The organism is Pseudomonas sp. RL_5y_Pfl2_69, assembly GCF_963970465.1.
GTDB lineage: Bacteria > Pseudomonadota > Gammaproteobacteria > Pseudomonadales > Pseudomonadaceae > Aquipseudomonas.
Map to the genome: position 1 here is coordinate 1 of NZ_CAXAOU010000006.1, position 115,343 is coordinate 115,343.

The window sequence follows — 115,343 nt, forward strand, 5'->3', positions numbered from 1 at the left end:
GCTCAGCAATCGTTGGTTACATCTTTGATTTCTCGCGGAGTAACTTGTGATGCTGATAATCTTGTTGACTATCAGTCTGACTCCACAAGCACCCACACGAATTGCTTGATTCAGTTGTTAAAGAGCGATTGGTTTAGCCTTCGCTGAACCGAGGTGCGCATTCTACAGCGTTACAAGCTGCTGTCAACACCTAATTTCCTGCTTCGATGACTTGAAGCTGACACTGCAAAACAATCCAACTCATTGATATTCAAGGAGTTTTCCGTTTCAACTGCGCCGGAAGTGGGACGAATTATAGGCCGCTAAAAATCCTAGTCAAGGGCTAATTGAGTAAAACTATCAATTAACTCCAAATACCCCTAATTACACCTATATAGAGGGGTGCTGACGCACCCCTCTATATAGCTACAGCACGCCAGACCGACGCAAACCCTCTACCACTCCCTCGTCCAACCCCAGCACTTGCTCCAGAACTTGCTGAGTATGCTCACCCAACAAAGGAGGCGCATTGCGATACTCGACTGGCGTTTCGGACAGCCGAATAGGGCTCGCTACCTGCGGCACAAGCCCCGCCAACGCATGCGGTAGCTGCATCGCCAATCCGCGGGCACGCACCTGAGGGTCAGCAAATACCTGAGCCAAGTCATTGATCGGCCCACAGGGAACACCAACCGCCTCCAACTGCGCCACCCACTCAGCCGTGGTCTTGAAAACAGTCAACTGCCTGATAAGCGGCACCAACTCCGCCCGATTAGCAACACGCAGCTTGTTGGTAGCAAAGCGCGGATCCCCACCCAGCTCGGGCCGACCAGCCACTTCAGTAAATTTAAGGAACTGACTGTCATTCCCTACCGTAAGAATGAAGTCGCCATCTGCCGTCGGAAAGTCCTGATAAGGCACGATATTCGGATGCGCATTGCCCAGGCGCTGCGGCGCTACGCCCGTAGTCAAATAGTTCATCGCCTGATTCGCCAGGCAAGCCACCTGCACATCCAGCAGCGCCATATCTATATGCTGCCCGCCACCATCATGCTGACGATGAGCAAGGGCGGCCAGAATCGCCACAGTCGAGTAAAGCCCGGTCAAGATATCTGTCAGCGCAACCCCAACCTTTACCGGCCCCGCCCCCTCATCACCTTCAGGCCGCCCCGTCAGACTCATCAGACCGCCAAGGCCCTGAACCATAAAGTCATAACCTGCCCGCTTGGCATAGGGACCGGTCTGACCGAATCCCGTAATCGAGCAATAGATCAAGTCAGGATTCAAAGCCTTTAGTGACGCATAGTCCAGACCATACGCCTCCAGCCCCCCAACCTTGAAATTCTCGATCAGAATGTCCGACTTGGCCGCCAGATCACGAACCAGCCGCTGCCCTTCAGGCTTGGTGAAATCAATAGTGACCGACTGCTTGTTGCGGTTTGCAGACAAGTAATAGGCAGCCTCCCCCGTACTTTCTCCATAAGCATCCTTGAGAAAGGGCGGCCCCCAGGCGCGAGTGTCGTCACCATTGCCCGGGCGCTCCACCTTGATAACTTCGGCCCCAAGGTCCGCCAGTATTTGCCCGGCCCACGGCCCCGCCAGCACCCGAGACAAATCCAACACCCGCAAATGCGATAAAGCACCCATGAGCCGAGCTCCTGTTAATAGAACGCCTGAAGGCCGGTCTGCGCACGCCCAAGAATCAAGGCATGCACGTCATGAGTGCCTTCATAGGTATTCACAACCTCCAGGTTGACCAGATGACGCGCAACCCCGAACTCATCCGAGATACCGTTACCACCCAGCATGTCGCGAGCCATACGCGCAATATCCAACGACTTGCCGCATGAGTTGCGCTTCATGATCGAAGTGATCTCAACGGCCGCAGTGCCTTCATCCTTCATCCGCCCCAGACGCAGGCAACCCTGCAGGGCCAGCGTAATCTCGGTCTGCATATCGGCCAGCTTTTTCTGGATCAACTGGGTCGCCGCCAAAGGCCGGCCAAATTGATGACGATCCAGCGTGTACTGACGCGCCGTATGCCAGCAGAACTCAGCAGCCCCCAGCGCCCCCCAGGAAATCCCGTAGCGAGCCGAATTCAGACAGGTAAAAGGACCTTTCAGGCCGCGCACATCCGGGAAGATGTTTTCTTGGGGGACAAACACGTTATCCATCACGATTTCGCCAGTAATGGACGCACGCAAGCCAACCTTGCCGTGAATCGCGGGCGTAGTCAGACCCTTCCAGCCTTTTTCCAGAACAAAGCCACGAATGTCGCCTTCATCATCTTTCGCCCACACCACAAACACATCGGCGATAGGACTGTTGGTGATCCACATCTTGCTGCCCGTCAGGCTATAGCCACCATCAACCGAGCGAGCACGGGTAATCATCGCGCCTGGGTCAGAGCCGTGGTTAGGCTCCGTCAGACCGAAGCAGCCAATCCATTCGCCAGATGCCAGCTTGGGCAGGTATTTTTGCTTCTGCGCCTCGGTACCGAACTCATTGATTGGCACCATCACCAAAGAAGACTGCACGCTCATCATCGAGCGGTAGCCCGAATCGACCCGCTCCACTTCGCGAGCTATCAGGCCGTAGCTGACGTAATTGAGACCGCTACCGCCGTACTGCTCAGGAATCATCGCACCCAGCAAACCGGTTTCGCCCATTTCACGGAAGATCGCAGGGTCAGTCTTCTCATTACGGAAAGCATCAAGAATACGTGGCGCCAACTTGTCCCGAGCAAACTGCTCAGCACTGTCGCGCACCATGCGCTCTTCTTCAGTGAGCTGCTGATCCAGCAACAGTGGATCAATCCAGTTGAAGCTTGCTTTACCCGCCATGAGAGAACCCTCGCGTAATAGATAAAATGTCGTGAGCCGATCCTAGGCTCCTTCTATATAGAAGGACAAACGAGGATTCAGCACCATCCTGTGATAATTTCTCACTCCGTAGCTCTATAAATAGCCTTTTCTGACTTCGTTTAGTGAGGAAGCCGTACATGCGCCGCAAGATCCCTAGCACAACAGCCCTGATCAGCTTCGAAGCGGCCGCACGCCATGAAAGCTTTACCAAGGCAGCACATGAGCTTTCCCTCACTCAAGGGGCTATTTGCCGACAGATTGCCAACCTGGAAGAGTTCCTGAGTGTAGAGCTCTTCCGACGCTCTAAACGTGGCGTAAAACTGACCGAAGCAGGCCTTTCTTACAGCAGACGCATAGCAACCCAGTTGGATGCCGTGGAACGGGACACGCTGTCCGTCATGGGCCAACAGGGTGCCAACGTCATCGAGCTGGCTGTGGTGCCCACTTTCGGGACGCAATGGCTACTCCCTCGGCTCAAGGACTTTCAGCACCAGCATCCGGACGTCACGGTAAACCTGACCAACCGCACTCGCCCCTTTCTGTTTGCCGATACCGACTTTGATGCTGCCATCTACTTCGGAGATGCCGACTGGTCCGGAACATCGTCCTACCGCCTGATGGGTGAAAACCCGGTCCCCGTGTGCAGCCCCACATTATTGGGTGAACAGCAAAGCCTCACCCCGCAAGCGCTCTGCGAACTCCCCCTGCTGCAACAAACCACACGCCCCTATGCCTGGCGCCAATGGTTCAACGCGCAGGACATGAACGTACCTCGCGACATGACCGGGCCACGCTATGAACTGTTCTCGATGCTGGCCCAAGCCGCCATGCATGAAATGGGCGTCGCCCTTATCCCCCCCTTTCTGATTCAGCGAGAACTGGCCGAAAAACGTCTGGTGATTGCCAACAAGAGCACCCTGCTCAGCACCAAGGCTTACTACCTGATGATCCCCGAACGCAAAATCGAATCAGCTTCATTGCAGGCCTTTCGAGACTGGCTAGTCAATCAGGCCGCCACTTACAGCCTGATTTGAAAAGCCGCATGGTCCAAACAAACTATGTAGCGATGCATAAAAACACACTACATATGTACGTAAATGTCGCGTTTAAACACTCTGTACTTTGGTCTAACTGGACAAACCTGCAAGCCAGTAACCACGCGGCCTGCAGGGTATTTCTCAAAGTTATGCAGCGATAACCAAAAGAAATGTGAAAAAAACTCAAAAAACACTCAAATCCTCTGAAATCCTCGTATTTAAAGGCATGCAGCCGATCATTGCGACATTCGGTCACTGCATGACTTGTAGTTAAAATCCCGTCGTCCTCCATAAGTCCTTGAAGGGTAAAAAAATTGCCAGCAGAATGCCCCGCCCCACCCATACTTTGGTGGGATCGTGCTGATCGGCCGCCCCAGTCGCACCATCCGTAGTGCGCTGGCTTTCTTATAAAAGATCACGCAGGAGATATGACGTGCACATTGGTGTTCCTCTCGAGACCCATACGGGTGAAACCCGGGTTGCTGCAACCCCGGAAACCATCAAGAAGCTGATCGGCCAAGGCCATAAAGTGACTGTTCAAAGCGGCGCAGGTATCAATGCCAGCGTTATCGACAGTGCTTATGAAGCCGCCGGCGCAACTATTGGCAACGCTACAGATGCTTTCGGCGCAGAGCTGATTCTCAAGGTTGTCGCCCCAAGTGACAGCGAACTGGCCCTGATCAAGACCGGCACCGTGCTCATTGGCATGCTCAACCCGTTCAGCAATGAAACCATTGCCAAACTGGCCGAGCGCGGGATCACTGCTTTCTCTCTCGAAGCCGCTCCCCGAACCTCTCGTGCGCAAAGTCTTGATGTGCTGTCATCTCAGGCCAACATCGCCGGCTATAAAGCCGTCTTGGTCGCCGCCCACCACTATCCGCGCTTTATGCCAATGCTCATGACCGCCGCCGGGACCGTTAAGGCCGCTCGCGTACTGATTCTGGGCGCAGGCGTGGCTGGCTTGCAGGCGATCGCCACGGCCAAACGCCTGGGCGCAGTGATCGAGGCATCCGATGTACGACCAGCCGTTAAAGAGCAGATCGAATCGCTGGGCGCCAAGTTCGTCGACGTGCCTTACGAAACCGACGAAGAGCGTGAGTGCGCCATTGGCGTAGGCGGCTATGCACGCCCAATGCCTGCCAGCTGGATGCAACGCCAGGCACAGGCTGTTCACGAACGCGCCAAGCAGGCTGACATCGTGATCACCACCGCCTTGATCCCGGGCCGTAAAGCTCCGGTACTGCTCAGCGCTGAAACCGTAGCCCAGATGAAACCCGGCTCGGTGGTCATCGATCTGGCTGCAGCCCAAGGGGGCAATTGCCCGCTGACCGTCGCCGACCAAGTAGTGGTTGAGCACGGTGTCACCATCGTCGGCCACACCAACCTTGCTGCAATGGTTGCTGCAGACGCCTCGGCGCTCTACGCCCGCAATCTGCTGGACTTCCTCAAGCTGGTCTTCACCCCCGAAGGACAGTTCCAGATCAACCTTGAAGACGACATCGTCGCCGCGTGCCTGATGTGCCGCGACGGTCAAGTCGTGCGCAAAAACGGCTGAGGATAAAAATAATGGAAGAGTTCATCTCCCCCGGTATCTACAACCTGATCATCTTCGTGCTGGCCATCTATGTGGGCTATCACGTGGTATGGAACGTGACACCTGCACTGCACACACCCTTGATGGCCGTCACCAATGCCATTTCAGCCATTGTGATTGTGGGCGCCATGCTCGCTGCCGCACTGACGGTTACCCCGCTGGGCAAAACCATGGGCACCCTGGCGGTCGCGCTGGCTGCCGTAAACGTATTCGGTGGATTTTTGGTCACCCGGCGCATGCTGGAAATGTTCAAGAAGAAAGCACCTAAAGCCAAAGAAGAGGTGCGCAAGCCATGAGCATGAACCTGGTCACTGTTCTGTATCTGGTTGCATCAATCTGCTTTATTCAAGCGCTCAAGGGCCTGTCGCACCCCACCACCTCACGTCGCGGCAACCTGTTCGGCATGCTCGGCATGGGTCTGGCGATCATTACCACGGTTGGCCTGATCTACAAGCTGGGCGCAGAGATCGCGACGGCTGGCATCGGCTACGTGATTGTCGGCCTGCTGGTCGGTGGTACTGCTGGCTCAATCATGGCTAAACGCGTCGAAATGACCAAAATGCCTGAGCTGGTCGCTTTCATGCACAGCATGATCGGCCTCGCGGCGGTATTCATTGCAATCGCAGCCGTGGTCGAACCGCAGTCCCTGGGTATCGTCAAACACCTGGGCGACGCTATTCCTGCAGGCAACCGTCTGGAACTGTTCCTGGGTGCGGCCATTGGTGCAATCACCTTCTCCGGTTCGGTGATCGCCTTCGGCAAACTCTCTGGCAAGTACAAGTTCCGCCTGTTTCAGGGCGCACCGGTACAGTTCAGCGGCCAACACAAGCTGAACCTGGTACTGGGCCTGGCCACGCTGGCACTGGGCATCACCTTTATGCTGACCGGCAACCTCAACGCTTTCGCGCTGATGCTGGCCCTGGCGTTTGTGCTGGGCGTGCTGATTATCATCCCGATTGGCGGCGCCGATATGCCTGTCGTGGTATCGATGCTTAATAGCTACTCAGGTTGGGCAGCAGCCGGTATCGGCTTCTCACTGAACAACTCGATGCTGATCATTGCCGGCTCGCTGGTAGGTTCTTCGGGTGCAATCCTGTCGTACATCATGTGCAAGGCGATGAACCGTTCGTTCTTCAACGTGATCCTCGGTGGTTTTGGTGGCGCAACAGACGCCGGCGGCCCAGCTGGCACGCAAGAGGCCCGTCCGGTCAAATCCGGCTCGGCTGACGATGCCACCTTCCTGCTGATGAACGCCGACACCGTGATCATCGTTCCAGGCTACGGCCTGGCTGTTGCCCGGGCACAGCACGCGCTCAAGGAACTGACCGAAAAACTGACCCATCGCGGCGTCACCGTAAAGTACGCCATTCACCCGGTTGCAGGCCGTATGCCAGGTCACATGAACGTATTGCTGGCCGAGGCCGAAGTGCCTTACGACCAGGTGTTCGAGATGGAAGACATCAACTCCGAGTTTGGCCAGGCTGACGTAGTGCTCGTCCTGGGCGCCAACGACGTGGTCAACCCGGCGGCCAAGAACGATCCAAAATCGCCGATCGCTGGCATGCCGATCCTCGAAGCCTATAAAGCCAAAACCGTCATCGTTAACAAACGCTCAATGGCCAGTGGCTATGCGGGCCTGGATAACGAACTGTTTTATCTGGATAAAACCATGATGGTCTTCGGCGACGCCAAGAAGGTTATTGAAGATATGGTTAAAGCTGTCGAGTAACATCTGGTATCAACGCAATATCGAAAACCCCGGCGCTGTCATGGCCGGGGTTTTTCTTTTTCCAAGGAACCCGACCAAAGGCTCTAAATCGGCCGCTGGCATTCGACCATGGTAGCGGGACGAAAGGCTCTGAAAATGAATAGACTGCGCCTCTTGCTTCCGTTGCCCGAGATAACAATCCATGTACCGTGAACGTATTCGCCTGAACTCCCTGCACGATAAGGTCATGAGCGCCGAAGAAGCCGCCGCCCTTATCCAAGACGGCATGACCGTCGGCATGAGCGGTTTTACCCGTGCCGGTGAAGCCAAAGCCGTCCCTCAGGCCCTGGCTGAGCGTGCCAAAAAGTCGCCGCTGAAAATCACCCTGATGACCGGCGCAAGCCTGGGCAACGACCTTGACAAGCAATTGACCGAAGCCGGTGTACTGGCACGTCGCATGCCATTCCAGGTGGACAGCACTTTGCGCAAGGCGATCAACGCCGGCGAAGTGATGTTTATCGATCAGCATTTGTCCGAGACCGTAGAGCAACTGCGCAACAATCAGCTCAAGCTGCCGGACATCGCAGTGATCGAAGCTGTAGCCATTACCGAGCAAGGCCATATCGTTCCAACGACTTCCGTGGGCAACTCCGCCAGCTTCGCGATTTTCGCCAAACAGGTGATCGTCGAGATCAACATGGCGCACAACCCGAACCTGGAAGGCCTGCACGACATCTATATCCCGACTTACCGCCCGACGCGCACGCCGATCCCGCTGGTGAAGGTCGACGATCGCATCGGCAGCACCGCGATCCCGATCCCGGCAGAAAAAATCGTCGCCATCGTGATCACCAACAAACCTGATTCGCCGTCCACCGTGTCCGAGCCTGACAGCGAAACCGACGGTATCGCCTTCCACCTGATCAACTTCCTCAAGCAGGAAGTCGAAGCTGGCCGGATGACCAACAAGCTCGGCCCACTGCAAGCAGGTATCGGCAACATCGCAAACGCGGTGATGTGCGGCTTGATCGACTCGCCGTTCGAAGACCTGACCATGTACTCCGAAGTCCTGCAGGATTCGACCTTCGACCTGATCGACGCCGGCAAGATGAGCTTCGCTTCGGGCAGCTCGATCACATTGTCGGAGCGTCGCAACTCGGACGTGTTCGGCAATCTGGAGCGCTACAAGGACAAACTGGTGTTGCGCCCGCAAGAGATCTCCAACCACCCTGAAGTGGTTCGTCGTCTGGGCATCATCGGCATCAACACCGCGCTGGAGTTCGACATCTACGGCAACGTGAACTCCACTCACGTCTGCGGCACGCGGATGATGAACGGTATCGGCGGCTCGGGCGACTTCGCCCGTAACGCACACCTGGCGATTTTCGTGACCAAGTCGATTGCCAAGGCAGGCGCGATTTCCAGCGTTGTGCCAATGGTCAGCCACGTCGACCACACCGAGCACGACGTCGATATCCTGGTGACCGAGCAGGGCCTGGCCGATCTGCGTGGCCTGGCGCCGCGTGAGCGCGCACGCGTCATCATCGACAACTGTGTTCACCCGGACTTCCGTGAAGCCCTGAATGACTACTTCACCAAGGCCTGCGCGATTGGCGGCCACACGCCGCACATCCTGCGTGAAGCCCTGAGCTGGCATATCAACCTGGAAGAAACCGGGAAAATGCTGCCGTAACCCGCGAGCTAGAGAGCCGCTGACGGAAACACGTTTTTGTCAGCGGCTTTTTTATACCCATAATTTCAAAAACTGTACTGCTGTACTGGTCATTTCCCGCCTTCAACACACTCTTTCACGGCCACTTTTGCCAATTTCGCACCACTTAGGTGCGGACAGGTACAGTTACGCGTATTTGTGCCCGTACAGCGTGCATAAACAGTTAACTGGCCCATTGCAATACAGGTGAACTGTATCTAGAGACACTGTACAAAGAGGAGGATCATTGGCATCAGTTAAACCACTAGCCAATGCCGCCATAAGCGGAAGGATGACACCATGGAACGTACACTCAGTTCCGAACTGTTCAGCGAAAGCAACTCTGTAAACACCCAGGCTTCCATGCCTCTGCGCGTTCTTGCCAACCTGATGTTGTGGCAGCGCCGCATCTCCAGCCGCCATCAATTGGCTCGACTGGACTCGCGTCTTCTGGCTGATGCCGGTATTAGCGAAGCACAGCGTTACGAAGAGCTGAGCAAGCCGTTCTGGCGCTAACTTGCGCTCGCTGGCCCTGACCACCGGTCCACCGCCAGCAACCTGAATTGAAAAAACAGAACCCGTCGCGGATTACCGCTGACGGGTTTTGTCGTTTATGGGCCACGCTTTTAAGCCTTGGCATAAAGACAGGTACAGTTTTAAATAATCAAAAAACAAACAGGTACAGTTATCAAAATGCCTGATCTAGAGCACTTCACCTACAGTACCCAGCAAAACGTCCTATGCCTGACGCAGGCCTGAGCCTACTATTCGGTCCATAAGCGTCTATTTTCATACGTTCATATTCAGGAGTCTCACCATGTCCACACTTCGCCTACTCAGCGCGGCGGCACTGCTGGCCGTTGCAGCCAGCGCCAACGCCACAAGCTTCATCGTCACGACCGATGGCATTGTGGGCACCCTCAAGGCAACGTCCGATCTGACATCGGATGCCACAGGCTCGTTTCGTGACAACAAAATCGTACGCGCAGCCCGTGATGATGCTGCCAGCTTCGTTGCCAGCGAAGGCACCATTCGCGGGGTAAAACTCGAAAGCGCGTTCGAAGCCATTCGCCAGCAAGCCCCGCAATTGCAGGCCACGGATGCACAGCTGGCCCAGGCCATTCTGACGATCTGAATGTAAGTGACGCCATAACGGGTCAGCTCTTTCGGGGGGCGGGCTTGCTCGCGATGCAGGCGGCGCGTTCATTCAGTTGAGCCGCGTCGACACCTTCGCGAGCAAGCCCGCTCCCACAAAGACACCCCCCCGCGCTGGCCCTGCCCAGACCATTACGCTAGCCTTGGCTCTCATTCAAACAGCCTCGAGACCCATGCGTTTTTCCTTATTAGCTCTTCTTGCACTCAGCTGGACTCAATCAGCCAACGCCTTCGACATGACCACCCAGAATGTGGTGCTCAGTGGTTACGTCACCAGTAAAGTGACGTCCGCGCCTTTTGATCACAAACTGATACGTGCCGCCCAGGATGATGCCGCCGTCTTTATTGCCAGTGATGGCCAGACAAGAGGAGCGCAGCTGGAGTCTGCCTTGCGCTATCTGCGCCAGAACACGCCAAAATTGAGTGCCAGCGACCTTGAACTGGCACAGACAATTCTCGTCCAATAAATACCCGCTTTTCCTGGAGATACTTCATGCGCAGCCCTTTAATTGTCGCCACCCTTGGCTTTTTGCTACTCGCCGATGTGGCGCAGGCACAAACCGTTGTGCAGACCAGCAACATCATCGTGCGCGCCTTTGGTCGCACCATCGATTTCACGTCCGACACCACGACCTCCATCCGCGACTCTAAAGTCGTGCGTGAAGCCCACGACGACGCGGCTACCTTTGTCGCCAGCCAGGGCGATATCCGCGGCGTGCAACTGGAAGCGGCCTTCAGCACCCTGCGTGACCGCGTGCCTGAAGCCCGCAACGCCAGTGACCAGGATCTCGCCGAAGCCATCCTCGCACTGTGAGGTCGCTAACGCGCTGGCTCGCAGCCTGTGGCCTGCTGCTGATCACCAGCAGCGCCCAGGCCGCGCTGCATCTGCAACTCAAGACCGAAGGCCTGAGCCCGGCCGAGCAACAGGCCAGCCAGGCCTTGCTGGATGAGGCCATGCAGAGCCTGCCACCGCGTTTTATCGAGCAATTGGATCGGCAGATTCTGGTGGGCTGGACGGATGACATGCCCAGCAACGCCTACGGCCAGGCATCGCTGACCTCCGAGCTGGACCTCAATCGCACGCTCCTGGCAGGGCTGACCGATGGTTCGGCTGCCACCCAGCAGACCAACCGCCCCCACGGCACCGTGCGCCGGGAAATGCTTGCCACCGTCTTGCATGAACTCACCCACCTCTACGATCGCGCCCGACTCTGGCCCGCAGCCGAGCGCACGCTGATCCGGCGCTGCACCCGACAAAACAGCAACGCGGGCCTGATTGGCCTGCCTGATCAATGTCGCGGGCAGACCGAGCGCCGTTTCACCCTCAGTGATGATCCGCGCCTGCTCGACCTGGCCGGCTGGCAGCAATACGTGGGCCGCCGTGGCGAGCGCGAACAAGAAAACCACCAGGTCGTGCGCAGCCCCGATCTCTACGAAATCAGCAGCCCCAAGGAGTTTGTCGCGGTCAACATGGAGTACTTCCTCCTCGACCCGGCCTATGCCTGTCGCCGACCGGCGCTGTATCGCTACTACAAAGAACATTTCGGCTGGGCACCCGCCGCCAGGGACGAGTGCCCCAAAGGCTTTGCCTTCCTCAATGCCGGCAACGATTTCGCCAAGACCCCGCTGGGTACCGTAGACCCTGAGCGGGTGTACGCGGTCGACTACCTGCTGGCCGAAGCCAATCAGGAATGGGCCAGCCGCTGGGGTCACAGCATGCTCCGTCTGGTGATCTGCGCCCCAGGTCGACCACGCGGCCCGGACTGCCGACTCGACTTGCAAGAACACCTGGTGTTGTCCTACCGGGCGTTCGTCAATGACGTACAGCTCTCAAGTTGGGACGGCCTGACCGGCGCCTACCCTTCGCGCCTGTTCGTATTACCGCTGGCTCAAGTGATCGACGAATACACCAAGACCGAACTGCGCAGCCTGGCTTCCGTACCGCTCAAACTGAGCCGTCCGGAAATCGAGGAAGTGGTTGAGCACGCGGCCGAGATGCACTGGAGCTATGACGGCGACTACTACTTCATCTCCAACAACTGCGCGGTCGAGACCCTGAAACTGCTGCGCAGCGGCAGCAACAATGCCCAGCTCAAGGGCCTGGACAGCATTGTGCCCAACGGTTTGCTTGAAGTACTCAAAGCCCGGGGGCTGGCGGATACCAGCGTGCTGGACGATCCCAAGGAAGCGCTGCGCCTGGGTTATCGCTTTGACTCCTACCGTGATCGCTACCAGGCGATGTTCGATGTACTCAAGACCCGCCTGCCGATCAAGCAAGCCACCGTTGAAGACTGGTTGGCCCTGAACGCGGACGAACGCCGCCCGTGGATCGCGCAAGCTGACTTGCGCGCCAGCGCAGCCTTGTTGCTACTGGAGCAAGCCGGCTTTCGCCGACAACTGCTGCTGGCTCAGGATGAGGTCAAACAAAAGTACCTGGGCGCACGCGGGCTCAAGGATGGCGGCATGGACAAGGCCAACAAGACCCTGCAGGAAATTCTCGCCAGCAGCGGCTTTCTCAGCCGCCCGGCCGAGTTGCTCGGCAGCAATGGCTACGGCCTGCCCCAAACCAGGGAGTGGGAAATGCTCGAGTCCGAAAGCAGTCAGCGCCAGCAGCAACTGCTGCGCCTGACCACTGACCTGGACAAGGAAGTGCGCAGCCTGCTGGAGCCTTCCCGCGCAGCTGAAATTGCAGCGACTGAAGCCAACGTCAAACAGATTGGCGAACACCTGCGGGCGATCCACAAGGCATCGGGCGGGTTGCAGCTGCCCTGATTCACCTATGACGTGTGGGAGCGGGCTTGCTCGCGATGGCATCGACGCGGCTCGACTGAAAAACCGCGGCGTCCACATCGCGAGCAAGCCCGCTCCCACAAGGGCACTTCACGCACCCGGCACAAAATGCTTCTGTGCCGTGCCGTGGGCAATCAGTCGCGACAGGTAGTTCATTTTGTCGGCATCCTGATCGACAAAGCGGAAGGTCAGTTGCAGCCAGGCACTGTCCGGTTTTGGCTCATACGCCACGATGGCATGCAGATAACCATTCAAGCGCGCCACCTCGGCGCTCTCGCCCTGCTCAAGGTCCAGTACGGCGCTGTCCAGAACCTGAGGCAGCACGTCGCCGCGACGCACCACCAGCAGCGCCTCCTTAAGGCTCAGGGCCTTGATCACACACGTCTGTATACCGCTGGGCAAACGCAGTTGTCCTTGGCCACGGCTTGTCAGTGTCGGCGCGGGCACTGGGACCGGTCGCGGTGCAGGGGCCGCCGGTGCAGGGGCTACGACCTGCGCCTTGCCGCCGGTCAACGCATTGAGCGAATCATTGCCAAACGCCGAGTTCATGCGTGCCGGTGCGCTGGACATCACCGAGTCGAGCAACCCGGCCTTGGTGAACGCTTTCTTCACTTTGGACAGCAACTGCTCGTTGGTAAAAGGCTTGCTGACGAAGTCCGAAACCCCTGCCTGAATGGCCTGGATCACGTTCTCTTTGTCACCTCGGCTCGTGACCATGATAAAGGGCAACGTTTTCAGCCGGTCCTGCTCGCGACACCAGCTCAACAGCTCAAGGCCGGACATCTCTGGCATTTCCCAGTCGCACAGCACCAGATCGAAGGCTTCGCGGGTCAGCAGGGTCTGGGCTTTGCGGCCGTTGACCGCGTCTTCGATCCTGATACCCGGAAAATAGTTACGCAGGCAATTTTTAATCAGGTCACGAATAAACGACGCGTCATCCACCACCAGCACACTCACCTTGCTCATCGACTGCTCCTTGGATATGAACGCCCAAAAACCAAAACGCCCGGCATTGAGCCGGGCGCTTTTTAGATCAGGCTGTCTTATTTATCGTCAGGCGGCGGCGCAACATTAGCGCTATCCGCGCCGGTGCCCTGAACTTCTTCGCGCATGCGCTTGAGGCCCATGTGCCGCACGTCAGTACCGCGCACCAGATAAATCACCAGTTCCGAGATATTGCGGGCGTGGTCGCCGATACGCTCCAGCGAACGCAGCACCCAGATGATGCTCAGCACGCGCGAGATCGAACGCGGGTCTTCCATCATGTAAGTGGCAAGTTCACGCAGCGCGGTCTTGTATTCGCGGTCGATGATTTTGTCGTACTGGGCCACCGACAGGGCGAGGTCGGCATCGAAACGGGCAAAGGCGTCCAGTGCATCGCGCACCATGTTGCGCACCTGATCACCGATGTGACGCACTTCAACATAACCCCGCGGCGCCTCACCCTCTTCGCATAACTGGATGGCCCGGCGCGCGATTTTGGTCGCTTCGTCACCGATGCGCTCAAGGTCGATCACCGACTTGGAGATGCTGATGATCAGACGCAAGTCAGAGGCCGCAGGCTGACGACGGGCCAGAATGCGCAGGCATTCCTCGTCGATGTTGCGCTCCATCTGGTTGATCTGTTCATCAATCTCGCGCACCTGTTGGGCCAGGCCCGAGTCGGCCTCGATCAACGCGGTCACCGCATCATTGACCTGCTTCTCGACCAGGCCGCCCATCGCCAGCAGGTGGCTGCGCACGTCTTCGAGTTCCGCGTTGAACTGCGCGGAAATGTGATGGGTGAGGCCATCCTTTGAAATCATGGTTCTGCTCCGCAAAAGCTGTGAGCTGCGCGCTGTAAGCGGCTAGCCAAATTGTCGATACGTCGAACGGTCACTGCCGCTCAAACTAGCCATAGCGCCCGGTGATGTAGTCTTCGGTCTGCTTCTTGGCCGGGTTGGTGAACAGCGTGTCGGTGTCGCCGTACTCAACCATTTTGCCCATGTACATGAACGCCGTGTAGTCCGAAACACGAGCCGCCTGTTGCATGTTGTGGGTCACGATCACGATGGTGAACTTGGACTTGAGCTCATAGATCAGCTCTTCGACCTTCAATGTCGAGATCGGATCGAGTGCCGAGCAAGGCTCATCGAGCAGCAACACTTCGGGTTCTACCGCGATGGTGCGGGCAATCACCAGACGCTGTTGCTGACCACCGGACAGGCCCAGTGCCGATTCGTGCAGGCGGTCCTTGACCTCATCCCACAACGCCGCGCCCTTGAGTGCCCATTCAACCGCTTCGTCCAGAACGCGCTTTTTGTTGATGCCCTGAATCCGCAGGCCGTAGACCACGTTCTCGTAGATGGTCTTGGGGAACGGGTTAGGCTTCTGGAACACCATACCGACGCGACGGCGCAGCTCAGCGACGTCCTCGCCCTTGCGGTAGATGTTGTTGCCGTACAGGTTGATCTCGCCTTCTACGCGGCAACCGTCTACCAGATCGTTCATGCGGTTGAAGGTACGCAGCAGCGTGGACTTGCCACAGCCCGATGGACCAATAAACGCCGTGACCCGTTGTTTCGGAATATTCAAGGACACGTCGTACAGCGCTTGTTTTTCGCCGTAGTAAAGATTCAGGCCCGGCACTTCAATGGCGACTTCTTCGTTGTCCAGGTTCAAGCTTTGTTTGGTGCGACCCAAGGCTGACATGTTGATGCCGTGGGCTGAGGATTCATGCTGCATGGGTTACTCCATACGCTAAAAATTCGTTCCGGTTTTCAGTCACCGGGTTTCTTCTGTGGGAACAGGCTTGCTCGCGATTCAGGCACCTCGGTTTCACGTTGAAACCTTACCGATACCATCGCGGGCAAGCCCGCTCCCACAGGTCATGTGTCTATCAGCTATCCAGCGCCTTGTACTTCTCGCGCAGGTGGTTACGAATCCATACCGCCGACAGGTTCAGGGTCGCGATGACCAGCACCAGCAGCAGCGCCGTGGCATAGACCAGCGGGCGTGCAGCTTCGACGTTCGGGCTCTGGAAGCCGACGTCATAAATATGGAAGCCCAAGTGCATGATCTTCTGGTCAAGGTGCAAGTACGGGTAGTTGCCGTCCAGCGGCAGCGACGGCGCCAGCTTGACCACGCCCACCAGCATCAGCGGTGCCACTTCACCGGCCGCACGGGCCACGGCGAGGATCATGCCGGTCATCATGGCCGGACTGGCCATCGGCAGCACGATCTTCCAGAGCGTTTCGGATTTGGTCGCACCCAGCGCCAGCGAGCCTTCGCGAACGGTACGCGGAATGCGCGCCAGCCCTTCCTCAGTGGCCACGATCACTACCGGCACCGCCAGCAGCGCCAGCGTCAGTGAAGCCCACATCAAGCCCGGCGTACCAAAGGTCGGCGCAGGCAATGCTTCAGCGAAGAACAAGCGGTCTACCGAACCACCCAGCACATACACAAAGAAGCCCAGACCAAACACGCCGTAAACAATGGCCGGTACACCCGCCAGGTTGTTCACTGCAATACGGATCACCCGGGTCAGGGTGTTTTGCTTGGCATATTCACGCAGGTAAACCGCTGCCAGCACACCAAACGGCGTCACGATCACAGCCATGATCAACGTCATCATCACCGTGCCGAAAATAGCCGGGAAGATCCCGCCCTCGGTGTTGGCTTCACGGGGATCCTGGCTCAGGAACTCCCAGATGTTGCTGAAATACATGGCCAGTTTCTGCCAGCTGTTCATGGCGTTCGGCTGGTAGGCCTTGACCACTTTGCCGATGCCGATTTCCAGCTCTTTGCCGTTGGCATCGCGAGCCGTGAGGCTGTCGCGGTTGAACTGTGCGTGCAACTCACCCAGGCGGTCTTCGATGGCCTTGTAACGCGCATTCAGCTCGGCGCGTTCGGCTTCCATGTCGGCTTGTGCCTGCGGGGTCAGCTTGCCTTCCAGTTCCAGCTTGCGACCATGCAGGCGGATACGCTCCAGCCCGTAGTTGATCGCGCCGATGTCTTTTTTCTCAAGCTGGCTGAGTTGCGATGCCAGGTCATTCACACGTTTGACCCGGGCTTGCAGCTCTGGCCAGGCGGCGGCACCTTCTGCCACCACCTTGCCGTTTTCTTTCACGTTAACCAGATAACCGTAAAAGTTGCCCCACTCGCGGCGCTCAATGGCCATCAGCTCTGGCGGTGTGCTCTGGTTGGTCAGCCACTCGCCGACCACCCAGGTAAAGTCGTTGCCGTTCAAGTCACGGTTGCCGACCTTGATCAGCTCGCGAGTCATGAACTCCGGGCCCTGCTCAGGGACTGGCAAGCCCGCGCTTTTCAGACGCTCGCGGGGTACTTCTTCCTTTTGCACCACTTCGCCGACCACCAGGTGATTGGCATCACCCGGCACGTTGTACTCGGCGTGGATCAGATCGGCAGGCCAGAAGTGACCCAGGCCACGCACGGCGATCACCGACAGCAAGCCGATGGTCATGATGACGGCGATGGACACCGCACCACCGCTGATCCAGACGCCAGGAGCGCCGCTCTTGAACCAGCCTTTGAGGGAGTTCTGTTTCACAGACTTCTACCTTCCTTAAAGCGACGAATATTTCTTGCGCAGACGCTGACGGATCAGCTCGGCAAGAGTGTTCATGACAAAGGTGAACAGCAGCAGCACCAGCGCCGAGAGGAACAGCACGCGGTAATGGCTACCGCCTACTTCCGACTCCGGCATTTCCACCGCCACGTTTGCCGCCAAGGTACGCAGGCCTTCGAACAGGTTCATTTCCATGACCGGGGTGTTACCGGTGGCCATCAACACAATCATCGTCTCGCCGACCGCACGGCCCATGCCGATCATCAGTGCCGAGAAGATCCCCGGGCTGGCCGTCAGGATCACCACGCGGGTCATGGTTTGCCACGGTGTGGCACCCAGCGCCAGCGAACCCAGGGTCAGGCCGCGAGGCACGCTGAACACGGCATCTTCAGCAATCGAGTAGATGTTGGGGATAACCGCAAAACCCATTGCCAGGCCCACTACCAGTGCGTTGCGCTGGTCGTAGGTAATGCCCAGGTCGTGGGAGATCCACATGCGCATGTCACCGCCAAAGAACCAGGCTTCCATATACGGGCTCATGTACAGCGACAGCCAGCCCACAAACAGCAGCACCGGAATCAGGATCATGCTTTCCCAACCATCCGGTACTCGCAGGCGGATCGACTCGGGCAGACGGCTCCAGGTGAAACCGGCAACCAAAATACCAATCGGCATCAACATCAACAGGCTGAAGATCCCCGGCAGATGCCCCTCGACATACGGTGCCAGGAACAGACCGGCAAAGAAGCCCAGAATCACCGTCGGCATTGCTTCCATCAGCTCGATCACCGGCTTGACCTTGCGGCGCAGGCTCGGCGCCATGAAGTAAGCGGTGTAAATCGCGGCAGCTACGGCCAGTGGCGCAGCCAGCAGCATGGCGTAGAACGCAGCCTTCAACGTACCGAAGGTCAATGGCGCAAGGCTCATCTTCGGTTCGAAGTCCGTGTTGGCGGCGGTCGACTGCCAGACGTATTTAGGCTCGTCGTAGTTCTCGTACCAGACCTTGCTCCACAGCGCGCTCCAGGACACTTCCGGGTGCGGGTTCTTCAAGGTCAGTGGCAGCAGCTTGCCGCCCTCTTCCACGATGATGCGGTTGGCACGCGGCGACAACGCCATGATGCCAGGGCCTTCGGCAACTTTTTCGACCAGCAGGGTGCGGTGCGCAGTGCTGTGGAACACACCGATCTCACCGGCCGCATCCAGGGCCAGGAAGCCCTTGCGACGCTGCTCGGCAGTGATTTCAACAATCGGCGAAGTGCCCATCTGGAAGCTGCGAATATGCTTGAAGCGTTGTTCGCCATCCGGGTCGCGGGCCATGAACCATTGGCTCAGACCGCCCTTCGAATCACCAAAGATCAGCGAGATGCCACCCACCAGCTGCGTACTGGCAGTGATCTCGGTCGTTGCGTCATCTGCCAGCGTGTAACGACCGTTGAGGCTCTTGTCGCGCAGGCTGAACACATCCACCAGGGCCCGATCGTTCACCACATACAACCACTGCTGACGCGGGTCGATGTAGAGCGCTTTAACCTGCTTGGTCATTTGCGGCAGATCGATGCGGGTCTCGGTGTTCGTGACCTCTTCGGTCATCATGTTTTCTTCGCGGGCCAACGACACCACATGCAACTGCGCGCCGGTTGAACCCGCCAGCACCAGCGTCGAATCGTTCACGCTGAGGTTAACGTGATCCAGTGCCCTGCCTTGCGGGTCCAGGACGACGGGCGTTTCACCGTAGGGGTACTCAACTGCAGGGGTGATGGTCTTTTTGTTGTCCGGATAGCTGACGCGATAGGTGTGACGGAACACCAGCGCCTGGCCGTTGGACAAGCCCAGTACAACCACCGGATTACCCGGCTGATCCTCGCCCAGCGAAGTCACTTGGGTGCCCGCTGGCAACGGCAAGTTGACCCGCGACAGCTCTTCGCCATTCTTCACATTGAAGAACAGCACCATGCCCTTGTCGGATACCCGCATGCCGACCTGATTCTGCTCCTCGACGGAGATCATCAAAGGCTTGCCGGCGTCCTGCATCCAGACCGGCGTAATCGCCTGCTTGGCATTCAGGTCGGCGCCCTGGAACAGTGGGTAAACCACATAGCCCAGGAAGAAGAAAATCAGGGTAATGGCGCCGAGCACGGCAAGACCGCCGATAAATACATACCAGCGGGTCAAGTGGTCTTTAAGCGCGCGGATACGGCGCTTGCGCTGCAGTTCAGGCGTATTGAAATCAATGCGCTTGGGAGCGGATGTCGTAGTCATTGGGGAATTGGCCAGATCATTCATGCGCACACCCTAGCGGTCCTGTATGACAGAAAGATGACAAAGCAGTGACGCAAAAAATCCGCCGCCCAACGGTGCCGGCAGCGGAGTGAAAAATGAGATGAAGCAGAAGTGAAATAACCCTGTGGTCGCTGCCGCAGGCTGCGAAGGGTTGCGCAGCAACCCGTTGAACTGAGGTCTGCGCGATCCTTTTCGCAGCCTTCGGCAGCAACTACACAGTCATTACTTCTTGGCGACGTCAGCGCCGCCTTCTTTCAGGCCCAGGTCAGCCAAGGCTTTGGCAGCGACTTTGGCTGGCAGAGGGATGTAGCCGTCTTTGACAACCACTTCCTGACCTTGCTTGGACAGAACCAGCTTGATGAACTCGGCTTCGAGCGGGTTCAGCGGCTTGTTCGGCGCCTTGTTCACATACACGTAGAGGAAACGCGACAGCGGGTATTTGCCGTTCAATGCGTTTTCTTCTGTGTCTTCGATGAACTCGGTGCTGCCTTTTTTAGCCAAAGGCACGGTCTTCACACTGGCGGTCTTGTAACCGATACCCGAGTAACCGATGCCGTTCAGCGAGCTGCTGATCGACTGAACCACCGAGGCAGAGCCCGGCTGTTCGTTCACGTTAGGCTTGAAGTCACCTTTACACAGGGCTTCTTCCTTGAAGTAACCGTAAGTGCCGGATACCGAGTTGCGACCAAACAGTTGTACCGGCTTGTTGGCCAGGTCGCCCGTCACACCCAGATCACCCCAGGTCTTGATGTCGGATTTGCCGCCACACAGACGCGTGGAGGAGAAGACAGCGTCTACTTGCTCCATAGTCATGTGCTTGATCGGGTTGTCTTTGTGCACGAACACGGCCAGGGCATCCACTGCCACCGGGATAGCGGTCGGCTTGTAGCCGTACTTCTGCTCGAAAGCAGCCAGTTCGTTGTCTTTCATCTTGCGGCTCATCGGGCCCAGGTTAGCGGTGCCTTCAGTAATCGCAGGCGGCGCGGTCGAAGAACCGGCAGCTTGAATCTGGATGTTCACGTTTGGATATTCTTTCTTGTAAGCCTCGGCCCACAAGGTCATCAAGTTCGCCAGGGTGTCAGAACCAACGCTGGACAGGTTGCCCGATACACCTGTTGTCTTCACATAGGGCTGAATAGCCGGGTCAACACCAGCGGCAACCGCATTGGCAGTTGCAACGCCTGCGGCAACAAAAGTCAGGGCCGCCATAACACGCTTCAGTTTCATGCCTTACTCCTAACAAACGGGGTTAGATGAATCGGGGGCCAGTATCTGCAGGCCATGTGACTACTCTATGAACCGATTGTGACAATTAGATGAAAGGCCATCATTCGTTACAAATGATGGCCTTCAGGGAGAGGCTAACGAGGTGTCGCGACAGACAAGCCGCCGATCAGCGCCCCTTCTTCCACAGGTAAGCACCTACCAGCAGGCCCATCGTGCAAATGATTGCCACGTAATACGCCGGGCCCATCGGGCTTTCCTTGAGCAACAAGGTCACGGCCATTGGGGTCAGGCCGCCAAAGATGGCGTAGGCCAGGTTGTAGGAAAACGACAGACCACTAAAGCGCACCACCGCCGGGAAAGCTTTGACCATCACGTAGGGCACGGCGCCGATGGTGCCTACAAACAGACCGCTCAGGGCATACAACGGGAACAGCCAGTCGGGGTGTTGCAGCAGGCTGTGATAGAAGGTCCACGAGCTGATCAGCAACCCGGCGCAACCCACCACAAACACTTTGCCCGCACCAAAGCGGTCAGCCAGGGCGCCCGAGGCAATGCAGCCCAAGCTCAAGAAAACGATCGCAAGGCTGTTGGCCTGCAACGAGGTCGTCGCAGAAAAACCGTAGATGGTTTGCAGAACCGTCGGCGTCATCAGGATGACCACAATGATCCCGGCAGACAGCAACCAGGTCAGCAGCATCGAGATCACAATCGCCCCGCGGTGATCACGCAACACGGTCTTGAGCGGGACTTCAGCGGCCAGCGCCTTGCGCAATTGCAACTCGGCGAACACCGGAGTCTCGTGCAACCAGCGACGCAGGTAGACCGAGAACAAACCGAATACACCGCCCATCAGGAATGGGATCCGCCACGCGAAATCAGAGACTTCAGCCGGTGTGTAGATCGTATTGATGGCCGTGGCCATCAGCGAGCCCAGCAGAATCCCTGCCGTCAGCCCGCAGGTCAGTGTGCCGCAGGCATAACCCACATGGCGTGGCGGTACGTGCTCGGCCACAAATACCCAGGCTCCCGGCACTTCACCACCAATGGCGGCGCCCTGAATCACACGCATCAGCAGCAACAGGATCGGCGCCCACATGCCGATCTGCGCATAGGTCGGCAGCAAGCCCATGATCAGGGTCGGTACGGCCATCATGAAGATGCTCAAGGTGAACATCTTTTTGCGCCCCAGCAGGTCACCAAAGTGCGCCATGACAATGCCGCCCAGCGGACGCGCCAGATAACCGGCAGCAAAAATGCCGAAGGTTTGCATCAGGCGTAGCCACTCGGGCATGTCCGCCGGGAAGAACAATTTGCCGACCACGGTGGCAAAAAACACAAAAATAATGAAATCGTAAAACTCCAGCGCACCACCCAGGGCAGACAGCGACAAGGTTTTGTAGTCATTACGGGTCAACGGCCGCGAAGGCGGTGCAGCACTGGAAGGCTCTGTGATCATGGGGTAATGCTTCTCTTATTAGGCTCGGCAAAAGCTGCAACTTCGCCGGCAGGGGCTGGGCAGGTTTTGAAAGATAACAAATTGTTTGCAAAAGCACAGAGCTAGACGTGCAGCGCACGCAAAAAGCAGTATCAGGAGGTCGTCGGCCAGGCTGTCGCCCGATATACTCCCGCTGTAAGAAACACTTGGTAACTTCTGAGGTTGCTGTGCGAAAACGCCCGCAGGATGACTTCAGCCGGTTTCGCAGAGTTTCCCCTTGGCGCGGCTTATGAAGAACGTGACGAACGTAGTATGTTCGGGCTGAATCGTTTTTCTAAAGACGCTTTTTCACCCGCAGTACTCATGAAGAATCACGGGTCAGAGGCCCTTCGGCATGCTAGAGCTCGAACAAGAAGATCCAATCCCGCAAGGCGACCTCGCCTTGCAAATCACCGCCCTGCCACGTGAAACCAATGGTTTCGGTGACATTTTCGGTGGCTGGCTGGTTTCACAAATGGACCTCGCCGGTACCGCTATGGCCAGTAAGGTTGCAGGTGGCCGTGTAGCCACTGTCGCTATTGATCGCATGGCGTTTCTGGTGCCTGTGGCCGTTGGCGCGCAATTGTCGTTCTACACCCAGGCACTGGAGATCGGCCGCAGCTCGATCCAGATGATGGTTGAAGTGTGGAGTGACGACCCGTTGTCCAGCGAGTGGCGCAAAGTGACCGAAGCCGTCTTTGTGTTTGTTGCCATTGATGGCAGCGGTCGTACCCGCTCCGTTCCACCGCGTCGCTGAATTTTTCGCGGTTTGCCTGCCCACTGCTGCCTTTGCCACTGAAATAGAGAGCCTGCCATGCACCACATTGAGTCAGTCACCCTGGACGAACTGGAGTGCTGGCACTTCCAGCATGGTCAGGCACAACTGTTGATCGCAAAACAGGGCGCACAGGTACTCAGCTATCAGATAGGCGATGAGCCTCCCATTATCTGGCTCAACGAAAAAGCGCAGTACAAACAGGGCAAAGGCATTCGCACTGGCGTGCCAGTGTGCTGGCCATGGTTTGGCAATCTGGCGCTGAACCCGCAAAGCGTACAGGCCATGCGCCACAGTGATGAGCCTGCCACCGCTCACGGCCTGGTACGTACCCGCGAGTGGGAAGTGCTGGAGATCGATGATGCGGGCGAAGCGCTGCATATTGAACTGGGCCTGCCCCACATCGAAGGCGGCCTGCCCGGCTGGCCCCACGATGTGGCGCTCACGCTGAGCATTCGCCTCGACACCCAGTTGCACATCAGCCTCACCAGCCATAATCGCAGCGACATCCCGGTCAGCATCAGCCAGGCGCTGCACAGTTACTTCGCGGTCAGTGACGTGCGCAAGGTTCAGGTTCAAGGGGTAGAAGGCCTGACCTACATCGATACGCTCAACGACTGGGAACACGTCAAACAGTCGGGCGACTTGACCTTCAGCGGCGAAACCGACCGCATCTATCTCGACACACCGCAGCAACTGAGCATCGTCGACCCCGACTGGTCGCGCACCCTTGAGCTGACCAGCCGTGGCTCACGCTCAGCGGTGATCTGGAACCCGTGGATCGACAAGACTGCCAGCTTCAGCGATATGGCAGCAGATGGCTGGCAACGCATGCTGTGCATCGAAACCGCCAATGTGATGGACGACGTAATCACCCTGGAGCCAGGCGCCAGTCATACGATTGGTGTGAGCATTGCGAGCAAGCGGCTGAAAGCCTGATACACACAAAACCTGAGGGAGCGGGCTTGCTCGCGATGGCGTCAACTCGACAGGCCTGTCGTACCGAATCGCTTGCATCGCGAGCAAGCCCGCTCCCACTAAGGTTTCAAGCCCTACAAATCTTCCTCGACCACCACCCGCACCTTGCTGGCATCCAGCGCATAGGCCGCATCGGCCAGGTCATTGCTGACCTTCTCGACCTTCAGCGTGCCCATGACCCAGAGCGGCGTGTAGATGTCATCCAGCTTCAGACCCTTGGGGTAGCGCACCAGCACCAACTGATTGGGCGGCGGAGGCGGCACATGAATGCAGGCGCCCGGGTACGGCACCAGGAAAAACAGCGTGCTGCGCCCCTTGGCATCGGTTTCCAGAGGCACGGGATAACCGCCCAGACGGATATTTTTACCGTTCATGCCCGCAACGGTTTTGCTGGAATACATCACGGCCGGCAAACCCTTGCTCTGCTTCAAACCACCCTTATCGGTAAACGTACCATTGGCCTCGGGCGAGTCATGGTCAATTTCGGGCATTTGTTCGAGGGCTTTTTGATCCGACATCGGCATCAATTCAAGCCAGTCGGTTTCGGGCAGTTCTGCCGCGTGTACCAGGCCTGAGCCCAGCAAAAGAAAAGTCAGTAGAAGACGGCGCATGCAAGGCTCGATAAAAGAAGGATTGAACGCGCGCAGTTTAGCCCTCTCTGCGGCTGGCGCAGAGAGAACCAAAGCGTTAAATCAGGACTTTTTCGACACCATGCCGTAGATGATCAGCAAGATCACAGCACCTACCACGGCACCGATAAAACCGGCACCCTCGCCCGCCTTGTAGATACCCAGCGCCTGGCCACCATAGGTAGCCGCCAGCGAACCGCCGATACCCAGCAGGATGGTCATGATCCAGCCCATGCTGTCGTCACCCGGTTTCAGGAAACGGGCCAGCAGGCCAACGATCAAGCCTATGAAAATGGTTCCGATGATGCCCATGGGCGCTTCCTCTTGATTAGATGGCGTTATACCAAAGCCTAGTCAGCACTTTGGCATCACGCCATCAGAGAGCAGCTACAACCCAATGGTTCCCGGCGAAAGCGATTTACGCTTCGTCGATCAGGGCTTCAACCTTGAGGATTTGCGCTTGCAGCGTGGCCATGTCTGCGCAGCGCAGGTTGGCGTGACCGACTTTACGGCCGACCTTGAACGCCTTGCCGTAGTGATGCAGATGGCAATCAGCAATCGCGATCACCTTTTCAACGGGTGGCACACTGCCGATGAAGTTGAGCATGGCGCTCTCACCGACCTTGGCCGTCGAACCCAGCGGCAAGCCAGCAATGGCCCGCAAGTGGTTTTCAAACTGGCTGCACTCGGCGCCTTCAGTGGTCCAGTGCCCGGAGTTGTGCACACGCGGGGCAATTTCGTTGGCCTTGAGGCCGCCGTCGACTTCGAAAAACTCGAATGCCATCACGCCGACGTAATCCAGCTGCTTGAGCACACGGCTGGAGTAGTCTTCAGCCAAAGCTTGCAGCGGGTGATCCGTGCTGGCGACCGACAGCTTGAGAATGCCGCTGTCGTGGGTGTTGTGGACCAACGGATAGAAGCGGGTCTCGCCATCACGACCGCGTACGGCGATCAGCGACACTTCACCGGTAAACGGTACAAAACCTTCCAGCAGGCACGACACGCTGCCCAGCTCGGCAAACGTGCCCACTACATCGGCCGGTGTGCGCAGCACTTTCTGGCCCTTGCCGTCATAACCCAGGGTGCGGGTCTTGAGCACGGCAGGCAGGCCGATAGTGGCGACTGCCGCATCCAGGTCCGCCTGGGACTGAATGTCGGCAAACGCCGGCGTCGGAATGCCCAGGTCCTTGAACATGCTCTTTTCGAACCAGCGGTCGCGAGCAATGCGCAACGCTTCGGCACTTGGATACACCGGGACGAATTGCGACAGGAAAGCCACGGTTTCAGCTGGAACGCTTTCGAACTCAAACGTCACCAGATCGACTTCATCGGCCAGTTGGCGCAAGTGATCCGGGTCGCTGTAATCCGCACGCAGATGTTCGCCCAGTGCGGCTGCGCAGGCATCGGGAGCCGGGTCAAGGAAAGCGAAGTTCATGCCCAGCGGAGTGCCCGCCAAGGCCAGCATACGGCCCAGTTGGCCGCCACCGATTACACCGATTTTCATCGTCAGAAACCTCAGGCTACGCGCGGGTCTGGATTGTCCAGCACGCTGTCTGTCTGTTCAGCACGGAATGCTTTCAATACGGTATGGAACTGCGGGTGTTTGGCACCCAGGATGCTCGCCGACAACAGGGCCGCGTTGATCGCGCCCGCTTTGCCGATGGCCAGGGTTGCAACCGGAATGCCCGCTGGCATTTGTACGATCGACAGCAGCGAGTCGACGCCCGACAGCATGGCCGACTGCACCGGAACACCCAGTACAGGCAAATGGGTTTTAGCCGCACACATGCCTGGCAGGTGGGCTGCGCCACCGGCACCAGCGATGATGACCTCGATCCCGCGGCCTTCGGCCTCTTCGGCATACTGGAACAGCAGATCCGGAGTGCGGTGGGCAGAGACCACTTTCACTTCGTAAGGAATGCCGAGTTTTTCCAGCATATCGGCGGTGTGGCTGAGGGTGGACCAATCGGACTTGGAGCCCATGATCACGCCTACCAGTGCACTCATCGTCGCGCCTCTTCTCTTGGGCGCCCGCAGGCGCGTCAAAAAACAACAAGCCACGTGGAGGATCCGACGTGGCTTGTTATAGGAATTAAGGCCGGTCAAGCCAGCCGAAGGCCGCGCAGTATACCGCAAAGAGGTGTTTTGACAGCACCTTTGGCGACCATCTGTCTTGCACGGTAAAAACGGCCCGGACGCCCGGTTTTATTGACTCTAAGGTCAAATGAAAAAATCACCTCAGGCCGGCGTTGGCGCCTGGCCGGTCGGGTTCTCCAACTTGCGCCACAACAACCGCACGTTGGCCTTGCGCACCAGGGCGCAGCGGTACAGGCGAATCTCCAGCGGCACATGCCATTGCGGGCCACCACACACCACCAGCTCACCTCGCGCCAGCTCGGCGCGCACGCTCAGGTGCGGCACCCAGGCAATGCCCAACCCTTCCAGGGCCATGCTCTTGAGGCTGTCGGCCATGGCCGTTTCATAAATAGTGGTGAAGCGCAGGCTGCGCTGGCGCAGCAGCAGATTCACCGAGCGGCCCAAGAACGCGCCAGCGCTATAGGCCAGCAACGGCACACTGCCTTCACCTTCAAGGTCAAACAACGGCTTGCCGTCTGCATCGGCCGCACACACCGGGAGCATTTCGGTGTTGCCCAGGTGCAATGACGGAAAAATCTCCGGATCCATCTGCAAGGCAGCGTCCGGATCGTAGAAAGCCAGCATTAAATCGCAGCCGCCTTCGCGTAAAGCATGCACCGCGTCTCCGACGTTAGTCGCAACCAGCCGGGTGGCGATATTCAGACCTTCATTGCGCAATTGGGCGATCCACCGCGGGAAAAACCCCAGCGCCAGGGAGTGTGCGGCAGCCACTTGCATGACCTCGCCCTGCCCGCCTTCGAGGTGATGAAGATGACGCAACACCTCACCCAACTGCTCGACCACCGTACGTGCCGTAACCAAAAACAGCTGACCGGCCGCAGTCAACTCCACCGGGGTGCGGGAACGATTCACCAAGGTCAGCCCAAGCGCCGCTTCAAGGCTTCGAATACGCCGACTGAAGGCCGGCTGAGTGACGAAACGACGCTCTGCCGCCTGGGAAAAACTGCGAGTAGCAGCCAGGGCACTGAAGTCCTCTAACCATTTACTTTCGAGATTCATCGAGTCCTCCCGGACGCGCACCAAAATGGGTCACACGCTCGACGCGCCTGCCGCGTCACGTCGCCATTATGCCGTTTATGCATAGGATAGTGTTTAAAGGCATTGGCCCAAAATAGACTGCAGGCCTAGGATTCGCAGCGTTCCGGCCCAGACCGGGTTCATATCGAGATGATTTCTATCATGTCCTCCGCTGCATCTTTCCGTACCGAAAAAGACCTGCTTGGCGTACTCGAAGTACCGGCTCAAGCGTATTACGGCATCCAGACCCTGCGAGCGGTGCATAACTTCCGCTTGTCCGGCGTCCCGATCTCGCACTACCCGAAGCTGGTTGTGGGCCTGGCCATGGTTAAACAAGCCGCCGCTGACGCCAACCGCGAGCTGGGTCATCTGAGCGACGCCAAGCACGCTGCCATCAGCGAAGCCTGTGCCCGCCTGATCCGCGGCGATTTCCACGAAGAGTTCGTGGTGGACATGATTCAAGGCGGCGCTGGCACTTCAACCAACATGAATGCCAACGAAGTCATCGCCAACATCGCGCTGGAGGCTATGGGCCACCAGAAGGGCGAGTACCAGTACCTGCACCCTAACAACGACGTCAACATGGCGCAGTCGACCAACGACGCCTACCCGACTGCGATCCGTCTGGGTCTGCTGCTGGGTCACGATGCCATGCTTGCCAGCCTCGACAGTCTGATCCAGGCGTTCGCCGCCAAAGGCGTTGAGTTCAGCCACGTGCTGAAAATGGGCCGCACCCAACTGCAAGACGCCGTGCCGATGACCCTGGGTCAAGAGTTCCGCGCGTTTGCCACCACTTTGGGTGAAGACCTTGCACGCCTGAAAACACTGGCACCAGAGCTGCTGACCGAAGTGAACCTGGGCGGTACTGCCATCGGTACCGGCATCAACGCCGACCCGCGCTACCAATTGCTGGCCGTCAACCGTCTGGCAACCATCAGCGGTCACCCGCTGGTACCGGCTGCCGACCTGATCGAAGCCACGTCCGACATGGGCGCCTTCGTACTGTTCTCCGGCATGCTCAAGCGTACCGCGGTCAAACTGTCGAAGATCTGCAACGACCTGCGCCTGCTCTCCAGCGGCCCGCGCACCGGCATCAACGAAATCAACCTGCCAGCGCGTCAGCCAGGCAGCTCGATCATGCCAGGCAAGGTCAACCCGGTTATTCCGGAAGCCGTTAACCAGGTTGCGTTCCAGATCATCGGTAACGACCTGGCACTGACCATCGCTGCCGAAGGCGGTCAACTGCAACTGAACGTGATGGAGCCGCTGATCGCCTTCAAGATCTTCGACTCGATCCGCCTGCTGCAACGCGCCATGGACATGCTGCGCGAGCACTGCATCGTCGGCATCACCGCCAACGAAGCACGCTGCCGCGAACTGGTCGAGCACTCGATCGGTCTGGTGACTGCACTGAACCCGTACATCGGCTATGAAAACGCCACCCGTATTGCCCGTATCGCCCTTGAAAGCGGCCGTGGCGTACTGGAACTGGTGCGCGAAGAAGGCTTGCTCGACGACGCCATGCTCGACGACATCCTGCGCCCGGAAAACATGATTGCTCCGCGTCTGGTGCCTCTCAAGGCCTGATGCTGTAACACGCTCACCAGGTCGAGGGACTAGACACCTCTCACCTTTTGAGGGCCTGCAGATACGTCTGCAGGTCCTTTTTTTTGCCTGAAAAAAGGGCAAATCGGACACAAAGTGATGCCTTTTAAGACGACTCGCACATGAAAAATCAATCACTTATGCAGACGCTTCCTGCGCTCCTAGGTATAGTGCCGCCCCTCTTCCTGTGCCCGGCCCCAGCACCAGCGGCCATCGCCAGCACGGAAACAGCATCGTAAACCAAGCAGCAACATGGCCAGGGTCTCATTGATCGCCTACGTTTATGCCTTGCTCAAGCAGGTGTAACGCGATATTTCGATCCGCCCGTGTTGCCATCAGATAAAAACAGCGAGGAATAATCCATGCTTGAAGTCATCAATGACTTCCTCTCAGGGAAAGTGCTAATCGTGCTTATGGTCGGGCTCGGTGGTTACTTCACGATCCGCTCGCGTTTCGTTCAGTTTCGTTACTTCCTGCACATGTTTTCGGTATTCAAAGACAGCCTGCGCAGCAGCGCCGGTGAACTGAGCTCGTTTCAGGCATTGATGCTGAGCCTGGCCGGCCGTGTAGGCGCGGGCAACATTGCCGGTGTCGGCATTGCCGTTACCCTGGGTGGACCGGGTGCCGTGTTCTGGATGTGGGTCACCGCACTGGTCGGCATGTCCAGCAGCCTGATCGAATGTTCCCTGGGCCAGCTGTACAAGCGTCGTGACGCTGAAGGCCAACTGCGTGGCGGTCCGTCCTTCTATATGAAGCATGGCCTGGGCAAATTGTGGATGGGCCAGTTGATGGCCGTGCTGCTGCTGATCACCTTCGGCTTCGCCTTCATGGGCCTGCAAGCCCACGCCGTAACCCACTCGCTGCAAGATGCCTTCGGTTTCGATGTCAGTTACTCAGGGCTGGCCATCGCCATTCTGCTGGGCCTGGTGTTTATCGGTGGTATCAAACGTATCGCTTCGGTGGCTGACCTGCTGGTACCGGTCAAGACCCTGGCCTACATCGCCGTGACCCTCTACGTAATCGTGCTGCAATTCGACCACGTGCCCGCCATGCTGGGCCATATCGTCAAGAGCGCCTTCGGCCTCGACCCGGTGTTTGGCGGCCTGATCGGCAGTGCGATCGTGATGGGCGTCAAACGTGGCGTATTCGCCAACGAAGCCGGTCTGGGCAGCGCCCCGAACGTGGCCGCCGTGGCCGATGTTGAACACCCGATCGCCCAAGGCGTGGTTCAGGCGTTCAGCGTATTCCTCGATACATTCGTGATCTGCACCTGCACCGCCTTGCTGATCCTGCTCTCGGGCTTCTACACCCCGGGGTTTGAAGGCGACGGCATTGCCCTGACCCAGAACTCCCTGGCGGCCGTAGTCGGCGAGTGGGGCCGTGTGTTCATCAGCGTGGCCCTGGCGTTGTTCGTGTTCACCTCGATGCTCTACAACTACTACCTGGGCGAGAACAACCTGCGCTTCCTGGTCGGCGAAAGCCGCAAGGCGCTGATTGGCTACCGAGCACTGGTGCTGGTTTTGATTTTCTGGGGCTCGATCGAAAACCTGCAGACCGTTTTCGCGTTCGCCGACATCGCCATGACCATGCTGGCCTTCGTTAACCTGATTGCCCTGGCGATGCTGTTCAAGATCTGCATGCGCGTGCTCAAGGACTACGATGACCAGCGCCGTGCGGGGATCAAGACACCGGTGTTCGATTCCAGTAAATTCCCGGATCTGGATCTGGACCTGAAGGCCTGGCCGCCAAAACCGGCCGACAAGGTCGAAGAAACAAAACGCTGATACTTGACGCGGCGGTTCTCCAGAACCGCCGCGTTTTTGCTTATGGGGACTCAACAATGACTGCAGCCACTCACCACCCTTCCCAACGCGTCATGGTGCTCTACACCGGGGGCACCATCGGCATGCAAGCCAGCGCCGGCGGCCTGGCGCCAGCGTCGGGTTTTGAAGCGCGCATGAGCGAGCACCTCGCCAGCCAACCGGCGCTGACAGTGCCGCAGTGGTCCTTTCGCGAGATGAGCCCGCTGATCGACAGCGCCAACATGACGCCTGCCTACTGGCTGCGCCTGCGTGGCGCGATCATCGAAGCCATCGAACAGGATGGCTGCGATAGCGTCCTGGTCCTGCACGGCACTGACACGTTGGCCTACAGTGCGGCGGCGATGTGCTTTCAACTGCTGGGGTTGCCAGCACCGGTTCTGTTCACGGGCTCCATGCTGCCAGCAGGTGTACCGGACAGCGATGCCTGGGAAAACGTCAGCGGTGCACTGCAGGCGCTGGGTCAAGGCCAGCCTCACGGGGTTCAGCTGTACTTCCACGGCAAATTGATGGCCCCGACACGTTGCGCAAAGGTCCGTAGCTTTGGGCGCAACCCGTTTGTGGCGTTGACGCGCAACGGCGGCGTGGCAAAAGCCACATCACTGCCGGACGAGCTGGCCTACAACCATCCAGGGCACGAAGCCAGTGTGGGTGTATTGCCACTGGTACCGGGAATTGGCGCAGCCCAGCTCGACGCACTGCTCAGCAGCGGGATCGAAGCGCTGGTGCTCGAATGCTTCGGCAGCGGCACTGGCCCCAGCGATAACCCGGATTTCCTCGCCAGCCTGCAACGGGCGCAGGAGAACGGCATTGTGGTGGTAGCCATTACTCAATGCCATGAAGGCGGTGTGGAACTGGACGTGTACGAAGCTGGCAGTCGTTTGCGTGGGGTTGGCGTGCTGTCGGGGGGTGGCATGACCCGTGAAGCCGTGTTCGGCAAACTGCATGCCCTGCTCGGTGCCGATCTGCCGCTGGCTGAAGTCCGGCGCCTGATCGAGCTGGACGTGTGCGGGGAACTGGCCTGATCGACGCGTAGCTGCGCCCGCCCCGGCACACAACTTGCTCGCTTCCTGCACCTCCATGCAGGAAACGAGCATGCTCCACTCTCATCTCACAACGCTCAACGCCGTTTCGCTGGTGCTCAGCACCTTCAATGCCGAAGGCTTGTCCAGCGAAGCACTGTTGGCGGGTAGCGGCATCCGGGCGGCGGACTTGAGCCGCGCAGACACACGCATCACGACCAATCAGGAGATGCGCGTGTGCGCCAACGCCGTGGCCTTGCGCCGCGAAATCGGCCTGGAGCTGGGCCGGCGAATGCATGTGTCGTCCTACGGAATGCTGGGTTACGCCCTACTCACCAGTGCCACCTTAGGTGACGCACTGCGTCTGGCTTTACGCTACCCGGCGCTGCTGGGAACACTTTTTGAACTCAGCCTTGAGGTCGAAGGAGATCAGGTGTGGTTCTGCGCCAGCGGGTATGGCGAAGGCCCACAGCTCGCGGTATTCAATACCGAGTTATGCCTGGTTTCGCTCAAGGTCATTTGCGAAGACCTGCTCGGCCAACCGTTGCCACTATTGGGTGCACGTTTTACCCACAGCGCGCCCGATTACCACGCCAGCTACGGGCAAAGCTTCGACTGCCCGCGCGTGTTCGAGGCCGACAGCAATGCGTTCGCTTTCGCCAAACGCTGGCTTGACCATCCCTTGCCGCTGGCCGATGCCGTTACCCATCAGGCGATGGCCGAGCGCTGCCGTAAACAGAACCTGGAATTCACCGGGCGGCAAACCTGGCTGGAACGTATCCGCCAACTCCTTGGCGCACAGATGCACGCCGCCCCGGGGCTTGAGGGGCTGGCCGAACAAATGAACTGCTCGCCGCGTACTCTGCGTCGCCATTTGCACGACGTGGGATGCAGCTATCAAACCCTGCTCGACGACTTGCGCTTCGAACGGGCCAAGCTGCTGCTAAACGACACCGATTGGCCCATCTACCGGATTGCCGAAACCCTGGGTTTCAGTGAGACCGCGAGCTTTCGCCACGCCTTTGTACGCTGGAGCGGGGTTGCGCCCAGCCAGTTCCGTGTTTGATTCAGGGGCGAATTTCGGTCAGTGATGTTGGCCACATCCATCCCCTTTTGGCCGCTCCTGCCGTTCTCTCAAACACCCCGGGCCGCAAAACTGTAGGCCACCGCCAAAGCCTTGGGAGAACAAGAACATGCTGACGATCTACTCGGACGATCATCACCTTCATCATGGCCGCTGTGAGTTGATGGACGGGCAATTGATGCCTTGCTTCGAAATGCCCTCTCGCGCCGACCATATTCTGCAGCGGGTACAAACCCGCGAACTGGGACCGGTGCGCGCGCCGCAAGACTTTGGTCGGGGCCCCATCGAACGTATCCACAGCGCCGCGTACCTGGATTTTTTCCAGGGCGCCTGGGATCGCTGGACAGAACACGGTCGTGACGGCGACTTGCTGCCATACACCTGGCCAGCCCGAACCTTGCGCGCAGTTTTGCCCACCAGCCTCCACGGCCAGCTCGGTTATTACAGTTTTGATGGCGGCGCCCCCATTACTGCGGGTACCTGGCAAGCGGCCTATAGCGCAGCGCAAGTCGCCCTGACCGCCCAGGCCGAGATTCAAAACGGCGCCCACAGCGCTTTCGCACTTTGCCGCCCACCCGGGCATCACGCTGCCAGCGACTTGATGGGTGGTTATTGCTACCTGAACAACGCAGCAATCGCAGCCCAGGCGTTCCTCGACCAGGGCCGTCGCAAAGTGGCGATCCTCGACGTGGACTATCACCACGGCAATGGCACGCAGTCGATTTTTTATGAGCGCAGCGACGTGCTGTTTACCTCTATCCACGGCCATCCTGAAGCCGAGTTTCCGTTCTTCCTGGGCTACGAAGATGAACTGGGCGAAGGACCGGGCGAAGGTTTCAACTTCAACTATCCCCTGGCCGCAGGCTCGGCCTGGGATCGTTGGAGCGCAGCACTTGAATTGGCCTGCTCCGAAATCGAAAGCTACGACGCTGACGTCATCGTGGTTTCACTGGGTGTGGATACGTTCAAGAACGACCCGATTTCCCAGTTCAAGCTCGACAGCCCGGACTACCTGCGCATGGGCGAACGCATTGCACGCCTGGGTAAACCGACGCTGTTTGTGATGGAAGGCGGCTACGCCGTTGAGGAAATCGGCGTGAATGCGGTGAACGTGCTTGAAGGGTTTGAAAGCGCGCAATGATCAAGCCCTGCCTGTGGGAGCGGGCTTGCTCATGATTCAGCCGGTGCGGTCTGTCTGAATTAATACAGTGCCCCTCTCGCGAGCAAGCCCGCTCCCACAGGTTCAACGGCTGCCATTCCACACCTTGCCCAGCCGCTCCAGCGCCGCCTTGATCTCCACTTCGGGCACCGCTGCAAACCCCAGCACCAGCCCCGCTCTTTTATCCACAGGCTCAATCGAGTCTTGCTGCCAATAACTGCTTAACCCGTTGATTTCCACGCCGGCCGTTTTGGCCTGCGCCAACAGTGCCTGCTCCCGCGCAAAGCTCGTCACCGGCACGGCAACATGCAACCCCGCGGCGATGGTCGGCATCGGCCCCACCCCGTCCAGCGCATGAGGCCAATTAGCCAGCAACACATCCCGTCGACTCAAGGCCGCACGACGCATCCGCCGGATGTGCCGCTGAAAATGCCCCGCCGCCATAAACTCAGCCATGACCGCCTGGGTGCTGACTTCCGAATGGCGCATATCGAGGGATCGGCGCCGGGCAAACGGCTCGGTCAAACCTTTGGGAAGCACCAGGTACCCCAGCCGCAATGCCGGAAAGGCCACTTTGCCGAACGTGCCGACATAAATCACCCGACCACTACGGTCCAAAGCCGCCAACGGGGCCAGCGGCGCACCGCTGTAACGGTACTCGCCATCGTAGTCGTCTTCGACAATCCAGCCCTGGGTGCGCTCAGCCCAGGCCAACAGTTCCAAACGCCGGGCCAGGCTCAGGGTCACACCGCTCGGGTACTGGTGAGAGGGCGTCACGTAGGCCAGCCGACAGTTGCTCAAGTGTGCCAGTGCCGAACAATCCATACCGTCCTGATCCACCGCCACACCCTGCACATGCGCTCCGGCAATCGCGAACGCATAGGCTGCTGCGCGATAGCCCGGGTTCTCCACAGCCACCCCCTCGCCCGGCTCCACCAGCAGCTGTGCACAAAGGCTAATCCCCTGCTGCGCACCACTAGTGATCAAAATTTGATCACTAGTGCACGATAAACCCCGCGAAGTACGCAAATACGCCGCAATAAGTCCACGCAAGCGTTCATCACCAGCCGGATCGCCGTAACACAGTTGCTGCAAGTCTGGCTTACGCCAAAAAGCCGCCTGCAGCTTGCTCCATACCTCGAAAGGGAATAAGTCAAACGCCGGTACCCCCACTCGAAATGCACGAGGAACCCCACTGGGAGGCAGGTCAAGGGCGTGCTTTGCGACCCGGCTCAAAGCAGTGCTGTGGATAACTTTACTGGATGTAATTACAGGTAATTCAGCCTGTTTTGTGGATAACCCTGGGGATAAGCCTGTTGAAAACCCTGTGGATAAGTTGGTGGACAACTTTTTTATCAGCAGCGCTTTTTCAGGCAGTTTTGCGACATAAGTGCCATCACCCACTCGCCCCTCAATAAACCCCTCGGCATACAACTGGTCATAGGCCCGCACCACGCTATTACGGGAAATACCAAGAGCAGTGGCCAGGTCACGGCTGGCCGGCAACCGCGCACCGCCACTCAACCGACCATCGAGCACGCGCTGGCGCAATGCCTGATACAGCTGGCGGCTCAGGCCTTTTTTTGGATCAAGCTCGATTCCGGCTGGGTTGAAGGCGATGGAAAGCGCTGAATCCGACATGAATTGGACCTATGAAAATGACCATTAATGGCTCTTACAACAAACCAATAGCCTGCCTAGGATGAGGCCATTCGCCAAGGATAATTTCTATGTACGTTCCCCGCGCCTTCGCAGTAGATGACATCCCAATGCTGCATCAACAGATGCTGGCCACGCCTTTGCCCGTGCTGGTCACTCACGCCAGCCAAGGCATGATCGCCAGTCACGTGCCTTTGCTGCTGAACCCGGATGAAGGCGCCTGCGGCACCCTGTATGGCCATCTTGCCCGCGCCAATCCCCACGGCAAGGCCCTGTCTGAAGGGACCGAAACCCTGGTGATTTTCTCCGGAGAACAGGCCTACATCAGCCCGTCTTTTTATCCCGGCAAGGCCGAACACGGTAAAGCCGTGCCCACCTGGAACTACCTCGCTGTTCACGCTTATGGCACCGCAGAAGTCTTCGAGGATGCCGAGCGTTTACTGGCGCTGGTCAGCCGCTTGAGCAACCAGCACGAAGCCGGTCGATCCCAACCCTGGTCGGTCAGCGATGCGCCAGCGGACTACATCGACAGCATGCTCAAGGCCATTGTGGGTTTTCGCCTGCCCATCACCCGCCTGGACGGCAAACGCAAACTCAGCCAGAACCGCGACGCCGCTGACCAGGCGGGCGTACGCAAGGGACTCCTGGCCAGCAGCAACCCGCAAGACCACGCACTCGCTCACTTAATGGCCAAGGAATAGCTCACATGACTCAAATCCAGATCAAACCCGCAACCACTGCTGATCACGAACAGTGGCTCCCCCTCTGGCAGGCCTACTTGCGCTTCTACAACACCGAGCTGTCAGACGAAATCACCCAATCCACCTGGACACGTTTTTTCGATCCGGCTGAGCCGACCTCTCTGGCCCTTGCCTGGCAAGGCGACAAGGCCGTGGGCATGGTGCAGTGCGTGTATCACCGCACCAACTGGAGCATTAAAAACGCCTGCTACCTTCAAGACCTGTTTGTCAGCCCCCAGGTTCGCGGTAAAGGGGTAGGTCGCCAACTGATCGAGCACGTCTATGCCGTCGCTCGCGATAAAGACTGTGCCAAAGTCTATTGGATGACTCAGGAAACCAACGCCACGGCGATCCAGTTGTATGAGCGCATTGCCGAGCGCCCTGGCTTTATCCAGTTTCGCAAAACCTTGTAATAACTAAGGAACGCGCAATGCCCGACTCTCTAGAACACTGGCTGGCGGCCAAAACACCCGATACCCGAACCCTTGAAGGGCAATTCATTCGTCTGGAAAAGCTCGACCCGGCACGGCATGGCGATGAACTATGGCTAGCCTTACAGGGGCCGCAGGCTGATCCCAAGCTTTGGGACTATTTACCCTACGGGCCCTTCAATGAGCGTCCGACGTTTGATACCTGGTTGCAAAACCATGCCGCCAGTCGTGACCCGCATTTTTATACCGTCGTTGATAAGTTGAGCGGCGAGGCACAAGGCTTGATCAGCCTGATGTGCATCGTCCCTGAGCACGGGCGCATCGAGATCGGCCACGTGACCTTCGGCGCCCCCATGCAGCGCTCGCCAAAGAGTACCGAGGCGGTCTACCTGCTGGCCAAGGAAGCCTTCGCACTGGGCAACCGACGCTTGGAGTGGAAGTGCAACAACGACAACGCGCGATCAAAGCGTACTGCAGTACGATTGGGGTACACATACGAAGGCGTCTTTCGCCAGCATATGGTAGTTAAAGGCAAGAATCGTGATACCACGTGGTACAGCATTATCGGTACGGAATGGCCCTCTATAGCGGCAGGCTTCGAAAAATGGCTGGCACTGGATAACCAACCAGAAAGCGGCCAAATAAAGACCCTGGAAGAATGCAGAGCATCAACTGTATAAAATTTGATCAATGCGCCCAACAAGGACTGTTGGGCGTTTTTTATTCAGAGCGAGGACATTTCCAGTACCAACCCCGTAGTTAGTCACGAAGGAACGTAGCGAGGCTGCGATTGAAGAAGAGCGCACCTTCGCGACGTCATTTTCAACCTGGTTGTTGTGATGTACATGAGGCGCAGTGCGACATGGTTTCGCGCATGTAGCGCTACCCACTGCAGCCTCGCTACGCCCCTCAACGACTACAGGTGTTGTGAGACACCTCAAATCCAGGGCAAAAAAAAGGGGAGCACATGCTCCCCCGAGGTTTAAAGCGTTTGTATCAAAGGCGGTATCAGGCTTCGATTTCGATCAGAATTTCGCCCGGGTTAACGCGGTCGCCCTTGATGACATGGATGGTGACGATTTTACCCGCGATGGCGGCCTGAACTTCGGTCTCCATTTTCATCGCTTCGGTGATCAGTACTGACTGGCCAGCCTTGACGACGTCGCCTACGGCAACCAGTACATCAACGATGTTGCCCGGCATTGCAGTGCTGACGTGGCCCGGCTCGCTCGCTTGCTTGCGCTTGCTCGAAGTGCCACCCACAAATTCGTTAAGCGGCTCGAACACCACCTCTTCCGGCATGCCGTCGATGGACAGGTAGAAGTGACGCTTGCCTTCTGCCTTGACGCCTACACCGGTGATGTCTACGCGATAGCTTTCGCCGTGTACGTCGATCACGAATTCGGTCGGTACACCCTCACCGCTCGCCTTGGTAACACCGCCAGCTTCAGGAATCGGCAGCAATACTTCCGGTGCCAGGGTGCCTGCAGCACGCTCTTCGAGGAATTTGCGGCCGATGTCCGGGAACATGGCGAAGGTCAGTACGTCTTCTTCCGACTTGGCCAAAGCACCAATCTCAGCACGCAACTTGACCATTTCTGGCTTGAGCAGGTCAGCAGGACGTACGTCGATCAGCTCTTCGTTACCGATGGCCTGACGACGCAGTTGCTCGTTGATCTCGCCTGGCGCCTTGCCGTAGCCGCCTTGCAGGTAGAGCTTCACTTCGTTGGTGATGGTTTTGTAACGCTCGCCAGCCAGTACGTTGAAAAACGCCTGGGTGCCGACGATTTGCGACGTCGGTGTCACCAGCGGCGGGAAGCCCAAGTCTTCACGTACACGCGGGATCTCGGCCAGCACTTCGCTCATGCGGTTCAGGGCACCCTGTTCCTTGAGCTGGTTGGCAAGGTTGGAAATCATCCCGCCCGGTACCTGGTTCACTTGAACACGGGTGTCGACTGCGGTGAATTCGCTTTCAAACTGGTGGTACTTCTTACGCACGGCATAGAAGTACAGACCAATTTCCTGCAATAGCGACAGATCAAGACCGGTGTCGTATTCGCTGCCTTTGAGGGCCGCTACCATCGACTCGGTGCCCGGATGGCTGGTGCCCCACGCGAAGCTGGAGATCGCAGTGTCGATATGGTCGGCACCGTTTTCTATCGCCTTGAGCTGGCACATGGAAGCCAGACCGGCGGTGTCATGGGAATGAATAAAGATCGGCAGGCTGATTTCAGCCTTCAGCGCCTTGACCAGTTCGCCGGTGGCAAACGGGGTCAACAGGCCAGCCATGTCCTTGATTGCCACCGAGTCGCAACCCATGGCCTCCATCTGCTTGGCCTGGGCCACAAACGCTTCAGTGGTATGCACCGGGCTGGTGGTGTAGGCGATGGTGCCCTGAGCGTGCTTGCCAGCAGCCTTGACCGCTTCGATGGCAACGCGCAGGTTACGGACGTCGTTCATGGCATCGAAAATACGGAACACGTCGATACCGTTGACAGCTGCCTTGGCGACGAAGGCTTTGACCACGTCATCGCTGTAGTGGCGATAGCCCAGCAGGTTTTGACCGCGCAACAGCATTTGCAGGCGAGTGTTAGGCAAGGCGGCACGCAGTTGGCGCAGACGCTCCCACGGATCTTCCTTGAGGAAGCGTACGCAAGCATCAAAGGTGGCGCCGCCCCAGACTTCCAGCGACCAGTAGCCGACTTTGTCGAGCTTGTCGCAGATTGGCAGCATGTCTTCAGTGCGCATGCGGGTTGCCAGCAGCGACTGGTGGGCGTCACGCAGGATGGTGTCAGTTACAAAGATCTTCTTGGACATGAAAATTTTCCTCACAGGCCTGCGTGGGCGGCAATGGCGGCAGCGATGGCCAGGGCCAGCTCTTCGGGTTTGCGCTTGATCGAGTAGTTGGTCAGTTCTGGATGGCTTTCTACGAAGCTGGTATTGAACTGGCCACTACGGAATTCCGGGTTACGCAGGATTTCCTGGTAATACGCGGCGGTGGTTTTGACCCCTTGCAGACGCATGTCGTCGAGGGCGCGCAAACCACGGTCCATCGCTTCTTCCCAGGTCAGGGCCCACACCACCAGCTTCAGACACATGGAGTCGTAATACGGCGGGATGGTGTAGCCGGTGTAGATCGCCGTGTCGGTACGCACGCCAGGACCGCCGGGCGCGTAGTAACGGGTGATCTTGCCGAAACTTGGCAGGAAGTTGTTTTTCGGGTCTTCGGCATTGATCCGGAACTGCAAGGCAAAACCGCGGTGCTGGATGTCTTCTTGCTTGATCGACAACGGCAGACCGGAAGCAATGCGAATTTGTTCACGAACAATATCAATGCCGGTGATTTCTTCGGTGATGGTGTGTTCCACCTGCACCCGGGTGTTCATCTCCATGAAGTACACCTCGCCCTCGGCGAGCAGGAACTCCACGGTACCGGCGTTCTCGTAACCCACGGCCTTGGCCGCGCGCACAGACAGGTCGCCGATGTAGGCGCGCTGTTCCGGGGTCAGTTGAGGGCTTGGGGCAATTTCGATGAGCTTTTGGTTGCGACGCTGGATTGAACAGTCGCGCTCAAACAAATGCACCACGTTGCCAAAGCTGTCACCGAGGATCTGGGCTTCGATGTGCTTGGGGTTGACGATGCACTTTTCGAGGAACACTTCTGCCGAGCCAAAGGCTTTGGTGGCTTCAGAGATCACTCGAGGAAAGGCTTGTTCCAGTTCTTCACGGCTGTTGCAGCGACGAATCCCGCGTCCGCCACCACCCGAGGTGGCTTTGAGCATGACCGGATAGCCAATGCGCTCGCCTTCAAGCAGTGCTTCGTGGATATCGGCAACGTTGCCTTCAGTGCCTGGCGTGACCGGTACACCGGCCTTGATCATGCTGCGGCGCGCTTCGGTCTTGTCGCCCATGCGGCGGATGACTTCAGCGGACGGGCCGATGAACTTGATTCCGCGCTCGGCGCAAATATCAGCCAGCTCAGCATTTTCTGACAGAAAACCATAACCGGGATGCAGGGCATCACAACCGGTTTCAACCGCCAGGTTCACCAGCTTGCGCGGGTTCAAATAACCGGCCAGCGGGTCTTCGCCAATGCTGTGGGCTTCATCGGCACGCTTGACGTGCAAGGCATGTCGATCCGCTTCGGAATAGACCGCCACGGAACGAATACCCATCTCGGCGCAGGCACGCACGATGCGGACGGCAATTTCTCCGCGGTTGGCGATCAGGATCTTTTTTATCACTTGGATTTTCCCTAAAGCCCATGGAACAAACGACCTGCTAGACCAGGTCGGCACGTGTCCAAATGTGTCTGAACCGTTGTGTCGTCACACTAGACCCACGCAACAATAAACAAAAATCAATAATTCTTGGGTCGTGCATAAGTAACGACTTATAGTAAGATCACTTGCCGCTTCGGATAATTTTATAAAAATGCGTAAGTCATTGATGCGTATCACTTTTCGTCAATTACAGGTATTCAACGAAGTCTGTGATTTGCGCTCTTACAGCCGCGCTGCAGAAGAAATGTCGCTGACACAACCCGCCGTAAGTCTACAAATTCGTCAGCTTGAAGAGCTGATTGGCCAGCCTTTGTTCGATTACGTAGGCAAAAAGCTGTACATGACCGAGGCCGCTGAAGCGCTTCAGTTGGCCAGCCGGGATATTTTCGGGCGCCTTGAAAACCTCGACATGCAGCTCTCGGACATGCTCGGGTCGCTGCAGGGCCAACTGAAACTGGCGGTTGAATCGAGTGCAAAATATTTCGTCCCCCACCTGTTTGCCGCTTTCAAGCGCCAGCACCCTGAGGTCAATCTGCAGCTAACGGTGGTCAATCGGGCGCAAGCCGTTCGTCGACTGTCAGATAACCGCGACGATCTGGTGATCATGTCGATGGTGCCGCAGGACATGGGCCTGGAATTTCTGCCGTTTTTGAATAACCCGATTGTGGCCGTCGCACCGCCAGACCACCCGCTGTGCAGCCGTGGTCCGCTCCGTTTGCAGGACCTGGAGCCGTATACCTTGCTGATGCGCGAACAGGGGTCGGGCACACGCATGGCGTGCGAGGAGTACTTCAAGGAGAAGCGTGTTCACTTCAGTCAAACACTGGAAGTGTCGTCCAACGAGTCCCAGCGCGAGTGCGCAGTGGCCGGGTTGGGCGTGGCGCTATTAACACGCCACGCCGTCAGCCTGGAACTTGCGACCGGCCTGCTGCGCGAGTTGCCGGTCGAAGAGTTGCCGCTGTATCGCAGCTGGTGCGTGGTGCAGGCCAAAGCCAAGCGCCTGTCACCGGTGGCCCATGCATTTCTGGGGTTTATTCGCAGTGAGCGCCTGCAAATCAGCGAGCTGGTTGAGCGCTTCGACGGTCACTTGCCGACGCAGCCTGCCAATAGTTGATTGCATTGAGGTCGGGATAATCCGAGGTTTCAAGCCTTAGCTGGCGCTGATTGTCATGGTCTTCGATTGCGCGGCGAAAGGCCATGCGGCGCTGGTCTTCTTGCTGACGGCGGGTTTTGACGGCGCTATTGCGTTCTTCGTAAGGCTGGGCCATTTCGAGTCTCCCAAGGCGTGTACGGGAGTTTCAAGATGGACTTTGTTTATGACGACTTGGCGAAGATGGGATGACAGGGGGATGAAGGCTGAATATGAGTACTGTGCGGGAGGGCGCTTGATCGCGATTCAGGCAACGCGGCCTGTCAGGAAAGCTTCAGCGATGCCATCGCGAGCAAGCCCGCTCCCACAATTAATCTTCGTGGCTTTTCAGCGACTTGGGCGACAGACGCAAGCTGCGCAGGCTGCGCTTGACGCTTTTAAGGTGGTTGACCAGGCTTGGGCCGCGAGCCATGGCAACCCCCATCGCCAACACGTCAATCACCACCAGGTGGGCAATACGCGAGGTCAGCGGGGTGTAGATTTCGGTGTCTTCGTGGACATCGATAGCCAGATTGACGGTCGCCAGCTCCGCCAGTGGCGTTTGGCTCGGGCACAAGGTAATCAAGGTCGCGCCACTTTCACGCACCAGATTGGCGGTGATCAGCAAGTCTTTGGAACGGCCCGACTGGGAGATGCAAATCGCTACATCCGTAGGCTTCAAGGTTGCAGCCGACATCGCTTGCATATGGGGGTCGGAGTACGCCGCAGCCGTCAGTAAAAGGCGGAAAAACTTGTGCTGGGCATCGGCCGCAACGGCACCCGAGGCACCGAAACCATAAAACTCGACCCGCTGCGCTTGCGACATGGCCGTCACCGCACGCTGCAGCGCCACGGGATCAAGCTTCTCGCGCACTTCCATCAGGGTGTGCAGCGTGGTGTCAAAAATTTTCAGACTGTAGTCCGCAACCGAATCGTCTTCGTGGATTGCGAACTGACCGAAACTGGCACCTGCTGCCAGGCTTTGCGCCAGCTTGAGTTTCAAGTCCTGGAACCCGGAACACCCAATTGCCCGGCAAAAGCGCACGATGGTGGGCTCACTGATACCGACACTGTGGGCAAGGTCGGCCATGGAACTGTGCATTACAGCCGCAGGATCAAGCAGCACGTGATCGGCGACCTTGAGTTCCGATTTACGTAACAGGTGGCGTGACTGGGCAATATGTTGCAGCAGGTTCAAAGGGCAGGACTCGGTCTGTAAGCGGCAGGCGCCGGGGATGTAGCATTCTTGTAGTTATACTACAAGAATTCGCTTTCTGCCCACCCAATACACCCTGTCTTACCCTTATCTTTCCCATGATTCATGCAGCTTCAGGGCGATGTAGCCCTTTTTGGCACTACAAATCCACTACACCGGCACGTAACAAATCGCCAAACTGCGCAGCGTTTACCGGACGGCTGATCAAGTAACCCTGCACTTCGTCGCACTGGCGAGCCTTGAGAAATGCCAGTTGCGCCTCGTTTTCGACACCTTCGGCCACGACTTTGAGGTCGAGGCTATGGGCCATGGAGATAATCGCGAGGGTGATGGCCTCGTCTTCACTGCAGCGCCCCAGGCCGTGGATAAAGGTTTTATCAATCTTCACGTAATCCACTGCAAATCGCTTGAGGTAACTGAGCGAGGAGTAACCGGTCCCGAAGTCATCAATCGCCAGCCTCACGCCCAGCTCGTGCAATTGCTGGAAGGTTGCGATGACGTATTCAACATTGTCGAGCAACTGGCTTTCTGTCAGCTCAAGTTCCAGGCAGTGCGGCGCCAGACCGGTTTCTTCAAGCACCTGGCGCACCAGGCTGACCAGTTTGCCCTGGCGCAACTGATGCCCCGACAGGTTCACCGACACCCGTATCGGCGCCAGCCCTGTGCGCTGCCATTCACAGGCTTGCCGGCAGGCTTCGCGCAGCACGAACTCTCCGATGGCGCTGATCAGACCAGTCTCCTCGGCCAAGGCAATGAAGTCGCTCGGAGGGACGCTACCCAACTGCGGATGATCCCAGCGAACCAGCGCTTCAGCTGCGTGCAGGCGCCCCGTTGCAAGGCATAGTTTAGGTTGATAGAAAACGTCGAGCTGGCATTGGGCAATGGCTTTGCGCAACTGACTTTCCAGTTGCAAGCGCTCCAGGGTGCTGTGTTGCAGGCTGTGACTGTAGAACTGAAAAGTGCCGCCGCCCAGATGCTTGGCCTGGCGCATGGCTTTATTGGCCTGGTGGACCAGGGTGGCAATGTCCCGTGCGCTGCCCGGCAGCAGGCTGATGCCCATGGACACGCTGATGATCAGCTCATGGCCATCCACCACCAAGGGCCGGCCGAGTCTTTCCATCAGTCGGGTCGCTACCCGCGCCAGACTGGTCAGGCTGCTGTAGGCATCAAACAGCACGGCAAACTCATCGCCCGACAGTCGCGCAATGGTGTTGGCCTCAGGCAAGGCCTTGGTGATGCGTTCTGCCATTTTTTGCAGCACATGATCGGCCAGCTCGTGCCCAAGATTGTCATTGAGCAATTTGAAACGATCGAGGTTGATGTGCAGCAACGTCAGGTGGCATGAACCCTGGCGAACACGCTGGCTGGCCTCCTCCAGTCGCTCCTTGAACAAGAGACGGTTGGCCAGGCCGGTCAGTTCATCAAAATGGGCGAGGTGGCGAACGCGCGCTTCAACGAGACGGCGCAGTTCCACTTCGCGCAAAAGCTCAGCGTTCAGTTGCTCACTGCGGACATTGGCTTGCTGCAAGTCGTCGAACAGACCTTGATGGCGCAAACGCTGAACCTTGTGACGCAGATTGACCCGCTTTACTTGCCAACCCAGACCACTCACCAGCAGAAAAAGGCCGAACCCGAGGCCGAAAAAAAATCCCGGCGAATTTAAACTCTGAACCATCGGCGAAATTCTTATCAGTAGGGGAGCCAGGAAGTTGCCCGAGCATACACAAGCTGTGCCCGCGACCAAACGCACAGGCATCATTTAATAGATGAAACCGGCACAGCCCATACCGGCAGGCTTTTTGACCGCTCGGCCCAAGAGCGCTACGTGGCTAGCAATAAAACGTCAACAGCCCCTAAAATGCCCCGATGCGCGATGATCTCTCTCTCTTGTTAAATTCTCTCAACGATGCCCAACGTCAGGCCGTCACGGCCAGTGTGGGGCGTCAGTTGGTTCTGGCCGGCGCAGGTTCCGGCAAAACCCGTGTGCTGGTGCACCGTATCGCCTGGTTGATCCAGGTCGAGAACGCGTCGCCGCACTCAGTCCTGTCGGTGACATTCACCAACAAGGCCGCCGCCGAGATGCGCCACCGCATCGAGCAACTGATGGGTATCAACCCGGCGGGCATGTGGGTCGGCACCTTCCACGGGCTGGCACACCGTTTATTGCGGGCTCACTGGCAAGAAGCCGGGCTGAGCCAGACCTTTCAGATCCTCGACAGCGATGACCAGCAACGCCTGGTCAAGCGCGTGATCCGTGAACTGGGGCTGGATGAACAGCGCTGGCCGGTGCGTCAGGCGCAGTGGTTTATCAACGGTCAAAAAGACGAAGGCCTGCGTCCTAAACATATCCAGGCCAGCGGCGACTTGTTCCTGGCCACCATGCGCAATATTTACGAGGCCTATGAGGTCGCGTGCCAGCGTGCCGGTGTCATCGACTTTTCCGAGCTGCTGCTGCGCGCCCTGGATCTGTGGCGCGACAACCCGGGCTTGCTGGCGCACTACCAGAAGCGCTTCCGCCACATTCTTGTCGACGAATTCCAGGACACCAACGCCGTTCAATATGCCTGGCTGCGATTGCTGGCCCAGGGCGGCGACAGCCTGATGGTCGTGGGCGATGACGACCAGTCGATCTACGGCTGGCGCGGCGCGAAAATCGAAAATATCTACCAGTACTCAACCGATTTCCCGGACGCCGAAACCATTCGCCTGGAGCAGAACTATCGCTCCACGGCAGGCATCCTCAAAGCGGCCAACGCCCTGATTGCCAACAACACCGGACGCATGGGCAAAGAGCTGTGGACTGACGGCGGTGAAGGCGAAGCAATTAATTTGTACGCAGCCTTCAATGAACACGATGAAGCGCGCTACGTGGTCGAGACCATCGAAAGCGCCTTGAAAACCGGCCTGGCCCATAGCGATATCGCCATTTTGTACCGCTCCAACGCCCAATCGCGGGTGCTTGAAGAAGCGTTGCTGCGCGAACGTATCCCTTACCGCATTTATGGTGGCCAGCGCTTCTTCGAGCGCGCAGAAATCAAAAACGCCATGGCTTACATGCGCCTGCTCGAAGGCCGTGGCAATGATGCCGCGCTGGAGCGGGTGATTAACGTGCCTGCCCGCGGTATCGGCGAAAAAACCGTCGAGGCCATTCGCGATCACGCACGTCACAGCGATGTGTCGATGTGGGAGGCGATGCGCCAGCTAATTGCCAATAAAGCCCTCCCCGGTCGTGCTTCAGGCGCCATTTCCGGCTTTATTGAACTGATCGAGAACCTCGCGGCAAAAGTCATGGAGATGCCTCTGCATCTGATGACCCAAACCGTGATCGAACAGAGTGGGCTGATTGCCTACCATCAGGCGGAAAAAGGCGAAAAAGGCCAGGCCCGGGTAGAAAACCTTGAGGAGCTGGTCAGCGCAGCGCGCAACTTCGAGAACAATGACGAAGATGAAGAGCTGTCGCCATTGGCCGCCTTCCTTGGTCATGCCTCACTGGAGGCAGGCGATACCCAGGCCGAAGAGCATGAAGACGGTATCCAGCTGATGACGCTGCACAGCGCCAAGGGTCTGGAGTTTCCGTATGTGTTCCTGGTGGGCATGGAAGAAGGTTTGTTCCCGCACAAGATGAGCCTGGAAGAACCCGGCCGCCTTGAAGAGGAACGGCGTCTGGCTTACGTGGGCATTACCCGCGCCATGCAGAATCTGGTCATGACGTACGCTGAAACCCGACGCCTGTACGGTAGCGAGACCTACAACAAGGTTTCGCGCTTCGTACGAGAAGTTCCAAAAGGCCTGATCCAGGAAGTTCGTCTGTCCAACAGCGTCAGTCGCCCTTTCGGTGGTGGTCAAAAGCAGAGCGCCAGCAGCCTGTTTGGCGGTTCGGAAATACCAGAAACCGAATTCAAGCTTGGCCAGATGGTCAAGCACGCGGTCTTTGGCGAAGGCGTCATCCTCAACTTCGAAGGCGCAGGCGCGCAGGCGCGGGTACAGGTGAACTTCTCCGAAGGCAGCAAGTGGCTGATGATGGGCTACGCCAAACTTGAAGCGGTCTGACAGCAACCCGACAGCTTTGCGGGAATAGTCTGGATTGATAGATAACGGTGGGAGCGGGCTTGCTCGCGATGGCAGCACCTCGGTGTATCAGATGCACCGAGTGCCGGGAATCGCGAGCAGGCCCGCTCCCACATCAATGCGTCCTACAGTAAAAAAATCTGTCTCTTACAGATAAATAGGCAAAAGCCCGAAACACTTCACCGCTAGCCAGTCACAACTCACCTGTGCAACATGGCGCGCGTGATATCCACAAATGGGAACCCCTTATGAAACGTTTTCTTAGCATCGCCATGGCGTTGTGCATCGGTTTGACGATGAGCCTCGACGCGAACGCCAAGCGCTTCGGCGGCGGCAAAAGCGCTGGTGCAGCGCCTAGCCACCAAACGCGCCAGGCCGCTCCAGCTGCAGCCCCTGCAGCTGCCGGTGCTGCAGGCGCCGCCGCAAAAGCCGGTGGTGCTTCGCGCTGGCTCGGCCCTCTGGCTGGCCTCGCAGCCGGTGGCCTGTTGGCGTCCATGTTCATGGGCGGTGGCTTCCAGGGCATGCAGTTCTTCGACATCCTGATCATGGCGGTCATCGCCTTCCTGATCTTCCGCTTTATCGCGGCCCGTCGTCGCAAGCAACAATCCGAGATGATGGCCCCTGCCGGTCACGCTCCACTGCAACGCGAAGCCTTTGACGCCAAGCCAGCACCTTCGTCCTTCTTCGGCGGCGGTTCGGCAGCCCCTGCGGCACGCCCGGTGATCAATGCACCGGCCTGGTTCAATGAGCAGAACTTTCTTGAAGCTGCGCGCAACCATTTCCAGTCCCTGCAACAGCACTGGGATGCCAACGAAATGGACAAGATCGCCGAGTTCGTAACACCGCAGATGCTCGACTTCCTCAAGCGTGAACGCGCTGAGCTGGGTGATGGCTTCCAGTCCACCTACATCGACAACCTGACCGTGCAACTGGACGGCCTGGATGATCGTGCAGACAAAACCATTGCAACCCTGACCTTCAGCGGCGTGTCGAAAAACTCGCGCTTTGACCAGGGCGAAGCCTTCAGCGAAAGCTGGAACATGGAGCGTCAGCAAGGTGATAACCAGCCTTGGCTGGTAGCCGGTATCCGCCAGAACGGCTGATCCCGCAAGCTACACATGCGTTAACCAAAGCCCCGGACTTGTCCGGGGCTTTGCATTTCACGATTGCACTTATAACGAGCTACTGTATAAAGCGCGTCATATAAACCGCGCCATAGAGCATGAGGATGAGGTCGTGGAAGAGATCATTGAAGAGCTACGCGAAAAAAACGAGCCTGTACCAGTTCCTCTGGAACTGCCTGAAGAAGACCAGTTGGTGGAAATCGAAGAACAGCTGTTCATTGATATTCCGTTTGTCTTCAGAGAGTTTCTGCTGACCGTCAGTGACGTGGTGTATGGCAGCCTGGAGCCGGTCACCGTGACCGACCCACAATCACACACCTACCTGCCGGAAGTGGCAGCCAACGCTTGGGATGCCGGCGTTGACCGCAGCTTGATCCCTATTTGCCAGGACGGCGACGACTACTACTGCGTAGAAGAAGACGGCACCGTGGTGCTGTGGTCCGGCGAAGAAGAGCTCGTTACCGAAGAAACATGGGAATCGGTCTGGCACTGGGCGCGCGACGTCTGGCTGGAAAGCTGATACCTGCTTGATGCCCGCTTTCCAGCCATTGGTCAGCGGGCTGTCAGTGCCCCCCTTCCTTGTGGTTATCCAGCGTCTCCAGCAGTGCAACCTGCATGCGGGTATGGATCCGGATGAACCAGCGCCACAACAGCGCAGCCACTCCCGCTGCCACTACTGCGATCACGATCAGCAATTCATTGGTGGGCAAGATGCTCGCCGACAATGCCGACAACAGCAGAAAAATCACCAGTAACGACAGAATCGGGATCACTTCCGAGATCACCCGACGCACGCGCTGCGTGTGACGCCCGGCCATTTCCGGTTTGACGCCCATCTCGGCCAGGAGCATCGACAACGCCTTGAGCTTGCGATACGCCGCGATCAAAAACGGCAGCGACAGCAACAAGGCCACGCCCCAGATAATCCCTTTTTGCCAGCTCGGCTCCAGAATCCAGCCCTGCAAGTAACGGCCAATCCGGGGGGCGAAATAACCACCCGCGAAGAAAATAGCGATGACCAAGGCCAGGTTGACCCCAACCTGCATCAGGATTTTCCGGATCATCGCGGCCAGCAACGCCCCTTCTCCCTGCGGCTGAATACTGCGCAGCCATTCGCCATAGAGCCCGAACACCCGTGACACACGACCAGGCACCACCTGTGCCAGCTTGAGCGAGAGCGGGTCTGCGGCGCGAATCAGATAAGGCGTCATCAAGGTCGTCAGTACGGATACAGCAACCGCTACGGGGTACAGGAAGCTGCTGGTGACCTGTAATGTCATACCCAGCGCCGCGATGATGAAAGAAAACTCCCCAATCTGAGAAAGTCCCATCCCAACCCGCAGCGATGTGCGTCCGTCATTACCTGCGATAAATGCCCCTAGCCCGCAGGACAGCATTTTGCCCAGCACCACCGCAATGGTGATCACCACGATGGGCACCGCGTATTCCAGCAGGATCGCCGGGTCGAGCATCAGCCCGATGGCGACAAAGAAAATCGCGCTGAACAAATCACGTACCGGTTCGATCAGGCGCTCGATTTTCAGCAACTGACGGGATTCAGCCATGATCGCCCCGATCAAAAAGGCCCCGAGCACCATGCTGTATTCCAGCTTGACCACCAGCAGGCAGAAGCCAAAACACAGCCCCAACACGGTGATCAGCAGCATTTCATTGCTTTCGAATCTGGCCACATACGCCAGCACACGCGGCACCAGCAAGATGCCGATGACCAGCGCCACAATCATGAACAACGACAATTTACCGACTGTCGAAAAAACTTCCTCGGGGCTGACACTGCCGCTGACAGCGATGCTCGACAGCAGCGCAATAATCCCGATGCCTAAAATATCTTCAACGATCAGCACGCCAAAAATCAGCTGTGCGAAGCGCTCGTTCTTCATTTTCAGGTCGTTAAGGGCTTTGACGATGATGGTGGTCGATGAAATGGCCAGAATCGCGCCTAAAAACAGCGAATCCATCGTGTTCCAATCAAACCAGCGGCCAATTTCGTAGCCGATCCAGATCATCAGCGTAATTTCCATAAACGCTGCGATAAAGGCGGTTGCCCCGACCTTGAACAACTTGCGCAGGCTGAACTCCAGTCCCAGGCAGAACATCAAAAAAATAACCCCCAGCTCGGCCAGGGTTTTGATCGTTTCTTCATCGTGGATCAGGCCAAACGGCGGGGTGTGCGGGCCAATGATAAAACCCGCAACGATATAGCCCAGCACCACGGGTTGCTTGAACCTGTGGAAAAGAATCGTCACCACACCTGCGACCAGCATGATGACTGCCAGATCCTGGATAAAACTGATGGCATGCATGGCGTGGCGCTCCTTGTTTAATTTTCAACAGGCAACATGACGACAGACGCCGCCTGACTGGCTGTGCGTATCGACCGTTCTAAATGTAGGAATTACCCGACTAACGGGCTTTTGCAGGTTAACACCGCGACTTCCAGCATAAAGGCGGTGCAATATATGGAAACAGATGGATATAAGCGTGACGGCAGTCAAAACGGCAACGTCCCGTTAATTACTGTTTCAAAAATCGACAAGTATCCACAGAGATACCCATTTCACTGCTGCAACACAACCACGAGCCTGCTGCTATGGAACCCGGAAACGCCCAACTGTCGATGACGGTCCTGATGACCCCGGACATGGCCAATTTTTCTGGCAATGTTCACGGCGGAACCCTGCTCAAGTACCTGGATGAGGTCGCTTACGCCTGCGCCAGCCGCTATGCGGGGCGTTATGTAGTCACCTTGTCGGTGGATCAGGTTATTTTTCGCGAACCGATTCATGTCGGTGAGCTGGTGACTTTCCTGGCGTCGGTCAACTACACCGGCAACACCTCGATGGAAGTCGGCATCAAGGTCGTCACCGAAAATATCCGTGAACGCTCGGTGCGCCACACCAATAGCTGTTTCTTCACGATGGTCGCCGTGGACGACGACCGTAAACCGGCCGCTGTTCCGCCGCTGCAGCCGTTGAACAGTGAAGACAAGCGTCGTTTTATTCAGGGCAAGCAACGTCGCCAGATCCGTCAGGAACTGGAGCAGCGTTATCGCGAGCTGAAAGACGAGACGGTGTAAATGACTTGTGGGAGCAAGCCTGCTCCCACAAGGTTTTCAAGTTTGCTTACAAACTGATCGGCACGGCTTCAAACCGCACACGCGGATGAGCAATGCGGTCCTGGGCCCGGATCAACTGCAATTCGTAGCTGGTGCAGGCCTGGGTTTCCAGCAGCACCTCGTGCACCGCCGCAGCGGTGAACTCAAAAGCGGCCACCAGGCTGTCGCCCAGCAATACTCGCGCTAAAAACAGGCCTGAAGTCAGATCGCCCACACCCACGGGCTGACGCGGGAAAGCCAACAGTGGACGGCGCAAGTGCCAGTTCCCTTCTACTGTTACCAGCAGCATCTCGAAACTTTCTGCCGGCTTGCCGGGATAAGACAAATGCTTGACCAGCACCGCTTTCGGGCCGCGGGCCAGCAGGCTGCGGGCCATCGCCAGGCAGTCGAACAACGATTGCGGATGGCGACCGCAAAAACTGTCCAGCTCCAGCTGATTGGGGCACAAAAAGTCGGCCATCGCGGCCGCTTCTTCGAGCAGGAAATCACTCACTTCCTGGGGGACGATGCAGCCTTTCTCCGGGTGGCCCATTACCGGGTCGCACAGGTACAGCGCATGGGGGTTTACGGCCTTGATACGCGCCACGCCACTCAAGATTGCCCGCCCCTGAGCCGCACTGCCCAGGTAACCGGACAAGACCGCATCACAGTTGCCCAGCTCACCGATGGCGGCAATTCCGTCAACAAGCGAAGGAATTTGCTCGGGAGCCAACACTTCGCCTGTCCACTGACCATACTGAGTGTGGTTGGAGAACTGCACCGTGTTCAGAGGCCAGACATTCACCCCCACGCGCTGCATCGGAAAAACGGCTGCGCTGTTGCCGGCATGGCCGAAAACCACGTGGGATTGGATGGCGAGTAAATGAGGTGTACGTTTCATGCCGGATTCCAGACTACGGGTGGATTCAAGCCACGCAGTATGCGACGAAACGCGGCCTGTACGACAGGTTGAAGACGCAGTTAAGCTGAGCACAATCTGTTGGAGCACATGTAATGCTGACCCTAGGAAATATGTTTGTGCTGATGCTGCTGGCCACTGGCGCAGCCTGGCTGTGGCACAACCACGGTTTGCGCGAGCGGGCGCTGGAGCGCGTCAAACAGCACTGCAAGAATCTCGATATCGAGTTGCTGGATGAAAACGTGGCACTCAAAAAAATCGGCCTGATCCCCGATGCCAATGGCCACAAACGCCTGGCCCGTGTGTATAACTTCGAGTTCACGGTTACGGGAGATCAACGCCATACCGGGACCATCACCCAGTTCGGTGCCCATAGCGCAAAAATCGAACTGCCGCCCTATCCCTTCCAGACCGAGCCTGAGCCCAGCGAAATTCCCAGCGCTCAAGTGATTGAACTCAGCCAATGGCGCCAGGAACACAGCAAGACCCGCCACTGAGCCCTTCTCGCACCTTTCTGCAACGTACCTGTGGATAACTTCCCCGCATAACAGGCTAAAACCATTGAGATAGACACTTCTCTTGGTTTTTGGCCGGTGGAAATCAATGGGCACACTTAATGTTGTAGGACAATTTTACCAGCACAGAATCAAGTAAAACGCCCTGTTCCCTTGCTCGCACCCCATGCCCACCCCCCTAAAAAACGTCCTCGTGCAGGCAGTTTTCCAGCCCCGAGCGAAGCACATCCAGGTCTTGCGGCTGATCAAATATTAATTCGAGGCGTGAATCCGTACGCCACTCACTCGGCACCCAGGCTGCGACTGAGTTATCCACAGAATTACTTGAAAACCAGCCTTCCGGGCCATGAATAACCACCTTCGCACGGCGCCAATTGAGGCTTTCCAGCCACTGGCGCAGCAACCCCAAGTCAAATTGCCTTGAGGCATGCCAACGCCAACCCACACTCCAGGCCTGAGGCTGAAGCTGAGTCATCACAATCGGTGTACTTGGGTCTGAAAACACGCTGACTATTTGATTAAACTCCTTATAAATCAATGAGTTATCCACAGCATGAGTGATATTCATGTCGGCTGCAGGCAGCGTATTTAAAGGGATCCGGCCATATTCGACCCATACAATCGGGCACTTTGGCAGGCTGTATGCAATCTGCTCACGTTGCTCATTTGGGACACTATTAGATTTATTCATGACCACTAAACCGGCACTTTTCAAGGCTTCTTGCTGGGTTTCAGGCAAGGGTTTGCCCTGGGCCAAGGCTTGCGCATCAAGCACCATGACGCACGGCTGCAGGGCCAGAACACCCCGCCAGGGTGCCTCACTCAGCTGCTTTAAAATCTGTGCGGGATGGCCCAAGCCTGAGGGCTCAATCAATAATCGGTCGGGGCGGGCCTTGCGTAAAAGACGGCTTAAACCAATCTGGAAAGGAGCGCCATTGACGCAGCACACACAACCGCCAGCCACTTCGGCAATCGCAATTGCATCGTTCCCCTGACTCATCAGAGCCGCATCCAGACCTATTTGACCGAATTCATTCACCAATATTGCCCAGCGCTCATGGGCGGGCTTGTGCGTCATCAGGTGCTGAATCAGACTGGTTTTGCCGGCGCCAAGTGGCCCGGCAATCACGTGGGTGGGTATGTTCTGCAACATGATCGCCAGCTTCTATGTTGATCAAAGCAGCAATATGCCTCAGGCCAGCCAGTCGAGGGTCAAAATCAATCGGCGCTCGCCCGGCTCCAGTGCCGGAGAACGATGGATCAAGCCCGTCCCCTCATTGCCGTGCCACTTTTCTCCCTTGAGCAAGGCCACCTCACCGGCATTCACCTGCTGAATCAACGAGCCACGGGTTGGCTCGGCCTGCGGCTGGCCCAACTGAGAACGCTCCATCACCCCTTCTTCCAGCCATTGGCTACCCACTCCCGCATAAGTGGTAATGAGTCGCACAGGTACGTGGTCCACATGAAACCGTGGGCACATGGCCTTATCCAGCGCCCTGAGACGCAGCCCAACGCGTTTTGCGCCCAACAGGCACGCATAGGCGCTCACCAGCCAGGAAACATCGGCAATGAAGCCTGCATAGCCCTCCAGATCATTAAACCTGGCGGCCAAGCCAGCCAAATTGGGCTGAGCCTTTTCGTTGGGCATATCTATCACGATGGCGTCAGCCAATGGCTCGTCTAACGCGAGTAATAAAGCCCCGAAATCGACGATATGCACAGGTAACTGACGCTGCCAGATAGCCAAGTTGACGTTTTCATCCAGAATCCGCGTCATGATTTCCGGCGTTTGCCCACGAACCTGATCGATCAACGGCTGAGCGATAAAGGTAAATGCATTCTTCATGCGGCTACCTCTTCATACCAATCACCAAAGGGATCGTTGAGTCGTTTCCAGCTTGCTTCGCCCAATGCCATTTCGGCGTCGCTGAGCAAACAGGCATCAAGCTCATGGGTGAGAAGGGAAAAGTCGATGTGCTGACCTATAAACACCAATTCCTGACGGCAATCTGCGGTGTCTGGCAGCCATTTTTGAAGAATTTCCGCCCTGGTTTCCGGATCTTGTGGCCATTGGTCGCTCGGCACAAAACGCCACCAGCGCCCGGCAAACCCATAGCGCATCAAGCCGCCTGCCTGGGACCAACTGCCCGCCTCCTGATATTTACTGGCCAGCCAGAAAAAACCTTTGGAACGCAGCAATTTGCCGTTGGTCCAGGGACGCTCGATGAAATTAAAAAAACGTTCGGGATGAAACGGACGGCGAGCGCGATAGGCGCTGGAGGCGATGCCGTATTCTTCGGTTTCAGATACATGCTCACCGCGCAGCTCTTGCAACCAGCCAGGTGCTTGGGCCGCACGCTCAAAATCAAAACGCCCGGTATCGAGAATTTTATTTAGCGGGACTTCCCCCATGACCATGGGGATTATTTCTGCCTGTGTATTCAGACGCTGCAAAATGGCCATTAATTCGTGTCGGTCGGCACTGCTGATGAGGTCAATTTTGCTGATCAAGATGACGTCCGCGAACTCGATTTGCTCAATCAACAAATCGGTTATTGACCGCTCGTCGGAATCATCAAGGGTTTCTCCTCGAGAATCCAGGCTCTCTGCCGCTTGATAATCCTGCAAGAAATTAAGGCCATCCACCACCGTGACCATAGTATCCAGACGGGCACTATCCGCCAGGCTCTGCCCTGCCTCATCGCGAAAAGTGAAGGTTTCTGCCACGGGAAGAGGTTCTGAAATACCCGTTGATTCGATTAATAAATAATCAAATCGACCGTCCTTCGCCAGTGCACTGACCTCCTCCAGCAAGTCTTCACGCAGGGTGCAGCAGATGCAGCCATTGCTCATTTCGACCAGTTTTTCTTCAGCACGATTCAAGGTCACGTCACGCTGAACTGCACCGCCATCAATATTTATTTCGCTCATGTCGTTAACGATCACCGCTACACGCAAGTTGTCGCGGTTACGCAAAATGTAATTGAGCAGAGTGCTTTTTCCCGCTCCGAGAAATCCGGACAGCACTGTCACCGGCAGACGTTTAGGCATGGGAGTTCCTCATCAGGATAGGCAGGTCAAAGCGCCCGCTTGTTGGCTCGATCATTTCTGATCGTCGATAATGATACATTATAACAATACAAAGCATTAGAATTGTTATTAAGTAACAAAACGCCAACTCCCTCGATGGAAGCCTTTTATGAATGCCCTAACCCTTCCCGACATAGCGTCACAAAACGCTCGACAAGCTATCCCACTTGAATGGGTTGGAATGTGCGGTATTGCGCTGCCAGTCTTGATTGACGGCCAGCGACTCGCAGCAACAGCTGATGCAGGTGTAAGTCTGGATGACGGTGAAGCCCGCGGGATTCATATGTCACGACTTTATTTAGCGCTAGAAGTACTCGAGTCGCAGGACCTGAACCCTCTCGTTTTTAAAAAAGTTTTGCAGCAATTTCTAGACAGTCATGACGATTTATCGATCTGTGCCTACCTACGAATTCACACCCACGTGCTGCTAAAACGTCCCGCTTTAGTAAGCCCACTGAGTGGCTGGAAAAGCTATCCGGTGAGTATCGATGCGTCTCTGAAAAACGGAATGTTCCACGTGGAACTAAAAATTGAGGTGGATTACTCATCGACTTGCCCATGCTCCGCTGCCTTGGCCCGTCAGTTAATCCAGCAACAATTCGTCAATGACTTCGCAAACAAGCCACTGCAGCACGCCGAAGTTTTAACCTGGCTTGGTAGTTCTCAGGGCATTGTTGCAACGCCCCATAGCCAACGAAGTACCGCCTACTTGCAGACTCGCCTCAGCTCTGAAGTGCAGAAGTTTCCGATCAACCTGCTTATCGATGAAGCAGAAGGAGCATTGGGTACCGCCGTACAAACCGCAGTCAAACGAGCAGATGAACAAGCCTTCGCATTAGCCAACGGTCAAAACCTGATGTTCTGTGAGGATGCGGTACGGCGACTGAATGTCGCGTTGAAGGTTGTACCGGGAGTGAAAGGCTTCAACCTCAAAGTGGTACACGCTGAAAGTTTGCACAGCCATGACGCCGTAGCCCAGAGCTGCTGGAACTGGAGACCACTATGATCCGTAAGAATCCGTCCGGTGATCTGCCGAAGATCGCCGAGTCAGCCTACGTTGATAGAACCGCGATTATTTGCGGCAAGGTAGTGATTGGCGAGAATGTATTTGTCGGGCCATATGCCGTGATACGCGCCGATGAAGTAGACAGTGAGGGTGGCATGCTGCCGATTACTATCGGAGCCAATTCCAATATCCAAGACGGTGTGGTGATTCACTCGAAGTCCGGGGCTGCAGTCACTATTGGTGAAAACACCTCGATTGCGCACCGGTCCATCGTTCACGGACCCTGCCGTATTGGTGATCGAGTGTTTATCGGCTTCAACAGTGTGCTATTCAACTGCGAACTGGGGGACGGGTGTGTGGTGCGGCATAACTCGGTCGTCGATGGCCGCGACCTGCCGGATAAATTCTACGTCCCCTCCACAACGCGTATCGGGCCAAACACTGACCTGAGCCAGTTTGCCCCGGTCAGTGTCAGCGCATCGGAGTTTTCAGAGGATGTAGCGCGCACCAATGTTGATCTGGTACGCGGCTACAAGGCGCTGCAAAACGAGTTCTAATCAAGTGCGGGGTTTGACTGTTCCACAGTTTTGTCCCAACCAGACAGCACGGGTGTCCATGCTGCCCTTCTGCTGAATCCCGGTCGCGTTAAAGGTGCCATTAACCTGGGTGGTGAACTCACGATCACTGGCAAAAGTTGCCACACCTGCGCCCTGAGCTTTTGGACAACTAAAGCGAAACTTCCACTTATTTCCACTACGCTCAGTGATCTGCTGGTTACATCCCGACTTGGGATCAGTCAGCGGGATGTCATCTGTTTTCACTTGATCAGGGGTGAGGCAGACCCGAACACCTTTGCCTGCCATGGTCAGCCCTTGGCTTTCCAATTGGGCTTTTTGTTCCGGGGTCAGCATATTTTGCAACTGGCCTAACATTACCTGCAGTTCAGGCAATTGTTGGCCGTCTACCTGCATATTGCTGGAGCTCAGTTCCCAAAGCCCCGGCTGCAGCATTTGGGCCTGAGCCACCGGGATCGACAAACCACAGGCCATGAACAACCCAAGCAGACGAACATTCATCAAGTAACTCCTACGCTATTGTCAGCGTTAGACGTCAAAAAAGGGCGAGTGTTGCAACGCACCCAAATGGGGACATTCACTACAGAACGTGGTCTGTCAGTAATTGGCATTGAACATTGAGGAGCAAGGATACGCATGGATTATCTAGGCCCGCACATATTTGGTTATCTGATTCTATTAATCCACAGCTTAGGCTTGATTGCTGCCGTACATGCGGTATTAACCGTCAGGACGGCGCAAGGCTCGATCGCCTGGGCCATGTCATTATTCTTCATTCCTTACATCACACTGATCCCGTACCTGATCTTTGGCCGCAGCACATTTGACGATTACATTCGGGCCCGGCGCGATGCCAATCAGGAGATGCGAGAAGCCATCACTCACCTGAGCTGGCGGCCGTGGGTAGAAGAAGCCCTCGCAGCACGTAACTCAAATGCCTATGCATCACTGCGAGCGATGCCCCGGTTAGGGCGCATGCCTTGCCTGGCAAACAACACCGTACGATTGCTGATCAATGGCACCGCTACTTTCGACGCTATTTTCGACGCCATCCGTGCAGCAAAAGAAGTCGTGCTGGTCCAGTTTTTTATCGTTCACGACGATGACCTCGGCATGAAGCTGCATGCATTGCTCCTGGAAAAAGCCGCACAAGGGGTCGCAGTGCATCTGCTCTATGACAGCATCGGCAGCCATGCACTGCCCAATATTTACGCCGAGACCTTGCGCGCAGGCGGTGTTCAAACTTATGCGTTTGCCACACATGGCGGATGGATCAGTCGCTTCCAGGTGAACTTTCGTAACCACCGAAAAGTGGTAGTGGTAGACGGCGTGCGGGGCTTTGTTGGGGGGCACAACGTTGGGGATGAATACCTGGGCGCCAAACCGCCACTGTCTCCGTGGCGCGATACCCACGTCGAAGTCACCGGCCCTGTGGTGGCCTGCTTGCAGGAGTCCTTTGCTGAAGACTGGTTCTGGGCCGCACGCAAACTGCCCCCCCTGCTCCTGCCCCAGAGTTATCCGGACGGCGGCGTGCTCTGCCAGTTTCTGGCCAGCGGTCCAGCAGACCCGTATGAAACCTGCTCGTTGTTTTTTGTTGAAGCCATCCATGCCGCCAACCGCAGGGTATGGATTACGACCCCCTACTTTGTTCCCGATGAGGCGGTGTTCTCCGCTTTAAGGCTGGCCGTACTGCGCGGTGTGGATGTTCGAATCCTGATACCGTCCCGCCCGGACCACAAGATTGTGTATGCCGCGTCCAGCCTGTATGCCTTTGAAGCAGTACGCGCAGGCGTGCGAATCTTCCGTTATCAACCGGGGTTTTTGCATCAAAAAGTGGTGTTGGTCGACGACGAAATCAGCGCCATTGGCAGCGCCAATATGGACAACCGATCGTTCCGTCTCAACTTTGAAGTGATGTTGCTTACCGTCGACGAAGCGTTCGCCAGACAGGTCGAACATATGCTGCTCGATGACTTCGCCCTGGCCCGTGAAATCACCGAAGCGGATATCAAGGCAACCCACCGTTTACAGCAGTTGGGCATGCGGGTGGCCCGGCTGGTTTCGCCCGTTCTATAAAAAAGGCCGTGACGCTCTAGCGTCACGGCCTTTTCACTCCCATGTAAAAACCTGTCAGCGATAAATGTCCGCACGGGTTGGTGGCAGCTCAAGCGAACCATCCGCATGGGGCTTGGTCGCTAAAATTTGATCAATGTTGATCCATCCATGAGCAAAGGCGTAAGCACACCCCGCCAGATACAGCCGCCAAATTCGCAGGGCCTGTTCCGGCACCTGCCTGGCGGCAGCCTCAAGGTTGTGCTCCAGTCGCTGGCTCCAATGCTCCAGCGTGCGCGCGTAATGCAGACGCAAACTTTCGACATCCACCACTTCCAGTCCTGCTTCGCTGATCTCGGCAGTCATCATCGACAGATGCGGCAACTCCCCGTTGGGGAATACATAACGATCGATAAAATCACCCGCCCCCCGGCCTACCTGACGACCATCGGTGTGCTTGGAGGTAATCCCGTGATTCATCACCAACCCGCCCTCACGCACAGCCCTGGACAGGATCTCGCAATACTCACGCAGGTTGGCGTGCCCCACGTGCTCGAACATCCCGACGCTGACGATTTTATCGAACCGCCCATCTTGAGGCAGGTCACGATAGTCCAGCAGTTGCAGATCAACCTTGTCTTGCAGGCCTTCGGCGTTGACCCGCTCGCGAGCAAGTGTAAGTTGCTCTTTGCTCAGGGTGATCCCGAACACCTTGACCCCGTATTCCCTCGCGGCAAAACGCGCCAGCCCACCCCAGCCGCAACCAACATCCAATAAATATTCACCGGGTTTGAGTCGCAGCTTGCGGCACAGCAAACGGAACTTGGCTTGTTGTGCCTCATCCAGGCTCTCTTCTCCGGTTTCAAAATATCCACAGGAATAGGCCATGTCGCGGTCGAGCCACAACTGATAGAAGTCGTTGGACAGGTCATAGTGATAGGAAATGGACTCGGCATCTGTGGCCTTGTCGTGATGCACGCGAGGTGGCGTGGTGTCCTCATCATCGTCCAGCAATGCCTGACTCAACTCATCGCACACACGAATGGCTTCGCTGATCGAGCCTTCCAGTTCAAGTCGACCCTCAACAAAAGCGCTGCCCAGAAGGTCCAGACTGGGATGAGTAAACTGAGCCACCAGGGTCGGATCCTTGACCACAATCGTGACGCTGGGGCTCGGGCCAAAATTGAACTCATGCCCGTCCCACAGCCTTAGCCGTAATGGAAGTTGAAGTTTCTGTAAGGCCGGCGGAAGTTGCGCGAGCATCTGTGTTCCTCCTTCAGTTCAGATCTCAAAACTATAGGTTAGACGAATAACGAACACTGTCAGTTTCGTGGACCAGAGGTGCACACAGATCGTGCGCAACCCGCTGCGCCGCTTTAGGGTGTAATCACTCCGGGTGAGCGATCAGCTGCTTGGCCAGGGCCTCGAACGCCGGAATGGTCACCGGATCATTCGCCGAGTTGCTGGCAATCGGGTTGGAGGCATAGCGCACAATCACCATCTCGGCTTTCGGGTCGATATAGGTGCGCTGCCCATAAACACCGCGAGCCATAAAGGCACCATCGGCGTTATGCGTTACCCACCACATGTCGCGATAGCTGCTGCCTTTGAGCAGGTCATAACCGGCCTTGGCAAAGGCTGCTTTGTCGCCACCACCACGAATATCATCGATAACCGTTTTGGGCACGATTTGCTGCCCAAGGTACTGGCCATTATTACGGATCATCTCGCCAAATCGGGCCATGTCCCGCAGCCCGGTATTCAAGCCGCCGCCTGCGAACGGAGTGCCGATTGAGTCGACGGTAAAATAAGCAGCCTGTTCTGCGCCAATGCGTTGCCAGATTTTTTCGGAGAGTAACTGTGCAACGTTGCGCCCTGTCACCCGTGCAATCACCCAGCCCAGTACATCGGTGTTAACTGTTTTATAGGCGAATGCCTGGCCGTGCTCGCCTTCTGGCTCAACTGTCTGCAAATATTCCATATAGCTTTGCGGGCCGGTGTAGCCCTTGGGTTTGGGCAGCGGGTTACCGGCCTGGGCATGCTTCCAGACTTCAGCATTGGGGTCGGCATAATCCTCGCTGTATTTGAGCCCCGTGGTCATGTCCAGCACCTGACGCAAGGTGGCGTTGCCAAAAGCCGACTTGGCCAACTCCGGCACGTACTCTGCAATTTTTTTATTGGCATCCAGCGTGCCGTCAGCCACCAGCATGGCACCCATGGTGCCAACCACCGATTTGGTCATCGACATTGCGCCGTGCTGACCTTCGGGGTTCAGGACGCCAAAGTAGCGCTCATAAATTATTTTTCCGCGATGCAATACGACAATGCCGTCGGTGTAGTTCGCCGCCAGAGATTGCTCCCAGGTCATCGGTTGCTTGCTGCCCAGTGGCACAAAGGTCAACCCGTCGATATCCGTGCGCAAGGCTTGAGCCAGCGGTACCGGTGCGCCCAGGCCACGTGAAACATTGGTGGTGGGCATCAATTGGCGAAAGTTGGAAACACTCCAGCGCATGGCCGGAAACTGGAAATAACTGCCATCGGCAAACCGCACAATGCGATCAGGCGGTGGCGGCGCGCCGACCATCCAGCCCATTTTCGCCGGGTCGCTGGCGGCTGCATCCGGGTAAGTGGTTTTTTCAGTGGCACAGGCTATAGAGGCCGCCAGGCAAGACAGTAAAAAAACTGCGCCGGTACGGGCAGGTTTAAAAAATTGTTTAAACATCGAATATTCCTTTTCAGTTCAAGGCCGCACACCACCTTGCGATAGAAGTGACTGATCTGTATAGCTCATATCCCTCTTATCCACAGCCCGAAAACAACTCGACCCGCAGGGCGGGTCGAGTTGTTGCTACAGAATGTAGAGCGTTAAAACTGTTGCACCTGCTAATGACACGACATCCACGTACGGTCGGATAAAGGGGCAAAAACGGTGGTTTCCTCGAAACCTCCAGGCTATTCGGCATTACTCGCGTTATGTCTTAAAATAGCCGGTTGCCGAAGAACCGTCATGACCCTAGCCATGAAGGGCTTCCATTCTTAACAAGTAAGTGTGGTCAAGATGAACAAGCCTTTCATTTCGCTGTGCCCTGAGATTACTCGTGCACACGCGCTGACGTTGATGGATTGGTTGGAGGATGAACGCGTTACCTGCTATCTGAGCGATTCACGTCATGTCTCCCGCTCCATTGAGCAAGCCATTGATCGGACTCAATTGCCGATCCTGACCCATCTATTCAACCAGGGTGGCCGGTTCTTCATGGCCTTTGACAGGCATGACGCCCCAGTGGGTTTTGTCCGTCTAATCAAAACCGGCTCAAATTGCGAGATCGTTCTGGTCATCGGAGACAGCGATAAATGGGGCCGAAACCTTGGCGCCCGCACGATCCGCGAAGGCATGAAACTGGCCTTCCTCGACATGCGAGCCAAGAAGCTCATCGCCAAGATCCACCCGGACAACGCGCGCTCGCTGAAAGCCTTTCTGCGCAGCGGCTTTGTGCTTGAGAGCGAATCGCCGACATTGAAGTCATTTTCCATGACGGCGGGGCGCTATCTCCAGCTCTTGCGTGAAGGTGCCGTTGGCGACTCCACCAGGATCTACATCACCGAAATCGACAAGGCCAGGCTCGAGAGTCTGATCGCCCTCGAGCAAGGCCCGGTCGTTGTTGAACTCGAACATGAGCTTGAGCGTGCCATTGTCGTCAAGCCGCAACAGGTGGCGTGCAATGTCGTCACGATGAACTCCAGGGCCTTGCTGCAACTGGACGACGAAGAGATCGAAGTGGCCTTGGTCTACCCTGAAGATGCGGACAGCAACGCAGGAAAGCATTCCGTGTATTCCGACATCGGCGCCGCCATTCTGGGTTATCAGGAGGGGGATACTATCGACTGGCGAATTTCTGATCGGACCCGCCGGATTGAGATCAGGAAAGTGCTTTACCAGCCGGAGGCTGCAGGCCACTTCCACCTGTAATTGAGCCGTTTGCTCAGTGTGCGTCTTGATCCCGGACACAGTTTTAAGGTTTTCTTCGGTTTTTGCCGGAGCCAACCCATCGTTAAATTGATGAGGTCGAATCCAGTTGTAGTGAAGCATCAGGCACTGACTGATGTCTCTCTGAGCTTGTTGACCGGTCATGTAGCCAGGAGTCGGTACCCTAGCCCTCTCCCGAAGGAGAGGGAACCGATTGGGGGATGCTGTCGATTATCGGCGGCCTGTTTGCTGCGCGACAGCGCGGCGCATGGTGGCGGGGAGGCTCCTACAGACTCTCAGCCGCTTTAGAACTTCGCCCTTAATGCCAGGTTGAAGTTGCGCGGCGCGCCGTAGAAGTTCCAGTAATTGGTGTTGCCGGTGCTTTGGTAGTACTTCTTGTCAAACACGTTATCGAGGTTGTATTGGACTTCGAGGTTTTTATTGATCTCGTAGATCGCATGCAGATTGGTCAGGGCATAGCCTTGCTGCTGGATTTTGTAATCGTCGCCCGGGTAGGTGTTGGTCATTTTGCTTTGCGCAAAGAAACTGCCGCCGACGCGTGTCTGGTTCATGACGCCCGGCAAGCGGTAGTCCGTGGTCACTTTAAACAGGTGGCGTGGTGACAAAGCTGAATAGTCCTCTCCTTTCTGGCTACCGGCCACGTATTTGGACTGGGTGTAGGTGTAGCCTGCCGACAGGTTCCAGTCTTCGGTCAATGCACCGTTGAGTTCGAGATCGATCCCTCGATTACGCACCTTCTCTGAAGCGCGGTAGCAGCCGTTCGGCAACTCCGGACACAGCGTATCTGCTTGAGCGTCGCTGTAGGCTTCTGCACGTCCGATCTGGTCAGTCTGGAACACTGCCGCCGAGGTGTTCAGGCGCTTGTCGAGAAACTCTCCTTTAAGCCCCAACTCGTAGTTTGAGCCGGTCATCGGTTTGAGCACCGTGCCGTTGCTGTCGAGGTTGTTCTGCGGTTTGAAGATTTCGGTGTAGCTGGCGTAGGCCGAGATGTTGTCATTCAGCTCCTGGACCAGACCCGCGTACGGGGTGATTTCGGCGTTTTTTTCGTACTCGTTGTTAATCTTCTTGCTGACGAACGACATGCTCTCGTTCTTGAACCAACTGATACGGCTGCCCAGGATCAGTTTGGTGCTGTCGGTCAGGCTGAAACGGCCCGCCGCGTAGACCCCGGCCTGTTTCTGCGTGATGTTGTACTTCCATTGGTTGACGTTAAGCCCAGTAGGCGTCGGTGGGTTAAAGCTGCCCGGATCCGTGATGTCGAACACGTATTTGTAGGACGCATCGCGGCCACCGTGGTAGTCGAAATCATCGACCCGCACGTTGCTGCCCACGACCAGATCGTGCTGCTTTCCCATGAAACTGAAAGGCCCGGACAGGTAGGTATCTACGCTGGTCTGTGTGTCGTCGTAGCGGAAGTGCCGTGGGTTCAAGGTAAACATGTTCTCGGTGCCGTTCACACGCTGGGTGTAGTTGCCGAGAAAGTCCGATTTGGCCCAGGTCTGGTTGGCAGCGACCACCAGTTTCCAGTCATTGGCGAAGTAGTGCTGGATATCCCCAAACACCGTGGTGTTGCGTTTATCCAGATGGTTCCACTTGCCGGTCAGCGACGTCGAGCGCGACAGCGGGTAGAACTTGCCACTCTCCTGGGTCGGCAAACCGGACCAGTCGTACCCCGAGTTGCGCTCTTTCTGATAGCTGAAACCGAGCGTTGCCATGGTGTCTTTGCTGATGTCGGCTTCCAGCAGGGTATAGAACACCTGATTTTCTTTTTTCGCGGTGTCCATGTAGCTGTTGGCGTTGTTGTAGGTGATGACCGTGCGCCCGCGCACTGTTCCTTGATCGTTCAGGGGCGATGACAGATCGACCATGGTTTTGTAGTCGTCCCACGAGCCGACCGAGGTTTCGATCAGCGCCTGGGGCTCGGCCGTCGGGCGTTTGCGCACCAGGTTGATGGTGGCGGACGGGTTGCCGGCACCTTCCAGCAAACCGGTCGCGCCGCGCACGATTTCGACGCGGTCATAGATATCGGTGGTGGGCTTGGAGATCGCGTCCATCGAATAGGCGTTGCTGATGTTGGTGGGCACGCCATCAATTTGCAGGGTGTCGACCAATTGGCCGCGCGCCATGTACAGCGAGCGCTCGCCGCCGTTTTTGACGATGGTGATGCCCGGCGCGTCCTGCAACACGTCATCCAGGTTTTTCATACCTTGGTCGTCCATCTGCTGACGGGTGACCACGCTCACCGATTGCGGTGTTTCGCGCAGGCTCATCGGCAGTCGTGTCGCGGTGCTGGTGGAGCCTACGGTGTAAGCGCGGGTCTCTTCTGAGCTCACACCCCCGGTGTTGGCGTTGACCCGGGTGGCGTCCAGTTCGACCGCGCCCTGTGCTTGCGGCACGACCATCAGCACATAGCCGTCGCTGCTCGGCACGGCTTGCAGGCCGTGCCCGCGCAGCAATGCAGCAAATCCTTCGTCCACCCCGTAATCACCTGTCAGGCCGTTGCTGTTCTGGCTGGCGAGTTGGCGCGTCTCAAAAGAAATCGACACCCCGGACTCGCGTGCATAGCGGCTCAAGACCTCAGCCAAGGGCCCGGCCTGGATGTTGTAGTGATTCAGTGGCTCGGCCAATGCCGGGGCAAAGGCGGCCAGCGCCAGGCTGCCGGCACTGAGCTTGAGCGCCAGGACCAAGGCACTGGCAGGGGTGAATGGGGGGCGCATGGGCGAGGTTGAAGGCATTTTCCCGACTCTCTGATGGATTGGCTACAACAAGGACGGCCGGGAAATGAGAATTGGAAGCAACTGACAATATTTTTTATTTGAGCACTTGCTCCGGCTCCAGCGAGATGCGGGTCATCCACGGTGTGTACGTCGTTATTTTGATCGGCAGACTGCGGGCCAGCAGTCGCAGGGCGCGCGGGCTGTCGTCGGCGGGCAACACGGCGGTAACCTGGAGGCTGGCCAGCTCGGTGCGGTCGAACATCAGGTAACCGCTGTGGTAACGGTCCAGTTGATCAAGGACTTGCGACAGTGGTTGATCCTTGATGATGAGCTGGTGCCGGGCCCACGCTTGTTCAATCTCGGCACCGTCGACGGATCCCTGCGGGTAAATACCCGCCTGATCGAAACGCACTTGCTCGCCGGCATGCACTGTGCGCTGCTGTGCGGCGTTTTTGACCTCGGTGCTCGACTCGATCATGGCCAGGCGCGTGGCCCCGTCCAGGCGTTCCACCACAAATCGGGTGCCCAAGGCGCGTACGCTGCCTTGGTCGGTGATGACCCGGAACGGGCGATTGGCATCCTTGGCCACGTCCAGGAGGATTTCCCCGCTGATCAAGCGCAGCGTGCGGCTGTGGGCATCGAAGTCCAGGTCCACCGCAGAGCGCGCATCAAGGCGCAGCCACGTACCGTCTGCAAGCTTTTGCGCATGCCATTGCCCGGTGCCGGTGCGAATGTCTGCCAGCAGGTAAGCCGGCGCAAATTGCTGCAACGCCAGCGCGCCGGGCAGCAGTACCAGCGCGCCCAACGCCAGGGCTTTGAGCGCACGTTTGCCCGATGAACGATGGCTCAGGGTGGCCAGTGCGGCACGGGTCGGCGCGAGGGGTAATTCGCGCAGGGGGGCGAGGCTGCCTTGCAGGCGCTCAATCGCGTTGCGGTGTTCGGGTGCAAGGGCCAGCCACTCAGCAAAGTCGCGATGCTCTGCTGCACTGGGTTCATCGTCCAGTCGCACCAGCCATACCGCCGCCTGACGCATGATTTTAAGCGAAGGCCTGCTCATAGCGGCTCTTCGGTCGCGGCGTGGCAATGCAACAGAGCCTGTACCAGATAGTTCTGCACGGTTTTGGTCGACACGTTCAGTTGCTCGGCGATCTGTGCGTGGCTCAGGCCGTCGAGGTGGCGCAAAACAAAGGCTTGGCGCGCGCGCGGGAGCATGCTCTCAAGTGCGCGGGCAATGTGTTCCAGCGCTTGCACTGCCGCGAGTATTTGCTCGGGGGAAGGCGCGTGCTCTAAGTGCTCAACGTGTTGCGCCAAGGCTTCGCGATAGGCCTGCTCAAGCTTTTGCCGACGACTGCGATCAACCATCAAGCGCCGCGCCACGGTGGCCAGAAAAGCCCGCGGCTCGCGCGGGGTCACGTAAGCCCCCGCCGTCAGCAAGCGGATAAAAGTCTCTTGCGCCATGTCCGCCGCGTTGTGCGGGCAGCCCAGGCGTCGGCGCAGCCAGACCAGCAGCCACCCGTGATAGCCCTTGTACAAAGTGTCGAGACTGTCCGTGTCAGTGCTTGAAGAAGGCTTCATGGGTGGCGGGCTTGAATGAGAATGATTCTATACTAGTGGCATTGCTAACCTTCTGACAATGCCTGGGCGTTATGACCTAAACGCATACCCCAATGACTTTTCAAAAGCCTGGCGTAGCATCGCACCAACCATGTCGAACAGCGGGTGCCTCGCGGTCTTGAAGGCGATTATTTCGCCGTTATAGAGGTCAAGCATCGGCGAGAGATAAAGTTTCTGCCCCCCGACCCGAAACTCCGTCACGTCGGTAATCCTGGTGGATATGCACCGGCAGTTGTTCACCAACCAGACTGGAACCACCAGCTACCTGATTGGTGTCGCATCGCAGGGGCAACTCACCATCGCTTATGAAGGTGATTGCGCCTGTGGGAAGGCCGCAAGCGATGGCAAATTTGAATGGTTTACTCCTCCACACTGCAAAGCAAAATGGAAGCTGGACCGATCGCACCGCGAATTGGTGCTTGATCCTACACGCAACCTGGTGACTCCTAGCCTCAGGGCAACCCGCGCCCCGGATCCAGACTTTGTACGCCAGTAGGCACCCGCTGGACCTCGTTTTACGTCGCGCCAGGCACCGCGGTACTTTGGCTTGCCGGCAGCTTCTCATAGGGATTGCTTCGTGCAAGCAATGAGAACTGTGGCAGGCGCCTGATCAGAACAATCAGCGGCCTGCGACAGTTTTAACTCTCTAAAACCACTGCCTGTTATCGCGCTGCCACTTATTCCACAGTCACGGATTTAGCCAGGTTACGCGGCTGGTCGACGTCAGTGCCTTTAAGCACGGCCACGTAGTACGACAGCAATTGCAGCGGGATGGTGTAGAGGATCGGTGCCAGCACATCATGGATATGCGGCATGTTGATCACATGGGTGCCTTCGCCATTGGTCATGCCTGCCTGTTCATCTGCAAACACGATCAGCTCACCACCACGGGCACGAACTTCTTGAAGGTTGGATTTCAGTTTTTCCAACAATTCATTGTTCGGTGCAACGGTCACTACCGGCATGTCGTTATCCACAAGCGCCAGAGGGCCGTGCTTCAACTCGCCCGCTGGATACGCTTCAGCGTGGATGTACGAAATTTCCTTGAGCTTGAGTGCACCTTCCATTGCCACCGGGAACTGAGCGCCACGACCCAGGAACAGGGTGTGGTGTTTGTCGGCGAACAATTCAGCCACTTTTTCGACAACCGAGTCCATCGCCAGGGCTTCGCCCAAACGTGCCGGCAAACGACGCAATTCTTCAACCAGCTGAGCTTCAACGCCCGCTTCCAGGGTGCCGCGCACTTGACCTAGTGACAGCGTCAATAGCAACAGGCCCACCAGCTGGGTGGTAAAGGCTTTCGTGGAAGCCACGCCAATTTCACGACCTGCTTGGGTCAGCAGCGTCAGATCAGACTCACGCACCAGCGAGCTGATACCTACGTTGCAAATCGCCAGGCTGCCAAGGAAGCCCAGTTCTTTTGCATTACGCAGAGCGGCCAGGGTGTCTGCGGTTTCGCCCGACTGAGAGATCGAAACAAACAAGGTATCTGGCTGCACCACGACTTTGCGGTAGCGGAATTCGCTCGCCACTTCGACTTGGCAAGGAATACCGGCCAGGCTTTCAAGCCAGTAACGAGCCACCATCCCGGCGTGGTAGCTGGTGCCACAGGCTACGATCTGAACATTGCGTACTTTGGCGAACAATTCCTTGGCCTGTGGACCGAAGGCTTGTACCAGCACATGGTCCTGACCCAAGCGGTTTTCCAGGGTGCGCTGCACCACTGCTGGCTGCTCGTGGATTTCCTTGAGCATGTAGTGGCGATATTCACCCTTGTCAGCCGCTTCAGCACCATCGCTGTACTGCACGGTTTCACGCTGAACGCTGTGGCCATCTATATCCCAGATCTGAACGCTGTCACGATGGATTTCAGCGATATCGCCTTCTTCCAGGTACATGAAGCGGTCAGTTACCTGACGCAATGCCAATTGGTCGGAAGCCAGGAAGTTTTCACCCAGACCCAGGCCGATCACCAGCGGGCTACCGCTACGGGCAGCAACCAGACGATCCGGTTGTTTGGCGCTGATCACGGCCAGGCCGTACGCACCGTGCAACTCTTTAACAGTGGCTTTGAGGGCCGCAGTCAGGTCGCTGTGATCTTGGAGTTTGTGCTCAAGCAGGTGGGCAATGACTTCAGTATCAGTGTCCGAAGTAAAAACGTAACCCAGGCCTTTAAGTTGCTCGCGCAAGGCTTCATGGTTTTCGATGATGCCGTTATGAACCACAGCCAGATCGGAACCGGAGAAATGCGGGTGAGCGTTACGCTCGCAAGGCGCGCCGTGAGTTGCCCAACGGGTGTGAGCGATGCCCAGACGCCCTGCCAGTGGTTCACCGGCCAGCGCTTGCTCAAGCTCAGCAACTTTACCGTTGCGACGCATGCGTTCCAGGGTGCCGTTGTTGGTAAAAACAGCAACACCAGCACTGTCGTAGCCACGGTATTCAAGTCGTTTCAGGCCTTCAAGCAAAATGGCCGTGATGTTGCGTTCAGCGACTGCGCCTACAATTCCGCACATAAAATTCTCCTAGCTTAGGGCCGCGCATAACAGTGTTATGCCCCGGGCCTGAATCTGTTCGCGTGCCTCCAGCGGCAGGCGATCATCGGTAATAAGGGTGTGGACGCTGCTCCAGGGCAGTTCCAGGTTGGGTATCTTGCGACCAATCTTGTCCGACTCGACCATTACGATGACTTCTCGCGCGACGTCAGCCATGACCCGGCTCAGACCCAACAACTCGTTAAAAGTTGTCGTGCCGCGCTGCAGGTCTATGCCGTCAGCACCGATGAATAGTTGATCGAAGTCGTAGGATCGCAACACCTGTTCGGCAACCTGCCCTTGAAAGGATTCAGAGTGCGGATCCCAGGTGCCCCCGGTCATCAGCAACACAGGCTCGTGTTCAAGTTCACTGAGTGCATTGGCGACGTGCAGGGAGTTGGTCATCACCACCAGGCCCGGCTGCAGGCCCAATTGTGGAATCATCGCAGCCGTGGTGCTGCCGCTGTCGATGATGATGCGCGCATGCTCTTTAATCAGGCCAACCGCCGCGCGGGCAATGGCTTGCTTATAAAGTGAAACCGGTTGGGGAACATCACTGACCAGTTCTTGCGGCATGGTGATAGCACCACCGTAACGACGTAGCAGCAGACCGTTACTTTCGAGTGCAGCCAAATCCTTGCGGATCGTAACCTCGGAGGTTTCGAAGCGCTTGGCCAGCTCATCCACACTGACTTCGCCTTGCTCTGCAAGCATGGCCAGGATGTTGTGTCTGCGTTGTGGTGTATTGCGTTTGGACATAACGGCTTAAGTTTCGTTTCGAAAGATAACGAAAGCAATGAAACCTTATCTCGAAATCCCCGTCAAGAAAATGTTGCAGGTTTTTTCTGTGAATAACTCAATGTCGCCCTGTATTAATGGGACCTATCGTTATTCAAAGCGGATAAAAATAAAGCCTTATCCACAGATTGTAGATAAGGCTTTAGGTAACTTATTGATTTTAAACAGTTATAGGATGACTTGTTGATAACCCCAGATCGCCAAGCTGATCTGTGGATAAGTCCACATCAAGCCTTTGGCTGCTTAACCGGACGCTTCCAGCCATCAATATTTCGCTGGCGCGCACGACCGACTGCCAGTTGCTCAGGGGCAACATCCTGGTTGATGGTTGAGCCCGCTGCGGTGGTTGCACCGTTGGAGATATCCACAGGCGCTACCAGAGAGTTGTTCGAACCGATAAACACATCGGCCCCCAACACGGTTTTCCACTTGTTGGCGCCATCGTAGTTACAGGTGATCGTGCCCGCGCCAATGTTGGTGCGTGGCCCGACCTCGGCATCCCCCAGGTAAGTCAGATGGCCGCACTTGGCATCTTCACCCAGGTGGGCATTTTTCAATTCGACAAAGTTACCCACATGGGCACGGGCATCCAGCACGCTACCCGGGCGCAAACGAGCGAATGGGCCGGCATCGCTGTTTTCACCCATCACGGCGCCGTCGATATGGCTATTGGCTTTAACTACCACGCCTTTGCGCAAGGTGCTGTCTTTGATCACGCAGTTGGGGCCAATCACCACGTCATCTTCGATGACCACACGGCCTTCCAGAATCACGTTGATATCGATCAGCACGTCACGGCCCACCGTCACTTCACCGCGCACATCGAAACGGGCCGGGTCACGCAAGGTCACACCCAATGCCATCAAGCGTCGGGCTTCGCGTAGCTGGTAATGACGCTCCAGCTCACTGAGTTGCTTGCGATCATTGGCGCCCTGCACTTCCATCGGGTCGTGTGCATGTTCAGTAGCCACTACCAGACCATCATTCACTGCCATCGCAATCACGTCGGTCAGGTAATACTCGCCCTGGACGTTATTGTTCGAAAGGCGGCTCATCCAGTCACCCAGGTGCTGGGTCGGCAACGCCAAAATCCCGGTGTTGCCTTCACTGATGGCACGTTCGGCTTCGGTCGCATCCTTATGCTCAACGATGGCACTGACGTTGCCGTTGGCGTCACGCACGATCCGGCCATAACCGGTCGGGTCGGCCAGGTTCACAGTCAGCAGACCCAATTGCTCAGGGCCGACTTGCTTGAGCAAACGCTGCAAGGTCTCAACTTCGATCAGCGGCACATCCCCATAAAGGATCAGCACATTTTGAGCCGTCAAAAATGGCAATGCCTGGGCCACGGCATGGCCAGTCCCCAATTGCTTGTCTTGCAGCACAAAGTTCAGATCATCAGCTGCCAAACGCTCGCGGACCAGTTCGGCACCGTGCCCGATAACGACGTGGATGCCGGTCGGCTTGAGCTGGCGAGCGCTGTGGATAACATGGCCGAGCATGGAGTTGCCTGCCACGGGATGCAGAACCTTTGGCAAGGATGAACGCATGCGGGTGCCCTGACCTGCAGCGAGAATAACGATATCGAGAGACATGACTGGCTACCAATCCTGGGTGGTCAGCGGTTGCGACCAAAAAGTATTTCGCGGAAAAAGAAAAAGGGTAGCCGAGGCTACCCTTTTTAATCAATCACACAATGAAGCAGGAGGCTTAGCCGCCAAACTTTTTGCGGATTTGCTGAACGGTGCGCAGCTGAGCTGCAGCCTCGGCCAGTCGTGCAGCAGCAGATCCGTAATCGAATTCTGCGCCTCTTTCGTTCAGGGCCTTCTCGGCAGCCTTGACGGCTTCCTGAGCGGAGGCTTCATCCAGGTCGGCAGCACGTTGCACGGTGTCGGCAAGAACCTTGACCATGTTCGGCTGAACCTCGAGGTAACCACCGGAGATGTAAAACACCTCGGCTTCACCACCCAATTTGATCAGGCGGATCGGACCTGGCTTGAGTTCAGTGATCAGCGGAGCATGACCCAGAGCGATACCAAGATCACCCAGGCTGCCGTGCGCAATCACCATCTCGACCTGACCGGAAAAGATTTCTCCTTCCGCACTGACGATATCGCAATGGACTGTCATCATATTAGCCATCTGATTGCCTCAACCTGATTAGCGCCCGTTGCCGGGCGCCGGAATTACAGTTTCTTGGCTTTCTCGATCGCTTCTTCGATGCCGCCGACCATGTAGAACGCTTGTTCTGGCAGGTGGTCGTAGTCACCGTTGAGGATGCCTTTGAAGCCAGCAATGGTGTCTTTCAGGGAAACGTATTTACCCGAAGCGCCAGTGAAGACCTCTGCCACGAAGAACGGCTGAGACAAGAAACGCTGGATCTTACGAGCGCGGGATACCAACTGCTTGTCGGTTTCCGACAGCTCGTCCATACCCAGGATCGCAATGATGTCCTTCAGTTCTTTGTAACGCTGCAACACGTACTGAACGCCGCGAGCGGTGTCGTAGTGTTCCTGGCCGATAACGTTCGGATCCAGCTGGCGCGAAGTCGAATCCAGTGGATCTACTGCTGGGTAGATACCCAGGGAAGCGATGTCACGGGACAGAACGACGGTAGCGTCCAAGTGGGCAAACGTGGTCGCAGGCGACGGGTCAGTCAAGTCATCCGCAGGTACGTATACCGCTTGGATCGAAGTGATCGAACCGTTCTTGGTCGAAGTGATGCGCTCTTGCAGAGTACCCATCTCTTCAGCCAGAGTCGGCTGGTAACCTACTGCCGAAGGCATACGGCCCAGCAGTGCGGATACTTCAGTACCGGCCAAGGTGTAACGGTAGATGTTGTCAACGAACAACAGTACGTCGTTACCTTCGTCACGGAACTTCTCGGCCATGGTCAGGCCAGTCAGTGCTACGCGCAGACGGTTACCCGGCGGCTCGTTCATCTGACCGTAAACCAGTGCCACTTTGTCCAGTACGCTGGAATCCTTCATCTCGTGGTAGAAGTCGTTACCCTCACGGGTACGCTCGCCCACACCAGCAAACACAGAGTAACCGCTGTGTTCCATGGCGATGTTACGGATCAGTTCCATCATGTTTACGGTTTTGCCTACACCGGCACCACCGAACAGACCAACCTTACCGCCTTTAGCAAACGGGCAGATCAGGTCGATAACCTTGATGCCTGTTTCCAGAAGGTCGTTGCCGCCAGCTTGCTCAGCGAAGGACGGTGCTGGGCGGTGAATGCCCCAACGCTCTTCGGTGTCAATCGGGCCAGCTTCGTCGATCGGGTTGCCCAGAACGTCCATGATCCGGCCCAGAGTCGCTTTACCGACTGGAACGGAAATGGCTGCGCCAGAGTCGGTGACTTCCAGACCGCGCTTCAAGCCCTCGGTGGAACCCATCGCAATGGTACGAACCACGCCGTCGCCCAGCTGTTGCTGAACTTCCAGAGTGGTTCCGGCCGCGCTTTGTACTTTCAGCGCGTTGTAGATGCTCGGTACGTTTTCGCGTGGAAATTCCACGTCGATCACGGCGCCGATGATTTGAACGATACGTCCGCTACTCATAGCTGGATCCTCTGAATATTTGAACCGTTAAACCGCGGCAGCGCCGCCGACGATTTCCGAGATCTCTTGGGTGATCGCAGCCTGACGCGCCTTGTTGTAGATCAGCTGCAAATCGCTGATCAAGTCACCGGCGTTATCAGTGGCGTTCTTCATTGCGATCATCCGCGCAGCTTGTTCAGCTGCACTGTTCTCGACCACCGCCTGGTACACCTGCGACTCCACGTAACGCACCATCAAGCCGTCTAGCAGCTCTTTGGCATCCGGTTCGTAGAGATAGTCCCAGTGGTGCTTGAGTTTTTGATCCGGGGTCGCCACCAGTGGAATCAACTGCTCCACAGTAGGCTGTTGCGTCATGGTGTTGACGAACTTGTTGGATACCACGGACAGGCGGTCAATACGGCCTTCCAGGTAAGCATCCAGCATCACCTTAACGCTGCCGATCAAGTCATTGATCGACGGTTCTTCACCCAGATGGCTGATAGCAGCGACGACGTTACCGCCGAAGTTACGGAAAAATGCCGCACCTTTGCTGCCGACCACGCACAGATCAATCTCGACGCCGTTTTCACGGTTTACCGCCATGTCCTTGACCAAAGCCTTGAACAGGTTGGTATTCAAACCACCGCACAAACCACGGTCACTGCTCACAACCACATAACCCACACGCTTAACTTCGCGGTCGATCATGAATGGGTGGCGGTATTCCGGGTTGGCGTTAGCCAAATGCCCAATAACCTGGCGGATACGCTCCGCATAAGGACGGCTAGCAGCCATGCGCATTTGTGCCTTGCGCATTTTGCTGACCGCCACTTTTTCCATGGCGCTGGTAATCTTTTGCGTGCTTTTGATGCTCGCAATCTTACTGCGAATCTCTTTTGCGCCTGCCATGTAACACCTATCAGGTTAGCAAGCGGGAGCCTTGCGGCTCCCGCTGCGGCTTACCAGGTTTGGGTGGCCTTGAACTTCTCGATACCGGCTTTGATGCCAGAATCGATTTCGTCATTGAAGTCACCTTTAACGTTGATCTTCGCCATTAGTTCGGCGTGATCGCGGTTGAAGTAAGCAATCAGCGCTTGTTCAAAGCTACCGACCTTGGTGATTTCGACGTCAGTCAGGAACCCACGCTCAGCGGCATACAGCGACAGCGCCATGTCAGCGATCGACATTGGTGCGTATTGCTTCTGCTTCATCAGCTCGGTAACGCGCTGACCATGCTCAAGTTGCTTACGGGTCGCTTCGTCCAGGTCAGATGCGAACTGGGCAAATGCTGCCAGTTCACGGTACTGAGCCAGAGCGGTACGGATACCACCGGACAGCTTCTTGATGATCTTGGTCTGAGCGGCACCACCCACACGGGATACCGAAACACCGGCGTTCACTGCAGGACGGATCCCGGAGTTGAACATGGCCGATTCCAGGAAGATCTGACCGTCAGTGATGGAAATCACGTTGGTCGGAACGAACGCGGAAACGTCGCCAGCCTGGGTTTCGATGATCGGCAGTGCGGTCAGGGAACCGGTTTTGCCGGTCACTGCGCCGTTGGTGAACTTCTCTACGTACTCTTCGGATACGCGGGATGCGCGCTCCAGAAGACGGGAGTGGAGATAGAACACGTCGCCTGGGTAAGCTTCACGGCCTGGTGGACGGCGCAGCAGCAGGGAAATCTGGCGGTAAGCCACTGCTTGCTTGGACAGATCGTCATAAACGATCAGTGCGTCTTCACCGCGGTCGCGGAAGTATTCGCCCATGGTGCAACCGGAGTACGGTGCCAGGAACTGCAGCGCTGCGGATTCGGAAGCACTGGCAGCAACGACGATGGTGTTAGCCAACGCGCCGTTTTCTTCCAGCTTGCGAACCACGTTGGCGATAGTCGATTGCTTCTGACCGATCGCTACGTATACACAGAAAATGCCGCTGTTCTTCTGGTTGATGATCGCGTCGATCGCCAGAGCGGTTTTACCGATCTGACGGTCACCGATGATCAGCTCACGCTGGCCACGGCCGACAGGGATCATGGCATCGACAGCCTTGTAGCCAGTCTGTACAGGCTGGTCTACCGACTTACGCCAGATCACGCCTGGAGCAACTTTCTCGACTGCATCAGTCTCGGTGTTGCCCAGTGGACCTTTGCCATCAACTGGGTTACCCAGTGCGTCGACAACGCGACCCAGCAGTTCCTTACCAACCGGAACTTCCAGGATGCGGCCAGTGCACTTGGCGCTCATGCCTTCAGCCAGAGTCGTGTATGCGCCCAATACTACGGCACCTACAGAGTCTTGCTCCAGGTTGAGAGCCATACCGAAGACACTGCCCGGAAACTCGATCATCTCGCCGTACATTACGTCGGCCAGACCGTGAATCCGCACAATACCGTCAGATACGCTGACGACAGTGCCTTCGTTACGGGCTTGGGAGGTCACATCGAGTTTTTCGATGCGGCCCTTGATAATTTCACTTATTTCGGAAGGATTGAGTTGCTGCATTGCTCTGCTGCCCCTTCAAACTCAAGATTTCAATGCTTCGGCAAGGCTTGCGAGTTTTCCGCGAACCGAGCCATCGATAACCAGGTCGCCGGCGCGGATGATGACACCACCTATAAGGCTGGCATCCTCCGCAACTTGCAGGCGCACTTCCCGGTTGAGTCGTGCACTGAGAACCTTGGCGAGTTTGTCTTGCTGTTCTTGGTCCAATGTAAAAGCGCTGGTCACTTCTACGTCTACCGACTTCTCTTGTTCAGCCTTGTACAGGTCAAACAGAGCGGCGATCTCCGGCAATAGCGGGAGACGGTCGTTTTCGGCAACGACGTTGATGAAGTTCTGTGCTTCTACAGTGAACTTGTCGCCGCACACGTCAATAAACGTGGCGGCCTTTTCTGCGCTCGTCAGTCGCGGGGCCTTGAGCACGCGCTGCATAGTGTCGTCTTGCGACACTGCTGCAGCCAGGCCGAGCATGGCTGACCAAGAGGCCAGTTGCTGGTGGGCCTGGGCGTGCTCGAAGGCTGCCTTAGCGTAAGGTCGGGCCAACGTGGTCAATTCTGCCATGATCGCCCTCGCTTAAATTTCAGCAGCCAGTTTAGTAACCAGCTCCGCGTGCGCGTTTTGATCGATTGTGGCACCCAGGATCTTCTCTGCGCCTTCAACAGCCAAGCTACCCAATTGGGCACGCAGGGCGTCTTTAACGCTGTTCAGTTCCTGTTCGATCTCGGCCTGAGCCTGAGCCTTCACACGGTCAGCTTCAACGCGAGCCTGTTCACGGGCTTCGTCTACGATCTGAGTACCGCGTTTCTTGGCTTGCTCAATGATTTCAGCTGCTTGAGCCTTAGCTTCGCGCAGTTGTTGACCCGCTTTATCTTGGGCCAACTCCAGGTCGCGAGCTGCTCGGTTAGCAGCGTCCAGTCCAGCCGCAATCTTCTTCTGACGTTCTTGCAATGCCGCGATGACCGGAGGCCACACGAACTTCATGCAAAACAGTACAAAAATGAAGAACGCAACGGACTGGCCAATCAGGGTTGCATTAATGTTCACGCCAACACCTCGCTCGTTCGTTGTCCATCACTCTAATCAACTCGAAAATTCGAGTGATTAGCCAGCGAGTTGACCAACGAAGGGGTTCGCGAAGGTGAAGAACAGTGCGATACCAACACCGATCATGGTTACGGCGTCGAGCAGACCGGCAACGATGAACATTTTAACTTGCAGCATTGGAACCATTTCTGGTTGACGCGCTGCGCCTTCCAGGAACTTGCCACCCAACAGGCCGAAACCAATTGCGGTACCCAGTGCGCCCAGGCCGATCAACAGTGCAACAGCGATAGCGGTTAGACCAACTACAGTTTCCATCTTTCCTCCCGACTTTTACGTCGTATGGTTTAGGTTTTTAGATTAAAGCGGTAAAACAAAATCATTTTGCGACGCCCTCTCACCCGAAGGTGAGAGGAGCACCAGACTCGCCGAAGCGGATCTTAGTGGTTATCTTCGTGTGCCATCGACAGATAGACGATGGTCAACATCATGAAGATGAACGCTTGCAAGGTGATGATCAGGATGTGGAATACAGCCCACGCCCATTGCAGCACCACGCCCAGACCGCTAAGCCAAAGCAGGCCGCTGCCGAACATCACGGCGATCAGGATAAACACCAGTTCGCCAGCGTACATGTTGCCGAACAGACGCAGAGCCAACGAAATAGGCTTGGCGATCAACGTCACGAATTCGAGCAGGAAGTTCACCGGAATCAGCAGCGCTTGAACAAAAATATTCTTGCTGCCAAACGGGTGCAGGGTCAGTTCGCCGATAAAACCGCCGATGCCCTTGATTTTGATGCTGTAGAAGATGATCAGCGCGAATACCGACAGGGCCATGCCCATGGTCGCGTTTGGATCAGTCGTCGGTACGGCACGGAACGGGAAGTGCTCATCGCCAGTGATCAGGATCGCCAACTGAGGAATCCAGTCAACCGGAACCAGGTCGATGGCGTTCATGAGGAACACCCACACGAAAATGGTCAGCGCCAGCGGTGCGATAACTGCACTGCGACCGTGGAAACTGTCTTTTACGCTGCCATCAACGAATTCCACCAGTACTTCAACGAAGTTCTGCAGTGCGCCTGGTTGACCGGAAGTTGCCTTCTTGGCCGCCATGCGGAATACGAGGATGAAGATCAGACCTACAAAAAGCGACCAGCCGAGGGTATCGACGTGGAAAGCCCAAAAACCCATTGCTTTAGCTTCTGCAACGGTGTGAGCAAAGCCCCAGCCGCCATCAGGTAGCTGCCCAAAGGTCAGGTTCTGTAAGTGGTGCTGGATATAGCCCGAAGCGGTTGTTTCTGCCATGGTTGCCTCAAACGCCCTAAGGTCTCGAAAGTGTTGTTCTCATTAGCAGGGGAGCGAACCAGCTGACCAGTTGGGTCAACACGAAGACGCCGAATACTGCTAACGGCGCCAATGGCTTCACACCTGCAAACGTCAGCGCGAACAGCACTGCCGTCAAAATTAACTTGCCCGCCTCGCCAGCGTAAAACGACCGGACGATGGCTTGCGCTGCTCGGGCGCCGGAAAACCGAAAAGCCCTGTGAGCAAAATACACATTGGGTAGCAAAGCTATCAGGCCTCCGCAGAGTCCTGAATATCCGGCGACGACTCCATGCCATTGCCAGAGCCCCAGAGCAGCCAGCAATAAAACGACAAATTGAGCCAGCAAAACCGGAAAAACCGCCAAGCGATGGAACGGCAAGCGGTTTGGCGTGCGGGTTTCCATCACAACTGCTCCTCAAAGGTCGGCTACCAAAAACAGAAAACTTGGCATAATTTGTGCCGACAAAATGCGCGCAGAGTATAGGGGCGCTTAAGCCCCTATTCAACTGTCAGGTAGTGATTTCCGACTGCACGCTACATGGGGAATTGTTTCAGCGGATGTGAGCAAGCACTCCTTGAAGCTCATCCAGAGAATTGTAACCAATCACTAACTGGCCTTTTCCCTTCTTTCCGTGGCGAATCTGCACCGCAGAGCCTAGGCGCTCTGCCAGACGCTGTTCGAGCCTGGCAATGTCCGGATCTGGTTTAACCGGTTCAGCAGGCTCTTGTTTGCCACTCAACCACTGGCGAACAAGTGCTTCGGTCTGACGCACTGTCAGACCTCGTGCGACAACGTGTCGCGCCCCTTCAACCTGCTGAGTTTCAGGCAAACCGAGCAATGCCCGCGCATGACCCATTTCAAGGTCACCGTGGGACAGCATGGTTTTGATGACTTCCGGCAAGGAAATCAATCGCAACAAGTTAGCCACAGACACCCGGGACTTACCCACAGCGTCGGCAACTTGCTGCTGAGTCAGCTGGAACTCTTGCTGCAAGCGTTGCAAGGCGACGGCTTCTTCAATCGGATTGAGATCTTCGCGCTGAATGTTTTCGATCAGCGCCATCGCGATGGCGGTTTCATCCGGCACATCACGCACCATCGCCGGGATGGTGTCCTTGCCTGCCTGTTGGCTGGCGCGCCAGCGACGTTCACCGGCGATGATCTCAAAGCGGTTGCCATCAATCGGGCGAACCACGATTGGCTGCATCACGCCCTGGGTCCTGATCGAGCTGGCCAGCTCTTCAAGCGCCTGGGGATCCATGTCGCGACGAGGCTGATACTTGCCGCGCTGGATCAGGTCCAGAGGCAAGTGTTGCAGTTCGCTTTGATCAACCTTGACCGCTTGCTCTTCCAGCGAGCTGACCGTTGGACCACTCAGGAGTGCATCCAGTCCGCGTCCGAGACCTCGTTTCTTGACGGCCATGGGATTTCCTTAAGTTGGCTGAGGCGTGCGGGTGGTACGACGTTGACGACGAACCAGCTCGCCCGCCAGGGCAAGGTAAGCAATCGCGCCACGGGAATTTTTGTCATACGCCAGTGCCGGCATGCCGTAACTCGGCGCTTCGGCCAAGCGGATGTTGCGCGGAATCACCGTGTCGTAGAGCTGCTCGCCGAAGTGTTCCTTGAGCTGAGCCGATACATCGTTCATCAGGCTCAGACGCGGGTCGTACATGGTCCGCAGCAGGCCTTCGATCTTCAGGTTCGGGTTCAGCAGTTCGGCAATGCGCTTGATGTTATCCACAAGATCGCTCAAGCCTTCGAGTGCGAAGTACTCGCACTGCATGGGGATAATGACCCCATCGGCAGCAACCAGAGCGTTCAGGGTCAACATCGACAGAGACGGCGGGCAATCGATCAGAATGTAATCGTAGCTCTCGCGAACCGGCGCCAGTGCAGTACGCAGACGGCTTTCTTTCATCTGCATTTCGAGCAATACAACTTCAGCTGCCGTCAAATCACGGTTTGCGGGCAGAAGCTGGTACCCACCGTGTTCGGAGATGTGCATGGCCTGGGCCAGATCACATTCACCGATCAACAGGTCGTAGACCGAATTCTCGAGACCATGTTTATCCACACCGCTACCCATGGTGGCGTTGCCTTGTGGATCGAGGTCGATCAGAAGCACGCGGCGCTTGGTCGCGACCAGCGATGCTGCGAGGTTGATACAGGTGGTGGTTTTACCCACACCACCCTTTTGGTTCGCTATTGCGAATACCTTAGCCATTCTTGCTTGCGTTCCCAATCATGCCGTGCGGCGCAGTATCAGCAGATGGCGTTGGCCTTGGCAACCTGGAACAGTCAAGGCGTGTTCGCTATCTAGACGAAAATCAGACGGCAATGCTACCAGCTCATCAGCCGGATGAACGCCCTTCATTGCCAACCAGCGCGTTTCACTGTTGCCCAGATGGCGTGTCCAGTTGCTGAAGTTCTCCATGCTGCTGAAAGCCCTGGAAACAATTCCATTGAATGGCAGCTCTGGCTGAAACTCTTCAACGCGACTGTGGATAACTTGCAAGTTATCCAGCTTGAGCTCGAGTTTCACCTGGGTCAGAAAACGGGTTTTCTTGCCGTTGCTGTCCAGACAGGTCACTTGGGACTCGGGAAACAGGATCGCCAGGGGAATGCCCGGCATGCCGCCGCCGCTGCCCACATCCAGCCAACGGCCATTTTCGATGAAGGGCATCACGCTGAGGCTGTCGAGCAAATGGCGCGAAACCATTTCGTCCGGGTTACGCACAGCCGTGAGGTTGTAGGCCTTGTTCCATTTGATCAACAGGGCCAAATAACCCAGCAATAGCTGATGCTGGTTTTCGGACAGTGCTACGCCCAATTGGCGTGCACCTGTGGATAACTCTTCGGCGTGTTGCGCGGTAACCAGCGAACTCAAGCGTTTTGCTCCAACGTGCGGCCAGCGCCGCGCTTTTTCAGGTGAATCATCAACAGGGAAATCGCCGCAGGCGTCACACCTGGAATACGCGAAGCCTGCCCCAAGGTCTCGGGACGGGTTGCGCCCAGCTTGCTCTGGATCTCTTTCGACAGCCCGGAGATGATCGTGTAATCGATATCCACAGGCAGTTTGGTGTTCTCACTGGCGCGCAGACGGGCAATTTCGTCTTGTTGACGATCGATATATCCGGCGTACTTGGTTTTGATCTCAACCTGCTCGGCGACCAACGGATCTTCTGCGCCTTGCCCGGTCACTTCAACCAGACCGGCGTAGTCGATTTCGGGGCGTGTCAGCAGGTTCAGCAAATTGTATTCATGGGTCAGCGGCGTGCCGAATTTAGCTGCAATGGCATCGCCCTGCTCAGTGCCCGGGCGAACCCAAGTGCTTTTCAGGCGCTGTTCTTCTTGCGCAATGCTTTCACGCTTGGTGCAGAAAGCGGCCCAACGGGCATCATCGACCAAGCCCAATTCGCGACCTTTTTCGGTCAAGCGCATGTCGGCGTTGTCTTCGCGCAGGATCAGCCGGTATTCGGCACGAGATGTAAACATCCGGTACGGCTCTTGAGTACCCAGGGTAATCAGGTCGTCGACCAATACTCCGATGTACGCCTCGTCGCGACGCGGGCACCAGCTTTCCTTGCCCTGTGCGAGCAATGCCGCGTTGGCGCCAGCCAGCAAACCTTGGGCCCCGGCTTCTTCGTAACCGGTAGTACCGTTGATTTGCCCTGCGAAGAACAAGCCGCCGATTACCTTGGTTTCAAGGCTGTATTTCAGGTCCCGCGGATCGAAGTAGTCGTATTCGATGGCATAGCCGGGCCGCACGATATGGGCGTTTTCCATGCCGCGAATCGATTGCACGATCTGGATTTGCACGTCGAACGGCAAGGATGTGGAGATCCCGTTCGGGTACAGCTCGTGAGTGGTCAAACCTTCCGGCTCGATGAAAACCTGATGGCTTTCCTTATCGGCAAAGCGGTGAATCTTGTCTTCGATCGACGGGCAGTAACGCGGGCCAATCCCTTCGATTACGCCCGAGTACATCGGTGAGCGGTCGAGGTTGGACGCGATGATTTCGTGAGTACGGGCGTTGGTATGGGTAATCCAGCAACTGACCTGAGCCGGATGCTGTTCTTTGTTGCCCATGAACGACATCACTGGAATCGGTGTATCGCCTGGTTGCTCGGTCATGACCGAGAAATCCACAGAGCGCCCATCGATACGCGGTGGTGTACCGGTTTTCAGGCGACCAACTCGCAGGGGCAGTTCACGCAGGCGGTGTGCCAGGGCGATCGAAGGTGGATCACCGGCTCGGCCACCCGAGTAATTCTGCATCCCGATGTGGATAAGTCCACCGAGGAAAGTACCTGTGGTCAAAACCACAGCATCAGCCATAAAACGCAGGCCCATTTGGGTCACTACGCCCCGCACTTGATCCTGTTCAACGATCAGGTCATCAGCAGCCTGTTGAAATATCCACAGGTTGGGCTGGTTTTCAAGCGTTTCGCGAATAGCCGCCTTGTACAGAATGCGGTCGGCCTGTGCACGGGTTGCCCGTACTGCCGGGCCTTTACGCCCATTGAGTACACGGAACTGGATGCCGCCTTTATCGGTAGCCATTGCCATCGCGCCGCCCAGGGCGTCGATTTCTTTAACCAGATGGCTTTTACCAATCCCGCCAATCGCAGGATTGCAGCTCATTTGCCCGAGGGTTTCCACGTTGTGGGTCAACAGCAGGGTTTTTACGCCCATGCGTGCTGAAGCAAGTGCAGCCTCGGTTCCGGCGTGACCGCCGCCGATGACGATCACTGCAAAACGGGAAGGGAAATTCACCACGCACCTCGTGCCTGTTACTAGGGGTTTTTTGGATAGACCGCGAAGTATAGGGACTTCGCCCTTCTTAAAGAACCCTTTGCACAAAATTTAACCAGCTGTGGATAAAGGCAAGATAGATAAATAAATAGAGAAGAAATTTATAAAGCTTTGTTTTTATGTTTATTTCTACTGAGCCACCTTTCTGTGGATAGATTGCTGAAGGCTATATTCTACGTACTGTACAGAGATTCAAAAGTCTGTGGTTATGCACCGATGAGGGGTTGGGATAAGTGCTTTAAGCCTGTGGGTAAAACAGGTGCTTATCCACAGGGGTGGTTATCTTCAGTTTTCAGGCCTACTTACCCACTGACCTGAGGGCCAGTTATACACAGAGCTTATTCAACGATTTATGCGGTTTTTGGCCAATAAACAGGCAGCCGAAAACCGCTGGAATGGCTAATCCATCAAGCGGTCGTACAATCGGTGAGTCATAAAAGTGATAAACGGTACAAGTCTGTCTCATCAGACGGGCTGGTTCAGCCACCCTGTGGGTGATGCCTGCAGTCTGTGGGTAACCCCGATTGCTGCCAAAAACACCTCATCGTGTGAGGTGACAATCAGAGTTCCCGAATACTGTTCAAGCATGTCCTGCAGGGCCAGAACCGAAGGCAGATCCAGGTGATTGGCCGGTTCATCGAGCAATAGCAGGTGCGGCGGTGAAGCGGCATAAAACACGCAAGCCATGGCGGCTTTCAGGCGCTCACCGCCACTCAGTCGATGGCATGGCTGGTTGACTCGATCGGCATTGAGACCCAATTGCGCCAGTCGGGTGCGTAATTCTCCTACATTGAGCTGCCGATTTTGGGACAGCAATTGTTCAAGTACGGACTGCTCAGGTTTTAACAGCCCCAGATCCTGGTCGAGATAAGCAGTGGTTACGAAGGTCCTGGCCTGGCCTGAAATGACTGACAGTTGACCGGCCAGTACCCTGAGCAGAGTCGACTTGCCGCATCCATTCGGCCCAATCAGGGCAATACGCTGGCCACGAGTCAGCGTGAGATTGATCGTGCGTAAATGCTCAGCTCCATGGGGCAGACGAGCATCGATCAACTCAGCTATTTGCAACGGTGCGCTTTGGCAAGCATGGGGCGGATAAACAAAGATGGCCTGTTGTTCTTCTACCTGACTCGCAGCCTGGCGTACCAGGGCAGACAAATGTTCCCGTGCCGCGTCTTGTTGTACTCGCTGCTTGCCGCTACTGGCCTGGCTGCGCTCCTTTTGCCGGCCCAGCAAAATGTTAGCCTGATTGGCATCACTGGCCTGCTTGTGGCCGCGGGATTGGCTGCGTTCAAGGCGTTCTTTGTGTTCACGCATGGAGTGTTCCTGACGCTTGCGCTCTAGCTTGGCTGACGCCAGTTGTTGCTGCGCCGCTTGTAGTTGCTCGGCTTTTGCCTGTGCATAAAACGAAAAACCCCCGCCATAGCTGATGAGTCCTTGGGATGACAATTCAACAATACGCTCCATGTGTTCCAACAAATCGCGGTCATGGCTGATCACGAGCAAACCGTTGGGCCAGTTCTGCAACTGCTCATGGAGCGCATCACGGTGCTGGCGATCCAGATGATTGGTGGGCTCATCCAGTACCAACAGGTCAGCTTGAGACAAGAAGGCCCCCATCAGGGCCACGCGCATGGCTTCGCCTCCGCTGAGGGCTGAGGTGGGGGTAGAAGGCGTCAAGTGTGCAAGGTTGTTCTGGGCCAACTGGTCGAGTAATTGCTGACGGATACCCCAGCGTTCGCCGATGCAATCGAAGTCTGCTTGCTCAGTGCTGCCCTGCTCGATGTGCTCAAGGGCCCTGATGATGTGCTGTACGCCGGCAAGGTCTGCAACGGTGTGACCGGGGTCGGGGCTGACATACTGGGGCAGGTAATACACCGTGCCGTTTCGGGTGCAATGGCCTGTTGAAGGGAAGATATCCCCGGTGATCAGGCGTGCCAAAACGCTTTTACCTGCACCATTGCGCCCCACCAGAGCAGTACGTCGCTGGTCGAGATGCAGATCAAGGTCCGAGAAGAGAGCACTGCCATCGGGCAGGTGAAAAGAAACGCCTTTGAGCGTTACAGAGGTAACGAGAGTCATACGCACTCCAGAGATGCACAGATCTACCCCCTGTTGCAGGGGAATCAAGAACTGGCCGCAAATATCGCGGCGGCATCAATGACGCATTGGACTAACACCTCGTGTGAATGTGGATAACTGTAGCAGTGTGACACGTTGTAGTCGCTGCCGAGGAACGAAGGCTGCGAGCGGTTTGCAGGCTATCGCAGCCTTCGTTCCTCGGCAGCGACTACAGACGTGTGCTGTTACTTGCCGATGCAGAAGCTGGAGAAGATCCTTCCCAGCAGATCATCAGAGCTGAATGCACCGGTAATCTCACCAAGGGAATGCTGCGCCTGACGCAAGTCCTCAGCCAGCAACTCCCCTGCGCCCGCCAGGGTCAGTTGCGCCCTGCCGTGCTCAAGTGCCCGGCTGGCGTGCTGCAACGCCTCCAGGTGCCGACGGCGTGCGCTGAAGCTGCTTTCAGACGTTTGCTCGTATCCCATGCAAGCCTTGAGGTGTTCACGCAGCAGGTCCAGCCCATCCGTTGATCTGGCGCTAAGGCTAATCGTCACGTGGCCATCGTCACACACCTGCAGGGCAATATTCTCGCCGCTCAGATCTACCTTGTTACGGATCAAGGTCACTTTCGAAGGATCTGGGCGCTGCTCAAGAAACTCTGGCCATAGCGCAAACGGGTCATCCGCTTCCGGAGCCGTGGCATCGACTACCAAGAGCACTCGATCGGCTTCGCCAATGGCCTTGAGTGCCCGTTGCACACCGATTTTTTCCACATGGTCATCTGTATCACGCAGACCCGCGGTGTCGACCACATGCAACGGCATGCCATCTATGTGGATATGTTCACGCAATACGTCCCGGGTGGTACCGGCAATTTCGGTCACGATAGCCGCTTCGCGTCCGGCCAGGGCATTGAGCAAACTCGACTTGCCGGCGTTTGGACGGCCCGCGATTACCACGGTCATGCCATCGCGCAGCAAAGCCCCCTGCCCGGCCTCGCGTTGAACGGTGGATAACTCTTCGCGAACCTTATCCAGCATGCCAAGCACATGGCCATCGGCCAAAAAGTCGATTTCTTCTTCCGGGAAATCAATCGCCGCTTCGACATAGATACGCAAACTGATCAATTGCTCAGTCAAGTTATGCACACGCTGTGAGAAAGCGCCTTGTAAGGAACGCAATGCGTTACGTGCAGCCTGTGCAGAACTTGCCTCGATCAGGTCGGCAATTGCCTCGGCTTGCGCCAGGTCGAGTTTGTCATTCAAAAATGCCCGCTCGCTGAATTCCCCCGGACGAGCCAGGCGGCAACCTAGCTGGATGCAGCGCTGGAGCAGCATATCGAGAACAATTGGGCCACCGTGGCCTTGAAGTTCCAGTACGTCTTCGCCGGTAAAGGAGTTGGGGCCGGGGAAATACAGCGCAATGCCCTCATCCAGCACTTCACGGTTTTCGCCGTAAAAAGGGCCGTAATGGGCGTAGCGCGGTTTCAGCTCGCGTTCGCTGAACGCTTGCGCCGCAACACTGGCAAGCGGGCCGGAAATACGCACGATTCCCACACCACCTCGGCCTTGGGCGGTCGCTACTGCGGCAATGGTCTCAGCCGGAACACTCATAAAACAGGCCTCAAAACAAAAGTGACGGATAGCAAAACGCCCCACTAGGGGGCGTTTTGAGTGGTGCTCACCAGAGTAGGTTACTCGGCTGCTTTTTTGGTAGCAGCTTCAACTTTACGGGTGATGTACCACTGTTGAGCGATGGACAGGCAGTTGTTCACAACCCAGTACAGCACCAGACCAGCAGGGAACCACAGGAAGAAGAAGGTGAAGATGATTGGCATCAGCTTCATTACCTTGGCCTGCATCGGGTCCGGCGGAGTCGGGTTCAGACGCTGCTGGATGAACATGGTTGCGCCCATGATGATCGGCAGAATGAAGAACGGGTCTTTGATCGACAGGTCGGTAATCCAGAGCATGAACGGCGCCTGGCGCATTTCAACACTTTCCAGAAGTACCCAGTACAAGGACAGGAAGACCGGCATCTGCACCAGAATCGGCAAGCAGCCGCCCAGTGGATTGATCTTCTCTTTCTTGTACAGCTCCATCATTGCTTGCGACATTTTCTGGCGATCATCACCGAACTGCTCTTTCAGAGCAGCCAGTTTTGGTGCCACGGCGCGCATGCGGGCCATCGACTTGTAGCTGGCGGCCGACAGAGGGAAGAAGATCCCTTTGATCAGCATGGTCAGGAAGATAATCGACCAGCCCCAGTTACCGACCAGGCTGTGGATATGTTGCAGCAGCCAGAAAATAGGCTGGGCAATGAACCACAGAATGCCGTAGTCGACAGTCAGTTCCAGACCTGGGGATAACTCTTTGAGTACACCCTGGCTTTTTGGACCTGCGTACAACGTAGCGCTGGTTTCAGCAGTTTTGCCCGGCTCAACGGTCAAGGTTGGGCCAGTAAAACCGATGATGTAGTTGCCTTGGTTGTCTTTGCGGGTCTGAACGACGTTGTTATCGCCTTTCTGTGGAATCCACGCCGTCACAAAGTAGTGTTGCAACCAGGCAACCCAGCCGCCTTGAACGGTTTCTTTCAGCTGAGCCTTGTCGATATCTTTCATCGACACTTTTTTGTACGGCTCCGAACTTGTCCACAGGGCAGCGCCCAGGTAAGTCGCAGTGCCGGTGGCGGTGCTGGAAGAAGGATCGGAGCTGGCGTCACGCTTCAATTGCGCGAACAGGTTGCCGTTCCACGGCTTGCCGCTCTCGTTATCAATCAAATAGCTGACTTGTACATCGTACAAACCACGCTTGAGCGTGAAACGCTTGATGTAGTTGATGCCGTTTTCGCTGAATTTCAGATCAACAACCAGTTGATCCTGGCCTGGGGCCAGTTCGAAATTCTTTTTCTCAGCGCTGAAAACAGGACGACCTGACGGACGGGCGTCCGGGCCATCAACGCCTGTCAGGCCACTTTGTGCCAGATAGGTGCGTTCGTTGCCGTTATCGAACAACTGGAAAGGAACATCCGGGTGATCCTGGCGACGTGGATAAAGCGGCAGACGCAGCTGGGCAATATCACCACCCTGTGGATCGATCGCGATGTCCAGAACATCCGTTTTTACGTGGATGAGGTCTTTGCTTGCAGCCACCGGAGTTTCAGTCGGTGTGCTGGTATCTGTATTGGCGCTGGGTACATCGGCACTGTTTGAAGCGTTGTTACCTGAAACCGTATCGGGCAAAGCCGGTGCGGTTGTGCTGCTGGCGGCAACATTCTGAGTCGGCAGGGCAGCTTGGCCGTAATCCTGGTTCCATTTCAGAACCATAACGTAGGACACGACTGCTAGAGCGACGATCAGGATCGTGCGTTTAATATCCATGATTACTCGGCCATCAAGAAGAACGGGAGGTAGGGATAGGCGGAACCGGGTCGTAACCACCGGGATTCCACGGGTGACAGCGACCTAAACGACGAAAGGTCAGCCAGCCGCCGCGCAGAAGGCCATGATTTTCGATGGCTTCCAACGCGTAGCAGGAACAACTGGGGTAGAAACGGCAGTGGCTGGCCATCAAAGGACTAATGGCATAGCGATAAAACTGGATCGGAACGAGCGCCAGTTTACGCATCAGGACTGCCTACCCCTACAGTTTCGGTTTTAACTGCTGGAACTGGCGTGTTACGGGCCAGACGCTTCCAGAGTTTGCCGAAATGCTGAATCAATTCGGGGTTCTCTACGTCACCCAAACCTTTGCGCGCGACGATAACGATATCCCAACCAACCAGTAAATCCTGGTGGAGACGAAACGATTCACGCATCAAACGCTTAAGGCGATTGCGCTCAACGGAGAGCTTTACGCTCTTTTTCCCGATCACTAACCCCAGGCGGGGGTGATCAAGATCGTTGCTACGCGCAAGGAGCAGGAGATTTTTCCCCGGAACCTTGCCGGTGGGGGAGTCAAAGACTGCCTTGAAGTGTCGGGGAGTGAGTAACCGCTTTTCCCGACTGAAGTCCTGACTCACCACCATTGTCTGATTATCAAACTGCCAGACGTGCACGGCCTTTGGCGCGGCGACGCGACAGGACTGCACGGCCGTTTTTAGTAGCCATGCGTGCACGGAAACCGTGAGTGCGGGCGCGTTTGATAGTGCTTGGTTGGAAAGTACGTTTCATGTCGTGCTACCTGGTTCGTCCACAACGGGCCGGAATGGCCCCCGTTTTAAGAGACCGGCGATTCTAGAGAAAGCAAGCCAATAGGTCAATTTCCAACCAGCGTTTACCGCTAAATAGATGTTTGCCCTTTCGCACCTGCCTTGCACCTGCCAACTATAGAAATAAAAAAACGAAGTATTTAAAGCTCTTTTATAAAGCTTATTAAACTTAGGGAAGCGATCTTCTGTGGATAACTAGCTTGAGGCCATATAAAACAAGGCGCACAGAAGATGACAACACTGTCGAGAAGCCGTGCTCCACCTGTGCTCCACCCTCGGATAAGCTGTGCATGAAAGGGGCTTTTATCCACAGGCGACTTATGCACAGACTTTCGACCCCACTTGTGCAACGAGCTTAGGCCCGCTTATCCACAGAGCTTATGCACATACCATTTGTCGCTTTGTTCACAGTAAAAAGCCGGATCTCTCCTTATATGCACGTCACCTACATGTGGATAAGTGGGGCCACGGTCGCTACAATGGCGCCTGTTTTTGCCTCACCGGCTTTCAACTTAGGGGATATCCGTGTCAGTGGAACTTTGGCAGCAGTGCGTGGAGCTTTTGCGCGATGAGCTGCCTGCCCAGCAATTCAACACCTGGATCCGTCCACTACAGGTCGAAGCCGAAGGCGACGAGTTGCGTGTGTATGCACCCAACCGATTCGTTCTCGACTGGGTCAACGAAAAATACCTGAGCCGTTTGCTTGAACTGTTGAACGAGCACAGCAATGGCATGGCGCCTGCGTTGTCCTTGTTAATAGGCAGCAAACGCAGCTCGGCGCCTCGTGCTGCCCCCAATGCGCCATTGGCTGCAGCGGCCTCTCAGGCCCCGGCGCCCAGCGCACCTGTTAACACCGCAGCGGCACCCGCTCCTGCACCCGCGCCAAAACAGTCCGGGCATGCCAGCGAAGAACCTTCGCGGGCCAGCTTCGACCCAATGGCCGGTGCCAGCTCGCAGCAAGCGCCAGTGCGCGCCGAACAGCGTACCGTCCAGGTCGAAGGTGCGCTCAAGCACACCAGCTACCTGAACCGCACCTTTACCTTCGAAAACTTCGTTGAGGGCAAGTCCAACCAACTGGCTCGCGCTGCGGCGTGGCAGGTGGCAGATAACCCCAAGCACGGTTACAACCCGCTCTTCCTTTATGGCGGCGTTGGTCTGGGTAAAACTCACTTGATGCACGCGGTGGGCAACCACCTGCTAAAGAAGAATCCGAATGCCAAGGTCGTGTACCTGCATTCCGAGCGTTTTGTAGCCGACATGGTTAAAGCCTTGCAGCTCAACGCCATCAACGAGTTCAAGCGCTTCTACCGTTCGGTAGACGCCTTGCTTATCGATGACATTCAATTCTTTGCGCGCAAGGAACGGTCCCAGGAAGAGTTCTTCCACACCTTCAACGCCCTGCTGGAAGGTGGTCAGCAAGTGATTCTGACCAGTGACCGTTACCCGAAAGAAATCGAAGGCCTTGAAGAGCGTCTCAAATCACGCTTTGGCTGGGGTTTGACGGTTGCCGTCGAGCCGCCAGAGCTTGAGACCCGTGTTGCGATCCTGATGAAGAAGGCCGATCAGGCCAAGGTCGACCTGCCTCACGATGCCGCCTTCTTTATTGCCCAGCGCATTCGCTCCAACGTGCGTGAACTCGAAGGCGCGCTCAAGCGTGTTATCGCTCACTCGCACTTTATGGGCCGCGACATCACCATCGAGCTGATCCGCGAATCCCTTAAAGACCTGCTGGCTCTGCAAGACAAACTCGTCTCTGTGGATAACATCCAGCGCACAGTGGCTGAGTACTACAAGATCAAAATTTCGGACTTGCTGTCCAAGCGCCGTTCGCGCTCGGTGGCGCGACCACGCCAGGTGGCGATGGCGTTGTCCAAAGAGCTGACCAACCACAGCCTGCCGGAGATCGGCGATGTGTTTGGCGGTCGCGATCACACCACGGTCTTGCACGCATGCCGCAAGATCAACGAACTCAAGGAATCCGACGCGGACATCCGCGAGGACTACAAGAACCTGCTGCGTACACTGACAACCTGATGACACCAGCGCAGCTTATTAAGGCAAGGGACTAGACCATGCATTTCACCATTCAACGCGAAGCCCTGTTGAAACCCCTGCAACTGGTCGCAGGCGTCGTTGAACGCCGCCAGACCTTGCCGGTATTGTCCAACGTGCTGTTGGTTGTCGAAGGCCAGCAACTGTCGCTGACCGGTACCGACCTTGAAGTCGAACTGGTTGGTCGAGTGCAACTTGAAGAGCCGGCCGAGCCAGGCGAAATCACCGTGCCTGCGCGCAAGCTGATGGATATCTGCAAAAGCCTGCCCAACGACGCACTGATCGACATCAAACTCGATGACAACAAGCTGGTAGTCAAGGCAGGCCGTAGCCGCTTTACCTTGTCCACCCTGCCTGCCAACGACTTCCCGACGGTTGAAGAAGGCCCGGGCTCGCTGACGTGCAGCTTGCAGCAGAGCAAATTGCGTCGCCTGATCGAGCGCACCAGCTTTGCCATGGCGCAGCAGGACGTTCGTTACTACCTCAATGGCATGCTGCTGGAAGTATCGGCAGGCATCATCCGTGCTGTGGCAACCGACGGTCACCGTCTGGCCATGTGCTCGATGAAAGCCGACATCGGCCAGCCAGACCGTCATCAAGTGATCGTTCCGCGCAAGGGTATTCTTGAGTTGGCGCGCTTGCTGACTGAGCCGGACGGCGAAGTGAGCATCGTTCTGGGCGCACACCACATCCGTGCCACCACCGGCGAGTTCACCTTCACGTCCAAGCTGGTTGATGGCAAGTTCCCGGACTACGAGCGTGTGTTGCCTAAAGGTGGTGACAAGGTCGTTATCGGTGACCGTCAGGCATTGCGCGAAGCGTTCAGTCGTACCGCGATCCTGTCCAACGAGAAATACCGTGGCATCCGTCTGCAATTGGCCAATGGCCAGCTGAAAATCCAGGCGAACAACCCGGAGCAGGAAGAAGCGGAAGAAGAAGTGGGCGTTGAGTACAACGGCGGCTCACTGGAGATCGGCTTCAACGTGAGCTACCTGCTGGACGTGCTGGGGGTCATGACCACTGAACAAGTGCGTCTGATCCTGTCGGACTCCAACAGCAGCGCTCTGGTGCAAGAGTCGGACAACGACGACTCGGCCTACGTTGTTATGCCGATGCGCCTGTAACCATGCACAGCCCACGCTAGATGTCCCTCAGTCGTGTCACAGTCACCGCGGTGCGTAACCTGCACCCGGTGACCTTCTCCCCCTCTCCCCGCATCAATATCCTGTACGGCGCCAACGGCAGCGGAAAAACCAGCGTGCTGGAAGCTATCCACTTGCTGGGGCTGGCGCGTTCGTTTCGCAGTGTGCGGCTCAATCCCGTGATCCAGCACGAGCAGCAGAGCTGTACGGTTTTTGGTCAGGTCGAACTGGCTGAAGGCGGGCACAGCGCGCTCGGTATCTCGCGGGACCGGCAAGGGGAGTTCCAGATCCGTATCGACGGCCAAAATGCGCGCAGTGCTGCGCAGCTGGCCGAGATCCTGCCGTTGCAATTGATTAACCCTGACAGCTTCCGCTTGCTGGAAGGTGCCCCAAAGATCCGCAGGCAGTTTCTCGATTGGGGGGTGTTCCATGTTGAGCCCCGCTTCATGTCGACCTGGCAGCGGCTACAGAAGGCCCTGCGGCAGCGGAACTCATGGCTGCGGCATGGTACACTCGACGCCGTTTCACAAGCGGCCTGGGACCGGGAACTTTGCCTGGCCAGTGCTGAAATTGATGAATACCGCCGCGCCTACATCAAAGCCTTGAAACCAGTCTTTGAGCAGACCTTGAGTGAGCTACTTGATCTCGAAGGGTTAACGCTGAGCTATTACCGTGGTTGGGACAAAGACCGTGAGCTGAGTGCTGTACTCGCCGCGTCTGTCCACCGGGACCAGCAAATGGGGCATACCCAGGCAGGGCCACAACGTGCTGATTTGCGTCTCAAGTTGGGTGCAAACAACGCAGCAGATATTTTGTCGCGGGGTCAGCAGAAGTTGGTGGTCTGCGCGCTGCGCATTGCTCAAGGGCATTTGGTCAGCCAAGCCCGGCGTGGCCAATGTATTTATCTAGTAGATGACTTGCCTTCCGAACTGGATGAGCAGCATCGCAACGCATTGTGTCGCTTGTTGGAAGACTTACGCTGCCAGGTATTCATTACCTGTGTAGACCACGAATTATTGAGGGAAGGCTGGCAGACGGAAACGCCAGTTGCCCTGTTCCACGTGGAACAGGGCTGTATCACCCAGACCCACGACCATCGGGAGTGAAGGCATTGAGCGAAGAAAACACGTACGACTCAACGAGCATTAAAGTGCTGAAAGGCCTTGATGCCGTACGCAAACGTCCCGGTATGTACATTGGTGATACTGACGATGGCAGCGGTCTGCACCACATGGTGTTCGAAGTAGTCGACAACTCCATCGACGAAGCGCTGGCTGGCCATTGCGACGACATCACCATTACGATCCACCCGGACGAGTCCATCACCGTGCGCGACAACGGCCGCGGTATTCCGGTGGACGTGCATAAAGAAGAAGGCGTTTCTGCAGCCGAGGTCATCATGACCGTACTGCACGCTGGCGGTAAGTTCGATGACAACTCCTACAAGGTATCCGGCGGATTGCACGGCGTAGGTGTTTCGGTGGTAAACGCCCTGTCCGAACTGCTGGTCCTGACTGTACGTCGCAGCGGCAAGATCTGGGAACAGACCTACGTCCACGGTGTTCCTCAGGCGCCTATGGCGATCGTTGGCGAGAGCGAAACCACCGGCACTCAGATCCACTTCAAACCGTCTGACCAGACTTTCAAGAATATCCACTTCAGCTGGGATGTCCTGGCCAAGCGTATTCGTGAGCTGTCCTTCCTGAACTCCGGTGTAGGTATCGTCCTCAAGGACGAGCGCAGCGGCAAGGAAGAGCTGTTCAAGTACGAAGGCGGCTTGCGTGCATTCGTTGACTACCTGAACACCAACAAGACCCCGGTCAACCAGGTGTTTCACTTCAATGTTCAACGTGAAGACGGTATCGGCGTAGAAATCGCCTTGCAGTGGAACGACAGCTTCAACGAGAACCTGTTGTGCTTCACCAACAACATTCCTCAGCGCGATGGCGGTACGCACCTGGTGGGCTTCCGCTCTGCCCTGACGCGTAACCTCAACACCTACATCGAAGCTGAAGGCCTGGCCAAAAAGCACAAAGTCGCCACTACCGGTGATGACGCCCGTGAAGGCCTGACTGCAATCATCTCGGTGAAAGTACCGGATCCGAAGTTCAGCTCCCAGACCAAAGACAAGCTGGTTTCTTCCGAAGTGAAGACCGCTGTTGAACAGGAAATGGGCAAGTTCTTCTCCGACTTCCTGCTGGAAAACCCGAACGAAGCCAAGCTGATTGTCGGCAAGATGATCGACGCCGCCCGTGCCCGTGAGGCCGCGCGTAAAGCCCGTGAGATGACTCGTCGTAAAGGCGCTCTGGACATCGCAGGCTTGCCGGGCAAACTGGCCGACTGCCAGGAAAAAGACCCGGCGCTGTCCGAACTGTATCTCGTGGAAGGTGACTCTGCTGGCGGTTCCGCCAAGCAGGGTCGCAACCGTCGTACCCAGGCCATCCTGCCGTTGAAGGGTAAAATCCTCAACGTCGAGAAAGCCCGCTTTGACAAGATGATCTCTTCGCAAGAAGTAGGCACCTTGATCACCGCCCTGGGCTGTGGCATTGGCCGCGATGAATACAACATCGAAAAACTGCGCTATCACAACATCATCATCATGACCGATGCTGACGTCGACGGTTCGCACATCCGTACCCTGCTGCTGACCTTCTTCTTCCGTCAGTTGCCGGAGCTGATTGAGCGTGGCTACATCTACATTGCTCAGCCGCCGTTGTACAAAGTGAAAAAAGGCAAGCAAGAGCAATACATCAAAGACGACGAGGCCATGGAAGAGTACATGACCCAGTCGGCCCTTGAAGACGCCAGCCTGCACTTGAACGAAGAAGCCCCGGGCATCTCGGGTGAGGCGCTGGAGCGTCTGGTGTACGACTTCCGCATGGTGATGAAGACCCTCAAGCGTTTGTCGCGCCTGTACCCGCAGGAGCTGACCGAGCACTTCATCTATCTGCCAGCCGTTACTCTGGAGCAGCTGGGCGACCACGCGGCCATGCAAGACTGGATGGCCAAGTTCGAAGAGCGTCTGCGTCTGGTTGAGAAGTCGGGCCTGGTTTACAAAGCCAGCCTGCGTGAAGACCGTGAGCGTAATGTCTGGTTGCCAGAGGTCGAACTGATCTCCCACGGCCACTCGACCTTCATCACCTTCAACCGCGACTTCTTCGGCAGCAACGACTACAAAACCGTTGTGACCCTGGGCGCTCAGCTGAGCACTTTGCTGGACGACGGTGCATACATCCAGCGTGGCGAACGTCGCAAGCAAGTGACCGAGTTCAAGGAAGCACTGGAATGGTTGATGGCAGAAAGCACCAAGCGCCATACCATCCAGCGCTACAAAGGTCTGGGCGAAATGAACCCGGATCAGCTCTGGGAAACCACGATGGACCCAAGCGTGCGCCGCATGCTGAAAGTCACCATTGAAGACGCGATCGGCGCCGATCAGATCTTCAACACCTTGATGGGCGACGCCGTAGAACCGCGCCGTGAGTTCATCGAGAACAACGCACTGGCAGTGTCCAACCTGGACTTCTGATGGTGTAGTGCAGTTAAAAAAGGCCAACGCTTAGCGTTGGCCTTTTTTTTGGTAAAAAATCACCTACGGCGCTAGCAAAACCCCCTGCTCTTCCTGGCACAGCTCCAGCAAAAAATCCCACACAACCCTCAGCCTTACGGACTTGTGCAGCTCACGGCGGGTGCTGATCCAGTAGCTGCGCTGGACCGACTCTTCGGGCAGTACGCGCACCAGTTCCGGGTCATGGCTGGCCATGTAGTTGGGCAGTACGGCGATGCCGAGCCCTGCTCTCGCCGCTTGCTGCTGGGCAATGACGCTGGTGCTGCGAAAGGTTACGGTCGGGGTACGGCAGAAGTTGTTGAGAAACAGCAGTTCCTGACTGAACAGCAAGTCGTCGACGTAGCCGATCCAGTAGTGATTGGCCAGGTCATCGCGGTTGTTCAAGGGCGGTGCCTTGTCGAGGTAAACGCGGCTGGCGTAGAGCGCCAGGCGGTAGTCGGTGAGTTTGCGAGTGATCAACAGGTCAGCGTTGGGGCGTTCCAGGTGGATGCTGATTTCAGCCTCGCGGTTGAGGATGCTGACAAAGCGCGGCACCGCCACCAGCTCCACTTCCAGCCCAGGGTAGCGTTCAAACAACCCGCGTAGTCGCGAGGTGATGAACATGATCCCTATCCCTTCAGTGACCCCAAGCCGGATCTTGCCCATGGGAGCGATGGCCTGGGTGATTTCCTCTTGCGCCAGCAATGCGACGTTTTCCATGGCTTCAGCGTGTTTGAGCAATGCCTGGCCTGCGGGCGTCAGTTCGTAACCTTGTGCATGTTGCACGAACAGCGCAGCGCCGAGGTGCTGCTCGATGCTCTCGATATGCCGGGCGACAGTGCTGTGGGTTGTATTCAGGCGTTTGGCGGCGGTAAGCAAGCGACCACTGCGTTGCAGTTCCAGAAAGTATCGCAGGTCATTCCAGTCGAACATGTCAGCCCCCCAGCACGATTGATAATCAGCTGTGCAAAAACGCACAAGCCATGGGTGAAATCACGCGTTTCAAACTCGAAATTAATCAATAGGATGGTGTAGGACAAGAACAATAAAGGCGAGGTGATCAATGCCATCAGCCAGTAAGGTGTACGACTACATCATTGTGGGCGCCGGGCCTGCGGGTTCAGTGCTGGCGAATCGGCTGTCTGCCGATCCACGTCACAACGTGTTGCTGCTCGAAGCGGGTGGGCAAGATAACTACCCGTGGATCCATATTCCCGTCGGTTACCTGTATTGCATCGGTAACCCGCGCACCGACTGGTGCTTCAAAACCGAAGCGCAGGTCGGCTTGCAAGGTCGCAGCCTGAGCTATCCGCGGGGCAAGGTATTGGGCGGCAGCTCGTCGATCAACGGCATGATCTACATGCGCGGTCAGGCGGGCGATTACGACCGTTGGGCCGAGCAAGGCAATGCGGGCTGGTCCTGGAAAGACGTCCTGCCGCTATTCAAGCGCAGCGAAAAACACTTTGCCGGCAACTCCGACCTGCATGGCGCTGATGGCGAATGGCGGGTTGAACAGCAGCGCTATACCTGGCCGATTCTGGATGCCTTTCGCAACGCGGCCGCCGAAAGCGGAGTTGCCAGCGTCAGCGACTTCAACGGCGGCGACAACCAGGGCTGTGGATACTTTCAGGTCAACCAGCGATCCGGTGTGCGCTGGAATGCTTCCAAGGCTTTCTTGCGGCCAGTGCTCAAGCGTTCGAACCTGACCGTGTTGACCGATGTTCAGGTCGATAAAGTGCTGCTTGAAAATGGCCGTGCGACGCAGGTCAGTGCCCGCTGGCAAGGCGCTGAGCATGTTTTCTCGGCCGGTCGCGAGATCATCTTGTGTGCGGGTTCGATTGGCTCTCCCGGGATCTTGCAGCGCTCGGGTATTGGCCCCCGCCCCCTGCTGGAAAGCCTGGGGATAAATGTTCAACACGAATTGCCCGGTGTGGGTGGAAACCTGCAGGACCATCTGCAACTGCGCCTGATCTTCAAACTGACCAAGGCGCGCACCCTTAATCAGGTGGCCAACAGCCTGTGGGGCAAGATAGGCATGGGCCTGCGTTATGCCTACGACCGTAGCGGCCCATTGGCCATGGCACCCAGTCAGTTGGGTGCATTCGTAAAGTCCGATCCCGATCAACCCTCGGCCAACTTGCAGTACCACGTCCAGCCGTTGTCCCTTGAGCGTTTTGGCGAGCCGCTGCACACCTTTCCCGCGTTCACGGCGTCGGTGTGTAACTTGCGCCCAAAAAGCCGTGGTCGGGTCGATATCCGCTCTGCCAATCCGGATGACGCGCCGCTGATCGATCCCAATTACCTGAGCCATCCTGACGATTTGAGAGTCGCAGCGGATGCGATTCGCCTGACCCGGCGCATCGTGTCCAGTGCGGCCTTGCAGGCGTTTACGCCAGAGGAGTACTTGCCTGGCAAGGACCTGCAAACCGAGCAAGAGTTGTATGAAGCTGCCGCCCGCATCGGGACGACCATTTTTCACCCTGTGGGCACCTGCCGCATGGGCCAGGACGCCGAGGCAGTGGTCGATGACCAGTTGTGCGTTCATGGCGTACCGGGGTTGAGGGTGGCAGACGCTTCAATCATGCCCAGCATCGTGTCGGGTAATACCTGTTCACCGACCTTGATGATTGGCGAAAAAGCCGCGCAGTTAATCCTGCAGGCGTCACTTGACTCACTGGAGCACGCAACTGAGGTCAATCGCGCGGTAGCAACACCGGTCGCCTGAGCGGGATCGTGGTTTCGGGCGCAGTCATCCGGAACCGGCAGTGGACAAAAACAATAATCACTGTGGCCCAACAGGGCTGAGGACATTGAACATGTCAGACGCAATTGCAGAACAAGCAGCTCCCGCCAAGGGAACAACCGGTCGTGAAGAACGAAAGATCATTTTTGCGTCATCCCTCGGGACGGTTTTCGAGTGGTATGACTTTTTCTTGTATGGCGCTTTGGCAACCGTACTCAGCAAGCAGTTCTTTGCGGGTGTAAACGACACCACGGCGTTCATTTTTGCCTTGATGGCTTTTGCCGCAGGCTTTTTGGTCAGACCCTTCGGAGCACTGGTTTTTGGCCGATTGGGTGACATGATCGGGCGCAAATACACCTTCCTCATGACCATCATTCTGATGGGCCTTTCGACCTTTGCTGTCGGTCTGTTGCCGACTTACGCCAGTATCGGCATTGCGGCCCCGATCATGCTCGTGGTGTTGCGCATGCTTCAAGGGCTGGCGCTGGGGGGTGAGTATGGCGGTGCGGCCACCTATGTGGCAGAGCACGCAGCTCCCGGCAAACGCGGCTTTAACACCAGCTGGATTCAATCCACCGCGACCCTGGGCTTATTGCTGTCGCTGGTGGTTGTGTTGAGCTGCCGTTACCTGACCGGTGATCAGTTTGAAGTGTGGGGCTGGCGCCTGCCGTTCCTGCTGTCCATCGTGCTGCTGGGCATCTCGACCTGGATTCGCATGAGCATGCACGAATCGCCGGCTTTCGTGAAAATGAAAGCCGAAGGTAAAACCAGTAAATCGCCGATCCGCGAGTCGTTCGGTAAATGGGAAAACCTTAAAATTGTTCTGATTGCGCTGTTCGGCATCAACGCGGGCCAGGCGGTGACCTTCTATACCGCGCAATTCTATGTGCTGTTCTTCCTCACGCAGATGCTCAGGATTGACCCGGCCCAGGCCAACATGTTGCTGATTATCAGCGTGATCATCGGTGCGCCGTTCTTTATCTTCTTCGGCTGGCTATCGGACAAGGTGGGGCGCAAGCCGATCCTGATGCTCGGCCTGTTGCTCGCCACCGTGTTGTACTTCCCGCTGTTCAAAGCATTGAGCCATTACGCCAACCCGCAGATTGATACTGCCAGCCGTCAGTCACCGATTGTGGTGATGGCTGACCCGGCCACCTGCACCTTCCAGTTTGACCCGGTGGGCAAGGCTCGTTTTGACAGCCCGTGCGACAAGGTCAAAACCTTTCTGGTGAAACAGGGCTTGCCGTACACCTCGCAGTCAGTTGCAGCAGGCACCGAGGTTCAGGTGTCCGTGGGCGAGAAGAAAATCAGCGGTTTCGACGAAGCCGCCATGCGCGCTGCAGTCACTGAAGCGGGCTACCCGGCCAAGGCTGACCCAAGCTCGGTCAATCAGCCGATGGTCGTGCTGATCATGGTATTGCTGACCCTCATCGCCACCATGACCTATGGCCCGCTGGCGGCGGTGATGGTCGAGCTGTTCCCGACCCGCATCCGTTACACCTCCATGTCCCTGCCCTACCACATTGGCAATGGCTGGTTTGGTGGGTTCCTGCCAACGGTATCGTTTGCGCTGGTGGTCTTCACCGGGGATATCTTCTATGGCTTGTGGTATCCGGTGGTGATTACCGGGGTCAGCCTGGTGGTGGGCATGATCTTCCTCAAGGAAACCAGGAACGTAAACATCGACAAGGTCTAGCCCATCGCGAGCAAGCCCGCTCCCACAGAATTGTTCGGTGGGAGCGGGGCTTGTCCGCGATTTCAACACGGCCGTCAGGCAGACTGTCAGACACAAAAAAACCGGCTGGAATAAGCCGGTTTTTTTATGTTCCAAGAAAAACTTATGCACGGTTTTCGTTAAAAAGTCTGAAATCGAAATAACTATTTAAATCATCGACTTACAGATGCTTTTTTAAAAATATCAAAATCTTGTGCACACCTTATCCACAATTTTACTGACCCACGGCGGCGGCGATGGGTGCCGCCACTGGAGGCAGTGAACCCATGTCACGCTGAGCCTGTTCATTCCAGGCTTGAACACGGTCGTTCAGCTCGGCAATCGCCCGTGGTCCAGTGCCGTTGGCGTACATCGGCTCACCAATGACCAGCTCGATCGTACCGGGCTTTTTAGCCCAGCCGGTCTTTGGCCAGTACTTGCCAGCATTGTGGGCAATTGGCAGTACCGGCAACTCGGCGTTGACCGCCAGGGCCGTACCGCCACGGGAAAACTTGCCCACCTGGCCAAACGGCACGCGGGTTCCTTCCGGGAAAATCAGCACCCAAATATTGTCCTTGAGCAGCTCATCACCTTTTTTGGCGATGTGCTTGAGCGCCGCCTTCGGGTTGTCACGGTCGATGGCAATCGGACGTAGCATCGCCATCGCCCAGCCAAAGAACGGTACATACAGCAGCTCACGCTTGAGAACCTGGCTCAACGGCTGAAAGTAAGCCGAGAGGAAGAACGTCTCCCAGGTACTTTGGTGGTTGGCCAGAATCACGCAAGGTCGTTGCGGGATGTTTTCAGCACCCGTCACGTTGACGTGAATGTTCAGAAACACTCGCGTCAGCCACAGCGCACAGCGGCACCAGTACACGTTGATAAACCGATAACGCGCACGGAACGGCAAAAAGGGGGCGACAAAAAAGCTCAGCGAGCACCACAGCAGAGAGCTGGTGCCCAGCAGCAGGTAAAAGAAGAAGGTTCTGATGGCCTGCAGGATCGACATAGCGACTTTTACCGTTGCGGATAGAGCACGACTGAACAACCCGATCCACCGTGTGATGGGGCGTGTTCAAACCTGCTCTATTTGTGGATAAGTTCTGCGGCAACTGCCGCCAGATCGTCAAATATTAGGGTATTAACCGGTAGAACTTTGGCCAAAGTTTGTAGGCCTTTTCCGGTTTTTACCAAAACGGGCTGAGAATCGACGGCTTGCGCAGCCTGCAAGTCACCCAAACTGTCACCGACAAACCAACATTGGGTCAAATCGGCACCGTAATGCGCGGCAATCGTCTGGAGCATGCCTGGTTTGGGCTTGCGGCAAGCGCAGCCCTCATCAGGACCATGGGGGCAATAAACGATCAGCCCGACCTCGCCACCCTGCTGCGCCACCAACGCCCGTAAACGGGCGTGCATGGCGTCGAGTGTGGCGACATCGTAATAGCCGCGGGCAATGCCGGACTGGTTGGTCGCGATGGCGACGGTCCAGCCGGCTTTGCTCAACTGCGCAATGGCCTCGATCGCGCCGGGCAGTGGAATCCACTCCTCGACTGACTTGATGTAAGCGTCGGAGTCGACATTGATCACTCCGTCCCGATCGAGAATCAGCAGTTTCAACGGTAACCCCTCAGCCCAGCAGTGAAATATCGGCAACGCCCAGGAACAGGCCACGCAGACGTGCCAGCAATGCATAGCGGTTAGCTCGCACACTCGCATCTTCAGCGTTGATCATCACCGCTTCGAAGAACGCATCCACCGGCTCGCGCAGGGAGGCCAGACGGGTCAGCGCTTCGTTGTACTGACGGGCAGCAGCCATTGGCTGTACCGCTTCGTCAGCCTTCTGGATGGCCGAGAACAGCGAGAACTCACTGGCATTGTCGAAATAGCGGGCTTCAACGTGAGTTGAAACCGTGCCTTCAACCTTGCTCAGCAGATTCGATACGCGCTTGTTCACGGCGGCCAGTGCAGCGGCTTCCGGCAATTGACGGAACGCCTGCACGGCTTGCACACGTTGATCGAAGTCCAGCGCCGATTTTGGATTGAGGGCACGTACCGACAGGTAAGTGGCAACGTCCACGCCTTCATCTTCATAACGCGCACGCAGGCGGTCGAAGATGAATTCCAGGACCTGGTCAGCCAGACCGGCCGACTTGATCTTGGCACCGAACGCGCTGACAGCGAAGTTCACCGCTTCAGTCAGGTCGAGGTCGAGTTTCTTGTCGATCAGAATGCGCAGGATACCCAGCGCGGCGCGACGCAGTGCGTACGGGTCTTTGCTGCCGGTTGGCAACATGCCGATGCCGAAAATCCCTACGAGGGTGTCCAGCTTGTCAGCGATGGCCACTGCAGCGCCGGTCAGGGTGCTTGGCAATTCGGCGCCAGCGCCACGAGGCATGTATTGCTCGTTCAACGCCAGGGCGACGTCTTCAGGCTCGCCGTCGTTCAGCGCGTAGTAGTAACCGGCAATGCCTTGCATTTCCGGGAACTCGCCGACCATTTCAGTGGCCAGGTCGCACTTGGACAGCAAACCGGCACGGGCTGCACGCGAAGCATCGCCGCCAATGCGCGGGGCAATGAATGCCGCCAGTTTGGACACGCGTTCGGCCTTGTCGTAAACGCTGCCCAGTTGAGCCTGGAACACTACGTTTTGCAGGCGCAGGTTGAAGCTTTCGAGTGTCTGCTTTTTGTCTTGCTTGAAGAAGAACTCGGCATCGGTCAGACGTGGGCGAACCACTTTCTCGTTACCCGAAATGATCTGCTTCGGATCTTTGCTCTCAATGTTGGCCACGGTAATAAAGCGCGGCAGCAACTTGCCATCAACGTCCAGCAGGCAGAAATACTTCTGGTTGTCCTGCATGGTGGTGATCAGGGCTTCTTGCGGCACATCCAGGAAGCGCTCTTCAAACGAGCACACCAGTGGCACCGGCCATTCAACCAGCGCGGTGACTTCGTCGAGCAGGCTTGGCGGCACGATTGCAGTACCTTCCTGCATCGTCGCCAGCTCGGCTACACGCTTGGAAATCAGCTCACGACGCTCATTGAAGTCTGCCAGCACGTAGGCTTTGCGCAGGTCTTCGAGGTAGTTGGCCGGTGCTGTGATGGTGACGTTTTCCGGATGATGGAAACGGTGACCACGGGAATCGCGACCCGATTTTTGCGCCAGGATCGTACAGTCGATCACTTCATCGCCCAGCAGCATCACCAGCCATTGGGTTGGACGCACGAACTCGACCTTACGGGCACCCCAGCGCATGCGCTTGGGGATAGGCAGGTCGTTGAGCGAATCTTCAACGATGGTCGGCAGCAGGGTGGCGGTCGGCTTGCCGACGATCACCTGGCTGAAACGCAGCTTTGGGCCGCTCTGATCGATTTCGCTCAGCTCAACGCCGCACTTCTTGGCGAAGCCAAGGGCTGCCTGGGTCGGGTTGCCTTCAGCGTCGAAGGCTGCCTGACGTGGCGGGCCATCGATATTGATGCTGCGGTCCGGTTGCTGGGTATCGAGCTGGGTCAGCAGCACGGCCAGGCGACGCGGCGCGGCGTAAACCTTCTTCGCGCTGAAGTTCAGACCTGCGCCTTGCAAACCTTTTTCAATCCCGGCGAGAAACGCATCAGCCAGAGTATTGAGGGCTTTTGGCGGCAGTTCTTCAGTGCCCAGTTCAACCAGAAAATCTTGAGCACTCATTGTGCAGCCTCCAACTTAGCCAACACTTCATCACGCAAATCAGGTGGAGCCATCGGGAAGCCCAGCTTGGCGCGAGCTTCGAGATAGGCCTGAGCCACCGCACGGGCCAGGGTACGCACACGCAGGATGTACTGCTGACGCGCGGTCACGGAAATGGCGCGACGGGCATCAAGCAGGTTGAAGGTGTGCGACGCCTTGAGCACCATTTCGTAGCTAGGCAACGGCAGCGGCTGGTCCAGTTCGATCAGGCGCTTGGCTTCGCTTTCATAGAAATCGAACAGCTCGAACAGCTTGTCGACGTTGGCGTGTTCGAAGTTGTAGGTCGATTGCTCGACTTCGTTCTGATGGAACACATCGCCGTAGGTCACTTTGCCGAACGGGCCGTCAGTCCATACCAGGTCGTAGACGGAATCTACGCCTTGCAGGTACATCGCCAGGCGCTCAAGGCCGTAGGTGATTTCGCCAGTTACCGGGTAGCACTCAATGCCGCCGACTTGCTGGAAGTAGGTGAACTGGGTGACTTCCATACCGTTAAGCCAGATTTCCCAGCCCAGACCCCAGGCGCCCAGTGTTGGCGATTCCCAGTTGTCTTCGACGAAACGGATGTCGTGTACCAGAGGGTCCAGGCCGATGTGTTTCAGCGAACCCAGGTACAGCTCCTGGAAGTTTGGCGGGTTTGGCTTCAAGACTACCTGGAACTGGTAGTAGTGCTGCAAACGGTTAGGGTTTTCGCCGTAGCGGCCGTCAGTCGGGCGACGACTGGGCTGCACATAAGCGGCGTTCCAGGTTTCCGGGCCCAGAGAGCGCAAAAACGTGGCGGTATGGAATGTGCCGGCGCCCACTTCCATATCGTAGGGCTGAAGCACCACACAACCTTGCTCGGCCCAGTATTGCTGGAGGGCGAGGATCAAGTCTTGGAAGGTACGCACTGCTGGCGTAGGCTGGCTCACAAATTCACCTGTTTCTTGGGCTGCGATTTAAAGAGCGGGAGTATACCCGATTCGGTCGCCCCTCCACCCCCTGGAGCCTATATGGCACGTTGCTTCTGGTGTTCAGACGATCCGCTGTACACCGCTTATCACGATCAAGAGTGGGGAGTGCCGTTGCGCGATGCGCATGGGCTGTTCGAGTTGTTATTGCTCGAAGGGTTCCAGGCGGGTTTGTCCTGGATCACGGTTTTAAAGAAGCGCGAGCATTATCGTAAGGTCATGTTCGGCTTCGATGTGCAGCGTTTGGCGATCATGAGCGACGCCGAAATAGAAGCGTTGCTGCAAGATCCCGGGATCATCCGCAACCGGCTCAAGGTGACTGGAGCACGGCGAAATGCCCAGGCCTGGCTGGCGCTGGACAACCCCGTCGAGTTTTTATGGTCGTTCGTGGGCGGCAAGCCGAAGATCAACCACTTCACCGAACGCCATGAATTCCCGGCCGTGACACCTGAGGCCGAAGCCATGAGCAAAGGCCTGAAAAAAGCCGGATTCACGTTCGTCGGCCCGACCATTTGCTACGCCTTTATGCAGGCCAGCGGCATGGTCATGGACCACGCCACCTATTGCGACCGTTACGCCGAACTGGCAAACGGCGGTTAGAATGCTGGCCTATTGCATTAAATCCTGTAGTCGCTGCCGAAGGCTGCGATAAGGTCCGAAGGACCTTCAACAATGGGGCTGCTGCGCAACCCATCGCAGCCTCGTACCTCGTCAGCGACTACAAAGCCGTTTTGTTTTGAATGGGATAACCCTGTGGAAAAGTTTAAAGGCGCCTTGCTGGTCGGGGCTTTGCGATTGTTTGCCATGCTCCCGTGGGGCGCGGTGCAGCGCGTGGGGTCGGCCATTGGCTGGTTGATGTGGAAACTGCCTAACCGATCGCGCGATGTAGTGCGTATCAACCTGGCCAAGTGCTTCCCCGAGATGGACCCGGTAGCCCGTGAGCAACTGGTGGGCCAAAGCCTCAAGGACATCGGCAAAAGCCTGACCGAGAGCGCTTGCGCCTGGATCTGGCCCGCCCAGCGTTCCATTGATCTGGTGCGTGAAGTCGAAGGCCTGGACGTGCTCAAGGACGCTTTGGCCTCCGGCAAGGGCGTAGTGGGCATCACCAGCCACCTGGGTAACTGGGAAGTGCTCAACCACTTCTACTGCAGCCAGTGCAAACCGATCATTTTTTATCGCCCGCCCAAGCTCAAGGCGGTAGACGAACTGCTGCAAAAACAACGTGTGCAACTGGGCAACCGCGTGGCCGCATCGACCAAAGAAGGCATTTTGAGTGTCATCAAGGAAGTGCGAAAAGGCGGTCAGGTCGGGATTCCGGCCGACCCGGAGCCAGCAGAGTCAGCCGGTATCTTTGTACCGTTCCTCGGCACGATGGCCCTGACCAGCAAGTTTGTGCCCAACATGCTGGCGGGTGGCAAGGCAGTGGGCGTGTTCCTGCACGCACTGCGCCTGCCGGACGGTTCGGGCTTTAAAGTGATTCTGGAAGCGGCGCCCGAAGAGATGTACAGCACCGACACGGCAACCTCGTGTGCGGCCATGAGCAAGGTGGTCGAAAAATATGTGCGGGCGTACCCGAGCCAGTACATGTGGAGCATGAAGCGCTTCAAAAAGCGTCCGCCGGGAGAGGCGCGCTGGTACTAAAGCCACCCAACCCCTGTGGGAGCGGGCTTGCTCGCGATGCATCGACGCGGTTTTAAAACTGAACCGCGCTGTCTGCATCGCGAGCAAGCCCGCTCTCACATTGGATGGGCAGTGTCAGGAGACTTTATCGAGTTTCTTCAAAAACACGGTCATTTCTTTCTCGGCCTGTTTGTCGCCATGGGCCTGGGCTGCTGCAATCCCCTGCTCCCATGCCGTGCGCGCGGCCACACGATCGCCCGCCGCCAGTTGCGCCTTGCCCAGCAGCTTCCAGGCTGCGGAATACTTGGGATCAAACGCCACACAGCGTTGCAGGTGCTCCGCCGCCTTGAGGTTATCCCCAAGGTCGAGATAACCCTTGCCAAGGCCAAAGCGCAGCAATGAGTTATCCACACCCAAGGCCCGCATTTTTTCCAGTGACTCCAGCATTCCTGACTCCTTAGAAAAAGCTCAATCCCACGTGGAACAGCTTCTCTACGTCGCGAATATGCTTTTTATCCACAAGGAACAAGATCACGTGGTCGCCAGCATTGATCACAGTAGAGTCGTGGGCAATCAGTACTTCTTCGTCGCGAATAATCGCGCCAATCGTAGTGCCCGGCGGCAGATTGATCTCGCCGATACGACGACCAATCACTTTGCTTGACCTCGAATCACCGTGAGCAATCGCCTCGATCGCCTCGGCCGCTCCGCGGCGCAATGAGTGCACGCTGACGATATCGCCACGGCGCACGTGGGCCAGCAAGGTGCCGATGGTGGCCAACTGGGGGCTGATGGCGATATCGATCTCGCCGCCCTGGATCAGGTCCACGTAGGCCGGGTTGTTGATGATGGTCATCACCTTTTTTGCACCCAGGCGCTTGGCCAGCAGCGAGGACATGATATTGGCCTCGTCGTCGTTGGTCAGGGCCAAAAATACGTCAGCGTCCGCAATGTTCTCTTCGAGCATCAAATCGCGGTCAGAAGCGCTGCCTTGCAGCACCACAGTGCTGTCGAGGGTGTCGGACAAATAGCGGCAACGTGCCGGGTTCATCTCGATGATCTTGACCTGATACCGGCTTTCAATCGCCTCGGCCAAACGCTCACCGATCTGCCCGCCACCGGCGATCACAATGCGCTTGTAGCTTTCGTCGAGACGGCGCATTTCGCTCATTACGGCGCGAATGTTGGCCTTGGCGGCGATGAAAAAGACCTCATCGTCAGCCTCAATCACCGTATCACCACGGGGGGTGATCGGCCGGTCACGTCGGAAAATCGCTGCTACTCGCGTATCCACATTCGGCATGTGTTCACGGAGCTGGCGCAGTTGCTGACCAATCAACGGGCCGCCGTAGTACGCCTTGACCGCCACCAGTTGTGCCTTGCCTTCGGCAAAGTCGATGACCTGCAAGGCGCCGGGGTGTTCGATCAGGCGCTTGATGTAATTGGTTACTACCTGCTCGGGGCTGATCAGCACGTCGACCGGGATTGCGTCGTTGTCGAACAACTCCTGGCCGCGTGTCAGATAAGCCGCCTCGCGGACCCGGGCGATTTTGGTCGGGGTATGAAACAGCGTGTAGGCCACCTGGCACGCGACCATATTGGTCTCGTCGCTGTTGGTGACCGCCACCAGCATGTCGGCGTCATCCGCCCCCGCCTGACGCAGCACATTAGGCAGCGAGGCTCGGCCCTGCACGGTCCGAATATCGAGGCGATCACCGAGGTCGCGCAGGCGCTCACCATCAGTGTCGACCACGGTGATGTCGTTGGCTTCGCTGGCCAAATGTTCTGCCAGCGTACCGCCGACCTGGCCTGCGCCGAGGATGATGATTTTCATGCCTGCAATCCCTAATCAGTTAGCCGCGAGCGGCCGCGATTTTGATCAATTTGGCGTAGTAGAAGCCGTCGTGCCCGCCCTCTTGCGCCAGCAACTGCCGGCCGTGGGGTTGCTTGAGGCCGAACTGCCCGGCGATATCAAGCTCTCGGGCACCCGGGGTACGGGCGAGAAAGGCTTCGATCACGTCGGTGTTTTCAGTCGGCAACGTCGAGCAGGTGGCATAGAGCAAGATGCCACCGACTTCCAGAGTTGGCCACATCGCGTCCAGCAGTTCGCCTTGCAAGGCTGCGAGCGCGGCAATGTCATCGGGTTGGCGGGTCAGCTTGATGTCCGGGTGACGGCGGATAACACCGGTCGCCGAACACGGCGCATCCAGCAGGATGCGCTGGAAGGGCTTGCCGTCCCACCAGGTGGCGGTGTCGCGGCCATCGGCAGCGATCAGCTCGGCGCTCAGGCCCAGACGCTCAAGGTTTTCGCGCACGCGCACCAGACGCTTGGCTTCCAGGTCGACCGCCACTACGCCCGCCAGTGCAGGTTCGACTTCCAGGATGTGGCAGGTTTTACCGCCCGGTGCGCAGCAGGCGTCAAGCACACGCTGGCCCGGCGCCAGATCCAGAAGGTCGGCGGCCAGTTGCGCGGCCTCGTCCTGCACGCTGATCCAGCCTTCGGCAAAGCCCGGCAGATTGCGTACATCGCAGGCTTGGGCCAGCACAATTCCGTCCTGGCTGTAGACACACGGCTGGGCCTCGATCCCGGCCTCGACCAGCAACTGCAGATACCCATCGCGGCTGTGGTGACGACGGTTAACCCGAAGAATCATCGGCGGGTGGGCATTGTTGGCCGCGCAAATAGCTTCCCACTGCTCAGGCCAGAAGGCCTTCAGGGATTTTTGCAGCCAGCGCGGGTGGGCGGTACGCACCACGGGATCATGCTCCAGCTCGGCCAGCAAGGCTTCGCTCTCGCGCTGGGCGTTGCGCAGCACGGCGTTGAGCAGGGCTTTGGCCCACGGCTTTTTCAGCTTGTCGGCGCAGCCTACGGTTTCGCCGATGGCAGCGTGGGCCGGAATACGGGTGTAGAGCAGTTGATACAGACCGACCAGCAGCAGCGCCTCGACGTCCGCATCCGCAGCCTTGAACGGCTTTTGCAGCAGCTTGTTGGCCAGCGCCGACAGGCGCGGCTGCCAGCGGGCAGTACCGAACGCCAGGTCCTGGGTCAGGCCGCGATCGCGCACCTCAACCTTGTCCAGTTGCAGCGGCAAGGAGCTGTTGAGCGATGCTTTGCCGTTCAACACTGCAGTCAGTGCCTTGGCAGCGGCCAGACGAGGGTTCATTGCGCGTTTTCCGTTTGACCGAGGGTGATGCCGACAGCGAATTTCTCACGGCGACTGTTGAAAAAATCACTGAAGTTCAGTGCTTTGCCGCCAGGTAATTGCAGACGTGTGAGGCATAGCGCGCCTTCACCGCAGCCAACGATCAAGCCGTCTTTGCTCGCGGCAATAATCTGCCCCGGCGCGCCCTTGGCGTCAGCAATGGTAGCGGCCAGCACCTTGAGGGCTTCACCACTGAGCGTGCTGTGGCAAATCGGCCAGGGGTTGAAGGCGCGAATCAGACGCTCCAACTCAACAGCCGGGCGGCTCCAGTCGATGCGTGCTTCGTCTTTATTGAGCTTGTGGGCGTAGGTCGCCAGGCTGTCGTCCTGCACTTCGCCTTGCAGCGTGCCCGCCGCCAGGCCGGCGATGGCCTGGATAACGGCCGGTGGGCCCAACTCTGCCAGACGGTCGTGCAGGCTGCCGCCGGTGTCGTCGGCAGTGATCGGGGTGACAGACTTGAGCAGCATGGGGCCGGTATCCAGACCCGCCTCCATGCGCATCACGGTCACACCGCTTTCACTGTCGCCCGCTTCGATGGCGCGTTGAATCGGCGCCGCTCCACGCCAGCGTGGCAACAAGGACGCGTGGCTGTTGATGCAGCCCAGACGCGGAATATCCAGCACCACTTGAGGCAGGATCAGGCCGTATGCCACCACCACCAGCAAGTCCGGCTTGAGCGCGGCCAGTTCGGCTTGAGCCTCGGGTGCGCGCAGGGTTGGCGGCTGCATGACCGGGATGTTGTGTTCCAGGGCCAGTTGCTTGACCGGGCTTGGCATCAGCTTTTGCCCGCGCCCGGCCGGACGATCCGGTTGGGTGTAGACCGCGACGATCTCGTAAGGGGTGCTTAGCAGCGCTTTGAGGTGTTCGGCGGCGAATTCTGGGGTGCCAGCAAAGACGATGCGCAGTGGCTCAGTCATGGATTACTCACTTGGAATAGGGGGGAGAGTCCTGCGAGATACCTGTAGCCGCTGACGAGGAACGAGGCTGCGATCGGGTGCGAAGCGGCCGTAAATTCAGGCGACGCGGTGTGTCAGCGGCATTCAGGGCGCGGGTTTTACGGCTGCTACGCACCCGATCGCAGCCTCGTTCCTCGTCAGCGGCTACAAGAGCAGCGCTGACCTCAGGCAATTGATCAAGCGTTCTGGCGGTGCAGTTTTTCCAGTTTCTTCTTGATCCGGTCACGCTTGAGCGTAGACAGGTAATCCACGAACAGCTTGCCGTTGAGGTGGTCGCATTCGTGCTGAATGCACACCGCCAGCAGGCCTTCGGCGATCATTTCGAAAGGCTTGCCGTCACGGTCCAGCGCCTTGATCTTGACACGCTGCGGGCGATCGACGTTTTCGTAGTAACCCGGTACCGAGAGGCAGCCTTCCTGATACTGGCCCATCTCGTCGGACAGGATCTCGAACTCCGGGTTGATAAACACCATGGGTTCGCTGCGGTCTTCGCTCAGATCCATGACCACGATGCGTTTGTGCACGTTGATCTGAGTGGCTGCCAGACCGATGCCCGGCGCCTCGTACATGGTTTCAAACATGTCATCGATCAACTGACGGACTTCGTCGTCCACAACCGCCACGGGTTTGGCGATGGTACGCAGACGCGAGTCTGGGAATTCGAGGATGTTCAAAATAGCCATAAGTTTGATTGGTGCACTGTGTGAAAGATTCAAAAACGGTTGTCAGGTGGGTCCTGTGGACTCGAGCAACCTGTGCAAAACGTCTCCTTCAGAGAGAACCCGCTCGGGCTCTGGCGTTTCACGCGAGCACACATAATAAAGGGATTCACCCGCGGATGAAACGACTAGCTGCCGGGCTGCACGCGCAGGTGGCCGGTGCATGTCTCAATTTGAAACCTGTGAGATCAGCCTCTTGGCAGCGTTCAACTAATGTTGGGTTTCTACGTACGGTTTCAAGGTCCGGCCGGTGGCTCAATCGTGCCGTTTTCATCGTTTCCCAAACAACTTGTCAACAGACTTATCCACAGCTTGTTCCTTATGTTCAGATGGAATAACCGATCAAGGATGATCCTATGCCGTTGTCAGAAATATCCCCGGCTGAACTCGAAGCCCGTTTGCGTCTGCACCGCCTGCCCGAGATTGGGCCCCGGCGTTACTACACCCTTTTCAGGGCCTTCGGTTCGGCCAGTTCGGCGCTCAGTGCGCCTGCCGGCGCCTGGCATGCATTGGGGCTGCCAGCAGCCTGTGCCCAGGCGCGACGCAGCCCTGAGGTTCGCGAGGGTGCCAGCGCTGCATTGCGCTGGCTTGAGCGCTCCGGGCAGCACGTGCTGTTTCATGATCAGGCCGATTACCCTGCTTTATTGAGTGAACTCAGCGATGCTCCCCCCGTGTTATTCGTGGCTGGGGCCCCTTCCATTCTGGAAAAGCCGCAGCTGGCGATGGTCGGTAGCCGACGCGCTTCACGCCCGGGCCTGGACACCACAGCAGCCTTTTCCCGCAGCCTTGCCGGAGCCGGTTTTGTAATTACCAGCGGGCTGGCGCTGGGGGTAGACGGCGCGGCGCATCAAGCTGCTCTGGACGTTGGCGGACAGACGGTGGGCGTATTGGGCACCGGTTTGCAAAAACTTTATCCACAGCGCCATCGCGCCCTGGCAGACGCAATGATTGCCAGCGGCAGCGCGGTGGTTTCGGAGTTCCCTCTGGACGCCGGCCCACTACCGGCCAACTTCCCTCGGCGTAACCGAATCATCAGCGGTTTATCCCTTGGTGTGCTGGTGGTGGAGGCCAGTGTGGCCAGCGGCTCGCTGATCACCGCCCGCCTGGCGGCTGAACAGGGGCGCGAGGTGTACGCCATGCCCGGCTCTATCCAGCATCCGGGGGCACGGGGTTGTCATCAGTTGATCCGCGATGGCGCCACTCTGGTCGAGACCGTGGAGCATATTCTGGAAGGCCTGCGTGGCTGGCGCTCATTGCCGTTATCCAC

The 115,343-nt window shown here is 57.0% G+C and carries 102 protein-coding genes and 2 pseudogenes (1 of these 104 running past the window's edge); 39 read left to right on the forward strand and 65 right to left on the reverse strand.

Annotated features, from left to right (window positions below; genetic code table 11):
* Positions 1-405 precede the first annotated feature (405 nt).
* Together AACY07_RS11795 and AACY07_RS11800 are read right to left on the reverse strand one after the other, a co-directional pair.
* Complete coding sequence (locus AACY07_RS11795) at positions 406-1,626, reverse strand: CaiB/BaiF CoA transferase family protein (RefSeq protein ID WP_339474956.1); 1,221 nt, start codon at positions 1,624-1,626, stop codon at positions 406-408.
* A 14-nt stretch (positions 1,627-1,640) separates the two neighbouring features.
* Positions 1,641-2,822 (reverse strand): acyl-CoA dehydrogenase, encoded by a 1,182-nt coding sequence (locus tag AACY07_RS11800; protein WP_339474957.1) that lies wholly within the window; start codon positions 2,820-2,822, stop codon positions 1,641-1,643.
* Between the two features lie 158 nt (positions 2,823-2,980).
* On the opposite strand from AACY07_RS11800, the gene AACY07_RS11805 reads away from it, so the two are divergent.
* The 10 genes from AACY07_RS11805 (at position 2,981) to AACY07_RS11850 (ending at position 12,820) form a co-directional block, all read left to right on the forward strand.
* Complete coding sequence (locus AACY07_RS11805; RefSeq protein ID WP_339474958.1) at positions 2,981-3,877, forward strand: LysR family transcriptional regulator; 897 nt, start codon at positions 2,981-2,983, stop codon at positions 3,875-3,877.
* A 436-nt stretch (positions 3,878-4,313) separates the two neighbouring features.
* Positions 4,314-5,435, forward strand: coding sequence for a Re/Si-specific NAD(P)(+) transhydrogenase subunit alpha (locus AACY07_RS11810; protein ID WP_133074889.1), 1,122 nt, complete (start codon positions 4,314-4,316; stop codon positions 5,433-5,435).
* Between the two features lie 11 nt (positions 5,436-5,446).
* A complete protein-coding gene (locus tag AACY07_RS11815) occupies positions 5,447-5,770 on the forward strand; it encodes an NAD(P) transhydrogenase subunit alpha (RefSeq protein WP_019826992.1) in 324 nt (107 codons plus the stop codon).
* Positions 5,767-7,203: an NAD(P)(+) transhydrogenase (Re/Si-specific) subunit beta gene (locus AACY07_RS11820; protein ID WP_133074890.1), complete on the forward strand. Its 1,437-nt coding sequence runs from the start codon at positions 5,767-5,769 to the stop codon at positions 7,201-7,203. Before AACY07_RS11815 ends, AACY07_RS11820 begins: the two co-directional genes overlap by 4 nt.
* 181 nt (positions 7,204-7,384) lie before the next feature.
* Positions 7,385-8,875, forward strand: coding sequence for an acetyl-CoA hydrolase/transferase family protein (locus AACY07_RS11825; protein WP_133074891.1), 1,491 nt, complete (start codon positions 7,385-7,387; stop codon positions 8,873-8,875).
* Between the two features lie 318 nt (positions 8,876-9,193).
* A complete protein-coding gene (locus AACY07_RS11830) occupies positions 9,194-9,409 on the forward strand; it encodes a DUF1127 domain-containing protein (RefSeq protein WP_019826986.1) in 216 nt (71 codons plus the stop codon).
* Positions 9,410-9,710: 301 nt separating this feature from the next.
* Positions 9,711-10,028, forward strand: a complete 318-nt coding sequence (locus AACY07_RS11835) for a DUF2388 domain-containing protein (protein WP_133074892.1) — start codon at positions 9,711-9,713, stop codon at positions 10,026-10,028.
* A gap of 193 nt (positions 10,029-10,221) precedes the next feature.
* Positions 10,222-10,515, forward strand: coding sequence for a DUF2388 domain-containing protein (locus tag AACY07_RS11840; RefSeq protein WP_133074893.1), 294 nt, complete (start codon positions 10,222-10,224; stop codon positions 10,513-10,515).
* A gap of 26 nt (positions 10,516-10,541) precedes the next feature.
* Positions 10,542-10,862: a DUF2388 domain-containing protein gene (locus AACY07_RS11845; protein WP_133074894.1), complete on the forward strand. Its 321-nt coding sequence runs from the start codon at positions 10,542-10,544 to the stop codon at positions 10,860-10,862.
* Complete coding sequence (locus tag AACY07_RS11850; RefSeq protein WP_326427624.1) at positions 10,859-12,820, forward strand: DUF7844 domain-containing protein; 1,962 nt, start codon at positions 10,859-10,861, stop codon at positions 12,818-12,820. Before AACY07_RS11845 ends, AACY07_RS11850 begins: the two co-directional genes overlap by 4 nt.
* A gap of 108 nt (positions 12,821-12,928) precedes the next feature.
* On the opposite strand, the gene AACY07_RS11855 is transcribed toward AACY07_RS11850, so the two are convergent.
* The 7 genes from AACY07_RS11855 to AACY07_RS11885 all read right to left on the reverse strand — a co-directional run bounded on the left by AACY07_RS11855 (position 12,929) and on the right by AACY07_RS11885 (position 22,368).
* On the reverse strand, positions 12,929-13,804 hold the full coding sequence (locus AACY07_RS11855; protein ID WP_133074896.1) for a response regulator: 876 nt from the start codon (positions 13,802-13,804) through the stop codon (positions 12,929-12,931).
* A gap of 77 nt (positions 13,805-13,881) precedes the next feature.
* The gene (gene phoU / locus AACY07_RS11860; RefSeq protein WP_133074897.1) at positions 13,882-14,643 is read right to left on the reverse strand and encodes a phosphate signaling complex protein PhoU; all 762 of its coding nucleotides are present in this window, start codon (positions 14,641-14,643) and stop codon (positions 13,882-13,884) included.
* A gap of 85 nt (positions 14,644-14,728) precedes the next feature.
* A complete protein-coding gene (gene pstB, locus AACY07_RS11865; RefSeq protein WP_133074898.1) occupies positions 14,729-15,562 on the reverse strand; it encodes a phosphate ABC transporter ATP-binding protein PstB in 834 nt (277 codons plus the stop codon).
* 154 nt (positions 15,563-15,716) lie between these two features.
* On the reverse strand, positions 15,717-17,387 hold the full coding sequence (gene pstA, locus AACY07_RS11870) for a phosphate ABC transporter permease PstA (RefSeq protein WP_133074899.1): 1,671 nt from the start codon (positions 17,385-17,387) through the stop codon (positions 15,717-15,719).
* 15 nt (positions 17,388-17,402) lie between these two features.
* A complete protein-coding gene (locus AACY07_RS11875) occupies positions 17,403-19,688 on the reverse strand; it encodes an ABC transporter permease subunit (protein WP_339474963.1) in 2,286 nt (761 codons plus the stop codon).
* Between the two features lie 219 nt (positions 19,689-19,907).
* Positions 19,908-20,912: a phosphate ABC transporter substrate-binding protein PstS gene (locus tag AACY07_RS11880; RefSeq protein ID WP_133074901.1), complete on the reverse strand. Its 1,005-nt coding sequence runs from the start codon at positions 20,910-20,912 to the stop codon at positions 19,908-19,910.
* A gap of 166 nt (positions 20,913-21,078) precedes the next feature.
* On the reverse strand, positions 21,079-22,368 hold the full coding sequence (locus tag AACY07_RS11885; RefSeq protein WP_133074902.1) for an MFS transporter: 1,290 nt from the start codon (positions 22,366-22,368) through the stop codon (positions 21,079-21,081).
* A 373-nt stretch (positions 22,369-22,741) separates the two neighbouring features.
* Here AACY07_RS11885 and AACY07_RS11890 point away from each other — a divergent pair, with 373 nt between their 5' ends.
* The gene (locus tag AACY07_RS11890; protein ID WP_003438129.1) at positions 22,742-23,143 is read left to right on the forward strand and encodes an acyl-CoA thioesterase; all 402 of its coding nucleotides are present in this window, start codon (positions 22,742-22,744) and stop codon (positions 23,141-23,143) included.
* A 57-nt stretch (positions 23,144-23,200) separates the two neighbouring features.
* A complete protein-coding gene (locus AACY07_RS11895) occupies positions 23,201-24,100 on the forward strand; it encodes a D-hexose-6-phosphate mutarotase (RefSeq protein ID WP_339474964.1) in 900 nt (299 codons plus the stop codon).
* Between the two features lie 113 nt (positions 24,101-24,213).
* Here the strand turns inward: AACY07_RS11895 and AACY07_RS11900 are convergent, their stop codons facing one another.
* From AACY07_RS11900 to AACY07_RS11920, 5 genes are all read right to left on the reverse strand, one after another.
* Positions 24,214-24,750 carry a DUF3299 domain-containing protein gene (locus AACY07_RS11900; RefSeq protein ID WP_019826960.1) on the reverse strand — a complete coding sequence of 179 codons (537 nt, stop codon included), beginning with the start codon at positions 24,748-24,750 and terminating at the stop codon, positions 24,214-24,216.
* A gap of 81 nt (positions 24,751-24,831) precedes the next feature.
* A complete protein-coding gene (locus AACY07_RS11905; RefSeq protein ID WP_088378553.1) occupies positions 24,832-25,080 on the reverse strand; it encodes a GlsB/YeaQ/YmgE family stress response membrane protein in 249 nt (82 codons plus the stop codon).
* 106 nt (positions 25,081-25,186) lie between these two features.
* Complete coding sequence (locus AACY07_RS11910; protein ID WP_219261958.1) at positions 25,187-26,272, reverse strand: 5-(carboxyamino)imidazole ribonucleotide synthase; 1,086 nt, start codon at positions 26,270-26,272, stop codon at positions 25,187-25,189.
* A gap of 11 nt (positions 26,273-26,283) precedes the next feature.
* Positions 26,284-26,775, reverse strand: coding sequence for a 5-(carboxyamino)imidazole ribonucleotide mutase (purE, locus tag AACY07_RS11915; protein ID WP_016782937.1), 492 nt, complete (start codon positions 26,773-26,775; stop codon positions 26,284-26,286).
* A 231-nt stretch (positions 26,776-27,006) separates the two neighbouring features.
* Positions 27,007-27,924, reverse strand: coding sequence for a LysR substrate-binding domain-containing protein (locus AACY07_RS11920; RefSeq protein WP_219261959.1), 918 nt, complete (start codon positions 27,922-27,924; stop codon positions 27,007-27,009).
* Between the two features lie 180 nt (positions 27,925-28,104).
* Between AACY07_RS11920 and aspA the strand changes: the two genes are divergently transcribed.
* From aspA to AACY07_RS11945, 5 genes are all read left to right on the forward strand, one after another.
* Positions 28,105-29,529 (forward strand): aspartate ammonia-lyase, encoded by a 1,425-nt coding sequence (gene aspA / locus AACY07_RS11925; protein ID WP_019826952.1) that lies wholly within the window; start codon positions 28,105-28,107, stop codon positions 29,527-29,529.
* 380 nt (positions 29,530-29,909) lie between these two features.
* The gene (locus AACY07_RS11930) at positions 29,910-31,331 is read left to right on the forward strand and encodes an alanine/glycine:cation symporter family protein (protein ID WP_133074906.1); all 1,422 of its coding nucleotides are present in this window, start codon (positions 29,910-29,912) and stop codon (positions 31,329-31,331) included.
* 56 nt (positions 31,332-31,387) lie between these two features.
* Positions 31,388-32,392, forward strand: a complete 1,005-nt coding sequence (locus AACY07_RS11935; protein WP_326397183.1) for an asparaginase — start codon at positions 31,388-31,390, stop codon at positions 32,390-32,392.
* 70 nt (positions 32,393-32,462) lie between these two features.
* Entirely contained in the window at positions 32,463-33,455 is a 993-nt protein-coding gene (locus AACY07_RS11940; RefSeq protein ID WP_339474966.1) for an AraC family transcriptional regulator, read from the forward strand.
* 127 nt (positions 33,456-33,582) lie between these two features.
* Positions 33,583-34,614, forward strand: coding sequence for a histone deacetylase family protein (locus AACY07_RS11945; RefSeq protein ID WP_326397181.1), 1,032 nt, complete (start codon positions 33,583-33,585; stop codon positions 34,612-34,614).
* A gap of 102 nt (positions 34,615-34,716) precedes the next feature.
* On the opposite strand, the gene pdxR is transcribed toward AACY07_RS11945, so the two are convergent.
* Positions 34,717-36,273 carry a MocR-like pyridoxine biosynthesis transcription factor PdxR gene (gene pdxR, locus AACY07_RS11950; RefSeq protein ID WP_339474968.1) on the reverse strand — a complete coding sequence of 519 codons (1,557 nt, stop codon included), beginning with the start codon at positions 36,271-36,273 and terminating at the stop codon, positions 34,717-34,719.
* Positions 36,274-36,362: 89 nt separating this feature from the next.
* On the opposite strand from pdxR, the gene AACY07_RS11955 reads away from it, so the two are divergent.
* From AACY07_RS11955 to AACY07_RS11965, 3 genes are read left to right on the forward strand one after another with little or no spacing between them, the layout of a single operon-like run.
* Positions 36,363-36,992, forward strand: coding sequence for an FMN-binding negative transcriptional regulator (locus AACY07_RS11955; protein WP_339474970.1), 630 nt, complete (start codon positions 36,363-36,365; stop codon positions 36,990-36,992).
* Positions 36,993-36,997: 5 nt separating this feature from the next.
* Entirely contained in the window at positions 36,998-37,444 is a 447-nt protein-coding gene (locus AACY07_RS11960; protein WP_219261964.1) for a GNAT family N-acetyltransferase, read from the forward strand.
* A 17-nt stretch (positions 37,445-37,461) separates the two neighbouring features.
* On the forward strand, positions 37,462-38,142 hold the full coding sequence (locus tag AACY07_RS11965) for a GNAT family N-acetyltransferase (protein ID WP_339474972.1): 681 nt from the start codon (positions 37,462-37,464) through the stop codon (positions 38,140-38,142).
* Between the two features lie 328 nt (positions 38,143-38,470).
* Here AACY07_RS11965 and oadA read toward each other — a convergent pair whose 3' ends face one another.
* Together oadA and AACY07_RS11975 are read right to left on the reverse strand one after the other, a co-directional pair.
* On the reverse strand, positions 38,471-40,279 hold the full coding sequence (gene oadA, locus AACY07_RS11970) for a sodium-extruding oxaloacetate decarboxylase subunit alpha (RefSeq protein WP_133074915.1): 1,809 nt from the start codon (positions 40,277-40,279) through the stop codon (positions 38,471-38,473).
* An 11-nt stretch (positions 40,280-40,290) separates the two neighbouring features.
* Positions 40,291-41,706 carry an acetyl-CoA carboxylase biotin carboxylase subunit gene (locus tag AACY07_RS11975; protein ID WP_019826929.1) on the reverse strand — a complete coding sequence of 472 codons (1,416 nt, stop codon included), beginning with the start codon at positions 41,704-41,706 and terminating at the stop codon, positions 40,291-40,293.
* Between the two features lie 190 nt (positions 41,707-41,896).
* Between AACY07_RS11975 and AACY07_RS11980 the strand changes: the two genes are divergently transcribed.
* Positions 41,897-42,859, forward strand: a complete 963-nt coding sequence (locus AACY07_RS11980; RefSeq protein ID WP_326427631.1) for a LysR family transcriptional regulator — start codon at positions 41,897-41,899, stop codon at positions 42,857-42,859.
* On the opposite strand, the gene AACY07_RS11985 is transcribed toward AACY07_RS11980, so the two are convergent.
* From AACY07_RS11985 to AACY07_RS11995, 3 genes are all read right to left on the reverse strand, one after another.
* Positions 42,801-43,013, reverse strand: coding sequence for a PA3496 family putative envelope integrity protein (locus AACY07_RS11985; RefSeq protein WP_133074917.1), 213 nt, complete (start codon positions 43,011-43,013; stop codon positions 42,801-42,803). The genes AACY07_RS11980 and AACY07_RS11985 overlap by 59 nt on opposite strands.
* Positions 43,014-43,205: 192 nt before the next feature.
* Positions 43,206-44,072: a transcriptional regulator HexR gene (hexR, locus tag AACY07_RS11990; protein ID WP_133074918.1), complete on the reverse strand. Its 867-nt coding sequence runs from the start codon at positions 44,070-44,072 to the stop codon at positions 43,206-43,208.
* A gap of 157 nt (positions 44,073-44,229) precedes the next feature.
* A complete protein-coding gene (locus AACY07_RS11995) occupies positions 44,230-45,765 on the reverse strand; it encodes a putative bifunctional diguanylate cyclase/phosphodiesterase (protein WP_339474973.1) in 1,536 nt (511 codons plus the stop codon).
* A gap of 191 nt (positions 45,766-45,956) precedes the next feature.
* Between AACY07_RS11995 and uvrD the strand changes: the two genes are divergently transcribed.
* The 3 genes from uvrD to AACY07_RS12010 all read left to right on the forward strand — a co-directional run bounded on the left by uvrD (position 45,957) and on the right by AACY07_RS12010 (position 49,802).
* Positions 45,957-48,140, forward strand: coding sequence for a DNA helicase II (gene uvrD / locus AACY07_RS12000; RefSeq protein ID WP_133074920.1), 2,184 nt, complete (start codon positions 45,957-45,959; stop codon positions 48,138-48,140).
* 266 nt (positions 48,141-48,406) lie between these two features.
* Positions 48,407-49,261, forward strand: coding sequence for a Tim44 domain-containing protein (locus AACY07_RS12005; protein ID WP_133074921.1), 855 nt, complete (start codon positions 48,407-48,409; stop codon positions 49,259-49,261).
* Between the two features lie 133 nt (positions 49,262-49,394).
* Positions 49,395-49,802 carry an SMI1/KNR4 family protein gene (locus AACY07_RS12010; protein ID WP_016782918.1) on the forward strand — a complete coding sequence of 136 codons (408 nt, stop codon included), beginning with the start codon at positions 49,395-49,397 and terminating at the stop codon, positions 49,800-49,802.
* 43 nt (positions 49,803-49,845) lie between these two features.
* Here the strand turns inward: AACY07_RS12010 and AACY07_RS12015 are convergent, their stop codons facing one another.
* On the reverse strand, positions 49,846-51,606 hold the full coding sequence (locus AACY07_RS12015) for a cation:proton antiporter (protein WP_326397171.1): 1,761 nt from the start codon (positions 51,604-51,606) through the stop codon (positions 49,846-49,848).
* A 287-nt stretch (positions 51,607-51,893) separates the two neighbouring features.
* On the opposite strand from AACY07_RS12015, the gene AACY07_RS12020 reads away from it, so the two are divergent.
* Entirely contained in the window at positions 51,894-52,379 is a 486-nt protein-coding gene (locus AACY07_RS12020; RefSeq protein WP_019826917.1) for an acyl-CoA thioesterase, read from the forward strand.
* 46 nt (positions 52,380-52,425) lie between these two features.
* Here AACY07_RS12020 and pdxY read toward each other — a convergent pair whose 3' ends face one another.
* On the reverse strand, positions 52,426-53,298 hold the full coding sequence (pdxY, locus tag AACY07_RS12025; protein WP_339474974.1) for a pyridoxal kinase PdxY: 873 nt from the start codon (positions 53,296-53,298) through the stop codon (positions 52,426-52,428).
* Positions 53,299-53,411: 113 nt separating this feature from the next.
* Between pdxY and AACY07_RS12030 the strand changes: the two genes are divergently transcribed.
* On the forward strand, positions 53,412-53,813 hold the full coding sequence (locus tag AACY07_RS12030; protein ID WP_326397169.1) for a DUF3301 domain-containing protein: 402 nt from the start codon (positions 53,412-53,414) through the stop codon (positions 53,811-53,813).
* A gap of 196 nt (positions 53,814-54,009) precedes the next feature.
* Here the strand turns inward: AACY07_RS12030 and AACY07_RS12035 are convergent, their stop codons facing one another.
* From AACY07_RS12035 to zigA, 3 genes are read right to left on the reverse strand one after another with little or no spacing between them, the layout of a single operon-like run.
* Positions 54,010-54,984 carry a CobW family GTP-binding protein gene (locus tag AACY07_RS12035; RefSeq protein WP_339474977.1) on the reverse strand — a complete coding sequence of 325 codons (975 nt, stop codon included), beginning with the start codon at positions 54,982-54,984 and terminating at the stop codon, positions 54,010-54,012.
* A 39-nt stretch (positions 54,985-55,023) separates the two neighbouring features.
* A complete protein-coding gene (locus tag AACY07_RS12040; RefSeq protein ID WP_339474979.1) occupies positions 55,024-55,677 on the reverse strand; it encodes a DUF1826 domain-containing protein in 654 nt (217 codons plus the stop codon).
* The gene (gene zigA / locus AACY07_RS12045) at positions 55,674-56,882 is read right to left on the reverse strand and encodes a zinc metallochaperone GTPase ZigA (protein ID WP_339474980.1); all 1,209 of its coding nucleotides are present in this window, start codon (positions 56,880-56,882) and stop codon (positions 55,674-55,676) included. Before zigA ends, AACY07_RS12040 begins: the two co-directional genes overlap by 4 nt.
* A 148-nt stretch (positions 56,883-57,030) precedes the next feature.
* On the opposite strand from zigA, the gene folE2 reads away from it, so the two are divergent.
* Both folE2 and AACY07_RS12055 read left to right on the forward strand, forming a co-directional pair.
* Positions 57,031-57,927: a GTP cyclohydrolase FolE2 gene (gene folE2 / locus AACY07_RS12050; protein ID WP_339474981.1), complete on the forward strand. Its 897-nt coding sequence runs from the start codon at positions 57,031-57,033 to the stop codon at positions 57,925-57,927.
* Positions 57,924-58,484 (forward strand): gamma carbonic anhydrase family protein, encoded by a 561-nt coding sequence (locus AACY07_RS12055; RefSeq protein WP_326397162.1) that lies wholly within the window; start codon positions 57,924-57,926, stop codon positions 58,482-58,484. Before folE2 ends, AACY07_RS12055 begins: the two co-directional genes overlap by 4 nt.
* Here the strand turns inward: AACY07_RS12055 and AACY07_RS12060 are convergent, their stop codons facing one another.
* Entirely contained in the window at positions 58,485-59,003 is a 519-nt protein-coding gene (locus tag AACY07_RS12060) for a DUF3617 domain-containing protein (RefSeq protein WP_133074929.1), read from the reverse strand.
* Between the two features lie 135 nt (positions 59,004-59,138).
* On the opposite strand from AACY07_RS12060, the gene cls reads away from it, so the two are divergent.
* Positions 59,139-60,578 carry a cardiolipin synthase gene (cls, locus tag AACY07_RS12065; protein ID WP_339474982.1) on the forward strand — a complete coding sequence of 480 codons (1,440 nt, stop codon included), beginning with the start codon at positions 59,139-59,141 and terminating at the stop codon, positions 60,576-60,578.
* A 54-nt stretch (positions 60,579-60,632) separates the two neighbouring features.
* Here cls and cfaB read toward each other — a convergent pair whose 3' ends face one another.
* Together cfaB and AACY07_RS12075 are read right to left on the reverse strand one after the other, a co-directional pair.
* Entirely contained in the window at positions 60,633-61,817 is a 1,185-nt protein-coding gene (gene cfaB / locus AACY07_RS12070) for a C17 cyclopropane fatty acid synthase CfaB (RefSeq protein WP_339474983.1), read from the reverse strand.
* Positions 61,818-61,941: 124 nt separating this feature from the next.
* Positions 61,942-63,276 (reverse strand): serine hydrolase domain-containing protein, encoded by a 1,335-nt coding sequence (locus tag AACY07_RS12075; protein ID WP_326398946.1) that lies wholly within the window; start codon positions 63,274-63,276, stop codon positions 61,942-61,944.
* Positions 63,277-63,612: 336 nt separating this feature from the next.
* Between AACY07_RS12075 and AACY07_RS12080 the strand changes: the two genes are divergently transcribed.
* A complete protein-coding gene (locus tag AACY07_RS12080) occupies positions 63,613-64,524 on the forward strand; it encodes a bifunctional GNAT family N-acetyltransferase/nucleoside diphosphate kinase regulator (RefSeq protein ID WP_339474984.1) in 912 nt (303 codons plus the stop codon).
* 27 nt (positions 64,525-64,551) lie between these two features.
* Here AACY07_RS12080 and AACY07_RS12085 read toward each other — a convergent pair.
* The 27 genes and pseudogenes from AACY07_RS12085 to rpmH form a co-directional block, all read right to left on the reverse strand.
* Positions 64,552-64,704: pseudogene (locus AACY07_RS12085) on the reverse strand (IS3 family transposase); the annotation flags it as partial.
* Between the two features lie 122 nt (positions 64,705-64,826).
* Positions 64,827-67,259, reverse strand: coding sequence for a TonB-dependent siderophore receptor (locus AACY07_RS12090; RefSeq protein ID WP_339474986.1), 2,433 nt, complete (start codon positions 67,257-67,259; stop codon positions 64,827-64,829).
* 94 nt (positions 67,260-67,353) lie between these two features.
* Positions 67,354-68,316 carry a FecR family protein gene (locus tag AACY07_RS12095; RefSeq protein WP_339474988.1) on the reverse strand — a complete coding sequence of 321 codons (963 nt, stop codon included), beginning with the start codon at positions 68,314-68,316 and terminating at the stop codon, positions 67,354-67,356.
* A complete protein-coding gene (locus AACY07_RS12100) occupies positions 68,313-68,834 on the reverse strand; it encodes a sigma-70 family RNA polymerase sigma factor (RefSeq protein ID WP_326398938.1) in 522 nt (173 codons plus the stop codon). The genes AACY07_RS12095 and AACY07_RS12100 overlap by 4 nt, the downstream gene beginning before the upstream one ends.
* Before the next feature lie 96 nt (positions 68,835-68,930).
* A pseudogene (locus AACY07_RS12105) lies at positions 68,931-69,083 on the reverse strand (DDE-type integrase/transposase/recombinase); the annotation flags it as partial.
* A 467-nt stretch (positions 69,084-69,550) separates the two neighbouring features.
* The gene (gene glmS / locus AACY07_RS12110) at positions 69,551-71,386 is read right to left on the reverse strand and encodes a glutamine--fructose-6-phosphate transaminase (isomerizing) (protein WP_339474989.1); all 1,836 of its coding nucleotides are present in this window, start codon (positions 71,384-71,386) and stop codon (positions 69,551-69,553) included.
* 9 nt (positions 71,387-71,395) lie between these two features.
* Positions 71,396-72,163 (reverse strand): DeoR/GlpR family DNA-binding transcription regulator, encoded by a 768-nt coding sequence (locus AACY07_RS12115; protein WP_019828670.1) that lies wholly within the window; start codon positions 72,161-72,163, stop codon positions 71,396-71,398.
* Between the two features lie 266 nt (positions 72,164-72,429).
* The gene (glmU, locus tag AACY07_RS12120; RefSeq protein WP_326398933.1) at positions 72,430-73,797 is read right to left on the reverse strand and encodes a bifunctional UDP-N-acetylglucosamine diphosphorylase/glucosamine-1-phosphate N-acetyltransferase GlmU; all 1,368 of its coding nucleotides are present in this window, start codon (positions 73,795-73,797) and stop codon (positions 72,430-72,432) included.
* A gap of 115 nt (positions 73,798-73,912) precedes the next feature.
* Entirely contained in the window at positions 73,913-74,332 is a 420-nt protein-coding gene (locus AACY07_RS12125) for a F0F1 ATP synthase subunit epsilon (protein ID WP_133075339.1), read from the reverse strand.
* Between the two features lie 56 nt (positions 74,333-74,388).
* Positions 74,389-75,768, reverse strand: a complete 1,380-nt coding sequence (gene atpD, locus AACY07_RS12130) for a F0F1 ATP synthase subunit beta (protein WP_016782877.1) — start codon at positions 75,766-75,768, stop codon at positions 74,389-74,391.
* A 27-nt stretch (positions 75,769-75,795) separates the two neighbouring features.
* On the reverse strand, positions 75,796-76,656 hold the full coding sequence (atpG, locus tag AACY07_RS12135) for a F0F1 ATP synthase subunit gamma (RefSeq protein ID WP_133074937.1): 861 nt from the start codon (positions 76,654-76,656) through the stop codon (positions 75,796-75,798).
* Between the two features lie 50 nt (positions 76,657-76,706).
* Complete coding sequence (atpA, locus tag AACY07_RS12140) at positions 76,707-78,251, reverse strand: F0F1 ATP synthase subunit alpha (RefSeq protein ID WP_019828665.1); 1,545 nt, start codon at positions 78,249-78,251, stop codon at positions 76,707-76,709.
* A 21-nt stretch (positions 78,252-78,272) separates the two neighbouring features.
* Positions 78,273-78,809: a F0F1 ATP synthase subunit delta gene (locus AACY07_RS12145; protein WP_046809499.1), complete on the reverse strand. Its 537-nt coding sequence runs from the start codon at positions 78,807-78,809 to the stop codon at positions 78,273-78,275.
* A gap of 12 nt (positions 78,810-78,821) precedes the next feature.
* Positions 78,822-79,292, reverse strand: a complete 471-nt coding sequence (locus tag AACY07_RS12150; RefSeq protein WP_016782874.1) for a F0F1 ATP synthase subunit B — start codon at positions 79,290-79,292, stop codon at positions 78,822-78,824.
* Between the two features lie 57 nt (positions 79,293-79,349).
* Positions 79,350-79,607, reverse strand: coding sequence for a F0F1 ATP synthase subunit C (atpE, locus tag AACY07_RS12155; RefSeq protein ID WP_002555987.1), 258 nt, complete (start codon positions 79,605-79,607; stop codon positions 79,350-79,352).
* Positions 79,608-79,729: 122 nt separating this feature from the next.
* A complete protein-coding gene (atpB, locus tag AACY07_RS12160) occupies positions 79,730-80,599 on the reverse strand; it encodes a F0F1 ATP synthase subunit A (protein WP_095036260.1) in 870 nt (289 codons plus the stop codon).
* A gap of 16 nt (positions 80,600-80,615) precedes the next feature.
* Positions 80,616-81,023: a F0F1 ATP synthase subunit I gene (locus AACY07_RS12165; RefSeq protein ID WP_003437994.1), complete on the reverse strand. Its 408-nt coding sequence runs from the start codon at positions 81,021-81,023 to the stop codon at positions 80,616-80,618.
* A gap of 148 nt (positions 81,024-81,171) precedes the next feature.
* Positions 81,172-82,044, reverse strand: coding sequence for a ParB/RepB/Spo0J family partition protein (locus AACY07_RS12170; protein ID WP_133074938.1), 873 nt, complete (start codon positions 82,042-82,044; stop codon positions 81,172-81,174).
* Between the two features lie 9 nt (positions 82,045-82,053).
* Positions 82,054-82,845, reverse strand: a complete 792-nt coding sequence (locus AACY07_RS12175) for a ParA family protein (protein ID WP_046809500.1) — start codon at positions 82,843-82,845, stop codon at positions 82,054-82,056.
* Between the two features lie 18 nt (positions 82,846-82,863).
* Positions 82,864-83,508: a 16S rRNA (guanine(527)-N(7))-methyltransferase RsmG gene (rsmG, locus tag AACY07_RS12180; protein WP_133074939.1), complete on the reverse strand. Its 645-nt coding sequence runs from the start codon at positions 83,506-83,508 to the stop codon at positions 82,864-82,866.
* Complete coding sequence (gene mnmG / locus AACY07_RS12185; protein ID WP_326427639.1) at positions 83,505-85,397, reverse strand: tRNA uridine-5-carboxymethylaminomethyl(34) synthesis enzyme MnmG; 1,893 nt, start codon at positions 85,395-85,397, stop codon at positions 83,505-83,507. Before mnmG ends, rsmG begins: the two co-directional genes overlap by 4 nt.
* A gap of 504 nt (positions 85,398-85,901) precedes the next feature.
* The gene (locus tag AACY07_RS12190; protein WP_339474991.1) at positions 85,902-87,518 is read right to left on the reverse strand and encodes an ABC-F family ATP-binding cassette domain-containing protein; all 1,617 of its coding nucleotides are present in this window, start codon (positions 87,516-87,518) and stop codon (positions 85,902-85,904) included.
* A 224-nt stretch (positions 87,519-87,742) separates the two neighbouring features.
* Positions 87,743-89,110, reverse strand: a complete 1,368-nt coding sequence (mnmE, locus tag AACY07_RS12195; protein WP_326398918.1) for a tRNA uridine-5-carboxymethylaminomethyl(34) synthesis GTPase MnmE — start codon at positions 89,108-89,110, stop codon at positions 87,743-87,745.
* 80 nt (positions 89,111-89,190) lie between these two features.
* The gene (gene yidC, locus AACY07_RS12200; RefSeq protein WP_219261976.1) at positions 89,191-90,876 is read right to left on the reverse strand and encodes a membrane protein insertase YidC; all 1,686 of its coding nucleotides are present in this window, start codon (positions 90,874-90,876) and stop codon (positions 89,191-89,193) included.
* 13 nt (positions 90,877-90,889) lie between these two features.
* The gene (gene yidD, locus AACY07_RS12205) at positions 90,890-91,123 is read right to left on the reverse strand and encodes a membrane protein insertion efficiency factor YidD (RefSeq protein ID WP_019828647.1); all 234 of its coding nucleotides are present in this window, start codon (positions 91,121-91,123) and stop codon (positions 90,890-90,892) included.
* Positions 91,116-91,517, reverse strand: a complete 402-nt coding sequence (gene rnpA / locus AACY07_RS12210; protein ID WP_019828646.1) for a ribonuclease P protein component — start codon at positions 91,515-91,517, stop codon at positions 91,116-91,118. Before rnpA ends, yidD begins: the two co-directional genes overlap by 8 nt.
* A gap of 16 nt (positions 91,518-91,533) precedes the next feature.
* Positions 91,534-91,668, reverse strand: a complete 135-nt coding sequence (gene rpmH, locus AACY07_RS12215) for a 50S ribosomal protein L34 (protein ID WP_003213577.1) — start codon at positions 91,666-91,668, stop codon at positions 91,534-91,536.
* Positions 91,669-92,231: 563 nt separating this feature from the next.
* Here rpmH and dnaA point away from each other — a divergent pair.
* From dnaA to gyrB, 4 genes are read left to right on the forward strand one after another with little or no spacing between them, the layout of a single operon-like run.
* A complete protein-coding gene (gene dnaA / locus AACY07_RS12220; protein WP_133074944.1) occupies positions 92,232-93,740 on the forward strand; it encodes a chromosomal replication initiator protein DnaA in 1,509 nt (502 codons plus the stop codon).
* Between the two features lie 38 nt (positions 93,741-93,778).
* The gene (gene dnaN, locus AACY07_RS12225) at positions 93,779-94,882 is read left to right on the forward strand and encodes a DNA polymerase III subunit beta (RefSeq protein WP_133074945.1); all 1,104 of its coding nucleotides are present in this window, start codon (positions 93,779-93,781) and stop codon (positions 94,880-94,882) included.
* Between the two features lie 20 nt (positions 94,883-94,902).
* Positions 94,903-96,006, forward strand: a complete 1,104-nt coding sequence (gene recF / locus AACY07_RS12230; protein ID WP_019828642.1) for a DNA replication/repair protein RecF — start codon at positions 94,903-94,905, stop codon at positions 96,004-96,006.
* A gap of 5 nt (positions 96,007-96,011) precedes the next feature.
* The gene (gyrB, locus tag AACY07_RS12235; RefSeq protein ID WP_326398914.1) at positions 96,012-98,429 is read left to right on the forward strand and encodes a DNA topoisomerase (ATP-hydrolyzing) subunit B; all 2,418 of its coding nucleotides are present in this window, start codon (positions 96,012-96,014) and stop codon (positions 98,427-98,429) included.
* A gap of 63 nt (positions 98,430-98,492) precedes the next feature.
* Here the strand turns inward: gyrB and AACY07_RS12240 are convergent, their stop codons facing one another.
* On the reverse strand, positions 98,493-99,380 hold the full coding sequence (locus tag AACY07_RS12240; RefSeq protein WP_339474992.1) for a LysR family transcriptional regulator: 888 nt from the start codon (positions 99,378-99,380) through the stop codon (positions 98,493-98,495).
* A 130-nt stretch (positions 99,381-99,510) separates the two neighbouring features.
* On the opposite strand from AACY07_RS12240, the gene AACY07_RS12245 reads away from it, so the two are divergent.
* Together AACY07_RS12245 and AACY07_RS12250 are read left to right on the forward strand one after the other, a co-directional pair.
* Positions 99,511-101,172, forward strand: a complete 1,662-nt coding sequence (locus tag AACY07_RS12245; protein WP_339474993.1) for a GMC family oxidoreductase — start codon at positions 99,511-99,513, stop codon at positions 101,170-101,172.
* Between the two features lie 91 nt (positions 101,173-101,263).
* Positions 101,264-102,886, forward strand: coding sequence for an MFS transporter (locus tag AACY07_RS12250; protein WP_133074950.1), 1,623 nt, complete (start codon positions 101,264-101,266; stop codon positions 102,884-102,886).
* A gap of 253 nt (positions 102,887-103,139) precedes the next feature.
* Here the strand turns inward: AACY07_RS12250 and AACY07_RS12255 are convergent, their stop codons facing one another.
* The 4 genes from AACY07_RS12255 to glyQ form a co-directional block, all read right to left on the reverse strand.
* A complete protein-coding gene (locus AACY07_RS12255) occupies positions 103,140-103,913 on the reverse strand; it encodes a lysophospholipid acyltransferase family protein (protein ID WP_019828637.1) in 774 nt (257 codons plus the stop codon).
* Between the two features lie 77 nt (positions 103,914-103,990).
* Positions 103,991-104,524, reverse strand: a complete 534-nt coding sequence (gmhB, locus tag AACY07_RS12260; RefSeq protein WP_133074952.1) for a D-glycero-beta-D-manno-heptose 1,7-bisphosphate 7-phosphatase — start codon at positions 104,522-104,524, stop codon at positions 103,991-103,993.
* A gap of 10 nt (positions 104,525-104,534) precedes the next feature.
* A complete protein-coding gene (glyS, locus tag AACY07_RS12265; protein WP_219261980.1) occupies positions 104,535-106,589 on the reverse strand; it encodes a glycine--tRNA ligase subunit beta in 2,055 nt (684 codons plus the stop codon).
* The gene (gene glyQ / locus AACY07_RS12270; protein WP_019828634.1) at positions 106,586-107,539 is read right to left on the reverse strand and encodes a glycine--tRNA ligase subunit alpha; all 954 of its coding nucleotides are present in this window, start codon (positions 107,537-107,539) and stop codon (positions 106,586-106,588) included. Before glyQ ends, glyS begins: the two co-directional genes overlap by 4 nt.
* 81 nt (positions 107,540-107,620) lie before the next feature.
* Between glyQ and AACY07_RS12275 the strand changes: the two genes are divergently transcribed.
* Entirely contained in the window at positions 107,621-108,178 is a 558-nt protein-coding gene (locus tag AACY07_RS12275) for a DNA-3-methyladenine glycosylase I (protein WP_339474996.1), read from the forward strand.
* Positions 108,179-108,331: 153 nt separating this feature from the next.
* A complete protein-coding gene (locus tag AACY07_RS12280; RefSeq protein ID WP_016782851.1) occupies positions 108,332-109,219 on the forward strand; it encodes a lysophospholipid acyltransferase in 888 nt (295 codons plus the stop codon).
* Between the two features lie 114 nt (positions 109,220-109,333).
* Here the strand turns inward: AACY07_RS12280 and AACY07_RS12285 are convergent, their stop codons facing one another.
* From AACY07_RS12285 to def, 5 genes are all read right to left on the reverse strand, one after another.
* The gene (locus AACY07_RS12285; protein ID WP_339474998.1) at positions 109,334-109,645 is read right to left on the reverse strand and encodes a tetratricopeptide repeat protein; all 312 of its coding nucleotides are present in this window, start codon (positions 109,643-109,645) and stop codon (positions 109,334-109,336) included.
* Between the two features lie 10 nt (positions 109,646-109,655).
* Positions 109,656-111,032: a Trk system potassium transporter TrkA gene (trkA, locus tag AACY07_RS12290; protein WP_133074956.1), complete on the reverse strand. Its 1,377-nt coding sequence runs from the start codon at positions 111,030-111,032 to the stop codon at positions 109,656-109,658.
* 19 nt (positions 111,033-111,051) lie between these two features.
* Positions 111,052-112,362 carry a 16S rRNA (cytosine(967)-C(5))-methyltransferase RsmB gene (rsmB, locus tag AACY07_RS12295; RefSeq protein ID WP_219261982.1) on the reverse strand — a complete coding sequence of 437 codons (1,311 nt, stop codon included), beginning with the start codon at positions 112,360-112,362 and terminating at the stop codon, positions 111,052-111,054.
* Positions 112,359-113,318, reverse strand: coding sequence for a methionyl-tRNA formyltransferase (gene fmt, locus AACY07_RS12300; RefSeq protein ID WP_326398903.1), 960 nt, complete (start codon positions 113,316-113,318; stop codon positions 112,359-112,361). The genes rsmB and fmt overlap by 4 nt, the downstream gene beginning before the upstream one ends.
* Before the next feature lie 215 nt (positions 113,319-113,533).
* Positions 113,534-114,040 carry a peptide deformylase gene (def, locus tag AACY07_RS12305; protein WP_019828628.1) on the reverse strand — a complete coding sequence of 169 codons (507 nt, stop codon included), beginning with the start codon at positions 114,038-114,040 and terminating at the stop codon, positions 113,534-113,536.
* A gap of 392 nt (positions 114,041-114,432) precedes the next feature.
* Between def and dprA the strand changes: the two genes are divergently transcribed.
* On the forward strand, positions 114,433-115,343 hold the 5' portion of the coding sequence (gene dprA / locus AACY07_RS12310) for a DNA-processing protein DprA (protein ID WP_339475000.1). The gene runs 187 nt beyond the window's last position; only the first 911 of its 1,098 coding nucleotides appear in the window; its start codon is at positions 114,433-114,435; its stop codon lies beyond the right edge, outside the window.

What these genes read in the sequence shown, in the direction of transcription:
- AACY07_RS11795 (WP_339474956.1), bottom strand. Translation starts at nt 1,626, where the DNA reads ATGGGTGCTTTATCGCATTTGCGGGTGTTGGATTTGTCTCGGGTGCTG.
- AACY07_RS11800 (WP_339474957.1), bottom strand. Translation starts at nt 2,822, where the DNA reads ATGGCGGGTAAAGCAAGCTTCAACTGGATTGATCCACTGTTGCTGGAT.
- AACY07_RS11805 (WP_339474958.1), top strand. Translation starts at nt 2,981, where the DNA reads ATGCGCCGCAAGATCCCTAGCACAACAGCCCTGATCAGCTTCGAAGCG.
- AACY07_RS11815 (WP_019826992.1), top strand. Translation starts at nt 5,447, where the DNA reads ATGGAAGAGTTCATCTCCCCCGGTATCTACAACCTGATCATCTTCGTG.
- AACY07_RS11820 (WP_133074890.1), top strand. Translation starts at nt 5,767, where the DNA reads ATGAGCATGAACCTGGTCACTGTTCTGTATCTGGTTGCATCAATCTGC.
- AACY07_RS11825 (WP_133074891.1), top strand. Translation starts at nt 7,385, where the DNA reads ATGTACCGTGAACGTATTCGCCTGAACTCCCTGCACGATAAGGTCATG.
- AACY07_RS11830 (WP_019826986.1), top strand. Translation starts at nt 9,194, where the DNA reads ATGGAACGTACACTCAGTTCCGAACTGTTCAGCGAAAGCAACTCTGTA.
- AACY07_RS11835 (WP_133074892.1), top strand. Translation starts at nt 9,711, where the DNA reads ATGTCCACACTTCGCCTACTCAGCGCGGCGGCACTGCTGGCCGTTGCA.
- AACY07_RS11840 (WP_133074893.1), top strand. Translation starts at nt 10,222, where the DNA reads ATGCGTTTTTCCTTATTAGCTCTTCTTGCACTCAGCTGGACTCAATCA.
- AACY07_RS11845 (WP_133074894.1), top strand. Translation starts at nt 10,542, where the DNA reads ATGCGCAGCCCTTTAATTGTCGCCACCCTTGGCTTTTTGCTACTCGCC.
- AACY07_RS11855 (WP_133074896.1), bottom strand. Translation starts at nt 13,804, where the DNA reads ATGAGCAAGGTGAGTGTGCTGGTGGTGGATGACGCGTCGTTTATTCGT.
- phoU (WP_133074897.1), bottom strand. Translation starts at nt 14,643, where the DNA reads ATGATTTCAAAGGATGGCCTCACCCATCACATTTCCGCGCAGTTCAAC.
- pstB (WP_133074898.1), bottom strand. Translation starts at nt 15,562, where the DNA reads ATGCAGCATGAATCCTCAGCCCACGGCATCAACATGTCAGCCTTGGGT.
- AACY07_RS11875 (WP_339474963.1), bottom strand. Translation starts at nt 19,688, where the DNA reads ATGAATGATCTGGCCAATTCCCCAATGACTACGACATCCGCTCCCAAG.
- AACY07_RS11880 (WP_133074901.1), bottom strand. Translation starts at nt 20,912, where the DNA reads ATGAAACTGAAGCGTGTTATGGCGGCCCTGACTTTTGTTGCCGCAGGC.
- AACY07_RS11885 (WP_133074902.1), bottom strand. Translation starts at nt 22,368, where the DNA reads ATGATCACAGAGCCTTCCAGTGCTGCACCGCCTTCGCGGCCGTTGACC.
- AACY07_RS11890 (WP_003438129.1), top strand. Translation starts at nt 22,742, where the DNA reads ATGCTAGAGCTCGAACAAGAAGATCCAATCCCGCAAGGCGACCTCGCC.
- AACY07_RS11895 (WP_339474964.1), top strand. Translation starts at nt 23,201, where the DNA reads ATGCACCACATTGAGTCAGTCACCCTGGACGAACTGGAGTGCTGGCAC.
- AACY07_RS11900 (WP_019826960.1), bottom strand. Translation starts at nt 24,750, where the DNA reads ATGCGCCGTCTTCTACTGACTTTTCTTTTGCTGGGCTCAGGCCTGGTA.
- AACY07_RS11905 (WP_088378553.1), bottom strand. Translation starts at nt 25,080, where the DNA reads ATGGGCATCATCGGAACCATTTTCATAGGCTTGATCGTTGGCCTGCTG.
- AACY07_RS11910 (WP_219261958.1), bottom strand. Translation starts at nt 26,272, where the DNA reads ATGAAAATCGGTGTAATCGGTGGCGGCCAACTGGGCCGTATGCTGGCC.
- purE (WP_016782937.1), bottom strand. Translation starts at nt 26,775, where the DNA reads ATGAGTGCACTGGTAGGCGTGATCATGGGCTCCAAGTCCGATTGGTCC.
- AACY07_RS11920 (WP_219261959.1), bottom strand. Translation starts at nt 27,924, where the DNA reads ATGAATCTCGAAAGTAAATGGTTAGAGGACTTCAGTGCCCTGGCTGCT.
- aspA (WP_019826952.1), top strand. Translation starts at nt 28,105, where the DNA reads ATGTCCTCCGCTGCATCTTTCCGTACCGAAAAAGACCTGCTTGGCGTA.
- AACY07_RS11930 (WP_133074906.1), top strand. Translation starts at nt 29,910, where the DNA reads ATGCTTGAAGTCATCAATGACTTCCTCTCAGGGAAAGTGCTAATCGTG.
- AACY07_RS11935 (WP_326397183.1), top strand. Translation starts at nt 31,388, where the DNA reads ATGACTGCAGCCACTCACCACCCTTCCCAACGCGTCATGGTGCTCTAC.
- AACY07_RS11940 (WP_339474966.1), top strand. Translation starts at nt 32,463, where the DNA reads ATGCTCCACTCTCATCTCACAACGCTCAACGCCGTTTCGCTGGTGCTC.
- AACY07_RS11945 (WP_326397181.1), top strand. Translation starts at nt 33,583, where the DNA reads ATGCTGACGATCTACTCGGACGATCATCACCTTCATCATGGCCGCTGT.
- pdxR (WP_339474968.1), bottom strand. Translation starts at nt 36,273, where the DNA reads ATGTCGGATTCAGCGCTTTCCATCGCCTTCAACCCAGCCGGAATCGAG.
- AACY07_RS11955 (WP_339474970.1), top strand. Translation starts at nt 36,363, where the DNA reads ATGTACGTTCCCCGCGCCTTCGCAGTAGATGACATCCCAATGCTGCAT.
- AACY07_RS11960 (WP_219261964.1), top strand. Translation starts at nt 36,998, where the DNA reads ATGACTCAAATCCAGATCAAACCCGCAACCACTGCTGATCACGAACAG.
- AACY07_RS11965 (WP_339474972.1), top strand. Translation starts at nt 37,462, where the DNA reads ATGCCCGACTCTCTAGAACACTGGCTGGCGGCCAAAACACCCGATACC.
- oadA (WP_133074915.1), bottom strand. Translation starts at nt 40,279, where the DNA reads ATGTCCAAGAAGATCTTTGTAACTGACACCATCCTGCGTGACGCCCAC.
- AACY07_RS11980 (WP_326427631.1), top strand. Translation starts at nt 41,897, where the DNA reads ATGCGTAAGTCATTGATGCGTATCACTTTTCGTCAATTACAGGTATTC.
- AACY07_RS11985 (WP_133074917.1), bottom strand. Translation starts at nt 43,013, where the DNA reads ATGGCCCAGCCTTACGAAGAACGCAATAGCGCCGTCAAAACCCGCCGT.
- AACY07_RS11995 (WP_339474973.1), bottom strand. Translation starts at nt 45,765, where the DNA reads ATGGTTCAGAGTTTAAATTCGCCGGGATTTTTTTTCGGCCTCGGGTTC.
- uvrD (WP_133074920.1), top strand. Translation starts at nt 45,957, where the DNA reads ATGCGCGATGATCTCTCTCTCTTGTTAAATTCTCTCAACGATGCCCAA.
- AACY07_RS12005 (WP_133074921.1), top strand. Translation starts at nt 48,407, where the DNA reads ATGAAACGTTTTCTTAGCATCGCCATGGCGTTGTGCATCGGTTTGACG.
- AACY07_RS12015 (WP_326397171.1), bottom strand. Translation starts at nt 51,606, where the DNA reads ATGCATGCCATCAGTTTTATCCAGGATCTGGCAGTCATCATGCTGGTC.
- AACY07_RS12020 (WP_019826917.1), top strand. Translation starts at nt 51,894, where the DNA reads ATGGAACCCGGAAACGCCCAACTGTCGATGACGGTCCTGATGACCCCG.
- pdxY (WP_339474974.1), bottom strand. Translation starts at nt 53,298, where the DNA reads ATGAAACGTACACCTCATTTACTCGCCATCCAATCCCACGTGGTTTTC.
- AACY07_RS12030 (WP_326397169.1), top strand. Translation starts at nt 53,412, where the DNA reads ATGCTGACCCTAGGAAATATGTTTGTGCTGATGCTGCTGGCCACTGGC.
- AACY07_RS12035 (WP_339474977.1), bottom strand. Translation starts at nt 54,984, where the DNA reads ATGTTGCAGAACATACCCACCCACGTGATTGCCGGGCCACTTGGCGCC.
- AACY07_RS12040 (WP_339474979.1), bottom strand. Translation starts at nt 55,677, where the DNA reads ATGAAGAATGCATTTACCTTTATCGCTCAGCCGTTGATCGATCAGGTT.
- zigA (WP_339474980.1), bottom strand. Translation starts at nt 56,882, where the DNA reads ATGCCTAAACGTCTGCCGGTGACAGTGCTGTCCGGATTTCTCGGAGCG.
- folE2 (WP_339474981.1), top strand. Translation starts at nt 57,031, where the DNA reads ATGAATGCCCTAACCCTTCCCGACATAGCGTCACAAAACGCTCGACAA.
- AACY07_RS12055 (WP_326397162.1), top strand. Translation starts at nt 57,924, where the DNA reads ATGATCCGTAAGAATCCGTCCGGTGATCTGCCGAAGATCGCCGAGTCA.
- AACY07_RS12060 (WP_133074929.1), bottom strand. Translation starts at nt 59,003, where the DNA reads ATGAATGTTCGTCTGCTTGGGTTGTTCATGGCCTGTGGTTTGTCGATC.
- cls (WP_339474982.1), top strand. Translation starts at nt 59,139, where the DNA reads ATGGATTATCTAGGCCCGCACATATTTGGTTATCTGATTCTATTAATC.
- cfaB (WP_339474983.1), bottom strand. Translation starts at nt 61,817, where the DNA reads ATGCTCGCGCAACTTCCGCCGGCCTTACAGAAACTTCAACTTCCATTA.
- AACY07_RS12075 (WP_326398946.1), bottom strand. Translation starts at nt 63,276, where the DNA reads ATGTTTAAACAATTTTTTAAACCTGCCCGTACCGGCGCAGTTTTTTTA.
- AACY07_RS12080 (WP_339474984.1), top strand. Translation starts at nt 63,613, where the DNA reads ATGAACAAGCCTTTCATTTCGCTGTGCCCTGAGATTACTCGTGCACAC.
- AACY07_RS12090 (WP_339474986.1), bottom strand. Translation starts at nt 67,259, where the DNA reads ATGCGCCCCCCATTCACCCCTGCCAGTGCCTTGGTCCTGGCGCTCAAG.
- AACY07_RS12095 (WP_339474988.1), bottom strand. Translation starts at nt 68,316, where the DNA reads ATGAGCAGGCCTTCGCTTAAAATCATGCGTCAGGCGGCGGTATGGCTG.
- AACY07_RS12100 (WP_326398938.1), bottom strand. Translation starts at nt 68,834, where the DNA reads ATGAAGCCTTCTTCAAGCACTGACACGGACAGTCTCGACACTTTGTAC.
- glmS (WP_339474989.1), bottom strand. Translation starts at nt 71,386, where the DNA reads ATGTGCGGAATTGTAGGCGCAGTCGCTGAACGCAACATCACGGCCATT.
- AACY07_RS12115 (WP_019828670.1), bottom strand. Translation starts at nt 72,163, where the DNA reads ATGTCCAAACGCAATACACCACAACGCAGACACAACATCCTGGCCATG.
- glmU (WP_326398933.1), bottom strand. Translation starts at nt 73,797, where the DNA reads ATGTCTCTCGATATCGTTATTCTCGCTGCAGGTCAGGGCACCCGCATG.
- AACY07_RS12125 (WP_133075339.1), bottom strand. Translation starts at nt 74,332, where the DNA reads ATGACAGTCCATTGCGATATCGTCAGTGCGGAAGGAGAAATCTTTTCC.
- atpD (WP_016782877.1), bottom strand. Translation starts at nt 75,768, where the DNA reads ATGAGTAGCGGACGTATCGTTCAAATCATCGGCGCCGTGATCGACGTG.
- atpG (WP_133074937.1), bottom strand. Translation starts at nt 76,656, where the DNA reads ATGGCAGGCGCAAAAGAGATTCGCAGTAAGATTGCGAGCATCAAAAGC.
- atpA (WP_019828665.1), bottom strand. Translation starts at nt 78,251, where the DNA reads ATGCAGCAACTCAATCCTTCCGAAATAAGTGAAATTATCAAGGGCCGC.
- AACY07_RS12145 (WP_046809499.1), bottom strand. Translation starts at nt 78,809, where the DNA reads ATGGCAGAATTGACCACGTTGGCCCGACCTTACGCTAAGGCAGCCTTC.
- atpE (WP_002555987.1), bottom strand. Translation starts at nt 79,607, where the DNA reads ATGGAAACTGTAGTTGGTCTAACCGCTATCGCTGTTGCACTGTTGATC.
- atpB (WP_095036260.1), bottom strand. Translation starts at nt 80,599, where the DNA reads ATGGCAGAAACAACCGCTTCGGGCTATATCCAGCACCACTTACAGAAC.
- AACY07_RS12165 (WP_003437994.1), bottom strand. Translation starts at nt 81,023, where the DNA reads ATGGAAACCCGCACGCCAAACCGCTTGCCGTTCCATCGCTTGGCGGTT.
- AACY07_RS12170 (WP_133074938.1), bottom strand. Translation starts at nt 82,044, where the DNA reads ATGGCCGTCAAGAAACGAGGTCTCGGACGCGGACTGGATGCACTCCTG.
- AACY07_RS12175 (WP_046809500.1), bottom strand. Translation starts at nt 82,845, where the DNA reads ATGGCTAAGGTATTCGCAATAGCGAACCAAAAGGGTGGTGTGGGTAAA.
- AACY07_RS12190 (WP_339474991.1), bottom strand. Translation starts at nt 87,518, where the DNA reads ATGACTCTCGTTACCTCTGTAACGCTCAAAGGCGTTTCTTTTCACCTG.
- mnmE (WP_326398918.1), bottom strand. Translation starts at nt 89,110, where the DNA reads ATGAGTGTTCCGGCTGAGACCATTGCCGCAGTAGCGACCGCCCAAGGC.
- yidC (WP_219261976.1), bottom strand. Translation starts at nt 90,876, where the DNA reads ATGGATATTAAACGCACGATCCTGATCGTCGCTCTAGCAGTCGTGTCC.
- yidD (WP_019828647.1), bottom strand. Translation starts at nt 91,123, where the DNA reads ATGCGTAAACTGGCGCTCGTTCCGATCCAGTTTTATCGCTATGCCATT.
- rpmH (WP_003213577.1), bottom strand. Translation starts at nt 91,668, where the DNA reads ATGAAACGTACTTTCCAACCAAGCACTATCAAACGCGCCCGCACTCAC.
- dnaN (WP_133074945.1), top strand. Translation starts at nt 93,779, where the DNA reads ATGCATTTCACCATTCAACGCGAAGCCCTGTTGAAACCCCTGCAACTG.
- recF (WP_019828642.1), top strand. Translation starts at nt 94,903, where the DNA reads ATGTCCCTCAGTCGTGTCACAGTCACCGCGGTGCGTAACCTGCACCCG.
- AACY07_RS12240 (WP_339474992.1), bottom strand. Translation starts at nt 99,380, where the DNA reads ATGTTCGACTGGAATGACCTGCGATACTTTCTGGAACTGCAACGCAGT.
- AACY07_RS12245 (WP_339474993.1), top strand. Translation starts at nt 99,511, where the DNA reads ATGCCATCAGCCAGTAAGGTGTACGACTACATCATTGTGGGCGCCGGG.
- AACY07_RS12250 (WP_133074950.1), top strand. Translation starts at nt 101,264, where the DNA reads ATGTCAGACGCAATTGCAGAACAAGCAGCTCCCGCCAAGGGAACAACC.
- AACY07_RS12255 (WP_019828637.1), bottom strand. Translation starts at nt 103,913, where the DNA reads ATGTCGATCCTGCAGGCCATCAGAACCTTCTTCTTTTACCTGCTGCTG.
- glyS (WP_219261980.1), bottom strand. Translation starts at nt 106,589, where the DNA reads ATGAGTGCTCAAGATTTTCTGGTTGAACTGGGCACTGAAGAACTGCCG.
- AACY07_RS12275 (WP_339474996.1), top strand. Translation starts at nt 107,621, where the DNA reads ATGGCACGTTGCTTCTGGTGTTCAGACGATCCGCTGTACACCGCTTAT.
- AACY07_RS12285 (WP_339474998.1), bottom strand. Translation starts at nt 109,645, where the DNA reads ATGCTGGAGTCACTGGAAAAAATGCGGGCCTTGGGTGTGGATAACTCA.
- trkA (WP_133074956.1), bottom strand. Translation starts at nt 111,032, where the DNA reads ATGAAAATCATCATCCTCGGCGCAGGCCAGGTCGGCGGTACGCTGGCA.
- rsmB (WP_219261982.1), bottom strand. Translation starts at nt 112,362, where the DNA reads ATGAACCCTCGTCTGGCCGCTGCCAAGGCACTGACTGCAGTGTTGAAC.
- fmt (WP_326398903.1), bottom strand. Translation starts at nt 113,318, where the DNA reads ATGACTGAGCCACTGCGCATCGTCTTTGCTGGCACCCCAGAATTCGCC.
- def (WP_019828628.1), bottom strand. Translation starts at nt 114,040, where the DNA reads ATGGCTATTTTGAACATCCTCGAATTCCCAGACTCGCGTCTGCGTACC.